94 protein-coding genes and 2 riboswitches (2 of these 96 only partly in view) are annotated in these 115,343 nt (G+C 59.4%); of the genes, 58 read left to right on the top strand and 36 right to left on the bottom strand.

Features of this window, described 5'->3' with window-relative positions; genetic code table 11:
• The 5 genes in view from cobN to FHW77_RS20040 are tightly spaced (each overlapping or abutting the next) and all read left to right on the top strand, a layout consistent with a single transcriptional unit that may run on beyond the window.
• Window positions 1-2,689, top strand: partial view of a cobaltochelatase subunit CobN gene (gene cobN, locus FHW77_RS20060; protein WP_004444170.1) — the 3' portion only. Its footprint begins 662 nt before the window's first position; only the last 2,689 of its 3,351 coding nucleotides appear in the window; its start codon lies beyond the left edge, outside the window; the stop codon is at window positions 2,687-2,689.
• Window positions 2,689-4,041, top strand: a complete 1,353-nt coding sequence (gene cobG, locus FHW77_RS20055; RefSeq protein ID WP_004444168.1) for a precorrin-3B synthase — start codon at window positions 2,689-2,691, stop codon at window positions 4,039-4,041. Before cobN ends, cobG begins: the two co-directional genes overlap by 1 nt.
• A complete protein-coding gene (locus FHW77_RS20050; protein ID WP_004444167.1) occupies window positions 4,038-4,670 on the top strand; it encodes a precorrin-8X methylmutase in 633 nt (210 codons plus the stop codon). Before cobG ends, FHW77_RS20050 begins: the two co-directional genes overlap by 4 nt.
• Window positions 4,667-5,434, top strand: a complete 768-nt coding sequence (locus tag FHW77_RS20045) for a precorrin-2 C(20)-methyltransferase (RefSeq protein ID WP_004444165.1) — start codon at window positions 4,667-4,669, stop codon at window positions 5,432-5,434. The genes FHW77_RS20050 and FHW77_RS20045 overlap by 4 nt, the downstream gene beginning before the upstream one ends.
• On the top strand, window positions 5,431-6,192 hold the full coding sequence (locus FHW77_RS20040; RefSeq protein ID WP_004444163.1) for a precorrin-3B C(17)-methyltransferase: 762 nt from the start codon (window positions 5,431-5,433) through the stop codon (window positions 6,190-6,192). The genes FHW77_RS20045 and FHW77_RS20040 overlap by 4 nt, the downstream gene beginning before the upstream one ends.
• Here FHW77_RS20040 and FHW77_RS20035 read toward each other — a convergent pair.
• Window positions 6,159-6,941: a cobalt-precorrin-6A reductase gene (locus tag FHW77_RS20035; RefSeq protein ID WP_004444161.1), complete on the bottom strand. Its 783-nt coding sequence runs from the start codon at window positions 6,939-6,941 to the stop codon at window positions 6,159-6,161. The two genes, FHW77_RS20040 and FHW77_RS20035, sit on opposite strands and share 34 nt — an antisense overlap.
• Between FHW77_RS20035 and FHW77_RS20030 the strand changes: the two genes are divergently transcribed.
• From FHW77_RS20030 to cobM, 3 genes are read left to right on the top strand one after another with little or no spacing between them, the layout of a single operon-like run.
• On the top strand, window positions 6,940-8,199 hold the full coding sequence (locus tag FHW77_RS20030) for a bifunctional cobalt-precorrin-7 (C(5))-methyltransferase/cobalt-precorrin-6B (C(15))-methyltransferase (RefSeq protein ID WP_004444158.1): 1,260 nt from the start codon (window positions 6,940-6,942) through the stop codon (window positions 8,197-8,199). The two genes, FHW77_RS20035 and FHW77_RS20030, sit on opposite strands and share 2 nt — an antisense overlap.
• Window positions 8,193-8,615: a cobalamin biosynthesis protein gene (locus FHW77_RS20025; RefSeq protein ID WP_004444156.1), complete on the top strand. Its 423-nt coding sequence runs from the start codon at window positions 8,193-8,195 to the stop codon at window positions 8,613-8,615. The genes FHW77_RS20030 and FHW77_RS20025 overlap by 7 nt, the downstream gene beginning before the upstream one ends.
• Window positions 8,612-9,385, top strand: coding sequence for a precorrin-4 C(11)-methyltransferase (gene cobM / locus FHW77_RS20020; RefSeq protein ID WP_004444155.1), 774 nt, complete (start codon window positions 8,612-8,614; stop codon window positions 9,383-9,385). The genes FHW77_RS20025 and cobM overlap by 4 nt, the downstream gene beginning before the upstream one ends.
• Here cobM and FHW77_RS20015 read toward each other — a convergent pair.
• On the bottom strand, window positions 9,340-10,470 hold the full coding sequence (locus FHW77_RS20015) for a cobalt-precorrin-5B (C(1))-methyltransferase (protein WP_182590674.1): 1,131 nt from the start codon (window positions 10,468-10,470) through the stop codon (window positions 9,340-9,342). The genes cobM and FHW77_RS20015 overlap by 46 nt on opposite strands.
• A 57-nt stretch (window positions 10,471-10,527) precedes the next feature.
• On the opposite strand from FHW77_RS20015, the gene cobA reads away from it, so the two are divergent.
• The 3 genes from cobA (at window position 10,528) to FHW77_RS20000 (ending at window position 14,075) form a co-directional block, all read left to right on the top strand.
• Entirely contained in the window at window positions 10,528-11,316 is a 789-nt protein-coding gene (gene cobA / locus FHW77_RS20010) for a uroporphyrinogen-III C-methyltransferase (protein WP_004444150.1), read from the top strand.
• On the top strand, window positions 11,313-12,629 hold the full coding sequence (locus FHW77_RS20005; protein WP_004444146.1) for a cobyrinic acid a,c-diamide synthase CobB: 1,317 nt from the start codon (window positions 11,313-11,315) through the stop codon (window positions 12,627-12,629). Before cobA ends, FHW77_RS20005 begins: the two co-directional genes overlap by 4 nt.
• A gap of 198 nt (window positions 12,630-12,827) precedes the next feature.
• Window positions 12,828-14,075, top strand: a complete 1,248-nt coding sequence (locus tag FHW77_RS20000; protein WP_004444144.1) for a cytochrome-c peroxidase — start codon at window positions 12,828-12,830, stop codon at window positions 14,073-14,075.
• Here the strand turns inward: FHW77_RS20000 and leuB are convergent.
• From leuB to FHW77_RS19985, 3 genes are all read right to left on the bottom strand, one after another.
• Entirely contained in the window at window positions 14,056-15,168 is a 1,113-nt protein-coding gene (gene leuB, locus FHW77_RS19995; RefSeq protein WP_004444142.1) for a 3-isopropylmalate dehydrogenase, read from the bottom strand. The genes FHW77_RS20000 and leuB overlap by 20 nt on opposite strands.
• A 270-nt stretch (window positions 15,169-15,438) precedes the next feature.
• Window positions 15,439-16,044 (bottom strand): 3-isopropylmalate dehydratase small subunit, encoded by a 606-nt coding sequence (gene leuD / locus FHW77_RS19990; protein WP_004444140.1) that lies wholly within the window; start codon window positions 16,042-16,044, stop codon window positions 15,439-15,441.
• Window positions 16,045-16,205: 161 nt separating this feature from the next.
• A complete protein-coding gene (locus FHW77_RS19985) occupies window positions 16,206-16,436 on the bottom strand; it encodes a hypothetical protein (protein ID WP_004444139.1) in 231 nt (76 codons plus the stop codon).
• 110 nt (window positions 16,437-16,546) lie between these two features.
• Between FHW77_RS19985 and FHW77_RS19980 the strand changes: the two genes are divergently transcribed.
• Both FHW77_RS19980 and FHW77_RS19975 read left to right on the top strand, forming a co-directional pair.
• Complete coding sequence (locus FHW77_RS19980) at window positions 16,547-17,458, top strand: HpcH/HpaI aldolase/citrate lyase family protein (protein WP_004444137.1); 912 nt, start codon at window positions 16,547-16,549, stop codon at window positions 17,456-17,458.
• Window positions 17,455-17,661 (top strand): DUF1737 domain-containing protein, encoded by a 207-nt coding sequence (locus tag FHW77_RS19975; protein WP_003505258.1) that lies wholly within the window; start codon window positions 17,455-17,457, stop codon window positions 17,659-17,661. Before FHW77_RS19980 ends, FHW77_RS19975 begins: the two co-directional genes overlap by 4 nt.
• A 19-nt stretch (window positions 17,662-17,680) precedes the next feature.
• Here FHW77_RS19975 and FHW77_RS19970 read toward each other — a convergent pair whose 3' ends face one another.
• Window positions 17,681-18,121, bottom strand: coding sequence for a metallopeptidase family protein (locus tag FHW77_RS19970; protein ID WP_003520258.1), 441 nt, complete (start codon window positions 18,119-18,121; stop codon window positions 17,681-17,683).
• A gap of 333 nt (window positions 18,122-18,454) precedes the next feature.
• On the opposite strand from FHW77_RS19970, the gene rplU reads away from it, so the two are divergent.
• From rplU to FHW77_RS19900, 14 genes are all read left to right on the top strand, one after another.
• Entirely contained in the window at window positions 18,455-18,769 is a 315-nt protein-coding gene (gene rplU, locus FHW77_RS19965; RefSeq protein ID WP_003492690.1) for a 50S ribosomal protein L21, read from the top strand.
• A gap of 40 nt (window positions 18,770-18,809) precedes the next feature.
• Window positions 18,810-19,079 (top strand): 50S ribosomal protein L27, encoded by a 270-nt coding sequence (rpmA, locus tag FHW77_RS19960; RefSeq protein WP_004444127.1) that lies wholly within the window; start codon window positions 18,810-18,812, stop codon window positions 19,077-19,079.
• Between the two features lie 131 nt (window positions 19,080-19,210).
• Window positions 19,211-19,843, top strand: a complete 633-nt coding sequence (locus tag FHW77_RS19955) for a GNAT family N-acetyltransferase (RefSeq protein WP_004444125.1) — start codon at window positions 19,211-19,213, stop codon at window positions 19,841-19,843.
• A complete protein-coding gene (locus FHW77_RS19950; protein ID WP_004444123.1) occupies window positions 19,840-20,433 on the top strand; it encodes a GNAT family N-acetyltransferase in 594 nt (197 codons plus the stop codon). Before FHW77_RS19955 ends, FHW77_RS19950 begins: the two co-directional genes overlap by 4 nt.
• A gap of 169 nt (window positions 20,434-20,602) precedes the next feature.
• On the top strand, window positions 20,603-21,670 hold the full coding sequence (gene obgE, locus FHW77_RS19945; RefSeq protein ID WP_004444121.1) for a GTPase ObgE: 1,068 nt from the start codon (window positions 20,603-20,605) through the stop codon (window positions 21,668-21,670).
• Window positions 21,667-22,836, top strand: a complete 1,170-nt coding sequence (gene proB, locus FHW77_RS19940) for a glutamate 5-kinase (protein WP_004444120.1) — start codon at window positions 21,667-21,669, stop codon at window positions 22,834-22,836. The genes obgE and proB overlap by 4 nt, the downstream gene beginning before the upstream one ends.
• Window positions 22,829-24,115 carry a glutamate-5-semialdehyde dehydrogenase gene (locus tag FHW77_RS19935; protein WP_004444117.1) on the top strand — a complete coding sequence of 429 codons (1,287 nt, stop codon included), beginning with the start codon at window positions 22,829-22,831 and terminating at the stop codon, window positions 24,113-24,115. Before proB ends, FHW77_RS19935 begins: the two co-directional genes overlap by 8 nt.
• A 42-nt stretch (window positions 24,116-24,157) precedes the next feature.
• Window positions 24,158-24,742: a nicotinate-nucleotide adenylyltransferase gene (locus tag FHW77_RS19930; RefSeq protein ID WP_044459702.1), complete on the top strand. Its 585-nt coding sequence runs from the start codon at window positions 24,158-24,160 to the stop codon at window positions 24,740-24,742.
• 69 nt (window positions 24,743-24,811) lie between these two features.
• A complete protein-coding gene (gene rsfS / locus FHW77_RS19925; RefSeq protein ID WP_004444112.1) occupies window positions 24,812-25,300 on the top strand; it encodes a ribosome silencing factor in 489 nt (162 codons plus the stop codon).
• A 158-nt stretch (window positions 25,301-25,458) separates the two neighbouring features.
• On the top strand, window positions 25,459-25,941 hold the full coding sequence (rlmH, locus tag FHW77_RS19920) for a 23S rRNA (pseudouridine(1915)-N(3))-methyltransferase RlmH (protein WP_004444109.1): 483 nt from the start codon (window positions 25,459-25,461) through the stop codon (window positions 25,939-25,941).
• 159 nt (window positions 25,942-26,100) lie between these two features.
• Complete coding sequence (locus tag FHW77_RS19915) at window positions 26,101-27,498, top strand: murein hydrolase activator EnvC family protein (protein WP_034500115.1); 1,398 nt, start codon at window positions 26,101-26,103, stop codon at window positions 27,496-27,498.
• A complete protein-coding gene (locus tag FHW77_RS19910) occupies window positions 27,488-28,816 on the top strand; it encodes a S41 family peptidase (protein WP_004444102.1) in 1,329 nt (442 codons plus the stop codon). Before FHW77_RS19915 ends, FHW77_RS19910 begins: the two co-directional genes overlap by 11 nt.
• A 62-nt stretch (window positions 28,817-28,878) precedes the next feature.
• Window positions 28,879-30,072 (top strand): divergent polysaccharide deacetylase family protein, encoded by a 1,194-nt coding sequence (locus FHW77_RS19905; protein ID WP_034500116.1) that lies wholly within the window; start codon window positions 28,879-28,881, stop codon window positions 30,070-30,072.
• Window positions 30,073-30,128: 56 nt separating this feature from the next.
• Window positions 30,129-30,641, top strand: coding sequence for an RNA pyrophosphohydrolase (locus FHW77_RS19900; protein ID WP_004444097.1), 513 nt, complete (start codon window positions 30,129-30,131; stop codon window positions 30,639-30,641).
• A 32-nt stretch (window positions 30,642-30,673) separates the two neighbouring features.
• On the opposite strand, the gene bfr is transcribed toward FHW77_RS19900, so the two are convergent.
• The 4 genes from bfr to FHW77_RS19880 form a co-directional block, all read right to left on the bottom strand.
• Window positions 30,674-31,165 carry a bacterioferritin gene (gene bfr, locus FHW77_RS19895; protein ID WP_004444094.1) on the bottom strand — a complete coding sequence of 164 codons (492 nt, stop codon included), beginning with the start codon at window positions 31,163-31,165 and terminating at the stop codon, window positions 30,674-30,676.
• Window positions 31,131-31,442, bottom strand: a complete 312-nt coding sequence (locus FHW77_RS19890) for a (2Fe-2S)-binding protein (RefSeq protein WP_004444092.1) — start codon at window positions 31,440-31,442, stop codon at window positions 31,131-31,133. The genes bfr and FHW77_RS19890 overlap by 35 nt, the downstream gene beginning before the upstream one ends.
• 266 nt (window positions 31,443-31,708) lie before the next feature.
• Entirely contained in the window at window positions 31,709-32,434 is a 726-nt protein-coding gene (gene phbB, locus FHW77_RS19885; protein ID WP_004444090.1) for an acetoacetyl-CoA reductase, read from the bottom strand.
• Window positions 32,435-32,591: 157 nt separating this feature from the next.
• Window positions 32,592-33,773, bottom strand: a complete 1,182-nt coding sequence (locus FHW77_RS19880) for an acetyl-CoA C-acetyltransferase (protein WP_004444087.1) — start codon at window positions 33,771-33,773, stop codon at window positions 32,592-32,594.
• Between the two features lie 243 nt (window positions 33,774-34,016).
• Here FHW77_RS19880 and phaR point away from each other — a divergent pair, with 243 nt between their 5' ends.
• Window positions 34,017-34,592, top strand: a complete 576-nt coding sequence (phaR, locus tag FHW77_RS19875) for a polyhydroxyalkanoate synthesis repressor PhaR (RefSeq protein WP_004444083.1) — start codon at window positions 34,017-34,019, stop codon at window positions 34,590-34,592.
• A 57-nt stretch (window positions 34,593-34,649) separates the two neighbouring features.
• On the opposite strand, the gene FHW77_RS19870 is transcribed toward phaR, so the two are convergent.
• Window positions 34,650-36,026, bottom strand: coding sequence for an MFS transporter (locus tag FHW77_RS19870; RefSeq protein ID WP_004444081.1), 1,377 nt, complete (start codon window positions 36,024-36,026; stop codon window positions 34,650-34,652).
• Between the two features lie 104 nt (window positions 36,027-36,130).
• Window positions 36,131-40,891 carry an NAD-glutamate dehydrogenase gene (locus tag FHW77_RS19865; protein ID WP_004444080.1) on the bottom strand — a complete coding sequence of 1,587 codons (4,761 nt, stop codon included), beginning with the start codon at window positions 40,889-40,891 and terminating at the stop codon, window positions 36,131-36,133.
• A 541-nt stretch (window positions 40,892-41,432) separates the two neighbouring features.
• Here FHW77_RS19865 and FHW77_RS19860 point away from each other — a divergent pair.
• A complete protein-coding gene (locus FHW77_RS19860) occupies window positions 41,433-42,002 on the top strand; it encodes a CarD family transcriptional regulator (RefSeq protein WP_004444078.1) in 570 nt (189 codons plus the stop codon).
• A gap of 71 nt (window positions 42,003-42,073) precedes the next feature.
• Here the strand turns inward: FHW77_RS19860 and FHW77_RS19855 are convergent, their stop codons facing one another.
• Window positions 42,074-42,577 carry a L,D-transpeptidase family protein gene (locus FHW77_RS19855; protein ID WP_064263777.1) on the bottom strand — a complete coding sequence of 168 codons (504 nt, stop codon included), beginning with the start codon at window positions 42,575-42,577 and terminating at the stop codon, window positions 42,074-42,076.
• Window positions 42,578-42,760: 183 nt separating this feature from the next.
• Here FHW77_RS19855 and FHW77_RS19850 point away from each other — a divergent pair, with 183 nt between their 5' ends.
• Window positions 42,761-43,444 (top strand): response regulator transcription factor, encoded by a 684-nt coding sequence (locus FHW77_RS19850; protein ID WP_004444073.1) that lies wholly within the window; start codon window positions 42,761-42,763, stop codon window positions 43,442-43,444.
• A gap of 122 nt (window positions 43,445-43,566) precedes the next feature.
• Window positions 43,567-44,022: a cyclic nucleotide-binding domain-containing protein gene (locus FHW77_RS19845; protein WP_004444071.1), complete on the top strand. Its 456-nt coding sequence runs from the start codon at window positions 43,567-43,569 to the stop codon at window positions 44,020-44,022.
• A gap of 32 nt (window positions 44,023-44,054) precedes the next feature.
• On the opposite strand, the gene FHW77_RS19840 is transcribed toward FHW77_RS19845, so the two are convergent.
• The 6 genes from FHW77_RS19840 to tesB form a co-directional block, all read right to left on the bottom strand.
• Window positions 44,055-44,858 carry an exodeoxyribonuclease III gene (locus FHW77_RS19840; RefSeq protein ID WP_004444069.1) on the bottom strand — a complete coding sequence of 268 codons (804 nt, stop codon included), beginning with the start codon at window positions 44,856-44,858 and terminating at the stop codon, window positions 44,055-44,057.
• A 160-nt stretch (window positions 44,859-45,018) separates the two neighbouring features.
• Window positions 45,019-45,744: a LolA family protein gene (locus FHW77_RS19835; RefSeq protein ID WP_006698306.1), complete on the bottom strand. Its 726-nt coding sequence runs from the start codon at window positions 45,742-45,744 to the stop codon at window positions 45,019-45,021.
• 47 nt (window positions 45,745-45,791) lie between these two features.
• Window positions 45,792-48,455, bottom strand: a complete 2,664-nt coding sequence (locus tag FHW77_RS19830) for a DNA translocase FtsK (RefSeq protein WP_004444062.1) — start codon at window positions 48,453-48,455, stop codon at window positions 45,792-45,794.
• 273 nt (window positions 48,456-48,728) lie between these two features.
• The gene (locus FHW77_RS19825; protein WP_004444059.1) at window positions 48,729-50,075 is read right to left on the bottom strand and encodes an ammonium transporter; all 1,347 of its coding nucleotides are present in this window, start codon (window positions 50,073-50,075) and stop codon (window positions 48,729-48,731) included.
• A 29-nt stretch (window positions 50,076-50,104) separates the two neighbouring features.
• Window positions 50,105-50,455, bottom strand: a complete 351-nt coding sequence (locus FHW77_RS19820; protein ID WP_004444057.1) for a P-II family nitrogen regulator — start codon at window positions 50,453-50,455, stop codon at window positions 50,105-50,107.
• A gap of 210 nt (window positions 50,456-50,665) precedes the next feature.
• Window positions 50,666-51,550: an acyl-CoA thioesterase II gene (gene tesB, locus FHW77_RS19815; RefSeq protein WP_004444049.1), complete on the bottom strand. Its 885-nt coding sequence runs from the start codon at window positions 51,548-51,550 to the stop codon at window positions 50,666-50,668.
• On the opposite strand from tesB, the gene FHW77_RS19810 reads away from it, so the two are divergent.
• From FHW77_RS19810 to fdxA, 4 genes are all read left to right on the top strand, one after another.
• The gene (locus FHW77_RS19810) at window positions 51,514-52,851 is read left to right on the top strand and encodes a ubiquinone biosynthesis hydroxylase (protein WP_373968923.1); all 1,338 of its coding nucleotides are present in this window, start codon (window positions 51,514-51,516) and stop codon (window positions 52,849-52,851) included. The genes tesB and FHW77_RS19810 overlap by 37 nt on opposite strands.
• A gap of 458 nt (window positions 52,852-53,309) precedes the next feature.
• Window positions 53,310-56,393, top strand: a complete 3,084-nt coding sequence (locus FHW77_RS19805) for a helicase-related protein (RefSeq protein WP_004444043.1) — start codon at window positions 53,310-53,312, stop codon at window positions 56,391-56,393.
• A gap of 4 nt (window positions 56,394-56,397) precedes the next feature.
• Window positions 56,398-56,814, top strand: coding sequence for an RNA-binding S4 domain-containing protein (locus FHW77_RS19800; protein WP_004444041.1), 417 nt, complete (start codon window positions 56,398-56,400; stop codon window positions 56,812-56,814).
• Between the two features lie 158 nt (window positions 56,815-56,972).
• Window positions 56,973-57,311 (top strand): ferredoxin FdxA, encoded by a 339-nt coding sequence (gene fdxA, locus FHW77_RS19795; RefSeq protein WP_004444038.1) that lies wholly within the window; start codon window positions 56,973-56,975, stop codon window positions 57,309-57,311.
• A gap of 64 nt (window positions 57,312-57,375) precedes the next feature.
• Here the strand turns inward: fdxA and holA are convergent, their stop codons facing one another.
• Genes holA through leuS form a run of 3 tightly spaced genes read right to left on the bottom strand, consistent with a single transcriptional unit; the run spans window position 57,376 to window position 61,593 of the window.
• Window positions 57,376-58,413, bottom strand: coding sequence for a DNA polymerase III subunit delta (holA, locus tag FHW77_RS19790; RefSeq protein ID WP_004444036.1), 1,038 nt, complete (start codon window positions 58,411-58,413; stop codon window positions 57,376-57,378).
• Between the two features lie 11 nt (window positions 58,414-58,424).
• Entirely contained in the window at window positions 58,425-58,970 is a 546-nt protein-coding gene (lptE, locus tag FHW77_RS19785) for an LPS assembly lipoprotein LptE (RefSeq protein ID WP_006698300.1), read from the bottom strand.
• Window positions 58,963-61,593, bottom strand: a complete 2,631-nt coding sequence (leuS, locus tag FHW77_RS19780) for a leucine--tRNA ligase (protein WP_004444033.1) — start codon at window positions 61,591-61,593, stop codon at window positions 58,963-58,965. Before leuS ends, lptE begins: the two co-directional genes overlap by 8 nt.
• 191 nt (window positions 61,594-61,784) lie before the next feature.
• Between leuS and FHW77_RS19775 the strand changes: the two genes are divergently transcribed.
• On the top strand, window positions 61,785-62,444 hold the full coding sequence (locus tag FHW77_RS19775) for a YggS family pyridoxal phosphate-dependent enzyme (RefSeq protein ID WP_004444031.1): 660 nt from the start codon (window positions 61,785-61,787) through the stop codon (window positions 62,442-62,444).
• A 57-nt stretch (window positions 62,445-62,501) separates the two neighbouring features.
• On the opposite strand, the gene FHW77_RS19770 is transcribed toward FHW77_RS19775, so the two are convergent.
• Complete coding sequence (locus FHW77_RS19770) at window positions 62,502-63,203, bottom strand: DUF1013 domain-containing protein (RefSeq protein WP_004444027.1); 702 nt, start codon at window positions 63,201-63,203, stop codon at window positions 62,502-62,504.
• Between the two features lie 230 nt (window positions 63,204-63,433).
• Here FHW77_RS19770 and acs point away from each other — a divergent pair, with 230 nt between their 5' ends.
• A complete protein-coding gene (gene acs, locus FHW77_RS19765) occupies window positions 63,434-65,386 on the top strand; it encodes an acetate--CoA ligase (protein ID WP_004444026.1) in 1,953 nt (650 codons plus the stop codon).
• Between the two features lie 101 nt (window positions 65,387-65,487).
• Here the strand turns inward: acs and FHW77_RS19760 are convergent, their stop codons facing one another.
• From FHW77_RS19760 to FHW77_RS19735, 6 genes are all read right to left on the bottom strand, one after another.
• Complete coding sequence (locus FHW77_RS19760) at window positions 65,488-66,495, bottom strand: TRAP transporter substrate-binding protein (RefSeq protein ID WP_004444024.1); 1,008 nt, start codon at window positions 66,493-66,495, stop codon at window positions 65,488-65,490.
• 39 nt (window positions 66,496-66,534) lie between these two features.
• Window positions 66,535-67,812 carry a TRAP transporter large permease gene (locus FHW77_RS19755; RefSeq protein ID WP_004444023.1) on the bottom strand — a complete coding sequence of 426 codons (1,278 nt, stop codon included), beginning with the start codon at window positions 67,810-67,812 and terminating at the stop codon, window positions 66,535-66,537.
• Between the two features lie 4 nt (window positions 67,813-67,816).
• On the bottom strand, window positions 67,817-68,347 hold the full coding sequence (locus FHW77_RS19750) for a TRAP transporter small permease (RefSeq protein ID WP_004444021.1): 531 nt from the start codon (window positions 68,345-68,347) through the stop codon (window positions 67,817-67,819).
• A 21-nt stretch (window positions 68,348-68,368) separates the two neighbouring features.
• Complete coding sequence (locus FHW77_RS19745; RefSeq protein WP_004444019.1) at window positions 68,369-69,529, bottom strand: fumarylacetoacetate hydrolase family protein; 1,161 nt, start codon at window positions 69,527-69,529, stop codon at window positions 68,369-68,371.
• A 195-nt stretch (window positions 69,530-69,724) separates the two neighbouring features.
• Window positions 69,725-70,441, bottom strand: a complete 717-nt coding sequence (locus tag FHW77_RS19740) for a FadR/GntR family transcriptional regulator (RefSeq protein ID WP_004444017.1) — start codon at window positions 70,439-70,441, stop codon at window positions 69,725-69,727.
• Between the two features lie 119 nt (window positions 70,442-70,560).
• Window positions 70,561-72,006 (bottom strand): FAD-binding oxidoreductase, encoded by a 1,446-nt coding sequence (locus tag FHW77_RS19735; protein ID WP_004444014.1) that lies wholly within the window; start codon window positions 72,004-72,006, stop codon window positions 70,561-70,563.
• A 200-nt stretch (window positions 72,007-72,206) separates the two neighbouring features.
• Here FHW77_RS19735 and denD point away from each other — a divergent pair, with 200 nt between their 5' ends.
• The 4 genes from denD to FHW77_RS19715 all read left to right on the top strand — a co-directional run bounded on the left by denD (window position 72,207) and on the right by FHW77_RS19715 (window position 76,971).
• Window positions 72,207-73,193, top strand: coding sequence for a D-erythronate dehydrogenase (gene denD, locus FHW77_RS19730; protein ID WP_004444012.1), 987 nt, complete (start codon window positions 72,207-72,209; stop codon window positions 73,191-73,193).
• Window positions 73,190-74,092 (top strand): NAD(P)-dependent oxidoreductase, encoded by a 903-nt coding sequence (locus FHW77_RS19725; RefSeq protein WP_004444009.1) that lies wholly within the window; start codon window positions 73,190-73,192, stop codon window positions 74,090-74,092. Before denD ends, FHW77_RS19725 begins: the two co-directional genes overlap by 4 nt.
• 9 nt (window positions 74,093-74,101) lie before the next feature.
• Window positions 74,102-75,886 carry an IlvD/Edd family dehydratase gene (locus FHW77_RS19720; RefSeq protein WP_004444006.1) on the top strand — a complete coding sequence of 595 codons (1,785 nt, stop codon included), beginning with the start codon at window positions 74,102-74,104 and terminating at the stop codon, window positions 75,884-75,886.
• A gap of 110 nt (window positions 75,887-75,996) precedes the next feature.
• Complete coding sequence (locus FHW77_RS19715) at window positions 75,997-76,971, top strand: threonine ammonia-lyase (RefSeq protein ID WP_004444004.1); 975 nt, start codon at window positions 75,997-75,999, stop codon at window positions 76,969-76,971.
• Window positions 76,972-76,982: 11 nt separating this feature from the next.
• Here FHW77_RS19715 and FHW77_RS19710 read toward each other — a convergent pair whose 3' ends face one another.
• Window positions 76,983-78,086, bottom strand: a complete 1,104-nt coding sequence (locus FHW77_RS19710; protein WP_004444001.1) for an NAD(P)/FAD-dependent oxidoreductase — start codon at window positions 78,084-78,086, stop codon at window positions 76,983-76,985.
• Window positions 78,087-78,313: 227 nt separating this feature from the next.
• Here FHW77_RS19710 and FHW77_RS19705 point away from each other — a divergent pair, with 227 nt between their 5' ends.
• Window positions 78,314-78,457 carry a hypothetical protein gene (locus FHW77_RS19705; RefSeq protein ID WP_004443999.1) on the top strand — a complete coding sequence of 48 codons (144 nt, stop codon included), beginning with the start codon at window positions 78,314-78,316 and terminating at the stop codon, window positions 78,455-78,457.
• Between the two features lie 76 nt (window positions 78,458-78,533).
• On the opposite strand, the gene FHW77_RS19700 is transcribed toward FHW77_RS19705, so the two are convergent.
• Window positions 78,534-79,712, bottom strand: coding sequence for a M20 aminoacylase family protein (locus FHW77_RS19700; protein ID WP_004443996.1), 1,179 nt, complete (start codon window positions 79,710-79,712; stop codon window positions 78,534-78,536).
• Between the two features lie 564 nt (window positions 79,713-80,276).
• On the opposite strand from FHW77_RS19700, the gene FHW77_RS19695 reads away from it, so the two are divergent.
• Window positions 80,277-88,772 (top strand): glycoside hydrolase family 94 protein, encoded by an 8,496-nt coding sequence (locus FHW77_RS19695; protein WP_044459689.1) that lies wholly within the window; start codon window positions 80,277-80,279, stop codon window positions 88,770-88,772.
• Window positions 88,773-89,296: 524 nt separating this feature from the next.
• On the opposite strand, the gene FHW77_RS19690 is transcribed toward FHW77_RS19695, so the two are convergent.
• A complete protein-coding gene (locus FHW77_RS19690; RefSeq protein ID WP_004443992.1) occupies window positions 89,297-91,063 on the bottom strand; it encodes a glucan ABC transporter ATP-binding protein/ permease in 1,767 nt (588 codons plus the stop codon).
• A 334-nt stretch (window positions 91,064-91,397) separates the two neighbouring features.
• Here FHW77_RS19690 and FHW77_RS19685 point away from each other — a divergent pair, with 334 nt between their 5' ends.
• The 6 genes from FHW77_RS19685 (at window position 91,398) to FHW77_RS19660 (ending at window position 99,928) form a co-directional block, all read left to right on the top strand.
• A complete protein-coding gene (locus FHW77_RS19685) occupies window positions 91,398-92,135 on the top strand; it encodes a helix-turn-helix transcriptional regulator (protein WP_182590673.1) in 738 nt (245 codons plus the stop codon).
• A gap of 105 nt (window positions 92,136-92,240) precedes the next feature.
• Window positions 92,241-95,702, top strand: a complete 3,462-nt coding sequence (gene pyc / locus FHW77_RS19680; RefSeq protein ID WP_004443988.1) for a pyruvate carboxylase — start codon at window positions 92,241-92,243, stop codon at window positions 95,700-95,702.
• Between the two features lie 122 nt (window positions 95,703-95,824).
• Complete coding sequence (locus FHW77_RS19675) at window positions 95,825-96,604, top strand: DeoR/GlpR family DNA-binding transcription regulator (RefSeq protein WP_004443986.1); 780 nt, start codon at window positions 95,825-95,827, stop codon at window positions 96,602-96,604.
• A gap of 33 nt (window positions 96,605-96,637) precedes the next feature.
• Window positions 96,638-97,828 (top strand): MFS transporter, encoded by a 1,191-nt coding sequence (locus tag FHW77_RS19670; protein ID WP_004443984.1) that lies wholly within the window; start codon window positions 96,638-96,640, stop codon window positions 97,826-97,828.
• A 120-nt stretch (window positions 97,829-97,948) separates the two neighbouring features.
• Window positions 97,949-99,199, top strand: a complete 1,251-nt coding sequence (gene ispG, locus FHW77_RS19665; RefSeq protein ID WP_004443981.1) for a flavodoxin-dependent (E)-4-hydroxy-3-methylbut-2-enyl-diphosphate synthase — start codon at window positions 97,949-97,951, stop codon at window positions 99,197-99,199.
• Between the two features lie 66 nt (window positions 99,200-99,265).
• Entirely contained in the window at window positions 99,266-99,928 is a 663-nt protein-coding gene (locus FHW77_RS19660) for a YiaD family glycine zipper/OmpA-like lipoprotein (RefSeq protein WP_004443979.1), read from the top strand.
• A 31-nt stretch (window positions 99,929-99,959) separates the two neighbouring features.
• Here FHW77_RS19660 and FHW77_RS19655 read toward each other — a convergent pair whose 3' ends face one another.
• On the bottom strand, window positions 99,960-100,874 hold the full coding sequence (locus FHW77_RS19655) for a polyprenyl synthetase family protein (protein WP_004443976.1): 915 nt from the start codon (window positions 100,872-100,874) through the stop codon (window positions 99,960-99,962).
• A gap of 174 nt (window positions 100,875-101,048) precedes the next feature.
• Between FHW77_RS19655 and mtgA the strand changes: the two genes are divergently transcribed.
• Window positions 101,049-101,759 (top strand): monofunctional biosynthetic peptidoglycan transglycosylase, encoded by a 711-nt coding sequence (gene mtgA, locus FHW77_RS19650; RefSeq protein WP_034500053.1) that lies wholly within the window; start codon window positions 101,049-101,051, stop codon window positions 101,757-101,759.
• A 15-nt stretch (window positions 101,760-101,774) separates the two neighbouring features.
• Here the strand turns inward: mtgA and FHW77_RS19645 are convergent, their stop codons facing one another.
• Window positions 101,775-102,794: an aldose epimerase family protein gene (locus FHW77_RS19645; protein ID WP_004443970.1), complete on the bottom strand. Its 1,020-nt coding sequence runs from the start codon at window positions 102,792-102,794 to the stop codon at window positions 101,775-101,777.
• Between the two features lie 76 nt (window positions 102,795-102,870).
• Window positions 102,871-103,797, bottom strand: a complete 927-nt coding sequence (gene metA, locus FHW77_RS19640) for a homoserine O-acetyltransferase MetA (protein ID WP_004443968.1) — start codon at window positions 103,795-103,797, stop codon at window positions 102,871-102,873.
• Between the two features lie 84 nt (window positions 103,798-103,881).
• A riboswitch (SAM riboswitch) is annotated at window positions 103,882-103,958 on the bottom strand.
• Window positions 103,959-104,047: 89 nt separating this feature from the next.
• Between metA and FHW77_RS19635 the strand changes: the two genes are divergently transcribed.
• The 7 genes from FHW77_RS19635 to FHW77_RS19605 all read left to right on the top strand — a co-directional run bounded on the left by FHW77_RS19635 (window position 104,048) and on the right by FHW77_RS19605 (window position 112,361).
• Window positions 104,048-104,701: a thiamine diphosphokinase gene (locus FHW77_RS19635; protein WP_004443967.1), complete on the top strand. Its 654-nt coding sequence runs from the start codon at window positions 104,048-104,050 to the stop codon at window positions 104,699-104,701.
• 4 nt (window positions 104,702-104,705) lie between these two features.
• On the top strand, window positions 104,706-106,532 hold the full coding sequence (locus FHW77_RS19630; RefSeq protein WP_004443966.1) for an ABC-F family ATP-binding cassette domain-containing protein: 1,827 nt from the start codon (window positions 104,706-104,708) through the stop codon (window positions 106,530-106,532).
• Between the two features lie 87 nt (window positions 106,533-106,619).
• Window positions 106,620-107,012: a VOC family protein gene (locus FHW77_RS19625; RefSeq protein ID WP_004443965.1), complete on the top strand. Its 393-nt coding sequence runs from the start codon at window positions 106,620-106,622 to the stop codon at window positions 107,010-107,012.
• A gap of 45 nt (window positions 107,013-107,057) precedes the next feature.
• A riboswitch (TPP riboswitch) is annotated at window positions 107,058-107,168 on the top strand.
• Window positions 107,169-107,205: 37 nt separating this feature from the next.
• Complete coding sequence (gene thiB, locus FHW77_RS19620; RefSeq protein WP_004443964.1) at window positions 107,206-108,219, top strand: thiamine ABC transporter substrate binding subunit; 1,014 nt, start codon at window positions 107,206-107,208, stop codon at window positions 108,217-108,219.
• Between the two features lie 19 nt (window positions 108,220-108,238).
• Window positions 108,239-109,879 (top strand): thiamine/thiamine pyrophosphate ABC transporter permease ThiP, encoded by a 1,641-nt coding sequence (gene thiP / locus FHW77_RS19615; RefSeq protein WP_004443962.1) that lies wholly within the window; start codon window positions 108,239-108,241, stop codon window positions 109,877-109,879.
• Entirely contained in the window at window positions 109,876-110,592 is a 717-nt protein-coding gene (locus FHW77_RS19610) for a thiamine ABC transporter ATP-binding protein (RefSeq protein ID WP_004443960.1), read from the top strand. The genes thiP and FHW77_RS19610 overlap by 4 nt, the downstream gene beginning before the upstream one ends.
• 254 nt (window positions 110,593-110,846) lie before the next feature.
• The gene (locus tag FHW77_RS19605) at window positions 110,847-112,361 is read left to right on the top strand and encodes a M48 family metalloprotease (protein WP_034500057.1); all 1,515 of its coding nucleotides are present in this window, start codon (window positions 110,847-110,849) and stop codon (window positions 112,359-112,361) included.
• A gap of 51 nt (window positions 112,362-112,412) precedes the next feature.
• Here the strand turns inward: FHW77_RS19605 and leuC are convergent, their stop codons facing one another.
• Window positions 112,413-113,822, bottom strand: coding sequence for a 3-isopropylmalate dehydratase large subunit (leuC, locus tag FHW77_RS19600; RefSeq protein ID WP_004443956.1), 1,410 nt, complete (start codon window positions 113,820-113,822; stop codon window positions 112,413-112,415).
• A 413-nt stretch (window positions 113,823-114,235) separates the two neighbouring features.
• On the opposite strand from leuC, the gene FHW77_RS19595 reads away from it, so the two are divergent.
• Window positions 114,236-115,343, top strand: partial view of an MFS transporter gene (locus tag FHW77_RS19595; RefSeq protein WP_004443953.1) — the 5' portion only. 170 nt of this gene lie beyond the right edge of the window; the window shows 1,108 of its 1,278 coding nt (coding positions 1-1,108); it begins with the start codon at window positions 114,236-114,238; the stop codon falls past the right edge of the window.

The raw sequence follows: 115,343 nt of genomic DNA, 5'->3' as shown, positions 1-115,343 counted from the left end.
GGATGCGCTCTTTCACGCGCTTTGCGAGCGCGGTTTCTCCCCGGTGCCGATTTTTGTCAGCGGCCTGAAGGATGGCGACGCCCTTCGCTTTCTCGAAAAGGCGCTGAGGGATATTCAGCCGGCTGCCATCCTTGCTGCGACGGCCTTTGCCAGTCAGAGCGATGCCGATGGCCATACGCTGTTCGATCGGCTTGGCGTTCCCGTTTTCCAGGTCGCCATGGCGACGACCCGCCGCGACGGCTGGGCGGCGAATGCGCGTGGACTAAACCCGTCCGATCTTGCCATGCATATTGTGCTGCCTGAACTGGATGGCCGGATTTTCGCAGGCGTGATTTCCTTCAAGCAGCCTCGGACCGATGGCGGTATCAGTCTCGTAAACATGCCGGAGGCGGATTGTGTCGAACAGGTGGCAAGCCGCATCGCGGCCTTCCTGCGTTTGAAAAATACCTCGCCGGAGGAGCGGCGCATTGTCGTTCTGATGCCGGATTATCCGGGTGCAGCCCCGGGTCGAACCGGTTATGCCGTTGGTCTGGATGTGCCGCAAAGCGTGCTCGAAATGCTGCGAGATCTTGCTGATGCCGGCTATTGCGTCGAAGATATTCCTGAAACGGCAAGGGCGCTGCTCGATCGCCTTGAGCAGCAGAAAGCGACGATCGATCTTGCGGACTATCGAGGTTTTCTTTCGGGTTTGCCTGACGATGCCGCGGCCTCCTTGAGTGCGACATGGGGAGCTGCGGAAAGTGATGAAGCTTTCGCCGATGGCGGGTTTCGTTTTCGCGTCGCGCGTTTCGGCCAGGTCTTCGTGGCGCTTGCGCCGGACAGGGGGCGCAATGAGGACCGCCGGGTTGACTATCACGATCCCGCCCTGCCTCCGCGCCACGCGCTTGTTGCCTTCGGCGCATGGATGCAGCGCGTGGCATCCGCCCATGCCATCGTGCATGTGGGCGCGCACGGTACGCTGGAATGGCTGCCGGGCAAGACAGTGGCGCTTTCCCGCAAGTGCTTTCCGGAAATTGTCACTGGTCCGCTGCCGGTGATTTATCCGTTTATCGTTTCCAATCCCGGTGAGGCGGCGGTGGCGAAACGGCGCATTGCAGCCGTCACCATCGGCCATATTCCGCCGGTGCTGGTTAATGCCGGGCTTTCGCCGGAACAACTGGCGCTTGAACAGCTGGTCGACGAATATGCGCAGGCCGATGGGCTCGATCGGCGACGGCGCGACCGGCTGGCGAAGCTGATCATTGAAAAAGCGCAGGAAACCGGGCTTGCAACCGAGGCCGGCGTGAATACGAAGGACGATGCCGACGCCGCCCTCTCACGCATCGACGCCTTTCTCTGTGATCTCAAGGATTTTGCGATCAAGGACGGCCAACACATTTTCGGCCGATGCGCCGAAGGTGAGGCTGATCCTCTGAGACTTCAAAGCGCCCGGGCCGAGAAGGCGGCCTTGCTTGCCGCACTCGATGGCCGGCACGTTGCTCCCGGTCCTTCCGGCGCACCGGCACGGGGCCGGATCGATGTACTTCCCACGGGCCGCAATCTTTATGCAGCGGATCCGCGCACGATGCCGACGCCCACCGCTTTTGAACTCGGGCGCATGGCCGGCGAAGAGGTGCTCCGTCATCATCTGCAGAGCCACGGGGATTGGCCGAAACATCTGGTGTTCGATCTCTGGGGAAGTGCCAGTCTTCGCAACGGCGGCGAGGATGTGGCGCAGGCGCTGCACCTGATGGGAGCGCGGCCGATTTACGACGCCGGCACCGGCCGCGTGACCGGCATCGAGGTGCTGCCGCCGGCCAGCCTCGGCCGTCCACGCGTTGATGTGACGTTCCGCATTTCCGGCCTGTTTCGGGATATGTTTCCTGCGCTGATCGCGCTTCTCGATGCTGCCGCCAAGGCCGTGGCGCGGCGTGAAGAAGCGCCGGGCGACAATCCGCTTGCGGAAGAGGCGGCTCTGCTCGGTCATATACCACCGCGGATTTTCGGCTCTGCGCCCGGCACCTATGGTGCCGGTATTGAGGAGAAGCTCGCCAGCGGCAAATGGGACGAACGCGAGGAGCTGGGTAAAGCCTACTTAGATGCGGCAAGTCACGCATTCGGGGGTGCGGACGGGCTGGAGATTTTCGAGGATGCCGGATTTGCGCAGGCGGTGCGCCGGGCTGATCTTCTGGTTCACACCGGCGATGATCCCGGCCGCGATCTTCTGGACGGTTCTTCCGATGTCGCTTTCATTGGCGGCTTTTCCGCTGCCAAGGCTGCACTTGGAGGCGTTGCCGATATCGTGGCGCTGGATACGACCGATCCGGCGCGCCCACGGGCAAGATCGATGACACAGGCCCTGACGCGGGTGGTGCGGGCCCGGGCCGTCAATCCGCGCTTCATCGAAGGCCAGATGCGACATGGTCCACGCGGTGCGGCGGAGTTTGCCGAGGCGGTGGACCGGCTGGTCGGCTTTGCCGAAACCACCAATGCGGTGTCGTCATCGTTGATCGAAGCCCTTTACGATGCCTATTTCGGCAATGAAGCGGTGCGCGATTTCATCCTGCGCGAAAACCCGAAGGCAGCGCGGGTGATGGCGGAACGTTTCTTGTCCGCCCGCCGCCGCGGCCTGTGGCACAGTCGCCGAAACGCGGTGGATGCGGAGCTTGAAATGCTGCTTTTGCCCCGTCCGGAAAGGGTCGGCGCGTGATGACGGCCTTATTCAATCCCGTTCAGCCAGTCAGCCGCCGCGGTGCATGCCCGGCTCTCTCTGCACCCATGCCCACCGGCGATGGTCTCCTGTCACGGATCGCATTCGAAGAGGATATCACGCCCCTTGAGATGAAGAGGCTTTGCGATCTTTCGGATTTCCATGGCAATGGCTTGATGGACATTACCGCCCGGGGCAGCCTGCAATTTCGCGGTCTGTCGCCCGAGAGCGCGCGCTTTCTGGAAAAAGAGGTTCTGGCGCTTGGTCTACCGCTTCGCGATGGGCTGGCGGTTGAGGTTTCGCCCTTATCCGGTCGCGACGAGACGGAAATTGCCGATGGCCGTTCTCTTGCAGACGAGATTCGCCGGGAGGCAAAAGCGCTGGGGCTTGCTGAAAAACTCGCCGCCAAAATGTCTGTGGTGATCGACGGTGGCGGATATGTCTCCATGGGAGATTTGCTCGCTGACATCCGCCTGAAAGCACAGCGTCTGGAAGGGCAGGTCTTCTGGCGCCTGTTTGTGGGCGGTCCGGAAAGCAGCTCGGTGGATGCGGGGCTGGTTGGCGCCGGCGCCGCAGCTGGTGTCGTCCTTGAATTACTCGCGCTTCTGGCAAAAAAAGGTCCGCTCGCCCGCGGTCGCGATCTGGATCGGAAGATGATTGAAGCGATCTGCGGTGATCATCTGGTGGATTGGGCCGGAAGCGAGGCATCCCCGTCCTTCGTGCCTTTGGGTTTGATGGCCGCAGGCGGGGCCGGTTTTGCTGCAGGCGTCGCGCCTGCCTTCAGTCAGATCAAAGCCGCTGATATAGCGCGTCTCTGCGAAACGGCCGCCATGCTCGGTATTCAGTCTCTTCGGCCAGCGATAAATCATAGCCTGCTGTTTTTCGGTTCCCAGCGCGCGTGCGGCGCACTACTTGCAAGTGCCGGAACATCGGGTTTCGTCACGGCTGCCGGCGACGGGCGATCTTCCATAGCAGTCTGTCCCGGCGCTCCCGGTTGCGCGTCGGCCTTTTATCCTACTCACGAACTGGCTTCCTTTGCGGCAGGCGCTTGCGCCCCGCTGCTCGACGGTTCCGTGACCCTGCATATTTCCGGATGCGGCAAAGGCTGCGCCCATCCCGCGCCGTCGCTTCTGACCTTTTCAGGTTCCGATAATGGCATGGCTTTTTCGATTTTTGGCCGCGCCGGTGATTCGCCGGACGGCATTTTACCCTTTGCACAACAAAGAGCGGCGCTTTCGCGGCTTGCCCGTCTTTATGAAAAAGAACATAAGCCCGGGGAAAACGCCGCTGGCCTGTTTGCCCGTCTGGGCAGGCAGGCAATTGTCGCGGCGCTTCGACAGGATGACCGATGACCGACTATGACTATATTCGCGATGGCAATGCGATCTATGAGCGCTCCTTCGCCATAATACGCGAGGAAGCGGATTTGTCCGCTTTTGCCGAGGATCAGGCGGACATCGCCATTCGCATGATTCATGCCTGCGGGCTGGTTGAGGCCGCCGCCCATTTCCGTTTCTCCCCGGATTTTGTCTCTGCCGCGCGTGGCGCACTCCTTGCGGGCAAGCCCATCCTTTGCGATGCGGAAATGGTCGCCCATGGTGTGACGCGCGCGCGCCTGCCAGCCGCCAATGCGGTCATCTGCACACTTCGTGATCCGCGCACGCCCGACATTGCGAGGTCCATCGGCAATACACGTTCGGCCGCCGCGCTTGATCTCTGGGCGGAGCACATGGACGGTGCTCTGGTGGCGATCGGCAACGCGCCAACAGCCCTGTTCTATCTTCTGGAGATGCTCGAAAAGGGCGCGCCTCGCCCCGCCGCCATCATCGGCATGCCGGTCGGTTTCGTCGGCGCAGCGGAATCGAAGGATGCGTTGGAAGTCAGTACGCTCGGCATTCCCTACGCCATCGTCAAGGGACGCATGGGCGGCTCGGCCATGACGGCTGCCGCCGTCAACGCTGTTGCGAGGGCGGGCCTGTGAGCGCGGCTCTTTTTGAACATCGTAAGGGGAAACTCGTCGGCGTCGGCACCGGTCCCGGCGATCCTGAACTGCTGACGCTGAAAGCGGTGCGCGCCATCGAGGCAGCCGACGTTCTGGCTTTCTTCTGCAAAAAGGGCAGTAGCGGCAACGGCCGTGGTATCGTCGAGGCCTTTATCCGTCCGGGCACGCTTGAAATGCCGTTGGTTTACCCCGTCACGGTCGAAAGCGACAAGAACGGTGAGAATTATCGCGATGCGATCGCCCGATTTTTCGATCAGTCGGCGAAGGACATTGCAGCACATCTCGAAGCCGGCAGGAATGTTGCCGTGCTCTCGGAGGGCGATCCGCTGTTCTATGGCTCCTATATGCATCTGCATCTGCGGCTTGCGCCGTCCTATCAGGCGGAAGTCGTAGCCGGCATCACCGCCATGTCCGGCTGCTGGTCCATGGCTGGGCTGCCGCTGGTGCAGGGAGACGATATTCTGAGCGTGCTTCCTGGAACGCTTGCAGAAGATGTTCTTTCTGACCGTCTTTCCGGCACGGACGGGGCGGTCATCATGAAAGTCGGGCGCAACCTGCCCAAAATCCGCCGTGCACTGGAAAAGGCCGGCAAGCTCGAACAGGCGCTTTATGTCGAGCGCGGCACCATGGCCAACAGCCATGCAGTGCGGCTCATCGAGCGGGATGCTTCGCCTGCGCCTTACTTTTCGCTGGTTCTTGTACCTGGCTGGAAAACGAGGCCCGGCGCGGGTGAAGCACCATGACCGGCAAGCTCGTCGTCGTCGGACTGGGTCCCGGTAATGCTGCACAGGTGACGCCGGAGGCGCTTGCGGCTGTCGCGGCATCCGACGATTTTTTCGGCTATATTCCTTATCTCGACCGGCTGTCGCTTGGTCCCCACCAGCGCCGCCATGCCTCCGACAATCGTGAGGAAATCTCCCGCGCTGAACAGGCCCTTCGGCTTGCGGCCGAAGGTGGCAGGGTCTGCGTGGTTTCCGGTGGTGATCCCGGTGTTTTCGCCATGGCGGCGGCCATCTGCGAGGCAATCGAAAATGGTCCATCCGAATGGCGCGATATCGATGTTTCCGTCGTGCCGGGCGTGACGGCGATGCTGGCGGTGGCGGCAAGAGCGGGTGCGCCGCTCGGGCATGATTTTTGCGCCATTTCACTGTCGGACAATCTCAAACCCTGGGGAATCATCGAGAAACGACTGATCGCGGCGGCGCAGGCGGGTTTCGTGATGGCCTTCTATAATCCTGTCAGCAAGGCGCGGCCGCATCAGCTCGGCACGGCGTTTGACCTGCTGCGGGTGCATCTGCCCGGATCGGTGCCGGTGATCTTCGGCAGGGCGGCAGGCCGCCTGGATGAGCGCATACGGGTCGTGCCGCTATCGGAGGCGTCGAGCGACATGGCAGACATGGCGACCTGTGTCATTGTCGGTTCGGAAGAAACGCGTTTGATCGAACGTCCCGGAAAAGAACCGATCGTTTATTCGCCTCGTTTTTCGAAAAGAGAAAACTGATGGTGGATGGCGGTGAGCGCAGTCGCTATATCCGGCACCGTTACGCTTGTGGCGGCCGTGTCGTGCGACTGCCTCGGCCGCTCGATCATGATAACCGGCAGATGGAGTTGTCTGGCCGCTTCGATCTTGCCGTAACTTGCTGCGCCACCCGAGTTTTTCGATATCACGACCTCAATGCGGTTTTCTTCCAGCATACGGATTTCGTCCTCCGTTGCGAAAGGACCGCGTGCAGTGATGTAACGCGCATCCGGCAACTTCAGCGGCGGTTCCACGGGATCGACGCTGCGGATGAGATAGTTGTGCTGGGGCGCGGCCTCAAAAGGAAGAAGCTCCTGTCGACCGAGCGCCAGAAACACGCATCTGCCTTGGCCGCCAAGCGCGACGATCGCCTGATAGATGCTCTCGACACTTTGCCAGTTATCGCCCGGCTGAAGCTGCCAGGCAGGACGCGAAAGCCTGATGAGCGGAACGCCTGCTCGCTTCGACGCCTCCACGGCATTGGCGGAAATTCTGGCGGCATAGGGATGGGTCGCATCCACCAGAATATCGAAATTCCCGGCGCGGATGAAATCCGCCAGCCCCGCCGCACCGCCGAAGCCGCCACTGCGCATGGGTACGGGCTGTTCCACCGGGGAGATCGTGCGCCCTGCCATGGAGAGCAGGATACGATAGCTGGAATCTTCGCCCAGCCGGCCGGCCAGGAGGCGGGCATCGGTCGTGCCGCCAAGAATGAGTATGGAGCGTGTCATGACCTCTGAATATTCCGGAACGGGCAAGGCTTCCACCGAAAAGGAAGCAACGCGCTGGCTTTCCATCGTCGGCATCGGCGAGGACGGGCTTGACGGGCTCGGTAAAAATGCGCTGCGGGCAATCGAGGCCGCCGAAATTGTCTTTGGCGGCAAACGTCATCTGGACCTGGCCGCTGCGGCCATTCAGGGCGAGGCGCGGGCCTGGCCCGTGCCATTCGACGTGGAGATGAGGGACGTTCTGGCGCTGCGCGGCAGGAGGATTTGCGTGCTGGCATCCGGTGATCCATTCTTCTACGGTGTGGGCGTCACGCTTCTGAGAAACGTCCCTGTCCGAGAGGTTGCATCGTATCCTTCGCCTTCGGCCTTTTCTCTCGCGGCTTCCCGGCTCGGCTGGCCGCTGCAATCGGTCGAGTGCGTTTCGCTGCACGGCCGACCCATCGACCTTTTGCGGCCGCATCTCCATCCCGGCACCCGCATCATAGCGCTGACGTCGGACGAGCGCGACCCGGTTTTGATCGCAAAATTGCTGTCTGCCTCCGGTTTCGGCCGGTCGGAATTCACTCTGCTCGAGGCTTTGGGAGGAGAACGGGAAAGATCGCGCCGCCTCCCGGCGAGCGATTTCGCCGTTAAGGACGTCAATGCTCTGAATGTCGTGGCAATTGACGTTGTTGCGGATCAAGGCGCACGTATCCTGCCCTTTGCGCACGGACTTGACGATGGCCTGTTCGAACATGACGGGCAGATCACCAAACGCGAAATCCGGGCTGTGACCCTGTCGTCGCTGGCGCCACGCCGCGGCGAACTGCTTTGGGATATCGGTGCGGGTTCCGGCTCGATCGGCATTGAATGGATGCTGTCGCACCCCTCGCTCCGTGCCATTGCCATAGAGCAGCATCCAGCAAGGGCGGAACGCATAACGTTTAATGCCGACGTCTGCGGTGTTCCCGGGCTTGAGGTCATGATCGGTTCCGCTCCCGACGCTTTTGAAGGGTTACCCCGTCCGGACGCAATCTTCATTGGCGGCGGCGGCAGTGAAGCGGGTGTATTCGATGGGGCCGTGGAGGCATTGAAATCCGGGGGACGTCTGGTCGCCAATGCCGTGACGTTGGAAATGGAGGCAGTTCTGCTGGCCGCGCATGCGAGGCTCGGCGGTTCGATCGTAAGACTGGATGTGTCGCGGGCGGCTGCTGTCGGTTCAATGTCGGGGTGGCGTCCGGCTATGCCGGTGACCCAGTGGAGCTGGGTGAAGCCATGGTGATCGTGGCTGGCATAGGCTGCCGTAAGGGAGCGACGGCGGGGATGATCATCGCTGCCTTGCGCGCTGCCGAGCAGGATTTTGGCGTCAAGGCCGACCGTCTGGCAACTGCGCCACTTAAATCGCGGGAAGCCGGCCTTGCGGAAGCGGCGAAAACCCTTTCCCTGTCGCTCGAAATCGTCGCGCAGCACCGGCTTGACGCGGTTATCTCGAAAACGCTGACGTTTTCACGCGCAAGTTTCGAGCGGTCCGGTTTGCCGAGCGTGAGCGAAACCGCGGCGCTTGCGGCAGCGGGAGAGAATGCAAGACTGGTCGCGCCGCGGCTCGTACACGGCGATGTGACGGTGGCCATCGCAACCGCTGACGGTGCCGCCCCAGAGGATGGCGGCTGCGCGATCGAACATGGAGAACACGAATGACGGTTCATTTCATCGGTGCCGGTCCGGGCGCCGCCGATCTCATTACGGTGCGCGGGCGCGATCTTATCGCGGCGTGCCCGGTCTGCCTTTATGCCGGCTCGCTGGTTCCGAAGGCGCTGATCGACTATTGCCCGCCGGGCGCGCGTATTGTCGATACGGCCGCACTTTCGCTGGATGAGATCGAGGCGGAATTCATCGCGGCAGCAAGGGAAGGCAAGGACGTTGCACGGTTGCACTCCGGCGACCTTTCCGTCTGGAGCGCAATGGGCGAACAGATCCGCCGGCTGGAGCAGCTGGGGCTCGATTACAGCGTGACGCCCGGGGTTCCTTCCTTCGCCGCCGCCGCGGCAGCCTTGCAACGCGAACTGACGGTGCCGGAAGTGGCGCAGAGCCTTGTGCTGACGCGGATTTCCGGGCGTGCATCGAAGATGCCCGATGGTGAGACGCTGCAGGCTTTCGGCGCGACGGGCGCGACGCTTGCCATCCATCTTGCCATTCATGCCATCGGCAGGGTCGTGGAAGAATTGACGCCGCTTTATGGTTCCGATTGCCCCGTCGCCATTGTCGTGCGGGCGTCCTGGCCGGATGAGCGGGTCATTCGCGGTAGCCTGTTCGATATCGAAGGCAAGCTTGCGGCCGAGCCTGTCGAGCGCACGGCGCTGATCTTTGTCGGCCGTGGTTTGGCCTCGACGGATTTTCGTGAAAGCGCACTCTACAGTGCAGACTATGTACGCCGCTTCCGGTCTCCAAAGGAGGATGCGGCGGGCTGATGCGACGGGGTGGAGGCGGTGCGTCCCTTCAACGCGCCCTGGCGATCGAAAACCAGGATATCCAGTGCTATGGTCGGCGTCCTCAGCGCCGCCGCCGCGGTCACCCAGGCTTTTTCCGCAACGATCGCGCCAAGATCGATAGCGTTGCGATCGGCCAGCTGGAAAGCATGGGCGACGGTGTTGGCGCTGCGAATGGCGTCAGCGAGTTCCCCATCGCCACCTGCCTCCCCTGCCAGCGCCGCCAGCGCATCGAGATCGGCAAGACCTTTTTTGGAGTGCACGTCGAGCATCCCCTGGGCGAGCTTCGTCATCTTGGCGACGCCACCAGCAATCGTTACCCGTTCGACCGGGTGGCTGCGCAGATATTTCAACATGCCGCCGATGAAATCCCCCATGTCGATCAACGCGGTCTCGGGCAGTTCATACAGCGCCTGTCCCGCTTTTTCAGAGGAGTTCCCGGTAGCGCCGAGCACATGAGTGCAGCCGGTCGCACGCGCCACGTCAATGCCTCGCCAGATGGAGTGGATCCAGGCCGAGCAGGAAAAAGGGATAACGACGCCCGTGGTGCCGAGAATGGAGATACCTCCGAGAATGCCGAGTCTGCCGTTGAGGGTTTTTTCCGCAAGTTTCTCGCCGTCCCGAACGGAAATTTCAACTTCGAAATCAGTCTCCGCACCAGCCACCTCGTGAATGGCGGTTTCGATCATCTTGCGTGGCACGGGATTGATGGCGGGTTCTCCTGGCGGCAGGGGCAGTCCGGGCCGCGTGACGGTGCCGACGCCCATGCCGGCCTTAAAGGTGATACCGCTTCCCGGTTGACCGCGCCGCACCGTGCTTTCGATCAGCGCGCCGTGGGTAACATCAGGGTCATCGCCTGCATCCTTGATGACACCTGCGCGGGCGAAGTTTTCACCCTTTTCCTCGGTCGCGAGGGAAAATGCGGGCCTCGCGCCGCTTGGAAGTTCGACCTCGACAGGGTAAGGAAACTCGCCGGTCAGAAGGGCGGCGCAGGCCGCCTTCGTGGCGGCTGCCGCGCAGGTGCCCGTGGTCCAGCCGCGGCGAAGGGTCTTTCCATCCGTTTCCATATGAATTCCTATAGCCGGGACGGCTTTTTCCGTCATCGTTAAAAAGCAGCCAAGAGAATGTCGATACCGCAGATTTTGAACAGTATTGCCGCAAAAAGTCCGGCCTTCGAAGCGGGGCACGTCTGGCTCGCGGGCGCAGGGCCGGGCGATGTGCGTTATCTGACGCTCGAAGTGGTGCTGGCACTCTCCCAGGCCGAGATCATCGTGCGTGATGCGCTGGTGAGTGACGATGTAGTGGCGCTCGGTCCCCAGGCGGAGATCGTCTTTGCCGGCAAGCGCGGTGGCAAGCCCTCTGCGACGCAGGACGATATTACCGCCTCGCTGATCGATTTCGCCCGGCAGGGAAAAAAGGTGCTGCGGCTGAAGGGCGGCGATCCCTTTATTTTTGGCCGTGGCGGCGAAGAAGCGGAGGCGCTGGTTCGTGCCGGCGTTCCGTTTCGCATATTGCCGGGCATGACATCTTCGCTGGCGGCGCTGGCTTCTGCGCGTATTCCAGCCACGATGCGTGGGATCAGTCGCGCCGTGACGCTCGCCACCGGTCATGCGGCGGGCACGGAGGAGGACCTGGACTGGCTGGCGCTGGCAAAAACACAGGAGCCCGTCGTCGTTTATATGGGTCTGAAGAATATCGGCGCAATTGCAAAGCTTCTGATGCAGGGCGGACGTGCGGCAACGACGCCGGTCGCTGTCATCATGTCGGCGACAACTGAACAAGAGCGCATCTTTATTAGCAAGCTGGAAAGCATAGCTGGCGATGCAATGCGGGAAAATTTCGAAGCGCCGGCCTTGATCGTCATCGGAGAGATTGTGTCGATGCGCGAGCGGCTGGGAGTTTCGCAGGCATGACGGCGCGGGCGATCATCATCGGCGCAGCGCGCTCGGGATCCGGCAAGACCAGCGTGACCATCGGCCTGCTGCGGGCTTTTGCCCGACGCGGCATCAAGGTACGCGGCATCAAGACGGGACCCGATTACATAGACCCGGGTTTCCATGCCTTCGCCACCGGCTCGTCAGGTCTTAATCTGGATAGCTGGGCAATGAGGCCAGAGCTGCTGCTGCACCTGTTTTCACAGCACACGCAAGACGCCGATCTCATTCTGATCGAGAGCGCGATGGGCCTGTTCGACGGCATTCCGGTGGCGGAAAACCGTACCGGTTCGGCTGCGGATCTGGCACGGCTATTCGGCATTCCCGTGCTGCTGGTCCTCGATGTGTCCGGTCAGTCGCAGACCGCCGCCGCCGTTGCTCACGGTTTTGCCCATTACGATCCCGCCGTAACCATGGCGGCGGTGGTGCTGAACCGGGCCGGCAGCGAAAGGCACAGGCTCCTGTGTACGGAAGCCATCGAAAAAATCGGATTGCGGGTTGCCGGATGCGTGCTGCGCGACCCCTCCCTCATCCTGCCGGAACGTCACCTGGGTCTCGTGCAGGCGAGCGAACATCCGGAAATCGATGCACATATCGAAAGGCTCGCGGACGCGATGGAAAAATCCATCGATCTCGATGCCGTGTTGTCTCTTGCTGCACCGGTCGAGCTGCCTCCGGGTTCGAAAGCAGCAGCCATCGCGCCGCCCGGCCAGCGCATTGCGCTGGCGGAAGATGCAGCTTTTACCTTCCTTTACCCGCATCTCAAGAAGCACTGGCATGCATCCGGCGCCGAAATCGTGCGTTTTTCTCCGCTCGCCGATGAGGCTCCGGATGGGCGCTGTGATATCTGCTGGCTGCCCGGCGGGTATCCCGAGCTTTTTGCCGGAAAACTCGCGAATGCCGCTGTTTTCAAGGCCGGCATCACCCGCTTTGCCGCGACAAAGCCCGTGCATGGCGAGTGCGGCGGTTACATGGTGATGGGGGCGGCGCTGGAGGATGCCGATGGGGTGACCCATGCCATGACAGGTCTGTTGTCGCATGCCACCAGCTTTGCCACGCGCAAGATGAATCTCGGCTACCGGCAGGCAACAATTGCGGTGAATGGTCCGCTCGGATCGGCAGGGGAAGTTCTGCGCGGCCATGAATTCCATTATGCGCGGGTCATCGATCCCGGCCAAGACGCGCCTTTTGCTGAGATAGCCGACGGGCAGGGTCGCCCGCTCGGGCCTTCGGGCGGCAGGCGAGGCCTCGTTTCGGGCACGTTTTTCCACGCCATTGCCCGGGGCGTTTGATCCCGGTGCGGCAAAGTGGAGCAAGCTGTGAAAGTTTGTAGGCTCCGACCGTGAGAAAGTGTTATAGGGTCCTCTCAGAGGGCATGGAAAGACGGAAATACTTCCGGCGCTCCATGTTCCGTGAAGTCCGGCCGGAAGCCGTTCTGTCTGCCGCGGCCCGGATCTGCTATCGCGCATTTATCTCGAGCGTGCCTACCGATGACGAAACCCGGATTTTTTCTCTCCGCCGCTATGGCTGCATCCGTTCTGCTCGCTCCTTTCGGTGTCGGGTTCGATGGCGTGGCTGCTCATGGCGGCGAAGATTATGCGACGCTGGAAAAGCTCGGCGCGGCGCTCTTTGACGATCCCAATCTTTCCATGAACAGGACGATGGCCTGTTCCACCTGCCATATGCAGTCAGCCGGTTTTTCCGATGGACGGGAAAACGACAAGGTTGGGCGCGATGTTTCGCTCGGCGATGACGGTTTCTCACTGGGCGACCGCAACGCGCCGACCGCGGCCTACGCCCGGTTCTCACCGCCTTTCGGCAGGAATGCGGCGGGAGAGTATGTGGGTGGCCAGTTCTGGGACGGCCGCGCCTCGCTGCTGGAGGATCAGGCAGGTGGACCGCCGCTCAACCCCGTCGAAATGGGTATGCCGAACAAGCCCTCGGTCGTGAAGCGACTCAAGGAGAATCCGGATTATGTCGCGGCGTTCGGCACGCAGTTTGGCAAGGATGTTTTTGAGAACGACGACACCGCCTATGCCGCAATGACGAAGGCGCTGGCGAGCTTTGAGCGATCGGACGAGTTCTCGACCTTCGATTCCAGATATGACCGCTTCCTGCGTGGCGAGGAAAAGCTGACTGATCAGGAAGAGCTGGGGCGGGTTCTTATCTCCTCGACGCAATTCACCAATTGCAATACCTGCCACGAAATCCGGGGCGCCAAGGGTCTGGAAGACGGCCTCTTCACCAACCACAAATATTTCAACATCGGTGTGCCCGCCAATACACCTGTCCGGGCCGTAAATGGCTCGAAGCCGGGCGCAGTCGATCTTGGTCTTGCGCAGAATCCGATCGTCGCCGGTGATCCGGCTGAGCGCGGCAAATTCAAGGTGCCGACGCTGCGCAACGTCGCCGTGACCGGCCCTTACATGCACAATGGCGTGTTCAAGGATCTGCGCACGGTCGTGCTGTTTTACGTGAAATATAAGAGCAAGAAGCCGAGCCGTCAGATCAATCCTGAAACCGGCAGGGCCTGGGACGCGCCTGAGGTGCCTGAGAATATCGCCATGGCGGAACTGACATCAGCGCCGGCGCTGGACGACAAGCGGGTCGACGCCATTGTCGCGTTTCTGAAGACACTGACCGACAGGCGCTACGAGCATCTTCTTACGAAGGAAAACGGGCAGACGGCTATGCCGCCTGCCCAGCCTGTATCAAGCCTTACGCCGAAAGCGCCTTGAATTCGACAAGAACCGCATCACCCATTTCGGACGTGCCGACTTGGCGGCTGCCTTCTGCCATGATGTCGGCGGTTCGGATGCCCTTGTCGAGCACGTTTGCAATCGCTGTCTCGAGTTTCGTTGCCTCATCCACCATGTTGAACGAGTAGCGAAGGCACATGGCGAAGGACGCGATCATGGCGATGGGGTTGGCGATGCCCTTGCCGGCAATGTCAGGCGCCGAGCCGTGGACCGGCTCGTACATCGCCTTGCGTTTGCCGGTCTTGGCGTCCGGTGCGCCAAGCGAGGCGGAAGGCAGCATGCCAAGCGAGCCGGTGAGCATGGCGGCGACGTCGGAAAGCATGTCGCCGAAGAGATTGTCGGTGACGATAACGTCGAACTGCTTGGGTTTGCGCACCAGCTGCATGCCGCCGGCATCCGCCAGCATATGCTCCAGCTGAACATCCCTGTACTTTGCGGCATGGGTTTCGGTGACCACCTGGTTCCACAGCACGCCCGACTTCATCACGTTGCGCTTTTCCATCGAGCAGACGCGGTTGTCGCGGGTGCGGGCCAGCTCGAAAGCGACACTGGCGATCCGCTCGATCTCGAAGGTGTCATAGATCTGGGTGTCGATACCGCGCTTCTGGCCGTTGCCGAGGTCGATGATCTGCTTTGGTTCACCGAAATAAACGCCGCCCGTCAGCTCGCGAACGATGAGGATATCGAGACCTTCGACAAGTTCCGGCTTCAGGGAGGAAGCGGCGGCGAGTGCCGGGTAGCAGATGGCGGGACGCAGATTGGCGAAAAGTTCAAGATCCTTGCGCAGGCGAAGAAGGCCGGCTTCCGGGCGATGCTCATAGGGAACGCCATCCCATTTCGGGCCGCCGACGGCGCCGAAAAGGATAGCATCGGCGGCGAGCGCCTTTTCCATGTCCGCATCGGAAATCGCAACGCCATGGGCGTCATAGGCGGAACCCCCGACCAAGCCTTCGGAGACTGTGAAACCGGCACCTTCAGCGCTGTTCATATAGTCGATCAGCTTGCGGACTTCGGCCATGGCCTCAGGGCCGATACCATCACCGGGCAGAAGGAAAAGCGAACGAACTGTCATAGGAACCCTCCTTGGGCGGCGCGCCGGAAAACATCCAGAAGGGTTTTCGATGGCGGCGAGCACGGCGTCAAACTCGTTCCGTCCTGCATCTGCAAGGTCTTATTGCAGCCAGACGGGATCGGGGGCTTCTTATCTCTGCCTCAGGGGCTTTTCAAGCAAAGCAAAAGCCGATCCGGTACGGTTTTGTACGGGATCGGCTTTTTAGTCTTTTACCTTGACGCATTTTCCTGACGGGCCCGCTTGTGCGAATGCCCGACGTAGAAAGTGGGATCAGGCCCAGGGCCGCGCGGAGGCGTTGGTCTTTTCGAAGGTATCGATTGCGCCGCGATGTTCCAGCGTCAGGCCAATATCGTCGAGGCCATTCAGCATGCAGTGACGCTTGAACTCATCGATCTCAAAACTGATCGTACCGCCGTCGGGACCGCTGATCTCCTGACGTTCAAGATCGATGGAAAGAACGGCGTTTGATCCGCGCGATGCGTCGTCCAGCAGCTTTTCCAGGTTCTCCGGGCTGACGACAACCGGAAGAATGCCGTTCTTGAAACAGTTATTGTAAAAAATATCCGCAAAGCTGGTGGAGATCACGCAGCGGATGCCAAAATCGAGCAGCGCCCAGGGTGCGTGTTCGCGCGATGAGCCGCAGCCGAAATTATCGCCGGCGACGAGGATCTGGGCGTTCTGGTAGGCGGGCTTGTTCAGCACGAAATCGGGACTGGGCGAACCGTCTTCGAGATACCGGGATTCAGCGAAAAGGCCCTTGCCGAGACCGGTGCGCTTGATGGTCTTCAGATAATCTTTCGGAATGATCATATCGGTGTCGATATTGACGACCGGCATGGGCGCGGCAACGCCTGTCAGCTTGGTGAATTTTTCCATCTGTCGCTTCCCGTGTTTCCCTGAACAAAATCTGGCTCTGGCTAAAGCCGGCCGGAGTTAACTTGGGAAATACTGCAAAAATGGTCGCTTTAGAAGCGCAAACCCGCATTCATCGGTACGCCTTGCGCGCACCGCCGGTGCTTTTTCCGAATTCATCGACCTCAGAGATCGATAATCGTACCCTTACCATCGTTCCAGACGCGCATGTCGCGCTGACCGCGGGGCTTCACAGGGATCGGAGCCGGCTTCAGACGCGCGGACAGGAGGCGGGATGCGCTGAGAACCGCGAGCACGCCAATGAAAGCGACCGTAAGCGACGCCGTGAAAAGAGCGGCCATGGCCAGAATTGCAATGCCGGATGCGGCGATGAAAAACGAACGTATGCCTTGCATGATCCAAACCTTTCTTTCCAGACGAATGTGGGCCTTCTTCTTCCGGCTTGCAAGAGGATTCAGTGGATTGTCGGCTTGCAGATGTCACAAAAGCTTGACACAAGTGCGGCATGGTCAGTTTTTCCGAAAATATTCCTGTCCGACCGCGCCGTTCGCTGCTGTCCGTCCCCGCGATCAACGTCCGGGCACTGGAGAAAATTCGCGATCTCGATTGTGACGGGGTGATCCTCGATCTGGAAGATTCGGTAGCGCCCGACATGAAGGGCAAGGCGCGGGAGAATCTGAAAACCTTGTTTTCGGAAGCCCCTTTTTTCGGCGGCGAGACCATTATTCGCATCAATCCCCTCTCCACGTCTGAGGGGAGGGCGGATCTGCAGCTTGTTCTTTCCTGTCGGCCGAACGCAGTCTTGCTGCCGAAGGTGGAACAGCCGGCGGATATCAATGACGTGGCTGATCTTCTGGCCGAAGCAGATGCGCCCGAAGCCCTGAAAATCTGGGCGATGATCGAGACGCCGCTCGGTGTCCTGAACGCCGCCTCGATTGCAGACGCGGCCCACACGCCGGATGCACGGCTGGCGGCTTTTGTCATCGGACTGAACGACCTCCGCAAGGAAACGCGCGTTCCAGCGCTGACAGACCGCATGTATCTCGTACCCTGGATGATGCAGGTTGTGCTTGCCGCCCGTGCGTACCGTCTGGAAGTCATCGACAGCGTTTCAAACGACTTTCGTGACATCGAGGCCTTCGAAGCTGAATGCGAACAGGGGCGCGCCATGGGGTTCGATGGCAAGATGTTGATCCATCCTGCTCAGATCGAGCCGGCTAACCGGCGTTTCGCCCCGGACGAGACTGCGGTCGCGGAAGCGCGTGAGATCATTGCGGCTTTCGCAAAACCGGAATATGCGAAATTGAATGTCATCAACATGAATGGTCGGATGACAGAACGGCTGCATGTAAACCAGGCCGAAAGGCTGGTCGCCATGGCCGATATCATCGCACAAAGAAAGGTAAAAACGACGTGAAGGTCTATCGTTTCATCACCGGACCGGACGACGCGAAATTCTGTCACCGGGTTACCGAGGCGCTGAACAAAGGCTGGGAACTCGCGGGTTCGCCAAGCTATGCCTTTAATGCGGCAAGTGGCGTCATGCATTGCGGCCAGGCCGTGACCAAGGTGGTCGAGGGCAAGGAATACCATCCCGACATGAAGCTCGGCGAGCAGTAAGCAGTCATGGCCGCCCCGATCAGCGATCGGCGGCGGCCTCGTCGGCGCTTTCTTCAATCCGCTCCATGTCGTCATCAGACAGGCCGAAATGATGGCCAATCTCGTGGATGAGGACATGAGTGATGATATCACCCAGTGTTTCCTCGTTCTCGGCCCAGTAGTCTAGAATGGGACGTCGATAAAGCGTGATACGGTTTACCATCTCGCCCGTTTCCATGGTGAAACGTTCGGAGATGCCCCGGCCCTCGAAAAGCCCCAGGAGATCGAAAGGGGTTTCGAGCGCCATGTCTTCGAAGACATCGTCGGTCGGGAAATCGGCGATCTCGATGATGAGATCTTTCGTCAGTGCGCGAAATTCTTCCGGCAGGTGGCCATAGGCCTCGATCGCAAGCGATTCGAAGGCGGAAAGTGTCGGCGCATGGCGGTCCCGCCAATCGTCGGTCTGGTCTATGCGGGCCATTTCTGCTCCTTGTTGGAAGGCCCATATAAACACTTGCTGGACAAATTTCGAGACCTGACTGCCGCGCCTGCCGAAAAAGCATGAAATTCTTGGCGTTACAGTTACTTTTCAAGCCGTCTTCATCTTGACATAAACCGGCGTCTCGCGTAATCGGCACCCAAATTGATGGCGTAGTGCGCCTTCTTTTAAATACCGCCCTCAAAAAGGCGGCTTCACCGGCAGACATTCAAAGGGACATCCTGTCCCGACGGGTTTCTACCAAATTCCGACTGATAAAAAGACGGCCAGCTTGCTTAGGCGGGCAGAGCCGGAACGAACATGAAAGGATAAAAAATGTTCGCAGTCATCAAGACCGGCGGTAAGCAGTACCGCGTAGCGGCCGACGCCGTGCTGACCATCGAAAAGCTGGAAGCAGAGGCAGGCGCAACTGTAGAATTCACCGAAGTTCTCGTTGTTGGCGAAGGTGCCGACGCCAAGTTCGGTGCTCCCTTCGTCAAGGGTGCCATCGTCAAGGCGGAAGTTGTCGAGCACAACCGCGGCAAGAAGGTCATCGCCTTCAAGAAGCGTCGTCGTCAGAACTCCAAGCGTTCGCGCGGCCATCGTCAGCATCACACTGTCGTCCGCATCACGGACATCGTTGCTGCCTGATCGGCGCGACACGGGAAACAAGGTTTAAAGGAGAACTCCAATGGCACACAAAAAAGCTGGCGGTTCCTCGCGTAACGGTCGCGATTCCGAATCCAAGCGCCTTGGCGTAAAGAAGTTCGGCGGCGAAGCTGTCATTCCAGGCAACATTATTCTGCGTCAGCGCGGCACGCAGTGGCATCCCGGCGCCAATGTTGGCATGGGCAAGGACCACACGATTTTCGCACTGACCGCAGGTAACGTGAACTTCCGTACGAAGGCCAATGGCCGCGTATTCGTATCCGTGGCACCGAAAGCGGAAGCCGCAGAATAAGCCGGTAAGCGTCATATGCAGCCGGTGTCCCATCGACCCGGCTGAGGCGTATCAGGTTCAGTCAAGAAAACAGGGGAGATGGGGCACCACCCAACTCCCCTTTTTCTTTAACCCCAAGGAGGGACTGAACCATGCAAGCTGAATTGTTGAGGGTTGACCAATCACGGTCACCCGAGGAACGGCCGAGGCCCGATCGGTCGAGGAGCGATTGCCCCGTTTTACTGTCGCAGAGGCTGGTTTTGCGCAAGCCTCACGAAGAAGACATCGACGCCCTTGCCCATCTTGCCAACAATGCCAATATCGCGACCATGGTATCGCGTATGCCGCACCCCTACACGGCCAAAGACGCCGCGGATTTTGTGCGACGCTCCAAAGCTGGCGAGATTGGCAAGTGCGTCTATGCGATTACCCGCATGGACAATGGCGAGTTTCTGGGCTGCTGCGCGCTCGAACCCCAGGAAGACGAAAAGACGCTGGAGATCGGTTACTGGCTGGGGGAACCCTACTGGAACCGGGGATACATGACCGAAGCGGCGCATGCGCTGATCGACATGGCCTTTCGTACGCGTGAGATCGACCAGATCGATGCCCGTTGCCGGGTCACCAACATCCCGTCGCGCCGTGTCATCCAGAAGTGCGGTTTCCAGTTCCAGGGCTCCGGCATGGTCGGTTCGCTGGCGCTCGGTGGCATGGTGCCGGTCGAATGGTACAGGCTGGACCGCAAGACCTGGGTTTCGCTGAAGAGCTGGGGGGACATGGGATGAGCACGCTCGAACTGAGCCGCCGCCGGGCGGCCCCTGCGATAGCGCCGCCAGGCCCCTGCCCCGTGATCGAGACATCGCGTCTGGTGCTGCGCCCACAGCGCCTTTCCGATGCCGGCAGCATTGCGGAATCGCTTGGCGATTTTGCGGTAACGAAAATGCTGGCCCGCGTTCCCGCGCCTTACCACAAGCAGGATGCGCTGGAGTGGCTGGTGTTGCGCACCTCCGGCACCCTGCCTGACTGGGATTTCGCCATCACCAGCGGTGACGACACGCTGATTGGCGTCGTCTCGGTGGAATTGCGGCATGGCGAGTGGCATTTGGGCTACTGGCTCAACCGCTTCTACTGGGGCAAGGGTTACATGACCGAGGCGGTGGCCGCCGTCGTCGAGCGGTTCTTTCGCCGCATGCCGGGAGTGACCCTTCACTCCGGCGTGTTTGCGGATAACCCCGCCTCGCTGCGTGTGCAGGAGAAGCTCGGCTTCCGGGTGACCGGTTGTCACCAGATTTACGCCACGGCGCGTGCCGCCATGGTGGCGCATATCGACACGATGGTCACGGCTGAAGATTTCATTAAGCCGCATCGCATTTGAGGAGCATTACAAGGCCGGTTTGATCCAGACCGGCCTTGTCTCGCGCATGAGCTTCCCGCACGATAGTCTTTGACCTTGTGAAGAAGCGCTTGTATTCGAAACGACGATATTTTTGTTTGGCGCAGCACGATTGGTTGTTGTGCCCGCAAACCGACAGAACGGCAGTCCGATGAAATTTCTCGATGAAGCAAAAGTCTATATCAAGTCCGGTGATGGCGGCGCGGGTGCCGTGTCGTTCCGGCGTGAAAAATTCATCGAATTCGGCGGCCCTGATGGTGGTGATGGCGGACGCGGCGGCGACGTCTGGGTTGAGGTGGTCAACGGTCTCAACACGCTGATCGACTTCCGTTTCCAGCAGCATTTCAAGGCCTCGATCGGCCAGCACGGCATGGGCAAGACCCGCACCGGCGCCAAAGGTTCCGACGTGGTGCTGCGGGTGCCTGTTGGCACGCAGATTTTTGAGGAAGACAACGAGACGCTGATCGTCGACCTCACCAAGGAGGGCCAGCGCTTTCGCCTGGCCGCGGGCGGCAATGGCGGTTTCGGCAATGCCTATTTCAAATCGTCCACCAATCAGGCACCGACGCACGCCAATCCGGGTCTTCCGGGTGAAGAAAAGACGGTCTGGCTTCGTTTGAAGCTGATTGCCGACGCTGGTCTCGTTGGCCTGCCTAATGCGGGCAAGTCTACATTCCTTGCAACCGTGACGCGCGCGCGGCCAAAGATTGCCAACTATCCGTTCACCACGCTGCATCCGAACCTTGGTGTCGCGACCATCGATGGCCGTGAATTCGTGCTGGCCGATATTCCCGGATTGATTGAAGGTGCGCATGAGGGGGTCGGCATCGGTGACCGTTTCCTCGGCCATGTCGAGCGCACCCGCGTGCTTCTGCATCTCGTTTCCGCGCAGGAAGAGAAGGTCGGCAAGGCCTACAAGACCGTCAAAGCTGAACTCGATGCCTATGGTGGCGGACTGACAGACAAGCCGGAAATCGTCGCGCTGTCACAGATCGACGTGCTGGATGAAAAGGAACTGAAAAAGAAGGCCAAGGAACTGGAAAAGGCCTGCGGCCGTCCGCCGCTTCTTCTGTCCGCTGCCGCGCATATCGGCATGACGGAAGCCCTTCGCGCCCTTCGCGACATCATCGTGTCGGCAAGCAATGGCGGCGAAACCGCCCTTCCCGATCGGTCCATGCCGCATGAGAGCGAGGTCGAGGAAGAGGACGACCGCCTATGAGCCTGACGCGCAAGCCGCTGGGCAGCCACCACCGGATCGTCATCAAGATCGGATCGGCGCTTCTGGTGGACCGCAAAAGCGGCCTGAAGAAAGACTGGTTGGATGCCATCTGCGAGGACATCGCGGCGCTGAAGAAAAACGGTGCGGATGTTCAGGTGGTGTCTTCGGGCGCTATCGCTCTTGGCCGCACCGTGCTCGGCCTGCCTTCGGGCGCGTTGAAGCTGGAAGAAAGCCAGGCGGCGGCGGCTGTCGGCCAGATTGCGCTGGCGCGGGCATGGTCGGAAAGCCTGTCGCGGCATGACATTGTTGCCGGCCAGATTTTGCTGACGCTCTCCGACACCGAAGAGCGTCGCCGTTATCTCAATGCGCGCGCCACCATCAACCAGCTTCTGAAGATCGGCGCTATTCCGATCATCAATGAAAACGACACGGTTGCGACTACCGAAATTCGTTATGGCGATAATGATCGTCTGGCGGCGCGCGTGGCGACCATGACGGGCGCCGATTTGCTGGTTCTGCTGTCGGATATTGACGGCTTGTACACAGCTCCGCCGCATCTCGATCCGGACGCCAAATTCCTTGACACGATTGCGGACATCACCCCCGAAATCGAAGCCATGGCGGGCGGTGCAGCTTCCGAGCTTTCGCGCGGCGGCATGCGCACCAAGATCGATGCGGGCAAGATTGCCACCGCTGCCGGCTGTGGCATGATCATCGCGTCAGGCAAGACGCTCAATCCGCTCAAGGCCATCGAAAACGGTGCGCGCTCCTCATGGTTCGCGCCATCCGGGACTCCGGTGACGGCACGCAAGACCTGGATTGCCGGGCAATTGCAGCCCGCTGGCGAAATCCATGTGGATGCCGGCGCGGAAAAGGCCCTTTATGCCGGTAAAAGCCTGCTTCCCGCTGGCGTGCGGCAGGTCAAGGGCAATTTCGGGCGCGGCGATGCCGTTGCCATCATCGGCTCGGAAGGCCGTGAGGTCGCGCGCGGTCTCGCGGGTTACGATGCGGAAGAGGCACGTCTCATCATCGGCCACAAGTCCAATGAGATCGAGGCGATCCTCGGTTATGTCGGACGGGCGGCGATGATCCATCGCGACGACCTCGTCATGACCGGGGCCGCCGTGAAAGTTAAGAGTGCAGAGAAGGATGAGGTCCATGCCTGAACAGGCCGTGAAGCAGAGCCATGATATTGACGCGCTGATGATGACCATTGGCGCTCAGGCGAAAGCTGCTTCACGACCGTTGTCCATCGCTGGCGCGGACCAGAAGAACCGTGCGCTGCTTGCCATGGCCTCCGCCATTGAAGCCTCGAAAGAGGCGATCCTTGGTGCTAACCGCAAAGATCTAGCCGCGGCGGATCAGGCTGGTCTTGCGCCCTCCTTCATTGACAGGCTGACGCTCAATGATGACCGGATTGCCGGTATCGCGGAAGGCATTCGTTCCGTCGCGGCGCTGCCCGATCCGGTCGGCGAAGTCATCGCCGCATGGGACAGGCCCAATGGCCTGAAGATCGAGCGCGTGCGCACGCCGCTTGGCGTCATCGGTGTGATTTACGAAAGCCGCCCGAACGTGACGGCGGATGCCGGCGCGCTATGTCTCAAGGCGGGTAATGCCGTGATCCTGCGCGGCGGCTCGGATTCGCAACATTCATCGCGTGCTATCCATGCCTGCCTCGTGGAAGGTCTGAAGATCGCGGGTCTTCCCGAGCATGCCATTCAACTGGTACCGGTGACCGACCGCGCCGCCGTCGGCGCGCTTCTCAGCGGCCTGAATGGCACGGTTGACGTTATCGTGCCGCGCGGCGGCAAGAGCCTCGTGGCCCGGGTACAGTCGGAGGCCCGCGTGCCGGTTTTCGCGCATCTTGAGGGGATCTGCCACATCTATGTCGATAAATCCGCTGATCTCGACATGGCGAAACGCATCGTTGTCAACGCCAAAATGCGCCGTACCGGCATTTGCGGGGCGGCCGAAACGCTGCTGGTGGATGCTGCTGCCGTTTCCACGCATTTGCAGCCGCTCGTCAAGGCTCTGATGGAAGTCGGTTGTGAAGTGCGCGGTTCGCAGGCCGTACGCGAAGTGATGGCGGGTCTCGCGCCGGCAACGGAAGAGGACTGGCGCACCGAATATCTCGATGCAATCATTTCGGTCGCCGTGGTGGATGGCATTTCCGGTGCGATCGAACATATCGGCACCTACTCTTCCAACCATACCGAGGCCGTTATCGCCGAGGATGCCGAGGTGGTGGCGCGATTCTTCAACGAACTTGATTCGGCCATTCTGCTGCACAATGCCTCGACCCAATTTGCCGATGGCGGTGAATTCGGCATGGGCGCTGAAATCGGCATCGCCACCGGCAAGATGCATGCGCGAGGCCCCGTCGGCGTCGAGCAGCTTACCTCGTTCAAATACCGTGTGCATGGCACCGGCCAGACACGGATCTGATATTTGCCGGCCGATAAGCGCCTCGACAGACGTTATCTCACCATGCCGCATGTGGAGCGCGGCATGGTTGTCGGGCTGTTCGGCGGTTCTTTTAATCCGCCGCATGCCGGTCACGCGCTTGTTGCAGAGATTGCGCTGCGCAGGCTCGGTCTCGATCAGCTGTGGTGGATGGTGACGCCAGGCAATCCGTTGAAAAGCCGCTCAGAGCTGGCCTCTCTCGAAGATCGCATCGCTGCCTGCGAAAAGCTCGTTCACGATCCTCGCATCAAGGTCACGGCTTTCGAAAAATCGCTGGGCATAAGCTATACCGCTAATACGCTCGCCAAGGTGAAGGCGAAAAATCCGCACGTGCGCTTCATCTGGGTTATGGGTGCCGATAATCTCAAGAGTTTCCATCACTGGCAGAAATGGCGCACGATTGCTGAGACTTTCCCGATTGCGGTGATCGACAGGCCGGGTTCGACGCTTTCCTACCTCTCCTCCACCATGGCCCAGGCCTTCAGCCAGGCGCGGATCGATGAGGACGATGCCGGTGTTTTATGGAAAAAACCAGCGCCCGCCTGGGTTTTCATTCATGGACCGCGTTCCACGCTCAGCTCCACCGCGCTACGTAACGGCCGCAAATGACACGGCCGATCACAAATGATGTATGTGACGGCCGTCTAAGGCTCCATATCTTGAAAAGTTAATGCTTTGATGCCACCTTCATTGTGTGACGCAGAGAATCGCGTCGCGCAGTGCCTGTTTTGTCATTCTTGGAAAGGAAAAACTCTGACAACAGTACACGCCAAGGGAAGAGCATTCGTTGCTATCCCGAAGGGCCAGGACAGTGGCGCCGATGCCGCCGGCCATGCCCTCGACACCGTCCTCGCGAGCCTCGAGGACTCCAAGGCTGAAGATATCGTCTCTCTCAACATTGCCGGAAAATCGGCGCTTGCGGACTACATGGTTGTGGTTTCCGGGCGGTCGAACAGGCATGTCTCGGCGATTTGCGAGCATCTTCTGAAAGACATGAAGGATGAAGGGTTCGGAAACGCCCGCGTCGAAGGTCTTGAGACCGGCGACTGGGTGCTCATCGATACCGGCGATATCATCGTTCATGTGTTCCGACCGGAAATCCGCGCTTTCTACAACATCGAAAAAATGTGGGCGACGCCGGACATGCCGGAAGAGACACTGCATTGATGCGGTGAGCCTTTTGAGCGAAGGCATCGTTTTTGCCGAAGATCGCCTGTGACTTCGGAGCGATGCTTCTGGCCGGAAATCAGGTCGGCCGCATAGGAATCCGCGCGCTATGCTGTTAAGAGCGTGGCCCGTTGGGCTACGACACGTGCAGGTTTGCGATGCGGATTTCAATTTTTGCGGTGGGACGGCTGAAATCCGGCCCCGAAAAGGATCTTGCGACCCGTTATATCGAGCGCCTCGCCAAGACTGGCCCGGCGGTCGGGCTGGAATTTTCGCGGGTAATCGAAGTCGCGGAAAGTCGTGCATCAAACGCAGAAACCCGCAAGCGCGAAGAGGCGGCGATGCTGGAAAAGCATCTTTCCGATGGCGCAGTGCTCATCTTACTCGATGAGCGTGGCAAGGCGCTCGACAGCCCGGCCTTTGCGTCCTTTTTCGGTGATCTGCGCGACAGCGGCAAGCGCGAACTTGTTATCGCCATCGGCGGGGCCGATGGTCTCGATCCCGGCCTTTATGACAGGGCGACAGCCGTTCTCAATCTCGGCAAACTGACATGGCCGCATCAGATTGTCCGCATCCTGATTGCCGAGCAGCTTTACCGCGCCGTTACCATCCTATCCGGTCACCCCTATCACCGGGTATGACGCGTGGACGGATGCGGGTGCCGTCGCAATTTCAACATGAAGCTCGGCGACACGGCTGACATGGGCATGGTCGTCGGCCGCCCCTTACAGGCCTCTTGGAAGATCGCGGTAAAATCCCTAATATCGGCGCTCCCTGCTTCGGCATCAAAGAAAGTTCAGATGGACAAGAAGTCTCCAGGAAAACGGCACGCGGCCCTTGCGGGCGCGGTTCTCGCTGCTTTCGTTGTGGGGATCGGTCCGACCTATTCGCGCGATGATGCAGGCGCCGTTCCCACCGAGAATGGCGATTTATCTCCAGATGAGTTGCAGTCGCTGGAGAAGCGTCGTGACCAGAACCGTCAGGATCTGGAGGAGCTGGTCGACAGTATCGGACTTTCCGAGGACAAAACAAGGAAGCTCGAGGAGAGCATTGCATCCCTCAATCAGGACAGCGCCCGTATCCGGGAAGAGTTGATTGCGTCGGCTGCGAGACGCAAGGCGCTGGAAACCAAGATCAGCGATGGTGAGGATCGCCTGGCCAAGCTTTCGGTGCGCGAGGACGGCGTCAAGGCGTCTCTACGGGAGAGGCGCGGTGTACTGGCTGAGGTTCTGGCCGCGTTGCAGCGCATGGGCAGAAATCCGCCGCCCGCCCTGCTCGTTTCGCCGGAGGATGCGCTTGCTTCCGTTCGCAGCGCCATTCTTCTTGGCGCCGTTGTGCCCGGCATTCGCGGTGAAACGGACAAGCTGGTCGCCGCTCTCAAAGAATTGACCGATCTCAGACAGGCAATCGCTCGCGAAAAAGACGATCTTACGGGTATGATGACGGCAAGTCTTGAAGAGGAAAAACGCCTCGACCTGCTGATTGCCGAAAACGACCGCAAGAATTCCCAGACGGCGGCGGAGCTGGAGGCGGAGCGCAAGCGGTCCGAAGAACTTGCGAGCAAGGCGACGAGCCTCGAAGGGCTGGTCAGTTCGCTTGAAGGCGAAATTACCTCGGTACGGGAGGCGATGGAAAAGGCGCGTGCGGAAGAGCAGCGTCTGGCCCGTCTTTCGGAGGCGGAACGCGAAAAGCAGCGCGCCGCGGCCGAGGCTGGAATGCCCGATAAAAACCGTATTGCGCCCGCATATCCCTTCGCGAGTTTGAAGGGAAAGCTGGAGTTTCCGGTGGCGGGCGAAGTGCTGCGGCGCTTCGGCGATGCGGATGGTACGGGCCATTTTTCCAAGGGAGTTGTCGTCGCGAGCGGCCCGGAGGCCATCGTGACGGCGCCTGCGGACGGTTTCGTGGTATTTGCCGGCGATTTTCGCAGCTACGGTCGCATGGTCATCCTCAATACCGGCGATGGGTATCACGTGGTCATGACGGGCATGGATAATGTAAGAACCCGGCAGGGCATGTTCGTGTTCTCCGGAGAGCCGATCGCCTCCATGGGGGCAAAAAGAGTAGCGAGTGCAGCAGCATTGGCGCTGGAAACCGACAGGCCAACGCTCTACATTGAGTTCAGGAAAGATGGTGTACCGGTTGATTCCCAACCGTGGTGGACCGCAAAAAATACCGGAAGGGCGCACAATGATTCGTAAGGTTTCGCTTCTCCTTATCGGTGGGCTTATGGGCGCCACGGCGATGAGCGTGATTTATTCGGCGAGCATGCCGGCACAGGCGGCCGGGCCTTCGACCTATAAGGAGCTGTCGATCTTTGGCGACGTGTTCGAACGCGTGCGTGCGCAATATGTGACGCCGCCGGATGACGAGAAGCTGGTGGAAAATGCCATTAATGGCATGCTCAGCTCGCTCGACCCGCATTCAAGCTTCATGAATGCGAAGGACGCTAACGACATGCGCACCCAGACCAAGGGTGAGTTCGGCGGCCTCGGCATTGAAGTGACGATGGAAAACGAACTGGTCAAGGTCATCTCTCCGATGGATGATACGCCAGCATCCCGCGCGGGCATTCTTGCGGGCGACTTCATCTCCGAAATCGATGGTACGCCGGTTCGCGGACTGAAGCTGGAGCAGGCGGTCGAAAAGATGCGCGGCGCAGTCAAGACGCCCATCAAGCTGACCGTCATCCGCCAGGGCGCCGACAAGCCGCTTGAAATTACCGTTGTGCGCGACGTGATTGCCGTTCGCGCGGTCAAGTCGCGTGTCGAGGGCGACAATGTCGGTTATCTGCGCGTCATCTCCTTTACCGAGAAGACCTACGACGATCTTGAAAAGGCGATCAAGAAGATCAAGGCGGATGTTCCTGCCGACAAGCTGAAGGGTTACGTGCTCGACCTGCGCCTCAACCCGGGCGGTCTGCTCGATCAGGCGATCAATGTCTCCGACGCCTTCCTTGAGCGTGGTGAGGTCGTTTCAACCCGTGGCCGTAACCCCGACGAGACCCGCCGCTTCAACGCAACGGCCGGCGATCTGACCGACGGCAAGCCGGTGATCGTGCTCGTCAACGGCGGTTCGGCTTCGGCGTCTGAGATCGTTGCCGGCGCTCTGCAGGATTTGCGTCGCGCGACCGTTGTCGGCACGCGCTCCTTCGGCAAGGGTTCGGTTCAGACGATCATTCCGCTCGGCGAGGCCGGTGCGCTGCGTCTGACCACCGCGCTCTATTACACGCCGTCTGGCAAATCGATCCAGGGAACAGGTATCGAGCCCGATATCAAGGTAGAGCAGCCTTTGCCGCCGGAATTGCAGGGTCGCGTCACGGCAGAGGGCGAATCCAGTCTCTCCGGGCACATCAAGGGTCAGAGCGAAACGGACGAAGGTTCGGGTTCTTCGGCCTATGTTCCGCCGGAGGCCAAGGACGACATCCAGCTTAACTATGCGCTTGACCTGTTGCGTGGCGTCAAGACGGATCCGTCTTTCCCGCCCAACCCGGAAAAGGCTGTGGTCAACAAGCAATAAGAGCGTTGTGCCGGCTTCCGGCACTCCATCTCGATTGACAAACCCTCTGGATGGATCGTTCATTGCCTTCGGACCTGCGAAAACCGCTTCTGGGTCGTCAGAAAAAAAGCGCCGGTATCAACCGGCGCTTTTCCGTCATTATGGTTCTGGCGGCGCTTGCGGTTCTTTCCATCGGCGGACTGTCCGTCTACACGGCGCTCTCGCCCGCCAATCTGCAGAGGACGGCGACCGGGCCGGACCTTGAACTGACGCCTGCGCAAAACAAAGCTGAACCATCCGTACCGGACGGGGAGGCCGAAACGGCTGGTCTGCAACCGGAAAGTGGCCGATCTGGCGCGAACATCAATCGTGCGACCATGCCCGATGGTAATGTTGTCTCAGTCTATTCTCCTCGGCCCCGTGATAATGACGGGCCCGTGTTGATGAGCGGCCAGACCTATGGCCAGGACCCGCGGATGGCCACGCGGCCCAACGAGGAATTGCTCGAGGATACGGCCTTTGGCAGGTTGCCAGTGGTGGGCGCCGACGGATTGCGACCGATGGAGCAATATGCGCGGCCCTGGTCGGGAGCGCGGGGCACGCGGGTGGCGATCGTGGTCGGTGGTCTCGGCCTCAGCCAGACAGGCTCGCAAAAGGCGATACGGGAACTGCCGCCGGAGGTGACGCTTGGCTTTGCCGCCAGCGGCAACAGCCTTCAACGCTGGATGCAGGAAGCACGCCGTGAGGGGCACGAAATTCTTCTCCAGATACCGCTGGAGCCCTTTGGTTATCCCGGCACCAATCCCGGCCCGGATACATTGATTGCCGCCGATCCCGCCAAGGTAAACCTCGACCGGCTGCATCGATCCATGGCCAAAATCACCAATTATACCGGCATCATGAATTATCTCGGCGGGCGCTTTCTCGCCGAGCAGGCGGCGCTGGAGCCGGTGATGCGTGATATCGGCAAACGTGGTCTGCTATTTCTGGACGATGGTTCGTCAGCGCAGTCCCTGAGTGGCGGGATTGCAAAGGCCATCTCTGCCCCCCAGGGTTTTGCCGATATTCTGCTCGACGGCGAAGTGACCGAAGCTTCCATCTTGCGGAAGTTGGACGAATTGGAGCGGGTCGCGCGCCGCAATGGTCAGGCGATCGGGGTGGCTTCTGCTTTTGATGAAAGCATTGCGGCGATCTCGCGGTGGTCCCGGGAAGCGGCGGGCCGCGGTATCGAGATCGTCGGCGTTTCCGCCCTTGTTTCGGAGCCGGCGGGGCAGTAAACCTTGCCTGCGGCCATTTCCGCGCCCTTGTGGCGCTCAGACAATGCGGGAAACCCATGACAATCAAAGCAGAAGATTTGCCCTATCGTCCCTGTGCGGGGATGATGGTTCTGAACGCCGAAGGCCTGGTGTGGGCCGGCCGGCGCATCAAGGAAGGCAATTCCGAATATGATGGCTCGCCGCATTTGTGGCAGATGCCACAGGGGGGGATTGATGAGGGCGAGCGGCCTCTGGCCGCGGCCATTCGCGAGCTTCACGAAGAGACGGGAATGAAAACGGTGCGGCTGCTGGCGGAAGCGAGCGACTGGATCCACTACGATCTTCCGCCGGAACTGATCGGCGTCGGATTGAGAGGTAAATATCGCGGCCAGGCACAGCGCTGGTTCGCATTCCGGTTCGAAGGCGACGAAAGCGAAATCCAGATCGATCCGCCACCGACGGGGCACGCAGCCGAATTCGATGCCTGGGACTGGAAGCCGATGGAGAGCCTGCCTGAACTCATCGTTCCGTTCAAGCGCGGCGTCTACGAGAAAGTGGTTGCCGAATTCCGGCACCTTTCCGACAAATAAAAAAGGCGGCCGCCGGCCGCCTTTTCCGTATTTCAGTGGTCTTCCGCTTCGTTGGCGGAATCCGCATTGAGCTGGCCGTATTTTTCTTCGCCGATCTTGCCGAGCAGTTCGAGCTGGGTCTCGAGGAAGTCGATATGACCCTCCTCGTCGATCAGCAGCGTTTCGAACAGCTTCATCGAAACGTAGTCACCGGCCTCATGACAGATATCGCGGGATTTCTTATAAGACGCTCTTGCATCATATTCACCAGCAAGGTCGGCTTCGAGCACTTCCTTGACATTCTGTCCGATACGCAGGGGAGCAACGGTCTGGAGGTTGGGATGGCCCTCCAGGAAGATGATCCGGTCGATAAGCTTGTCTGCGTGCTGCATCTCTTCGATGGATTCCGCACGCTCCTTCTTGGCAAGCTTGGTGTAACCCCAGTCATTCAGAAGCCGGTAATGAAGCCAATACTGGTTTACTGCACCGAGTTCGAGAAAAAGGGCTTCGTTAAGCCGCTCGATGACTCTTTTGTCGCCTTTCAATGTCCGCTCTCCTGTTCTCTTCGTGGAATCGCTTCAGGCGGGACATAAAATCAAAAACATCGGCCTCAGTCGAGTGCCGACGGGCGTGATATTCTTCCGTGGTTTTGATAATCAGGTCGACAACGGTCGGAAAACAGCCACAGCAGCGACCTCGCTTTTCCATGGCATGATACACTTTTGCGGGAACGATAAGCTGCCAACAGTCCTCATCGAGGAGCTCGTTGATAACGTCCTTGATCTCATGATCGGTGATGTAATTGCAGCTGCAAACCAGCATGATGGACTGCCTGTATGACGCAACACGTTGTTTTCGTTCTTAAACCAAAACAGGACAGCGAATGTCAAGAAAAACCTCTTTTCAAATTCATAACGATTTTCTAGACTCGTTCTAAACTATACGAAAAATGTCGCATTTTCATTGGTTTAGCTGTCTCTTTTTTACGTCCTGTCCCGCTCAAGTTTTCGTGCGCGCCAAAATGTGCTGTCACGATATCACGAGAAGTTTACTGATCTGAGCCGGCCGGAGCAGCAGGCGTGTAAATGTCAGGCGAAATATTGACCGCCATTGGCCGTCATTGTGGAACCGGTGATAAAGCCAGCCTCGTCCGAGACGAGAAACAGGACACAACGCGCGATCTCCTCCGGTTCCCCAAGCCGTCCGATGGGGATTTGTGGCACGATCCGCTCGGCCAGAACCTTCTCCGGGATCGCTCTCACCATTTCCGTGCCGATATAGCCGGGGCAGATGGCGTTGACGGTGATATTGCGGCTTGCGCCCTCCTGCGCGAGCGCCTTGGTGAAGCCGATATCGCCGGCTTTCGACGCGGAGTAATTGACCTGGCCCGCCTGACCCTTCTGTCCATTGATGGAGGAAATATTGACGATGCGGCCGAAACCGCGCTCCCGCATGCCCGGCCAGACGGGGTGGGTCATGTTGAAGACGCCGGTGAGGTTCGTATCGATGACATCACGCCACTGCTGCGGTGTCATCTTGTGAAACATGGCGTCACGGGTGATGCCGGCATTGTTGACGAGGATTTCGACCGGCCCGAGGGTTTCCTCCACCTTCGCGATACCGTTGACGCACGCGTCGTAGTCGCGCACGTCCCACTGGAACGCAGGAATGCCTGTCTCCGTCTGGAATGTCTCCGCCCGGTCCGTCGTGAAGGCATAGTTGACGGCCACCCGATAGCCGGTTGCCTGCAGGGCGCGGGCGATGGCGGCACCTATACCGCTCGTCCCGCCGGAAATCAAAGCAACCCGGCTCATCTAGGCCTCCATGACCTGTCATTGAAGCGCCTGCAGTTGTGCAGGTGCTTGTTCGTCGTGCTCAACCGCCACAGAAATGCGGCCAATGGGAGGCCGCTTCTATCCTATTGTCCGCTGAACCGGAATTGCTTTTTGGCAAGCGAGGGCGGCCCGCGCGTCAGAGCGCCTCGATGCACATGGCTACACCCATGCCGCCGCCGATGCAGAGTGTCGCAAGACCCTTGGACACGTTACGGCGGCGCATCTCGTAAATCAGGGTGTTCAGGACGCGGGCGCCCGAAGCGCCGATCGGATGGCCGATGGCAATCGCTCCGCCGTTGACGTTGACGATATCAGGATCAAGGCCAAGCTCGCGCACGACGGCACAGGACTGGGCTGCAAACGCTTCGTTGGCTTCGATGAGGCCGATATCGCCTACCGACCAGCCGGCCTTGGCCAAGGCCTTGCGGGAGGCGGGAATGGGGCCGGTGCCCATGATCTGCGGATCGACGCCCGCCGTCGCCCAGGAGGCAATACGGGCTAGTGGCTTGATGCCGCGCTTTTCTGCTTCCTGTTCCGACATCAAAAGCGTGGCGGCTGCGCCGTCGTTCAGACCTGAGGCGTTACCCGCCGTCACGGTGCCGTCCTTGTCGAAGGCAGGGCGCAACTTGGCCATCGTTTCCAGCGAGGCGCCGGCGCGGATATGTTCATCGGCGTCGATGACGATATCGGCCTTGCGACCCTTCACGGTGAAAGCGACGATTTCGTCCACGAAACGTCCGGCAGCCTGTGCGGCTTCAGCCTTGTTTTGCGATGAGACCGCAAACTGGTCCTGCTCATCCCGGGAGAGTTGCCACTGGCGGGCTATGTTTTCAGCGGTGATGCCCATGTGATAGCCGTAAAAGGCGTCGGTCAGGCCGTCCTTCAGCATGGTGTCGATCATCTTGAAGTCGCCCATTTTCACGCCGCCACGCAAATGGGCGCAGTGAGGTGCCATGGACATGGATTCCTGACCGCCGGCGATGACAATGCCCGCATCACCCGTCAAGATTTGCTGCATGCCGAGGGCCACGGCGCGCAGTCCCGAGCCGCAGAGCTGGTTGAGGCCGAAAGCGGTCGCTTCCTGCGGAATGCCTGCCTTCATTGCCGCTTGCCGCGCCGGGTTCTGCCCTTCGCCCGCGGTGAGCACCTGACCGAGAATGACTTCATCAATTTCGTTCGCCGCAACGCCGGCACGTTCAAGCACGGCACTGATAACGGTCGCGCCGAGTTCGTGGGCTGGCGTATTGGCAAAGTGGCCATTGAAAGAACCGACGGCGGTGCGCGCAGCGCTGGCAATCACGATTGAAGGCAGGGTCATTTGTTTTCTCCTCACTTGCGGGCGGAGACTGGCAAAGCTTTCAATCCAAGTCAAATGACGAAAGTTGCTTTAAAAGATATTGCTAAATCACGTTGGAATCTTGCTAAAAATTGCTGCGCAAAAAACAAACTGTTGCGATGCACAAAACATTTGTCAGACAGCGCATTTTGCGCATACACTTTGCGCCGGGAAGAGCAATAACACCAAAAAACAAAAAAATACCATCATCGCGAGGAGGCGGGCATGGCGAAACACGACGGCGAAACGATCATTAAAAAATACGCCAATCGGCGGCTCTACAATACGGGAACCAGCACCTATGTGACGCTTGATGATCTGGCGCAGATGGTCAAGCGTGGTGAAGACTTCAAGGTTCAGGACGCGAAGTCATCCGAAGACATCACGCACGCCGTGCTGACGCAGATCATCGTCGAACAGGAGGCCAAAACCGGCAATACGCTGTTGCCGACGGCGTTTCTGCGTCAATTGATCTCCTATTATGGCGACCAGATGCAGATGGTCGTGCCGACATTTCTCGAACATTCCATGAAGACCTTTTCCGACCAGCAGAGCCAGATGCAGGAGCATATGGCCAAGGCTTTCGGTGACGGCTCGCTCGCCCGCAATTTTCAGGCGCCATTGCAGATGATGGAAGAGCAGATCCGCCGTAATACGGAACTGTTCCGGCAGGCGATGCAGGGTTTTACGCCTTTTGCAATGCCACAGGCGCCGAAAGAGGCCCGCAAGCCGAATGCATCCGAAATCGATGAGCTGAAGGCGCAGCTGCGCGCATTGCAGCAAAAGCTCGACCAGCTCTGAGCCAGCGCCAACTGGCCGATGCTCGACTTTAACAAGGCGTCGGCCTCACTTGCGCCTTCAGCCTGCCGTTCGTTCGGGCACGCGCAGTAGCATCATGAAACCGGCTCCGAGAAAGACGATCAGCGTTGCCATGCCAATGTGGGCGGAGCCGCTGAGAGTGGTAGCTATGGAAAATGACAGTGTCGCCATGAAGCTCGTGGCGCGACCGGAAAGCGCATAGATGCCGAAATAGCGGCCGGCTTCCGCTACGCTGATGTTGCGGGCAAGATAGGAACGCGATGAGGCTTGAACAGGGCCGAAAGCAAGCCCGATCAGCACCCCATAAAGCAGGTAGGCCTTTTCGGCTGCTGTCGCGAAGAAACTGTCATTGTCATCCGTGGAAAGTTGAAGCAATCCGAATAGGGTTGAACCTTTTTGTGTGGAAACGATGCCAATGGTCGCAAGCAAAAGAAGCACCAGACTTATGAGTACGGTGTTGCGCGACCCGAGGGTTTGATCAACACGCCCTGCGGCAAAGCATCCGACGATGGCGACGACATTCAGAAGGATGCCAAAGAGACCAGTTTCAATTGTCTCCCACCCGAACATTCCCGCCGCGAATGCGCCTCCCAAGATTACGACGCCATTCACGCCATCCTGATACAGCATGCGCGCGATCAGAAACCGTAGCAGCATGGGGCGGTGACGAAGCTCGCGAAGTGTCGTCTTTAACTCCCGAAGTCCGGAGTGGATTGCGGCCCCGAAAGGCAGACCCTTGTTAGAGTCCGGGGTCAATAAGAACATTGGCAGAATGAATATCAGGTACCAGAGTGCAGCAATTGGTCCGGTTATTCTCGCGTCCTGCCCGGAGGCGGGGTCGAGGCCGAAAAGAGGCGTGATTCCCACGAGCGTCAGTCCGGTCTTGGGGTTTGCCGCCAGCAGGGTGACGACCGCAATCAGCACCACCATGCCGCCGAGATAACCGAGGCCCCAAGCGAGATTGGAAATGCGCCCCACATTTTGCGGGTTGGTGAGCCGCGGCATCATGGAATCGTTGAAGACGATCGAGAATTCCGCCGCGATGGAGGCGAGGATCATGCAGATAACGGGCAGAATGACCGGCGATCCCGGTGCCGCGTACCAAAGGAGACACAGGCTGACGATCTTGATGACGGCAAAAAAGGCGATCCACGGCTTACGTGCGCCGGACTGGTCGGCAATGGAGCCGAGGATAGGGGAGAAGAGGGCGATGATGATCGACGAGACCGTCGCCACATTGCTCCATGTCGCCTGGGCCGCAATGGGATCGTCGGTGAGGCGGGCGACGAAATAGGGCCCGAAAACGAAGGTTGTGACAACCGTGAAAAACGGTTGCGCCGCCCAGTCGAACATCACCCAGCCCCAGATGCCGCGTTTGGTAACGACTGCTTGCGCATTTGGGGCAGGGCTAGTCATTCATCGTCCTATCGGAAATTGGGAAATACGGCGCGATGCCGGTGCATCGTCTTGTCTGGCGCCATCCGGGTGGTGACCCGGATGGCGTTTTTAAAGGCGGCCAATCAGCGTGCCTGAACGATATCGCCAAGCAGGCCCGCCGCCACGGTGAGCCGCGCGAGGTTTGTATCGCCGCTCTCGCTGAGTGCGCCGAGTTCGGAGACGATACGATTGACCCGCACGCGATCCGCCGCATACCAGGCCTGAACCGGATCCTTTTCCCTGGCATATTCTGTCAGGGCGGAGATAACGATCCGGCGTCTCGATGAGGAAATCTGGTCCTGGCTGCGCAGGAGAGCCAGGCTCTCGTAGTGATCCGCCGGTGTGATGCGCTGGCTGGCATCCAGCAGGCGCGCGACACGGAAGGTCGAGGAGACGGTGGCGTAGCTTTCAGCGGCGCGCGCGAGCGTTGTGCCCGCACTCTCGGCGATGCGCATGATTTCAGGCACATAGACGAGCAGCGAGAGCGTATCGAGTTCCTCCAGAAGAGCGGAAGGAACCCCGTCGATTTCCGTGATGCCGAGTTCGCGGCGATATTTCGCCGCTGCCGGTGACAGCGTCTTGATCGCGGTTTTCAGGCGCTCGATTTCCGTCGCCATGTCGCCCGGGGTCGCACCCGCGCTCCGGGTTTGCAGATAGAGCCTGCTCGCATCCGTGAAGATACGCGTGATCGTGGCATAAAGCCCATTCTGAACTTCGCCCCCGATCTGGCCGTCAAGCGCATCGACCTCGCTCCACAGTCGTTTGAGACCGAAGCCATCTTCAACGATTACCGCTGCCTTGACGACATCGGCCGCAAGCAGACCACTTGCATCGGCAAGTTTCTGCACGAAGCCGGGGCCGCCGCGATTGACCACGGCATTGGCAAGTGCGGTCGCGACGATTTCGCGATGCAGGCGATGCGATTTGATATCATCGGCATAGTTCTTCTGCATCTTGGCCGGAAAATAATCGACCAGCAGATGCTGGAGATAGGGTTCGTCGGGAAGCGTGCTTGCCACCAGTGCATCAAATAAAGTGAGCTTGGCATAGGACAAGAGCACCCCGATCTCCGGCCGGGTCAGCGGTTTGCCGGTGGCGTATCTCTCGCTGAACTCGGCATTGTTGGGCAGGGTTTCGACCTTGCGGTTCAACTGCCCGGTTGCCTCCAGTGCGCTCATCAGGCGGCCGAGTTCTTCCCGGTTTGAAAGGCCCAGCCGCTCGGTCAGCGAGATCGCCAGCGATTGCAGATAGTTGTTGCGCAATACCAGCTGCGCCACCTCAGGCGTCATGGAGGCGAGAAGCTGGTTACGCTTCGGCATCGTCAGGCGACCGCTATTGACGGCGGAGGCGAGTGCGATCTTGATATTGACCTCGACGTCGGAGGAGTTCACGCCTGCCGAGTTGTCGATGGCGTCGGAATTGCAGCGCCCGCCCGAAAGCGCATAGGCGATGCGCCCCTTCTGGGTGATACCGAGATTGGCGCCTTCGCCGATGACCTTGGCGCGCACCTCCGTGGCGTTGACGCGGATGGGGTCGTTTGCCCTGTCGCCCACCTCGGCATTCGTTTCCACCGCCGCCTTGATGTAGGTGCCGATGCCGCCGAACCAGAGGAGATCGGCCGGGGCCTTCAGGATGGCGGTCATGATTTCGAACGGTGTGGCGACTGATTTGTCGATGCCGATGGCCGCCACAGCTTCCGGAGTCAGCGTCACCGATTTTTCTGAGCGCGAAATGATCATCGCGCCGGCAGAGAGAGCCGAACGGTCATAATCCTGCCAGCTGGAACGTGGCAATTCGAACAGCCGCCTGCGCTCGGCGAAGGATTTGTCGGTATCGGGATCCGGATCAATGAAGATATCGCGGTGGTCGAAGGCGGCGATAAGCCTGATCTTCTCCGACAGCAGCATGCCGTTACCGAAGACGTCGCCGGACATATCGCCCACACCCGCCACCGTGAAGGGTGTGGTCTGGATGTCGGTGTTCATCTCCCGGAAATGGCGCTTCACCGTCTCCCATGCGCCACGCGCGGTGATGCCCATCTTCTTGTGGTCGTAACCGGCCGAACCGCCCGATGCGAAAGCATCGTCCAGCCAGAAGCCGGCTTCATGGGCAAGGCCGTTTGCCGTATCGGAGAAGGTGGCCGTTCCCTTGTCGGCGGCGACGACGAAATAGGGGTCGTCACCATCGAGCCGCAATGTGTCAGCCGGCGGCACGATGGCGTCGTCGACAATATTATCGGTGATGGACAGCAGTGTGCGGATATAGGTCTTATAGGCCTCGCGGCCGGCATTGAAGACCTCGTCGCGGGAGCCGCCGGCGGGCAGGTTCTTGGGGAAGAAACCGCCCTTGGCGCCGACGGGCACGATGACCGCGTTCTTCACCTGCTGCGCCTTGACAAGACCGAGCACCTCCGTGCGGTAATCCTGGCCGCGATCCGACCAGCGCAGACCACCGCGTGCAACCTTGCCGAAACGCAGATGCACGCCTTCGACCTCGGTTCCGTAAACGAAGATTTCGCGGAAGGGGCGCGGATCGGGCAGGCCGTCCAGATGTTTGGGATCGAATTTGAATGCCAGAATGTCACGCGGCGTGCCGTCGGCATTTTTCTGGAAGTAATTGGTGCGCAGGGTTGCATCGATGGCGTTGACGTAACGCCGGAGGGTGCGGTCCTCATCGAGATTGGGAACGCCGCTCAGGGCTGCTTCGATTGCCTTATGAATTTCCGCGAGTTTCTTCAGCCGCTTCTTCTCTTCGATGGATGGATCGAAGCCGGCCTTGAACAGCGCGAAAATATTCCTGGAGATGTCAGGATATTTATAGAGCGTTTCGGAGATATGTTCCTGCGAATAGACGATTCCGGTCTGGCGCAGGTACCGTGCGTAGGCGCGCAGCACCGAGACTTCGCGCACCGTGAGACCGCAGGCAAGGATCAGGCGGTTGAAGTTGTCATTGTCCACCTTTCCTGAAAAAGCAGCAAGGAAAGCTTCTTCGAGTTTCTGTCCGTAATGCGGCAGGTCGAGTGTCGTGCTGGCCGCGACCGACAGTTCCATGTCGTGCAGCACGATGTCGTGCTTTTCGCCATCCGCCACGACGCCGATATCGAAAGTGCGCTCGCTGATGACATTAAAACCAAGATTTTCGAGCAGCGGAACACGTCGTGAAAGCGGAAGATGGCCTTCGCGGTGGAAAATCTTCAGGGATAGCGTTCCCGCCGGCTGGCCTTCCTGCTGATAGAATTCAATGCGGACCGGGTCGCCTTTCACGGCGGCCAGAATATCAGGCATGTCGCCGATCGCCTCTTCGGGCGTGAAAGCTTCCTGATAGGCCTGATCCACTTCCAGCACCGGTGCGCCCGGTTCGGACAGGGAGACGAAGTGATCTATCCAGCGTGCCGCAATATCGCTGACGGCATCTTCGAGCTTGTCCTGGGCGATGCGGGGCGTCTTGCCTTCCGTGCGGCCAACAATGAAATGGACGCGGGCAACGGCGCCTTCGGGGAAGGCGGGATAATAGGCGGAGATATGCCCGTCATAGACCCTGCTCAGATAATCGCCGATCTTCTCGCGCACATAGGAATTATACTCCTCGCGCGGAACGAAGATGATGGCCGAAACGAAGCGGTCGAAACGGTCTATACGTGCGAGCACGCGCACACGCGGACGGTCGCTGAGCTCCATGATCTGCTCGATGAAGCGGATCAGAAGGTCGGTTTCGATCTGGAAAAGATCGTCACGCGGATAGGCTTCCAGCGTGTTCTGCAGGATGCGGCCCGAATGGCTGTTTGGATCGAAGCCGAAATGCCGCTCGACTTCCGCGACCTTGGCGCGCAGCAAGGGAATTTGCTTGACCGAACGCGTATAAGCAGTTGCAGTGAAAAGGCCGACGATGCGCAGCTCACCAACGACATTGCCGTCCTCGTCGAAGCGCTTGATACCGATATAGTCCATATAGGCGCGACGATGCACGATGGACTTCACATTAGCCTTGGTAACGATGAGGAAATCCGGGCCATCGAGGAAGGCAAGGATTTCCGGTGTCGTCGTCACGGCATTCTTGCCGAGGCGCAGCACGCGGACATCCGGGTCGCTGAGGCTGCCGAGGCCGACGCCGTCACCGCGCTCGATCTTCGCGTTCTTCCCCTTGCCGGAATAGGTGTAGTCACGCATGCCCAGGAAGGTGAAATTGTCGTTGCGAAGCCAGTTGAGGAATTCGACCGCCTCCGTCCGTTCGGCCTTGCGCCGCGACGAGCCGCGTTTCGACAGTTCATCCAACGCCTCGTCTAGCTTCGCCAGCATGGGCCGCCAGTCGCGATAGGCCGATTCCACCTGCTTCAGAACGAAGCGAAGCCGCTCTTCCAGAGCCGAGGCTCCCTGCTGCGAAAGCGGTGCTATGTGCAGCTGGATAAGACTTATATTGCCGGCCGGATCATCATCGGGCTCGGCAAGGCGGTAACCACCCTTCGCATCATCGTCTCGGACGAGGATCGGGTGCACGGCAAGATAAAGACCACGATAACTGCTGGTGACTTCGCCCATAACAGAATCGTAGAGGAAGGGCATGTTGCGGCCGATAATGGTCAGAACCGTTACCGGCACGTCCCGCGGGGAAACACCCTCGACTTGGGAAATGCTGATATGAGGGGTGTCCCCGGTCCATCGCGAAAGCGCCTGGAAACTGTGGGCGGCACTCGCCGCCAGCATCTCGGCGGAATAATATTCTATATCGTCGACACTTGCCCTTCCATAAAGAATACCAGGATCAAGAAATTCGACATTTTCGGCAATTGCCTGCTGGCGCGCTTTTTCGATCTGTTTTTCGCGTTTTGGATTGTTTCTGTAGCCCATTTGACGTGGATTCCTCCAAAAATCACACTTTAATATAAAAAAGCATCGCCAATTTGCGGATTTTGCCTTTTCAGTCGAATCGGATATTGGCGTGGAATTACGAAGAGTTTAAGAGGCTATCGTGTTTCTTCAGGCGGTAAGTGAAATTTTTTTGCTTCTTTTCTCGCGAGGCTCAGTTTAGAAGCATACGACAGTATTTTTGCGGCTAATTTTTAAGCGGTTCTTGAGCCGCAATGTGATGTTGCGGCCACGGTTGAAGCAAATTATTGATTTGCGCCTATTTTTGTGGTACACCAACAACACTGATCCACAGCGCGGCATTTGTGTGCCCAAAAACACCACGAAAGCAACACCTCTTTTGCACGCGGTTTCCGTGACATATCGAGCGTTTACGTTATCGAACCCCGCGAGGCGGGAAGGTGTATTTTTGCGTGCACGGCTGGACCAGTGCGGAATCACCTGACGGTTCCCCCGTCTCATCAGGGCCTGACCGACCCAACCCCGGCATCCCCGGGTATGTAACAGGGAGTTTTTAGAACGAATGACGACCCAGCAGAAGAAATCTCCAGCACATCACGGCTTTAAAACCGGTGAAGCGATTGTGTATCCCGCTCATGGTGTCGGTACCATTTCTGCCATCGAGGAACAAGAAGTCGCCGGCATGAAGCTTGAGCTTTTTGTCATTGATTTCGAAAAAGACAAGATGCGTCTTAAAGTTCCCGTCGCCAAAGCCGTCAGCATCGGCATGCGCAAGCTTTCCGAAGGCGATTTTGTCGAGCGGGCGCTGAAAGTGGTGCAGGGCAAGGCACGTGTGAAGCGTACCATGTGGTCGCGCCGTGCGCAGGAATATGATGCGAAGATCAACTCCGGCGATCTCATCGCGATCGCGGAAGTCGTTCGCGATCTCTACCGCGCGGAAAACCAGCCTGAGCAGTCCTATTCCGAGCGCCAGCTTTACGAAGCCGCTCTCGACCGCATGGCGCGCGAAATCGCCGCTGTCAACAAGATGTCCGAAACCGAGGCTGTTCGCCTGGTGGAAGTCAACCTTGCCAAGGGCCCCAAGCGCGGCAAGGCTGTCGAAGAAGACGATTCTCAGGACGAAGCCGCGTAATCGCCGGCCTCTTCCTTCTAAAAAAACCCGCCTTTATGGCGGGTTTTTTGTTGTCCAAGTGCCGGCTTAATTCACAAGATGCGGATTTTCGTGCCTTCGCGCAGATGCGGCAGGACGCGCCGCATGTCGCGGGGATGCAGTGCGACGCAACCTGCTGTCGGTTCATATCCCGGCCGAATAATATGCATGAAAATTGCCGAGCCGCGGTTGCGGCTTCTTGAGGTGACGTTCCAGTCCAGCACGAGACAGACATCGTAAAGGCCATCTGTGCGCATCATGTCCTCGTGGCTCGGCGCGAAAGGTGCCTTGACCAGCCTGTTATAATTGGGGTTGCCGGGCTCATCACACCACAGCATCGATTTCCGCGTGCGTTGCATCGGCAGGGCAGTCGTGATGGCGGACATGCGGTCGCCGCGATAAAAGCCATGCAGCAGGCGGGTCACGGAAATCGGCGACTTTCCGTCACCTTCCCGTTTTCGTGCAGTCCGGCCATTGCGCCCGATGGCAGCCGGAAATGTGAGATGGCCGAGCTGAACGATGGCCCGGTTGATTTTCAAAGGAGCTGGCCGAACCATGAGCGTTGATGCGCGTTTACGTTGTTCTACGGGACGTTTGCTCATGTTTTTCACGAGATTTTGCTTTGCAGGTTATTTAACGTGAAGTCATAGCACTTCATCATGTGATGGCAATGGGTTGACCTTTTACCGGCAAACCGCTGAATTGGCTGACGATTAAAGTAAGAAAGGCTGAGAATCCGAATGACGGCTCGCACTATCCTTCTCGTGGACGATGACGACGATCTTCGGGAGACGCTGACCGAGCAATTGTCTCCCTATGAGGAATTCTCGCTGTTGAGCGGGGCAAACGCCGCACAGGCGATGCAGACCGCCAAAACTTCGCAGGTCGATCTACTCATCATGGATGTCGGCCTTCCCGACATGGATGGCCGCGAAGCCGTGAAGCTTTTGCGCAAGGGCGGCTTCAAGGCGCCCATCATCATGCTCACGGGTCACGATACGGATTCCGACACGATCCTCGGCCTTGAGGCTGGCGCCAATGACTATGTGACAAAGCCTTTCCGCTTCGCCGTGCTTCTCGCGCGCATCCGGGCCCAGTTGCGTCAATATGAACAGAGCGAGGATGCGGTCTTCACCGTTGGTCCTTATCAGTTCAAGCCCAGTCAGAAGCTCCTGACGACCGAAGACGGCAAGAAAATCCGGCTGACGGAAAAAGAGGCCGCGATCATTCGTTATCTCTACCGGGCAGGCAGCACGGTCGTGACGCGTGACGTCCTGCTGGAAGAGGTCTGGGGTTACAATTCCGGGGTCACGACACACACGCTCGAAACGCACGTTTATCGCCTGCGTCAGAAGATAGAGCGGGATCCTTCCAATGCGGAGATTCTCGTAACCGAGAACGGTGGTTACAAGATCGTCCCCTGACATGCCCCCCCGGGGGAGTCCCCCCCGAGTTGTTGAGCATTGCTCTAGCACCTTGTGTTTTGAAGGCCGATATTGGAAAACCGCTATAGCAATGCAGGCGGTTTTCCGGAGTAACAATCGACATGGCCTTGACCGACGATATCATGCTGCTGGGGCAAGTGCCGTTGTTTGCGGGCTTCAGTGATGATCAGCTGCGGCTCATCGCCTTCGGCGCAGAGCGCCGGCGTGTCGCGGCGGGACAGACCTTGTTTCGCGAACACTCCCCCGCCGAATGCGCCTTTGCGGTGACGTCAGGTCATTTCGAGCTTTTTTCAGCCGGACGGGACGGCAAGCCCGTGCTGCAGGCTACGCCCGGAAAGGGCGCCCTGCTTTCGGAACTTGCGCTTTTTACCCTTTGCGAAAGAAAATTTACTGCCGTGGCTGCGGAAGATTCCGAAGTCATCCGGATAACGCGCATTCTCTTTCACCGCCTGGTGGAAGAGTTTCCTGAGGTCGCCGACATCGTTTCGGCGCGCATTCGCGACAATATCGCGTCTCTGGCCGCCGGTGCGGCCCGTTTGCAGAACCGCTTCATGTGACCGCGCGCCAGATCACCGCGTCCGGCATTGGTTCAAAACCGGAAATGGGCGGTGACTGGAACGTGATCGGATGGTCGGTTCCAGCCGCGGGCTTCCCGCAATATCTCGATCCTGTCAAGCGACGGGCCGAGATCCTGAGACGACCAGATGTGATCGAGGCGGCGGCCGCGATCAGCCGCTTCCCAGTCCTTGGCGCGGTAACTCCACCACGTATAGATTTTTTCCGTTGCCGGCACATTCAGCCGCATCAGATCAAGCCAGTTGCCCTTCTTCATGATGTCCAGCATACCCTCGGTTTCCACCGGCGTGTGGCTGACGATCTTGAGAAGCTGCTTGTGCGACCAGACATCGTTCTCGAGCGGCGCTATATTGAGGTCGCCGACGAGGATGGAAGAAGTGCCCGGCACGCCATCGGCACGCAATGCCTTCATTTCCTCAATGAAATCCAGCTTGTGGCCGAATTTCGGATTGATTGAGCGATCGGGTTCGTCGCCGCCTGCCGGAACATAAAAATTATGGAGCCGGATGCGGCGCGATCCCACCTGGACAATCGCGGAAATATGGCGCGCGTCGCCAATTCCGCAGTAATCCTGCCGATGATCTTCCGTCAGCGGGATTTTCGAGGCGATGGCGACACCATGATAGCCCTTCTGGCCGTGAATGATCACGTGCTCGTAACCCAGCGCCTTCAACGGCTTCATCGGAAACTCGCCATTCGGGCATTTCGTTTCCTGCAGGCAAAGAATGTCGGGTTTGTAACGTACCAGAAACTGCTCAACGATCGGCATTCTGAGCCTGACCGAGTTGATGTTCCAGGTGGTTATCGAAAACGACATGCATGTGCTCCGCTTTTACTGCCGCGAGCCGCTTGGCCCAGGACATGTTTCCGGGGCGCAGGCTTATAACATCGTGACGAAAACGGGAATGTATTTTAGCGGTAAAATGAAAAAGGCGGCCTGAGAGCCGCCTTCACACAGCATACATCGACAGGGAGCGTCAGCCGCGCTTGCGTACTTCTTCATAATTGATGTTGAAGACGCGTTCATCGAGGTTCACGCCGGTCTGAACGTTGAAGATCATGACGGTCGTGTCCTTGTTCTGGGCGTCCGTCGTGGTCCATTGCCGCAGATCGAACGTCTTCGGGTCGAACATCAGCGTGATGGTGGAATCGCCAAACACGCTCTTGTCACCGAGGACGATGGTGGTCAGGTCAGATTCTTCCTTCACATCCCGGACCTTCTGGTTGCTGAGATCGATCTTGTCGGAGAGAAGCAGGCTGAGCGGAGTCTTCGACAGTGGATAAAGATCCCATGTCTTCAGCTTCATATTGCCGATGACGACATTCTTGCCGTCGGAGATGACGCGCATCGGCGAGGGGTCTTCATAATTGAAGCGGAGCTTGCCTGGCCGTTCGATGTAGAACTTGCCGCCGGTCTGTTCCCCGCGCGGGCCGAACTGCACGAATTCACCCATCATGGTTTTTACCGACGAAAAGTGGTTCGCGATCTTCTGTGCCGTTGCGGTATTGCCGGCTGCCTGGGCAAAGGCGTCGAGCGGCGAGATGCCAGCGATCACGGCAGCCATGGAAAATGCCGTCAGCACCCCACGCCGCGTCACGCCATTTTGCGCTGCGCTTGCATTGGCCGTTTCGCCGGTGGTCAGGTCGTTCATTCTGTTCTCCTTCATCGCAGCGATTGTCCGCGAAAAACGCGGCGGCTTCATGACGTGAAAGCGTGTAATAACGCTTCTCGACGCCGCTTGGTTGCGGATTATCGCTCGATGATATCTGCTTCCGTGGGAACGAGGATTTCGCGTTTTCCGGCGTGGTTGGCGGGGCCGATAATGCCTTCCTGCTCCATGCGTTCGATCAGCGATGCCGCGCGGTTGTAACCGATGCCGAGACGACGCTGCACATAGGATGTGGAGGCTTTGCCATCGCGAAGTACGACGGCCACGGCCTGATCGTAGGGGTCCTCGGAATCCGAGAAGCTGGCGCCGCCGGCCGGGCTTGCGCCAGCGCCGTCCTCGTCTTCTTCTTCGGTAATCTCTTCGAGATACTCAGGCGACCCTTGTGTCTTCAGATAGGAAACGATCTCTTCCACTTCATTGTCGGAAACGAAGGGCCCGTGCACACGCTGGATGCGTCCGCCGCCCGCCATGTAAAGCATATCACCCATGCCGAGCAGCTGTTCGGCGCCCTGCTCTCCAAGGATCGTGCGGCTGTCGATCTTCGAGGTGACCTGGAATGAGATGCGTGTCGGGAAGTTGGCCTTGATCGTGCCGGTGATGACGTCGACCGAAGGACGCTGGGTGGCCATGATGACATGGATGCCGGCAGCACGCGCCATCTGCGCCAAACGCTGCACCGCGCCTTCGATATCCTTGCCGGCCACCATCATCAGGTCGGCCATCTCGTCGATGATGACGACGATATAGGGCAGGGGCTTCAGATCGAACTCTTCCGTTTCGTAGATTGCCTCGCCGGTCTGGCGGTCGAAACCGGTCTGCACCGTGCGGGTGAGGATTTCGCCCTTGTCGAGCGCCTGCTGCACGCGGCTGTTGAAGCCGTCGATATTGCGCACGCCGATCTTGGACATCTTCTTGTAGCGTTCCTCCATCTCGCGCACCGTCCATTTGAGCGCGACGACCGCCTTTTTCGGATCCGTGACGACGGGAGAAAGCAGGTGCGGAATGCCGTCATAGATCGACAGTTCCAGCATTTTCGGGTCGATCATGATCAGGCGGCACTGTTCCGGTGACATGCGGTAAAGCAGCGACAGGATCATGGTGTTGATGGCAACGGACTTGCCCGAACCGGTGGTGCCTGCAACGAGCAGGTGCGGCATCTTGGCGAGATCGGCGATGACGGGTTCGCCGCCGATGGTCTTGCCGAGCGCCATGGCAAGCTTGGCTTTGCTGTTTTCGAAATCGCGGCTGCCGATCAGTTCGCGCAGGAACACGGTTTCGCGGGTCTGGTTCGGCAGTTCGATGCCGATGGCATTGCGGCCGGGAACAACGGCCACGCGGGCGGCGATCGCGCTCATGGAGCGGGCGATATCATCCGCGAGGCCGATGACACGCGACGATTTGATGCCGGGGGCCGGTTCCAGCTCGTAAAGTGTGACGACCGGGCCGGGGCGGACATGAATGATTTCACCCTTGACGCCGAAGTCTTCAAGAACCCCCTCGAGAAGACGGGCGTTCTGCTCGAGCACCTCTTCGCTTAGCGTATTGTCGCGAACAATGTTCTTGGGCTCCGCCAGAAGATGAACGGTAGGAAGCTGGAAACCGTCTGCGGCGATGAAAGAGGCCTGTGCTTCGCGTGCCACACGCTCACTGGGCTTCGGGCGTGCCGAAGGAGCGGTTATTTTCGTCTGTCCGCGTCCCGGCGCCTGTCGGGCAGTGAATTTCTGGTCGATGTCGTCATCGGAAAGGATGCCACTTGGCAGGCGGGCCTCGTCAGTACCGAAGGACGGCTCGCCGTCCCCATCGTCTTCATGACTGGGCGCGATGGAGGGAGGAGACATCTGGCGACGCGATGCAGTTCGTTCTTCGAAAGAGGGTTCCGCGCGCTGGTCGAGACGGTTGATCGCCGTCTTGAGGCGCGACGGCTCGTTTAGCGTGCCGAATTCATACTCGTTGAAATCATAGGGATGTTCGAATTCGTCATGCAGCGATTTCGACTTCAGGCCGAACAGGCGACGAAAACGGGCCTGGGTGATGTACCAGTAGTGCGTCAGTGCGCCGAAGGCGAGAATATTGGCGAAGAAACCCTCGCCATCATCCTCGTCGTCCTCTTCCGCCTCGCGGACGGCGCGGGCCTTGCTGACGGCCGGTCCGGGTTCTTCACGCTCCAGTTCATCGTCCAGACCGCCGACAATGCCGGCGGCAAACAGCATGAGCCAGGTAGCCGGCGCGGCGAATATTACCCCAAGTATCGTCGCAACGGTGCCCGTGGGATAAGCGCCGATGAATAGGGCGGGAAAACGAAGGATCATGTCGCCGATCACGCCGCCGATACCGTTCGGCAGCGGCCAGGTGACGGGAGCCGGAAAGCAGCCGAGGGACGCAGCGCAGACGATCGCGCCCGCGATCCAGGCCACGAGGCGGGCGGGTATGCGCTGCAGCTTGCGGCCGGCGATCAGGGCGATCGCCCATGCAATGACCGGCAGCAGGGAAATGATGGCCGAAAGCCCGAGGAACTGCATAACGATATCCGCGAAGATCGCGCCGCCGTAGCCCAGGAGATTGGTTGGTTGGTTTCCTGTGGCATAGGACAGGCTCGGATCCGCCACATTCCACGTCGCGAGCGCGGCGATACCGAGTGCAATCGTGGCAAGCAGAGCGAAACCGGCCAGAGCCATAATCTGCCGCACGAAAAACGCCGTCAGCACAAAACGTGTGTGACGACCATCGAATGTCGGAGAATGCATTCTGCCCATGTCCCTGAACCCGTCATTTTTTGGTTTCGGCGAGATCCGGCACACGGCCTGATCCCGGATTGACAGGGAAAACTAACCGCCAGCTGGTTAATGTCGTGTTAACCATGCGGTTTTTTGAGGATGCCAGAGCGTTTTAGGGTGAGCGTTTGAGCGGATTTCAGCTTTGAAGCGGTTGCGCAACGGCAGATTGGCGGCAAAGAAAAAGGCCCGTCGAAACGGGCCTTTCTTTTGGGAATGGGGATGGAGAACCCCATTTTCCCGGTATCAGGAGTGGTAAGCGGCTTCGCCGTGGGTGGCGAGGTCCAGACCTTCGCGCTCGGCTTCGACCGGGACGCGGAGCCCGACGATCACATCGACGATCTTGTAAAGGATTGCAGAGACGATGGCGCACCAGACAATGGTGATGGCGACGGCCACGAACTGCGTCCAGAGCTGCGAGGCGATGGAGAATTCGGGCTTGCCGGTGCCGCCGAGTAGCGGCGAGGTGAAGATGCCGGTGCCGAGTGCGCCGATGATGCCGCCGATGCCGTGAACGCCGAAGACGTCAGCGGTATCGTCGTAACCGAACTTGTTCTTCACCACGGAGACGAAGAAGTAGCAGATCGGCGAGACGATGAGGCCGAGAACGATGGCACCCATCGGGCCAACCGAGCCTGCAGCAGGTGTGACGGCAACGAGGCCGGCGATCATGCCCGACGCGGCGCCCAGCATGGATGCCTTGCCACGGGTGAAGCTTTCAACCAGCGACCAGGAAACAATGGCGGCTGCGGTTGCGAGGAAGGTGTTCATGGTTGCGAGAACCGCACCACCCGATGCTTCGAGGTTGGAGCCGGCGTTGAAGCCGAACCAGCCGAACCACAGCATGGCTGCACCGACGAGTGTCAGTGTCATGGAGTGAGGAGCCATCATGTCCTTGCCGAAGCCGGTGCGCTTGCCGACCATGATCGCGCCGATCAGGCCTGCGATACCGGCATTGATGTGGACGACCGTGCCGCCGGCGAAGTCGAGAGCGCCCATGCCGAAGATCAGGCCGTTTGCGTCCCAGACCATATGGGCGACCGGGAAATACACGAAGGTGGCCCACAGGATGGTGAAGAGGATGACGGCGGAGAACTTCACGCGTTCCGCGAAGGCACCGATGATCAGCGCCGGGGTGATGGCCGCAAAGGTCATCTGGAAGGCGATGAAGGTATATTCGTAGATCACGACGCCCTGCGAGAAGGTTGCCGAGGTGCTGTCAAGCGAAACGCCCGACAGGAAAAGCTTGCCGAAGCCGCCGAAATAAGGGCCGGTGCCGCCGCCGAAGGCGAAAGAGTAACCGTAGATGACCCAGATGAGCATCATGACGGCGGTGATGACCGTGCACTGCATGAGAACGGAGAGCATGTTCTTCGTGCGGACAAGACCGCCGTAAAACAGCGCCAGGCCCGGAAGGATCATGAAGAGCACGAGGATGGTGGCGACATACATGAAGGCTGTGTCGGCCTTTTCCGGAACAGGCGCTGCGGCTGCGGCCGGCGCTGCATCCTGGGCAAAGGCGATGGCCGGGGCCATCAGGGCCGTCGCTGTTGCGCCCAGCTTGCCGAGCGTCAAAAACTTGTTGAGTTGCATAGCTAGAAAACTCCCCTGTCAGCCGTGCTTCAAAGCGCTTCTGTGTTGGTTTCGCCGGTACGGATGCGCACGGCCTGTTCAATTGAGTAAACGAAGATCTTGCCGTCGCCGATCTGCCCGGTCTTTGCCGCAGATGCGATCGCTTCGACGGCCTTGTCCACGACGTCGGATGGAACAGCGATCTCGATCTTTAGCTTGGGAAGGAAGCTCACCGCATATTCCGTGCCGCGATAAATCTCGGTATGTCCCTTCTGGCGCCCGTAACCCTTTACTTCGGTCACGGTCAGGCCCTGGATGCCGACGCCGGTGAGTGCTTCACGCACTTCATCCAGCTTGAACGGCTTGATAATGGCCATCACAATTTTCATCTGGTTTCCCATCCTTTGTTTGTCCTCGCACGGAGCCGACTCTCCTGCCGCTGGCAGATCAGTAACAGCGACTGCGGACATACATTCAAAGGGCGTGCCAGTTTTGAGTGTGTAACTAACTTATTGAAATGTAATGTTTATATGACGGACGTCTGAAAAAGGGGCATTTGTCGGCGAATTTTGCGTCTATAAAATGTGCGATTTTTAGAAAACGCACTTTATTTAATCATTTGCCCTTTTGCGGATCAAACCTTCCTGCGCCACGGAGGCGACCAGTTCACCCTGTCTGGTGAAAATATTGCCACGGGTCAAACCACGCGCGCCCGAGGCGCTGGGGCTGTCCTGTGTATAGAGCAGCCAGTCATCCAGCCGGCAGGGACGATGAAACCACATGGCGTGGTCTAGGCTTGCCACCTGGATCGAAGGATCGAAGATCGTCGTGCCATGGGCATAGAGCGAGGTGTCCAGCAGCGTCATGTCGGAGAGATAGGCGAGAATGGCGGATTGCAGGCGCGGATCGTCAGGTACGCTTCCAACGGCACGGACCCAGATATCCTGCTGCGGCTCCAGCTTTTCTTTTGAGATGTAGTGGGTCAGCGAGACCGGCCTGATCTCGATCGGCCGCTTGTTGCTCCAGTAGTTTCGGATCGAAGCGGGCGCCTTTGCGAGGAAAGCCGCCTGCATCTGTTCCTCGCTCATCAGTTTTTCAGGCGGCGTCACATCAGGCATCCTGATCTGATGGGTAAAACCGTCCTCGAATATCTGGAACGACGCCGACATGGAAAAAATAGCTTTGCCGTGCTGGATGGCGACCACGCGACGGGTGCAGAAACTGGCGCCATCGCGGATACGCTCGACCTGGTAGACGATGGGCACCAGCGGGTCGCCGGGACGCATGAAATAGGCGTGCAACGAATGCACGAAGCGATCGTCATCCACGGTTCTTTGCGCGGCGATCAGGGCCTGTGCAATGACCTGACCACCAAAAACCCGTTGCCAGCCGATCTGCGGGCTTTCGCCCCGGTAAAGGTTCTCTTCCAGCTTCTCAAGATCGAGCGTGGCGATGAGATTTGCCATCGGGTCTGACGATTGCAAGGGATGCGACATTTTTTCGGCCTGCTCCGGCTGTAGGAAGACGTCACATGGTCTATAGTGCGCCGATGATGCATGCACAAGATTTGAGGAGAAGCGCGATGCTGGACGTTGTGGTGGCAGGCGGCGGATATGTCGGTCTTTCCGTTGCTGTGGCAATCAAGCAGGCGGCCCCGCATCTGAATGTGCAGGTAATTGAAGCCGCTCCTGAGGATGTCTGGGCAAAGGATGTTCGCGCGTCCGCCATTATCGCAGCGGCTACCCGCATGCTCGATGTTTTCGGCATCTGGAACGAGATCGAGCCGGAAGCCCAGCCGATCCACAAGATGATCGTTACCGATTCGAAAACCGCCGATCCGGTACGTCCCGTGTTCCTGACGTTTGACGGCGCGGTGGAAGAGGGCCGGCCCTTTGCCCATATGGTTCCAAACGTCGCTTTGGTAGGCGCGTTGCGGGGCCTTTGCGCACGCCTGGGCATAGAAATCCGCCACGGCCTCAGTGTTTCCGATTTTACAGCAGGACCGCAGTCGACGGCTATTCACCTTTCCGACGGATCGACGCTCGAAGCGCGATTGCTGATTGCCTGTGATGGTGTTCGCTCGGCTCTTCGGGATATGGCTGGCATCAAGACGGTGCACTGGGCTTACGATCAGTCAGGCATCGTGACGACCGTTGAGCATGAGCGACCGCACGAAGGCTGCGCCGAGGAGCATTTCCTGCCATCCGGACCCTTCGCCATTCTGCCGTTGAAGGGAAACCGGTCTTCGCTTGTCTGGACCGAACGCACCGCCGATGCCGACAGGCTTGTGGCCGCCGACGACCTGGTGTTCGAGGAGGAGCTTGAGCGCCGGTTCGGCCACAAGCTCGGCACGATCCGCCCTGTCGGTCCCCGGCGCGCCTTTCCGCTGGGTCTCACTTTGGCACGGTCCTTCGTCGCGTCGCGTTTCGCGCTCGCCGGTGATGCGGCCCACGGTATTCACCCGATCTCGGGTCAAGGCCTCAATCTGGGTTTCAAGGATGTGGCGGCTCTGGCCGAAACCGTGGTTGAAGCTGACCGTCTCGGCCTCGACATCGGCTCCCTCAATGTTCTGGAGCGGTATCAGTCCTGGCGCCGGTTCGACACCTTGCGGATGGGGGTGACCACGGATGTGCTGAACCGGCTGTTCTCCAATGATGTCGGTCCCATTCGCATCATGCGCGATTTCGGTCTCGGCGTGGTGGATCGTTTGCCGGGTCTCAAATCCTATTTCATCGGCCAGGCCGCCGGTACCACGGATGCAAATGCGCCGCGTTTGCTCACCGGTGAGGCACTCTGATCTCGGCTTGTGGTGCTGGCTTCGGAACGGCTTTTCGGGGATTGGCGCTTGACAGCCGATTCCCGGATTTTCCGACCGGCGGTTTTACCGTAATGCCGAATCCGGCCAAGGACTTATCCGGATTCATAATCTGGTAGAGGCCGTGACTTCGCCAACCAGATATTGCGGAGAACAAAAGCTGAATCACGAGGAGTCAGCGATTCGTATTCGATTCGTTCGCAGACTGTTCCGCAGCCGAATCGATTTCATTTTCGCCGGATTCTTTTTTCTTGTTCAACTATCTGAATCGAAATGGAAAATTTCGTTGACTGGTCGCCTTGTAGCACTTTGCGGGTGAGGCCTATTGCCTTTGTCGGCAGGCGTTGCCATGTGTGGTGCGTGCGGCCCATACCGTTGATGTGGGTGGCACGCCAAGCAGATGAAGTCGATTCGCGGATAGTACGTTGAATTTTCGCCCCATGATCCTGAGCGGCCGCGGTGTCACGGCCGTTCTCGGCCCCACCAACACCGGCAAGACCCATTACGCGATTGAGCGTATGGTGGCGCATGGCAGCGGTGTCATCGGCCTGCCGCTGCGCCTTTTGGCGCGCGAGGTCTATACCCGTCTGGTCGAAAAGGTGGGGGCGCCCAATGTGGCGCTGATAACCGGCGAAGAAAAAATCTCACCCCCAAAAGCCAAGTATTCCGTTTGCACAGTGGAAGCCATGCCGCGCGAAACGACGGCCGCCTTCGTTGCAATCGATGAGGTGCAGCTGGCAGGCGATCTCGAACGCGGGCATATCTTTACCGACCGGGTTCTGCATCTGCGCGGTCGGGAGGAAACGCTGCTGCTGGGGGCGGGCACGATGCGCCCGATCCTCGAAAAGCTGCTGCCGGGAATTACCGTGGTGGAGCGACCGCGTCTGTCGCAGCTTTTTTATGCCGGCCAGAAGAAGATAACCCGCCTGCCGCAGCGCACGGCGATTGTCGCTTTTTCCGCCGATGAGGTCTATGCCATTGCCGAACTGGTGCGCCGCCAGCGGGGCGGCGCGGCCGTTGTGCTAGGCGCGCTTTCGCCCCGCACGCGCAATGCGCAGGTGGGTCTCTATCAGTCCGGCGATGTCGAATATCTGGTCGCGACGGACGCTATCGGCATGGGCCTTAACCTCGATGTCGATCACGTCGCTTTCGCGCAGGACCGAAAATTCGACGGTTATCAATTCCGCAATCTCAATCCGGGCGAAATCGGCCAGATCGCCGGCCGCGCCGGCCGCCATCTTCGTGACGGCACCTTCGGGGTGACAGGCCGTGTCGACCCGTTCGATGACGAACTGGTGGAGCGGATCGAGACGCATCAGTTCGATGCGGTGAAGGTGTTGCAGTGGCGGACGAAAAACTTCGATTTTTCCTCTATCGCCAATCTGCGTGCGAGCCTTGACGCTGCGCCGGCGATCCAGGGGCTTTCGCGCGCCCTGCCGGCCATCGACCAGCAGGCGCTGGAGTATCTGTCCCGTTATCCCGAAATCATCGACGTGACGACGACCGATGCACGGGTGGAAAAGCTCTGGGAGGCCTGCGCGCTTCCGGACTATCGCCGTATCGCCCCGGCGCAGCATGCGGATCTGATCTCCACGCTCTATTTCGACCTCGTCAAGCGCGGGACGGTGAACGAGGATTTCATGGCCGAACAGGTGCGTCGCGCCGACCGCACGGATGGAGAGATCGATACCTTGTCTGCGAGGATTGCGCAGATCAGAACATGGACTTATGTATCGAACCGCCCAGGATGGCTTGCCGATCCGACACACTGGCAAGAAAAGACTCGGGAAATCGAGGATCGATTGTCCGATGCGCTACATGAAAGGTTGACGAAACGCTTTGTTGATCGCAGGACATCTGTGCTCATGAGGCGCCTGAGAGAGAATGCGATGCTTGAAGCTGAAATCAGTGTAAATGGTGATGTCTTCGTAGAAGGTCATCACGTCGGCCAATTGGCCGGGTTCCGGTTCACGCCGGTGCCGGGAATGGAAGGGCCGGATCAGAAGGCCGTGCAGGCTGCGGCGCAGAAGGCGCTCGCGCTCGAATACGAGGCGCGTGCCGCGCGTCTGCACGCCAGTGGAAATGGCGATCTCGCTTTGAGCTCCGATGGTCTGGTTCGCTGGCTGGGCGAGCCGGTTGCCCGTCTTTCGGCCGGCGACAATATCATGAAGCCGCGGGTGATCCTGCTGGCCGACGAGCAGTTGAGCGGTAATGCCCGTGATCACGCGCTCGCGCGGATCGAGCGTTTCGTCAACCACCAGATCGCAACCGTGCTGAAGCCGCTGGATGATATCTCCCGTGCGGAAGACCTTCAGGGTCTCGCAAAGGGTCTCGCTTTCCAGCTGGTCGAAAATCTCGGCGTGCTGTTCCGTCGTGACGTCGCGGAAGACGTGAAGTCGCTGGATCAGGACGCGCGTGCTTCCATGCGGCGTTACGGCGTGCGTTTCGGCGCCTATCATGTCTTTTTGCCTGCGCTCCTGAAGCCTGCTCCGGCAGAACTTGTGACGCTGCTATGGGCCTTGAAGAATGATGGTCTTGGCAAACCGGGTTATGGCGACCTTATTCCCGTGCTGGCTGCAGGCCGCACCTCGGTCGTTACGGATGCCAGCTTCGAGCGCATGTTCTACAAGCTTGCCGGTTTCCGTTTCCTCGGAAAGCGCGCGGTGCGTATCGACATTCTCGAGCGTCTGGCCGATCTCATCCGTCCGCTGCTGCAGTGGAAGCCCGGCCAGCAGCCGCGCCCCGAAGGCGCTTATGATGGCCGTCGTTTCACGACGACGACCGCGATGCTTTCCATTCTCGGCGCAACGCTCGATGACATGGAAGAAATCCTCAAGGGCCTCGGTTACCGTGCCGATCAGGTGACGGCGGAAGAGGCGCAGGCCTTCCTCGCCAGCCAGGCAGGCGCCACTGTGCCGGCTGCCCCGGAAACGACGGCGGGCGAAGAGGATAGCGCTGAGACCGAGCAGGACGAGCCGGCTTCCGAAGAGCAGGCCTCCGAAGCGGTTGCTGTTGTGGAAGGCGACGTTACCGAGGCGCCCGTCGCGGAAGCCGCCGGTGAAGAGGCTGCTGCAAATGAAGCGGCTCCGGCGGAAAGCGGTGAGGCCGCCGAGCCGAAGCCCGTGCTTCTGTGGCGTCCGGGTGGCCGCAATGAAAACCAGCGTGGTGAAAACCGTCGTCCCGGCAATCGTGGCCAGGGTCGTGAGCAGACAGCGCGCGAGCAAGGCGAGCGACGCGGCGAAGGCCGCCGTGACAATCGCGACGGGGCAAATCGCGATGCAGCCAATCGTGGCGGCGAGGGCGAGCGCAAGCGTGACGGCGGCCGTCCCGATCGAGGCAACAACCGCAATAATGATCGTCATGATCGTGGCGAGCGCAAGGACAGGCCGGAGCGCAGCGACCGTGGCGGAAAGCCGCAGGGCCAGCAGCGTTTCGAGGCCAAGCCACCGCGCAAGGAAAAGCCGCTGGACCCGGATTCGCCTTTCGCAAAGCTCGCTGCCCTCAAGGAGCAGCTGAAGAAGTAAGCCTATGGGAAACAGCGAGCAGCCACTGGAAAGCACGCGTCAGCGTCTAGACAAGTGGCTGTTCTTTGCCCGCATGGCTAAATCCCGTTCGCTCGCCCAGAGCTACGTTCAGTCGGGACAGGTGAAGATCAATGGCGTCGTCGTCCGCCAGCCCAGTCATGCGGTGAAGCCCGGCGACAGGCTGGAAATAAGCTTCGAGCGGATGGACAGGGTCGTGGTGGTGAAGTCGGGCGGGACGCGGCGCGGCCCCTATGAAGAAGCCAGACTTCTCTATGACGATCAGACGCCGCCAAAGGAGCCTTCCGACAGGCTGACACTCCTTGAGCAGGCAATGCGCCAGCCGGGCAGCGGACGCCCGACGAAAAAGGAGCGCAGAGCGCTCGACAGGTTTCTGTCCGACAGCGACGGCAGTACAGATTAGAATAAACCTCCAAGTCAGCACCGTTTTTCAGAATTGTTTATCCTTGCTATCTGCAGGCAAAGGCATTACGTCACTTGCGAAATTGCCCTGTCTGAATTCCGGGCGACGGCTTGTGTTCCGAAGCCCAAAGACCCGGCCTGCATATTCTGGAGTTCATCATGACATATGTCGTGACCGACAATTGCATCCGCTGCAAATATACCGATTGCGTTGAGGTCTGCCCTGTCGACTGCTTTTACGAGGGCGAAAATTTCCTCGCCATCAATCCCGACGAATGCATCGACTGTGGTGTGTGCGAACCGGAATGTCCTGCCGAGGCCATCAAACCCGATACGGAGCCGGGTCTCGACAAGTGGCTGAAGCTCAATGCGGAATATGCCGCGATCTGGCCGAACATCACCATCAAGCGCGACCCGATGCCGGAAGCCAAGGAAATGGATGGTGTCGAAGGCAAGCTGGAGCTTTATTTCTCTGCTGAGCCCGGCAAGGGCGACTGACCGCAGATTTGCGACGGTCTTGCACCAACATGTGAAAAGCCCTCGTCTGCACGAGGGCTTTTGTTTATCCGCCGCGGCCGGATTGCAGCGTGGTGGATAATAGTGTCAGTAGGGCCACGCTTTCCTCCAGACTTTGGCGCTGGCGGCTTTGCAGGATGGCCGCCTGTAGTCGGTTCATCTCGCGGGCGATCGCCGCTGGCTGCCATGTGCGCAGCGCTCTTTCGATGACCGGTTTCCGGCGAAAATGGATATGACGTCCGAGCGTCTGCATGACCTGACCGGCCTGCTGCTTTTTCTCGTCCATCTCGGCGCGCATCTGATCGAGCAGCTGGAATTGCTTGAGGCACCCCTGAAGCACGAGGAAGATCGGCGTCTTGGAAGAAATGATCTTCTGGGTGGCATGGAAAAACGCGTTTCTGTCACCCTTCAGGATGGCGTCAACGGCGTCATCGGCTGAAACCGTACTGGCATCACCGATGATGGCCAGGACATCGTCTTCCTCGATTACCTCTGCGCCGCGGCAATAAAGTGCCAGCTTGCGGATTTCGTTTCGTGAAGCGATACGGTCGCCCCCCAGCGATTCGATAAGCCGTTGCCGCGCGGCAGGCGCGATACGCAAATTGTCGCCCGAAAGTTCCTGGTCTATCAACGCGTTCAGTGCGCGCGCATCGTCCGCGTAACAGGGAATGGCTGCGATGGATCGAGCCGGTTCCGCGATCTTGCGCAGCCCCGTGCCCTTCTTGATGTCACCTGCTTCGATGATGAGAAAGCTCGCTTCCGGCGGCGTTTCCGCCAGAATCTGGAGGGCATCCACCAACGCCTTTTCAGCTGACGCGCCCTTGACCCAGACAAGTTTCTCGCCGCCGAAAAGACCAATGGCGTTCACCTCGTCCAGCAAACGCCCCGGGTCGCCCTGGAGATCGGACGCAGTCAATTTCAGCGACGCAAAAGCGTCGTCGGGATCTATCCCCGTCTTTTTGGCGATGAGGGTTGCGCGTTCTGATACGAGACCACGATCCGGCCCGTAGAGTACGAAAACGCGAAAGCGCTCCGCCGGATTCTCGGCGAAGCGCTCAAATTCATGGGACTTTATCTCCGCCACGGCCGCCGCTCTCAGCGGCCGAGGGTGGCGGCGATGTCGGTGCGGATGATTTCGGCAAGTTCGCGCGCCGCACGGTTTTCGGCGTCGCGGGTCGCCCGGATCTTGGCGAATTCCTGCTGTGGCAGATCCACCTGCGCCGTCACGCTGCGGCGTGCGGAGCGCAGAATCTGACCGTCGGAAATGCGCGTCAGCACGTATTGGCCGCTCATGATGACACGGCCTGGATACGGCCCGTCGTAATTGTTGTTCGTCCGTGTGGTTAGGTCGTAATTCTGCACCTCTGTCGAGGAAGCGCTCGAGCTGACCGAAACCTTGACGTTATATTGCGCCGTCGTCGGCTGCCCAGCGCCGCCAGCCAGAAGGAAGATTAGCTGGTTGCGAACTTCCTGTCCAACTCTGCCACCGATATCGGAGACGCTGACGGCCGCCAACCTTTCCTTGGTCCCGGAAGCCTCGCCATAGAGCGGGCGCACCTGGCAGCCCGCCAGAAGACCAGCCATCATCACGACGGAAATTGCTGCCGCGACGCGGCTCCATCTCGAAAAAACGTCAGACAACAATGTTCACAATCCTCTGCGGAACCACGATGACTTTCTTGGGCTCGCCGCCGGCAAGAAGAGATTTGACGGCATCCAGAGCAAGGGCAGCCGCGCGGACCGCATCTTGATCCGCATCGCGCGCGATTGTCAATTCGCCGCGCTTCTTGCCATTGACCTGCACGGGCATGACCACGTCGTTTTCCTCGACCAGCGAAGGCACGAAGGTCGGCCATGACGCCTCAGCCACCAGGCCTTCATTGCCCAGCGCCGCCCAGCATTCTTCCGCCAGGTGTGGCGTCATGGGGGCGATGATGCGGATCAGGATTTCGACGGCGTCACGCGCTGCTGCCTTGACGTCGTCGGATTTGCCGCCCGCAGCGACATCCGCAAGCGGACCGGCGAGCGCGTTGACCAGTTCATAGATGCGGGCAATGGCCTTGTTGAAGGCGAGCTTGTCCAGATCTTCCTGAACAGCCTTCAGCGTCTTGTGGGCCGCCTTGGAGGCCGCCAGCCCTTCACCCTCGGTTGCAGGCTTCGGCCTGACGGATTTCAGCTCCTCGGCAGCTTCACCGATGATGCGCCAGACGCGTTGTACGAAGCGGTTCGCGCCCTCGACGCCCGATTCGGACCAAATCACATCACGATCCGGCGGCGAGTCCGACAGGACGAAAAAGCGTGCGGTATCGGCGCCGTACGATGCGATGATATCATCAGGATCGACCACGTTCTTTTTCGACTTCGACATCTTCTCGATCGAGCCGATCTTCACCTCTTCACCGGATGACAGCAGGAAGGCGCGGCGTGTGCCGTCGGTTTCCTCAATCCGCAGATCTGCAGGTGGCACCCATTCGCGTGCAGTGCCTTCACCACGGCTGTAGGTCTCATGAACCACCATGCCCTGGGTGAACAGACCCTTGAACGGCTCCTTGACATCGACATGACCTGTTTCGCGCATCGCACGGGTGAAGAAGCGCGAATAGAGCAGGTGCAGGATCGCGTGCTCGATGCCGCCGATATACTGATCCACAGGCAGCCAGTGGTTGGCGACCTTCGGGTCGGTCGGTGCGTCTTCCCAGGGTGCCGTGAAGCGCGTGTAATACCAGCTGGAATCGACGAAGGTGTCCATCGTGTCGGTTTCACGACGCGCGTCATGGCCGCATTGCGGGCAGGCGACGTGACGCCAGGTCGGATGCCGGTCCAGCGGGTTGCCGGGCACGTCGAAGGTCACATCGTCGGGCAGCTTGACGGGCAGGTCCTTTTTCGGGACCGGCACGACGCCGCAGACTTCGCAATGAATGACCGGGATCGGGCAGCCCCAGTAACGCTGGCGGGAAATGCCCCAGTCGCGCAGACGGAAATTGACCTTGCGCTCGGCCTGAGGCGCGTTGTCCAGCGTCTGCGCCGACAGCTTCTGCACGACTGCCTCGAAGGCATCCGTCGTTTTCATGCCATTCAGGAAGCCGGAGTTAATCATCACGCCGTCGTCGGTGTAGGCGGTGTCATCGACCGTGAAGCTTTCCGCATCCGGGCCCTCAGGGGCGACGACCGCCACGACCGGCAGGCCGTATTTGCGGGCGAAGTCCAGGTCGCGCTGGTCGCCGGAAGGGCAACCGAAGATCGCGCCGGTACCGTAATCCATCAACACGAAATTGGCGACGTAGACCGGCAGTTCCCAGGTCGGATCCAGCGGATGGACGACTTTGACGCCGGTATCGATGCCTTTCTTTTCAGCCGTTTCCAGCGCGGCCAGAGAGGTTCCATGGCGGCGGCATTCATCGCAGAATTCGGCGATCGCAGGATTTTTTTCCGACAGTTCTTTCGCCAGCGGATGGTCGGCGGCAATGGCCAGGAAGGAGGCGCCGAACAGCGTGTCGGGGCGTGTGGTGTAAACCGTGATGTCAGAGAAGCCTTCCGGTGCCGTGTCAGCAACAGTCTGCCAGCGCAGCGACAGGCCTTCGGAACGGCCGATCCAGTTCTTCTGCATCAGGCGCACTTTTTCCGGCCACTGATCCAGCGTGTCCAGCTCGTCCAGCAGGTCCTGGCTGAAATCGGTGATGCGGAAGAACCATTGCGTCAGCTCGCGCTGTTCGACCAGCGCACCGGAGCGCCAGCCGCGGCCGTCGATGACCTGCTCATTGGCCAGAACGGTATGGTCGACCGGGTCCCAGTTGACCTTCGACTGCTTGCGGTAGACCAGACCCTTTTCCATGAAGTCAACGAACAGTGCCTGCTGGCGATGATAATATTCCACATCGCAGGTCGCGAATTCGCGGGTCCAGTCCAAGGACAGGCCCATGGATTTCAGCTGACCGCGCATGGTGGCGATGTTCTGGTAGGTCCAATCTTTCGGGTGAACCTTGTTCTGCATGGCGGCGTTTTCGGCCGGCATGCCGAAGGCGTCCCAACCCATCGGGTGCAAGACGTTGAAACCGCGGGCGCGCTTGTAGCGGGCGACGACGTCGCCCATGGCATAGTTGCGGACATGGCCCATGTGGATGCGACCCGACGGATAGGGGAACATCTCCAGAACGTAATATTTCTCACGCGGATCGCTGTTGTCTGTCACGAAGACCTTGTCTTCGTTCCATTTTTGCTGCCAGCGCGGCTCGGCGTCGCGAGGATTGTAACGTTCGATGGCCATTGTCTAAAATTCCGGGTATCGAGGGGAAAAATGTGCGCTGACCTTCACCATGAAACGACCGGGGCGTCAAGTTTGGCGGGGCGTTCGGCGGTGCAATCTTGGCCAGCGTGCCTCAAATGGTGCTAAAGGCGCTTGGCATCAAGGGATTCGGCGTCTAGTTAGCGGTTCGAACGGTTAAAAAAGGTCTTGTGATGGAAATCGAAGCACGACTTCAGGATGTCAGGCAGCGCATTGCGGATGTGGCGGAAAAATCCAACCGCAAGGCGGCAGATGTTGCCCTCGTCGCGGTATCGAAGACCTTCGAAGCGGAGGCGATCCAGCCGGTCATCGATGCCGGCCAGCGCGTGTTCGGAGAGAACCGCGTGCAGGAGGCGCAGGGCAAGTGGCCGGCGCTGAAAGAGAAGACTGATGGCATAGAACTGCATCTGATCGGCCCATTGCAGTCCAACAAGGCTGCGGACGCCGTGGCATTATTTGACGTCGTCGAAAGCGTCGACCGCGAAAAGATCGCCCGTGCGCTTGCCGAGGAATGCGGCAAACAGGGCCGCAAACTTCGTTTTTATGTGCAGGTCAATACCGGGCTTGAGCCGCAAAAGGCGGGCATCGATCCGCGTGAGACCATCGCTTTCGTGGCATTTTGCCGGGACGAGTTGAAATTGTTGGTCGAGGGGCTGATGTGCATTCCGCCGGCAGATGAAAATCCTGGTCCGCATTTTGCGCTGCTGGCGAAGCTTGCCAAGCAATGTGGCCTGGAAAAACTCTCCATGGGCATGTCCGGGGATTTCGAAACGGCCGTCGAATTCGGCGCGACCAGTGTTCGTGTGGGCTCGGCGATCTTCGGCACGCGATAAGGCCATAAACAAAAAACCCGGCGCTGAGGCCGGGTTTCAAGCATTCGAAAACGTCGATCAGTACTGATCGTCCTCGTCTTCGTCCTTCTGCGTGGATTTCAGCGAGGAGAGCTTCTTGAAGACCGCATCGGCGTCGATCTGTTCGTCTTCTTCGCGCTGGAAGTTGTAATCCAGGCCTTCCGTTGCCGTCGCCGGCTGCAATGTGTTGTCCAGCTCTTCGGCGGTCGGCAGCGGACGGCCACGCGAGGCGCGTTCAACTTCGAGGTCGAGATCGATCTGGCTGCAGAGGCCGAGTGTGACCGGGTCCATCGGCGTCAGGTTTGCCGAGTTCCAGTGGGTGCGGTCGCGGATTTGCTCAATGGTCGACTTCGTGGTGCCGACGAGACGCGAAATCTGCGCATCCTTCAGTTCCGGGTGGTTGCGAACGAGCCAGAGAATGGCGTTCGGACGGTCCTGACGCTTGGAAACCGGCGTGTAGCGCGGGCCGCGACGCTTGGATTCCGGCACGCGCACCTTCGGCTCGGAAAGCTTCAGCTTGTGGTTCGGGTTGCCTTCGGCGCGGGCGATTTCATCGCGGGAAAGCTGTCCGGTGGCGATCGGGTCGAGGCCCTTGATGCCCTGCGCGGCTTCACCGTCGGCAATTGCCTTGACTTCAAGCGGGTGCAGTTTGCAGAACGTGGCGATCTGATCGAACGACAGCGCGGTGTTGTCAACCAGCCATACAGCCGTTGCCTTTGGCATGAGCAATTGTTGAGCCATAGATACAGTCCTTCTGTCCGTCCGCGCCGGTGTCGCGGGCGTGGTATCAACCACTGATTTCCGGGATATTGCCGCTCTATAACCGGATTGCATCATAATTGCAATTCTTTGCGAAACAAATGACCTTTGTCTAATTGCCGTGTGCAATTGACCTGCTATGAATTCAACACATGCCTGAGGTGGGAGTCTCGGGCCGCGTCAGAAGCCATACCCGGTTCCAGGAGGAGTTCATGTCTGCCAAAATCTACCCGGTGCTCAAGTCGGCGAAAGCCCGCACGCTCATCGACAATGAGCGTTACCAGAAATGGTACCAGGAGAGCGTCGAGGATCCAGAAAAATTCTGGGACAAGCATGGCCGTCGGATCGACTGGTTCAAGCCTTACACCAAGGTCAAGAATACGTCCTTCAAGGGCAGGGTGCCAATCAAGTGGTTCGAGGACGGCCTCACCAACGTCTCCTACAACTGTATTGACCGGCATCTGAAGACGCATGGCGAGCGCACCGCGATCATCTGGGAAGGCGATAACCCCTATATCGACAAGAAGATCACCTATAACCAGCTTTATGATTACGTCTGCCGTCTGGCGAATGTGCTGAAGAAGCACGGCGTCAAGAAGGGCGACCGCGTCACCATCTATATGCCGATGATACCGGAGGCAGCCTATGCGATGCTCGCCTGTGCGCGCATCGGGGCGATCCATTCGGTCGTTTTCGGCGGTTTCTCGCCGGAAGCGCTGGCGGGCCGCATCGTTGACTGCCAGTCGACCTTCGTCATTACCTGCGATGAAGGTGTGCGCGGCGGCAAGCCGATACCGCTGAAAGAAAATACCGACAAGGCGATCGATATCGCCGCCAAGCAATATGTCATTGTCAACAAGGTTCTGGTCGTTCGCCGAACCGGCGGCAAGACCGGCTGGGCGCCGGGCCGCGACATCTGGTACCACCAGGAAATCGCCACGGTGAAACCGGATTGCCCGCCTGTGAAGATGCGCGCGGAAGATCCGCTGTTCATCCTCTATACGTCGGGCTCTACCGGCAAGCCAAAGGGCGTGCTGCACACCACGGGCGGCTACCTCGTCTATACGTCGATGACGCATGAATATGTCTTCGATTACAAGGATGGCGAGGTCTACTGGTGTACGGCCGATGTCGGCTGGGTCACGGGACACTCTTATATAGTCTATGGACCGCTGGCCAATTGCGCGACGACGCTGATGTTCGAAGGTGTTCCCAATTTTCCGGATCAGGGCCGTTTCTGGGAAGTCATCGACAAGCACAAGGTCAACATCTTCTACACGGCGCCGACAGCGCTCAGATCGCTGATGGGTGCGGGTGACCAGTTCGTCCAGCGCTCGTCGCGCTCCAGCATCCGTCTTCTCGGCACCGTGGGCGAGCCGATCAACCCGGAAGCATGGGAGTGGTATTACCATGTTGTCGGTGAGGACAAGAGCCCGATCGTCGATACATGGTGGCAGACGGAAACCGGCGGCATTCTCATCTCGCCGCTGCCGGGTGCGACCGATCTGAAACCCGGCTCGGCGACAAGGCCGTTCTTCGGTGTGCAGCCGCAGCTTGTCGATGCCGAAGGCAATGTGCTGGAGGGGCCGGCAGACGGCAATCTCTGCATCATCGACAGCTGGCCGGGCCAGTCGCGCTCCGTCTATGGCGATCATCAGCGCTTCATCGACACCTACTTCTCCACCTACAAGGGCAAGTATTTCACCGGTGATGGCTGCCGGCGCGATGAGGATGGTTATTACTGGATCACCGGCCGCGTCGATGACGTGCTGAACGTTTCCGGTCATCGTCTTGGCACGGCCGAGGTGGAATCGGCGCTGGTGTCGCATCATCAGGTTTCGGAAGCGGCCGTGGTCGGTTATCCGCATCCGATCAAGGGGCAGGGCATCTATTGTTATGTCACGCTGATGGCAGGCCAGAACGGCGACTATGCGCTGCGCGAAGAGCTGGTAAAACACGTGCGCAACGAGATCGGACCGGTTGCGACACCCGATAAGATCCAGTTCGCGCCCGGCCTGCCGAAGACCCGTTCCGGCAAGATCATGCGGCGCATCCTGCGCAAGATCGCCGAGGATGATTTTGGTGCGCTGGGAGATACGTCGACGCTCGCTGATCCTGCTGTCGTCGAGGACCTCATCGCCAACCGGCAAAACCGCACGGCGTGAACTGAGAGGCTGCTTCGGCAGCCTTTTTCTATTGACTGTCCTCACAAACAAAAACACCCGGAGGCGAACCTCCGGGTGTTTTTCATCGTAGGCTGTAACGCTTACTGGCCGCGGATCTTCTTGAGGTCCGCCAGAACGGCGTCAACGACGTCGGCGCCGATTTCAGCCTTGTGCTTTTCGTAAACGACCATCGACTTTTCGCGGATACGCGCCTGCTCTTCGGCAGACAGCGAGTTCACCTCGAGGCCGGCAGCCTTGATCTTTTCCAGCGACTTCTGGTTCAGTTCGCGGATGACCTTGCGCTCTTCGTCACGACCCACGACTGCGCATTCGCGCAGGGCTGCCTGTTCTTCCGGCGTGTAGCTGTCGAAGATCGGCTTGGAGAAGAGGAAGAGGAACGGCGTGTAAGCGTGGTTCGTCTCCGTGATGTACTTCTGCACCTCGTAGAACTTCGAGGTGTCGATCGTCACATAGGGGTTTTCCTGGGCATCGATCGCGTTGGTCTCAAGCGCCGAGAAGACTTCGCCGAAAGCCATCGGCGTAGCGTTTGCACCGAGGTTCTGGAAGGTGTCGAGGAAGATGTTGTTCTGCATCACGCGGACCTTGAGGCCCGAGAAATCTTCCCACTTGTTGACGGCATGCTTGGAGTTCGACAGGTTGCGGAAGCCGTTTTCCCAGTAAGCGAGGTTTACGAGGCCCTGTTCTTCCAGCTTCTTGTTCATCATGTCGCCGAAGGCGCCGTCCATGACGGCATCGGCTTCCTTGGCATTGGCGAAGAGGAATGGCAGGTCGAAGACGCCCAGCGACGGGATGAGACCGACGAGCGGCGAGGACGACGTGACGACCGCTTCCTGAACGCCGGAGCGCAGGGCCTGTGTCGCCTGAAGGTCACCGCCGAGAGCGCCACCCCAGAATGCCGTCAGTTTCAGCTTGCCGCCGGACTTGTCGTCGAGGCAGGCCTGCATGGCCTTGATGCCGTTGCCGACGGGATGATCCTGGTTGATACCGTTCGAAACGCGGATGTTGCGGCTGTTGAATTCGGCCATTGCCGGCGCTGCCGCGCCGACTGCGAAGGCGATTGCCGTGGTGGTCAGAAGAAGCTTTCTCATAATATCCTCCCTTGGACTGTGGTCGAGAAAAAGTTTCACTTAACGTAGGTACTGCAGAGGCACGAGGACGATGTCCGGGAAAATCACCAGCAGCGCCAGCACGATGGTTTCGGCGACGAGGAAGGGCCAGACACCGATCGTGACCTTGCCGAGCGGGATGCGGCCGACGCCGCTGACGACGTTCAGCACCACGCCAACCGGCGGGGTAATCAGGCCGATGGCGTTGTTGATGATGAAGAGAACACCGAAATAGACCGGGTCGATGCCCGCCTGCTTGATGATGGGCATCAGAACTGGCGTCAGGATCAGGATGGTCGGCGTCAGGTCAAGCGCGGTGCCGACGACGAAGACCAGCACCATGATGACAGCCATCAGCAGCATCGGACGGTCGATCAGCGGCTCGATGTAACCGGCAACTTCGTTCGGAATGTTTGCCGCCGTAATGAGCCATGCGGAGACGAGGGCCGCGCAGACCAGGAACATGATGATCGAGGTGCTCTTCGCGGCGCGCAGCAGCACGTGGAACAGGTCAGCCGGCTTCAGTTCGCGGTAGATCACCATGCCGACGAAAAGCGCATAGGCGGCAGCCACGACGGCGGCTTCCGTCGGCGTCATGATGCCGGCCTTGATACCGCCGAGGATGATGACGGGCATGCCGAGCGCCCAGCCGGCGCGGGCCGTGGCTGTAACGCGTTCCTTGGCCGTGGTTTTCGGCAGCGGCTTGACGTCGTCCTTGCGCACCACGATCAGCCAGGCGACGATCAGTGAGATGCCCATCAGAATACCGGGTACGATACCGGCAAGGAAAAGCTGGGTGATCGAAACGTTAGCGGCGACACCGAAGACGATGAACGCCATGGACGGTGGAATGACCGGGGCGATGATACCGCCGGCTGCGATCAGGCCGCCGGAGCGCGGAATATTGTAACCGGCCTTCGCCATCATCGGGATGAGGATTGCGGCGAGGGCTGCGGTATCGGCTGCGGCCGAACCGGAGATGCTGGCCATGATGATGGCAGCGACGATGGCCACGATGCCGAGGCCGCCCCTGATGTGGCCGACCAGCGCGATCGCAAAGTCGATGATGCGGCGGGACAGGCCGCCGGAATTCATCAGTTCGCCAGCGAGGATGAAGAAGGGGATGGCAAGCAGGGTGAAGGTGTCTGCGCCCGAGATCATGTTCTGCGCGATGATAGCGGTGTTGAACATGCCCATGTACCACATGAGCACGACGCCACAGAACATCAGCGAGAAAGCGACGGGAACGCCAATGGCCATGGCTCCCAGAAGAGAGCCGACAAAAACGAAAAGTGTCATGGTATCAGCGCTCCGAAAGCTGTTCGATCGTCAGGTTCTCGCCCGCAAACTGGGCGATTTCGTCTTCCGTCACGCGGCCCGTCAGAAGGCGGTACAGGCGTTCCAGCGCGATCACGAACATCAGGCCACCCGTGAACATGCCGATGCCATAGACCCAGATCATGGAGAGCTTGGTGACCGGGGCGTGCATGCTGGCGTTGATGCCGGACTGTTTCCAGGTGCCCCAGAAGAAGATGGCGGAACAGGCCAGAATGATGATGTTCGAGATGATCATGCAGACGATGCGGGCGCGGCGCGACAGAAACATCACGAGCGTTTCAATGCCCATATGGCTGTTCTCGCGGAAGGTCAGCACCGCGCCGAGGAAGGTCAGCCACACGAAGAAATAGCGTGACAGCTCTTCCGAGACATTGATGCCGGAATTCATCGTGTAACGCATGACGACGTTGACGAAGACCATGATCGACATGCCGGCAAGCAGCGCGACGAGAATGATTTCGAGAATCCGGTAAAAAAGATTGATGGTCTTTTGCATTTTCCCCTCCCGAAGAAATATCTAGAGCAGCCCTCGTTTCGCCAGGTTGCGCATCAGTGCCGCGGTGCCGAACGTCCATTCCGGGCATTCGTCAGTCGTCGTGACCCAGTTGATCAGCTTACCGAGCTTGGGCGTGGAGATTTCGACACGGTCACCCTTTGAATGGGTGAAGCCGAGACCTGGGCCATGGCGGTCCTTTACCGGCGCGAACATCGTGCCAAGGAAAAAGACTGCGCCGTCAGGATATTGGTGGTTACGGTTCAAGAGCTGCGAAGCGAGGTTTTCCGGCGTGCGGCTGATCGCCTCCATGGGGCTGACGCCCGTCATGGTGAAACCATCCTCTCCTTCGACCAGAAGCGAAATCTGCGCCTTCTTCACATCTTCAATGCTGAAGTTGCCATCGAACAGGCGGATGAACGGGCCGATTGCGCAGGAGGCATTGTTGTCCTTAGCCTTGCTGAGCAGCAGGGCGGAGCGGCCTTCGAAATCGCGCAGGTTGACGTCGTTGCCGAGCGTCGCGCCGACAATGTGACCGTCAGAGGTGATGGCCAATACCACTTCCGGCTCAGGGTTGTTCCACTGCGATTTGGGATGGACGCCGATCAGGGCACCGCAGCCGACGGAGGCCATGGCCTGCGCCTTGGAGAAGATTTCCGCATCCGGGCCGATGCCCACTTCCAGATATTGCGACCAGAGGCCCATTTCCTGGAGCAGTTTTTTCACCTCGGCGGCTTTTTCTGAGCCGGCCTCAAGTCCCTTGAGATTGTCGCCAAGAACAGGCGCCAGCCGTCCGCGAATTTCCTGCGCACGCAGCGGATCGCCCTTGGCCTGTTCCTCGATCACGCGTTCCAGCATGCTGTCGGCGAAGGTGACACCTGCAGCCTTGACGGCCTGAATATCGTTGGGAGCGAGGAGATCGCCAGCTGAGCCGTCCAGAAACGCGTCCAGCGCGCCTAAGGCGACGAAAGTACCGGTGTCCTTGAGCTGCTCCACCAGGTCGGTCTTCTCCAGAAGCTCTGACATGGTTGGAGAAACAGACGTGAGGTCATAAAGCACGCCATCCTTGAGGAGGACGGGGCAGGGGCCGCCTTCGCTTTTCGACCAGACGCGGCCGACGAGCAAAGCGTTTTCATAATCCTCAGGCAAAATTGCGGTAGCGTCGATCGACCTTACGCCGGCCATGTATATCCTCCCCTTTCAGACTTCCGACAGGCCGCCTCCTGCGGTCTTATTGTCTGGATGTCTGACAACCTAATCTTATTCTTCTTAGTATGACTTTTCGAGCGAGTCTAGCGGTCTCACGGACAAATTTATCATGTATCGCTCATGAAGCGCGGAAACCTGTCCTATAGCTTGACTGCCAGTGACTTTTTCCAGTCAAAATATATCCAGCTCCAGATTGACGCGGCTCGCCGCACCAATCAGATGCTTGCGCATCGCGCTCTTGGCCGCGGGCGCATCAGCTTTTTCCACGGCCTCGTAAATTGCCACATGTTCGGCAATCGTTACCTCGAGAATTTCCCCAAAAACCGCCCGGGAGAAAGCGATGTTGATGGCGGAACTGATGCGCTCCGCAATGAAGCCGAGGAACATCAGGAAATATTCGTTTTGTGTGGCCTCAGCCAGAATACGGTGGAAGTCCAGATCGGCGGCAACGCCTTCCGTCGACCAATCGTCGGCGGTTTTCATCTTTTCCAGTGCCGCGGCCAGTCGCGCCAACTGCTGCGGGCTGCGATGCAATGCCGCCAGCCCTGCTGCTTCTATTTCCAGCGGCATGCGAAGCTGGAAAAGATCGCGGAAGTTCTCCGGATCGTTCAGCCGGGAGCGCTCGATACGGATGGACAGTCTCTGCCGGGGATCGGTGACGAATGCGCCCACGCCCTGCCGGGTTTCGACGAAACCTTCATTGCGCAATTGTGCTATCGCCTCGCGGATGACAGAGCGGCTCACCCCGAAGGTTTTTGCCAGCACATGTTCAGTCGGCAGCCTGTCGCCCGGCCCGAGTTTCGAATCGTTGATCTCGCGTGCGATCTCTGCGGCGATGCGGCCGGGGAGATGGTCATTGCGATGTATCTGATTGAACTCCAGCGTCATGGTTGCTCCCGTTCCACAGAAACGATTGGTTCGTTTTTCCCGCTGCAGACGACTTCCTCCTTCGCCGTCAGCGGGGTTTTTTAAGGCGGCGTTTTTCAGCCGCCTCTGCCGTACCTTGATTAGCTATCCGGTTGCAGGGTTATCTGGCAACCGGGATTCATCCGCAAATCAGGGTCGAAGGTGTTTTTCAGGCCAGTGATCATCCGCCGCTGCACGTCAGATAGCCGGCTTTCGAAATCCGAGCGTTTCAACCGGCCGATGCCGTGCTCGGCGCTGATGCTGCCGACGTAACGGTCGAGGACGTCATTGACGAGCGTTTTGGACTTGTAGATGAATGCTTCGCGCTCTTCCGGCGTCGAGCCGTTCGGCGGCAGTACGTTGAGGTGAACGTTTCCGTCTCCCACATGGCCGTAGGAAACAGCGAGGCACTCCGGCAGTTTTTCCGCCAGTTCCGCTTCAGCTTCGGCCACGAAAGCCGCGAGTTTTGACAGCGGTACGGAAATATCGGTGCGCATATGGCTGCCGCGCAGCGCCTGGCCTTCGTTCATGCCTTCGCGGAATAGCCAAAGAGATTGCGCCTGCGCCCGTGACGATGCGATGACGCCATCCAGCACCAGCCCGTCTTCCATGACGCCTTCGAGGAAGCGGCCCATCAGGTCTGCCGTGTCGACCAGGCCGGAGCCTGAAATTTCCATCAGCACATAGGCCGGGTAGTCACCGGCGATCGGCATTTTAAGGTCGGGGATTGCCTCGATCGCCAGCGTGAAGGCGACCGGCGGCATAAATTCGAAGGCAGACATCAGGTCGCAGCATTCGCGACGGGCGCGACGGTAAAGCTTGATGGCATCGTCAAGCGAATTGAGGCCGAGCAGCGCCGTTTCGACATGTTCCGGATTAGGGTAGAGCTTGACGGCAACGGCGGTGATAATGCCGAGCGTTCCTTCCGCACCGATGAAAAGCTGCTTCAGGTCGATGCCGCGATTATCCTTGCGCAGCGTCGACAGCCCATTCCAGATAGTGCCATCCGGTAGCACCACTTCGAGACCCAGGACCAGTTCGCGCGTCATCCCGTACCGCAGCACATTGATGCCGCCGGCATTTGTGGAGACATTACCGCCTATACGGCAGCTACCCTGGGCCCCAAGTGATAGCGGGAAGAACATACCCTTGTCCTGCACCGCGTCCTTGAATTCCGAGAGAATGCAGCCCGCTTCCACGACGGCGGAAAAATCATCGCTGTCTATGGTGCGGATGGCGTTCATGCGCTCGAGGCTAAGAACGACCTGGCGTTTAGGCGCATCGGGAATGCCGCCGAGTACAAGACCGGTATTACCGCCCTGAGGGATGATGGCGAGTCCGAGTTCGGCGCAGGCGCGCACCGTATCAGATACTTCCTCCGTCGACCGGGGACGGATCACGGCTACAGCCGAACTGGTGACGTCGCCATGCCAGTCCCGGCAATAACGCAGCATGTCCTCCGGCGACGTGAGCACCAAAGCCTCGCCCAACCTGTTCTTCAGCGAGAATCGCAATTCCCCGATATCGTGTTCGCTGACGATCGTCATTCCACCCTCTCCGCTCAATCCGCCCTGAAATGTCCGGGCAAGGCTTCTTCGCCCTTGCTTTTGCCGGTTTGTGAAAAAATACTATTTTCAACTCGATCATATAAGGTTATCAGACAACCTTACAAGCTAATTTATCGGTCGGTTGGCTGATGATGTTTTTTCGGTCTCGGGAGAACGACCGGGACAAAGAGGAGGAAGACATGCATATCGCAATTATTGGCGCCGCTGGCATGGTGGGCCGCAAGCTGACGCAGCGTCTCGTCAAGGAAGGGTCACTGGGTGGCAAGGCGGTGGAGAAATTCACGCTTATCGACGTGTTCCAGCCCGAAGCGCCCGCCGGTTTTTCCGGTGCCGTCGATGCGCGCGCGGCCGATCTTTCCGCACCTGGCGAAGCCGAAAAGCTGGTCGAAGCCCGTCCGGATGTCATCTTCCACCTTGCCGCCATCGTCTCCGGCGAAGCCGAACTCGATTTCGACAAGGGCTACCGCATCAATCTCGACGGCACGCGTTATCTCTTCGATGCCATCCGCCTTGCCAACGGCAAGGATGGCTACAAGCCGCGCGTGGTCTTCACCTCCTCGATCGCCGTCTTCGGTGCGCCGCTTCCCTATCCGATCCCGGACGAATTCCACACCACGCCGCTGACCAGCTACGGTACGCAGAAGGCTATCTGCGAATTGCTCCTGTCCGACTACAGCCGCCGCGGTTTCTTTGACGGCATCGGCATTCGCCTTCCCACCATCTGCATTCGTCCCGGCAAGCCGAATGCGGCTGCCTCCGGCTTCTTCTCCAATATCCTGCGTGAGCCGCTGGTTGGCCAGGAGGCGGTTCTGCCGGTGCCGGAAAGCATTCGCCACTGGCACGCCTCGCCGCGTTCCGCCGTCGGTTTCCTTATTCATGGCGCCACGATCGACGTCGAAAAGGTCGGCCCGCGCCGCAACCTGTCGATGCCGGGCCTCAGCGCCACCGTCGGCGAACAGATTGAGGCACTGCGCAAGGTGGCGGGGGAAAAGGCCGTCGCCCTCATCCGTCGCGAGCCGAACGAGATGATCATGCGCATGTGCGAAGGCTGGGCACCCGGTTTCGAAGCCAAGCGTGCCCGCGAACTGGGCTTTACGGCGGAAAGCTCCTTCGAAGAGATTATTCAGGTTCATATTGAGGACGAACTGGGAGGTTCACTGAAATGAGTGGCGGCGGGGAGGAGAAGAAGCGCTCGGTCGCCTTTATCGGCACCGGCCTGATGGGAGGGCCGATGGCCCGGCGCCTGCTGGGTGCGGGCTTTTCGGTCACGGTCTGGAACCGCAGTGTCGATAAGGCCGAGGCTCTTGTTGCCGATGGCGCGGTCGTCGCGGCATCGCCGGCAGATGCAGCCAAGGGCGCCGATATTGTCATCACCATGCTGAGTGACGGCAAGGCCGTGGGCGAGGTGCTGTTCGAGGCCGGTGTGGCCGAAGCGCTGAAAAAGGGGGCTGTCGTCATCGACAGCAGCTCGATTGCGCCGCCGATCGCGCGTGAACACTCCTCCCGGCTTCAGGCGCTTGGCATCCATCACGTCGATGCACCGGTTTCGGGCGGTGTGCCGGGCGCGACGGCCGGTACGCTCGCCATCATGGCCGGTGGAGACGAGGCGCTGATCGCGGATCTTGCTGATGTCTTTGCACCGATGGGCCGGCTCACCTATGTGGGTCCCTCGGGTGCCGGCCAGCTCTGCAAGCTCGCCAACCAGCAGATCGTCGCCATTACGATCGGCGCGGTTGCCGAAGCGATGATGCTGGTGGAAGCGGGAGGAGCCTCTCGCGAAGGTTTCCGCAATGCCATACGTGGCGGCTTTGCCGAAAGCCGGATACTGGAATTGCATGGCGAACGCATGGTGAAGCGCAATTTCGTGCCGGGTGGTCCATCCAAATTCCAGCTCAAGGATCTGAATGGCGTGTTGGCAACCGCGAAGGACCTGTCGCTTACCCTGCCGCTTACGCAGCAGGTGACGCGGGAATTCGACGACTTCGTCGGTGACGGCGGTGCCGATATCGATCACAGCGGCATCCTGCTTTACCTCGAAAAACTCAACAACCGCGAACAGGGCTGAGGCAGGCTTATGAGCGACGAGAAGACACCCATGCGCCGGCTGCGATCACAGGACTGGTTCGACAATCCTGATCATCTCGACATGACGGCGCTCTATCTGGAGCGCTTCATGAATTATGGCGTAACGCCGGAAGAACTGCGTTCCGGCAAGCCGGTGATCGGCATCGCCCAGAGCGGCAGCGATCTTACGCCCTGCAACCGCGTCCATGTGGAGTTGGTGAAGCGTGTGCGCGACGGCATCCGTGATGCGGGCGGTATTCCTATCGAATTCCCGACCCATCCGATGTTCGAAAACTGCAAGCGCCCGACGGCAGCGCTCGACCGCAATCTTGCCTATCTCAGCCTCGTGGAAGTGCTTTACGGTTATCCGCTCGACGGTGTCGTGTTAACGACGGGCTGCGACAAGACCACGCCCTCGGCATTGATGGCGGCAAGCACGGTCGATATCCCGGCCATCGTGCTCTCCGGCGGACCGATGCTCGACGGTTATCATGAGGGCGATCTGGTCGGTTCCGGCACTGTGATCTGGCGCATGCGCCGCAAGTATGGCGCTGGCGAAATCACCCGGGAGGAGTTTCTGCAGGCGGCGCTGGAATCCGCGCCATCGGTCGGGCATTGCAACACCATGGGCACGGCGTCGACCATGAACGCCATCGCGGAAGCGCTTGGCATGTCGCTTACCGGCTGCGGCGCAATCCCCGCCGCTTACCGTGAACGCGGCCAGATGGCCTATCGCACCGGCCGCCGCGCCGTTGAACTGGTTGTTGAGAATATCAAGCCCTCGGACATCATGACGCGCGAAGCCTTCCTGAACGCGATCCGCGTTAACTCGGCAATCGGTGGCTCCACCAATGCTCAACCGCATCTCGCGGCGATGGCGAAACATGCGGGCGTTGAACTCCGTGAAGAGGACTGGCAGGTTCACGGTTACGATATTCCGCTGTTGGCCAACATACAGCCGGCCGGCAAATGGCTCGGTGAGAAATATCACCGAGCCGGCGGCACGCCTGCCATCATGTGGGAGCTTCTGCAGGCGGGCAAGCTCGATGGAAGCTGTCGGACCGTGACCGGTAGAACTGTGGCGGAAAATCTGGAAGGTCGGGAATCGACCGACCGAGATGTGATCCTTCCTTACGACAAGCCGCTGAAGGAACGGGCAGGTTTCCTGGTTCTCAAGGGCAATCTGTTTGATTTCGCCATCATGAAGACGAGCGTGATCTCGGCGGAGTTCCGGCAGCGTTATCTCAATGAGCCGGGCCACGAGGGAATTTTCGAGGGCAGATGCGTGGTTTTTGACGGTTCGGAAGACTATCACGCCCGCATCAATGATCCGTCCCTTAATATTGATGAGCGTACCATTCTCGTCATTCGTGGTGCGGGGCCGCTTGGCTGGCCGGGTTCGGCCGAGGTCGTCAACATGCAGCCGCCGGACGCGCTTTTGAAAAAAGGAATCACCAGCCTGCCGACGATCGGTGACGGCCGGCAATCGGGAACGGCGGACAGCCCGTCCATTCTCAACGCCTCGCCCGAAAGTGCGGCCGGCGGTGGCCTGGCGTGGCTTCGCACGGGCGATGTGATCCGCATCGACTTCAACAAGGGCGAGTGTAACGTGCTGGTGCCGGATGAGGAGCTTGCAGCCCGCAAGGCAGACGGCATTCCGGCTGTTCCCGCGGATGCGACGCCCTGGCAGCGCATTTATCGTCAGTCGGTAACGCAGCTTTCGGACGGCGCGGTTCTCGAAGGCGCCGCGGATTTCCGCCGCATTGCCGAGAAGATGCCCCGGCACAATCATTGATCACACGACCAGAATCCCCGGCCACGTCCGGGGATTTTTCTTTTCAGGCGGTTTCGTAAATGCGTGCGACCTCATAAGGTGCCTGCACATCCGCATTATAGGGGCAGGACATGACCGATATTTCGATGATAGAAGCCGCGCGGGAGCGCATCGGCACTCAAGCGGTTCGCACGCCGCTTCTCTCATCACCTTTTCTGGACGAGATTGCCGGGCGAAAGCTCTTCGTAAAAGCTGAATGCCTGCAAAGAACGGGTTCCTTCAAGTTTCGTGGCGGCTGGTCGGCCGTCTCAGGCCTGCCTGCGGAGGTCCGCGCCAAAGGCGTCATCGCCTTTTCCTCCGGTAACCATGCGCAGGGCGTGGCGCTTGCCGCCAGCCTCCACGGCGTTCCCGCCGTCATCATCATGCCGATGGATGCACCGAAGATCAAAATCGACAATACCCGTGCTTATGGCGCGGAGGTGGTGCTTTATGACCGCGCGAATGAGGATCGCGATGCCATTGGGGACCGCATTTCGCGCGAGCGCGGGTTGACGCTGATCAGGCCTTATGACGAACCGCTGGTCATTGCCGGGCAGGGGACGGTGGGGCTGGAGATTGCTGAACAGGGCGCGGAACTGGGTATCGATTCAGCCGAGATCCTGGTGCCGTGCGGCGGCGGTGGCCTTACATCCGGCATATCCCTTGCGCTTGCAGCGAAAGCACCGAACTATAAGGTCAGGACTTCGGAACCGGAGCGGTTCGATGATGTGGCACGCTCTCTTGCCTCGGGCAAGATCGAGCGGAACGCCACGACCTCGGGTTCGATCTGCGATGCGATCGTTACGCCGCAGCCCGGTAACATCACCTTCCCGATCATGGTTGGGCTTTGCGGGAAAGGCATCGCCGTGACCGAAGAGGAAGCGCTGCGGGCAATGGTTCTCGCCTTCAACCGGCTGAAGATCGTCGTTGAGCCCGGTGGGGCGGTGGCCCTGGCGGCGGCCCTCTTCCATGGCGATGAACTGGAGAGTGAAACGGTGATCGCAGTCGCTTCCGGCGGCAATGTCGATCCGGAGGTCATGACGGGTGCGCTGTCCCGTTTCGGCTGAGCGGGTTGGGATCAAGCCCCAAGCCGCGCCGCGACCTCGTTGGCGATGGCCAGCGAGGCAGTAAGGCCGGGGCTTTCGATGCCGAAGAGATTGACGAGACCGTTGACGCCATGCGTTTCCGGCCCGTCAATGCGGAAATCCATAGCGGGTTCGTCCGGACCTGAAATCTTCGGCCGGATTCCAGAATAGGCCGGGATCAGCGCATGGTCGGGAAGGCGCGGCCAATAACGCCGTATCGCATCATCAAAACCTTCCATGCGTTGGGGATCGACGGCGTAATCGATGGCGTCCACCCACTCCACATCCGGGCCGAAACGAGCCTGGCCAGCAAGATCGAGGGTGAGATGTACGCCAAGGCCATGAGTATGAGGTGCCGGATAGATGAGCCTTGAAAAGGGTGACTTGCCGGCCAGCGAAAAATAGCTGCCCTTGGCGAAACGCGCCTGCGGGATACCATCCTCCGGCAATCCCTCTATCTTTCTTGCCACCATCGGCGCAACAAGTCCGGCGGAATTGATGAGCAGCCGGCACGTCAGGCTGGTGGGCTCCGCGCCGCCGACGTGGATCCGAAAACCATCGCCCGCCACTTCCGCCCTTTCGAAGGGGGCGTTGACGGCCATGGCTGCGCCGTGATCCTGTGCGTCTCCGAACAGCGCCAGCATGTATCCGTGACTGTCGATGATACCGGTCGAAGGTGAGGTAAGGGCTGCAACGCAGGTGAGCGCGGGTTCGAGTAAAACCGCCTGTCGTTCATCAATCAGCTCAAGATCGTTACATCCGTTGGCCTTGCCCTTCTCCTGGAGAGTGGCGAGCATGGCCGTCTCTTCATGGCTCGTGGCGACGATAAGTTTGCCGCAGCGGCGATGAGCAACGCCGTGGCTCTGGCAGAAAGCATAAAGACGCTCCTTGCCCTCCACGCAAAGTCGGGCCTTGAGGCTTCCAGGCGGGTAATAAAGGCCTGCGTGGATGACTTCGCTGTTGCGGGAGGAAGTGACCGAGCCAAATTCCTTTTCGCTTTCCAGGATGACGACGGAGTGGCCGCGCATAGCGAGTTCTCGCGCTGTCGCCAGGCCGATCACACCGGCTCCAATGATGATGGCGTCGATATCTGTCATGGTATTTTCCGTGTCCGCATTGCCTTCAGACGGAAAGCGCCCCGTCGCGCTGATGCCGCGCAATGGGTAGATTGATGCTTGCCGTCCGGCAAGTTGCAATCCGTATTTTTCCCGATGCACCTATCTTATGGAATATTATCTCTACTGAAACAGTGGGGAATAAAGCTATTCTACCAGTGAAATAAGCAATGCCCGCTTTGAAGGGCCGAGCAGGAAGGGAGTGTACAATGTCTTATTCCAAGGCAGGAAAAGTAAAAGACTTTGTTTCGCAGCCCCAGTCGCCGCGCAACTGGAAAGATTCGGTTCATGCGGCTCTCGTCGGCGTCTGCATGGCCTTTGTCGCTGCCGTCATATTCGGTCTCGTTCCCTGATCCTCCCGATCTTCTGATCAGGTAATTTGAGAACAAAAGGCCGGTCGCTCCTCCGACCGGCCTTTTTCATTCCCATTCACGACTTCAGGTAATCTTCCGCAAGATCGACCCAGAAAGCGGTTCCGATTGGCAGGATTTCGTCGTTGAAATCAAATTTTGGATGGTGCAACGGCGGGTCGTTGTCGGTTCGTGCGGTGCCGAGGAAGAAATAACAGCCCGGCCGTTTCTCCAGCATGTAGGCAAAGTCTTCCGCGCCCATCGATGGGCGCTGCATTTCTGCGACCTTTTCAGGCCCGGCAAAACGGCGGGCGAGATCGGCGACATAATCCGTTTCCGCCCTGTGGTTGACGGTTGCATTATAACCGCGCTCGTAATCGATTGTCACGCTCATGCCGTAGCTGGCCGCCTGGCCTTCGGCTATCGCCCGAATGCGCTTTTCCAGCTCATCGCGCACGCCCGGATCGAAGGAACGGATGGTCAGTAGCATTTCCGCCGTTTCGGGAATGACGTTGCTGGCAGCACCGGCATGGAAGGCGCCAACGGTGACGACCGCCGACAGCTGCGGATGGATGTTGCGTGAAACCACCGTTTGCAGCGCCATGATGATGCTTGCCCCGGCAACGATAGGGTCAGCGGCATCCTGCGGTTCGGCACCGTGGCCGCCATAACCGTTGACGGTGATCTTGCACTCGTCGACCGCGGCAAGGATCGGTCCGTCGCGCAGCACGAAGTGCCCGAAGGGCAGCCCAGGGTCGTTGTGGAGTGCAAAAACCGCATCGCAGGGAAAGCGGTCGAACAGGCCGTCCTCGATCATGATGCGGGCGCCGCCGAAATTTTCCTCCGCCGGCTGGAAGATCAGATGCAGTGTTCCGTTAAAATTCCTGCGTTCGGCTATGATCTTCGCTGCGCCGAGAAGCATGGCAGTATGGCCATCATGGCCGCAGGCATGCATCACGCCCTGATTGGCGCTCGCATACTCCGCCCCCGTTTCTTCGTGGATCGGCAGGGCGTCGATATCGGCTCGAATGCCAAGCGTGCGCGTGCTGTCACCATTGCGCAGCGTGGCGACAACGCCAGTGCCGGCGAGCCCGCGCGTTACCTCGTACCCCATCGCCAGCAATTGTTCGGCAATGAAATCCGAGGTCTTGAACTCGGAGAGGCCTATTTCAGGGTGACGGTGCAAGTGGCGGCGGATTGCCACCACATCCGGCATATGATTGGCAAAAGACGTCATGGTGGCGGTCTGTCTGGTCATTTTCGAAGTCCCGGGTTTCGCCGTTTATTACGGCGCTTTTTCAAAATGACATAGCAGCATATGCATGGGCATGTAAGGGGCGCCGCAGGCACTCAGACGGCCTGAAATTCAGCGCTTGCATCGGGTCGCGACAGGTGGCATGGAACTATTGATGTCCTGGGGCATTAGCGTCTTTCGGATGTAGCGCGAACCGTTCCGGTTTCGTGTTGCCCTTCAGGTTATCAACGGGGGACCATCGGGCGTTGCGCGCACAAATTTCGCCGTCGGGGAGGGTGCGAAATCCGGTCGGAACGGCGTTGCCGGGCCGCAGGATGAGATCTTTCTGTCACCGGAAGCTCCCTGCACGCGCTGATCTCAAGCCCCGCAAACAGATTGCAGACATTGTGCAGCAGTATGCGGCGCCTTCCTGCCGGACGGTCCTCTCATCCAGGCGTCCGGTCCGGTTCACCGAAGGTTCAGGATAAGTCATAAATATAGCGTGGCCGATTTTCGTGTGTGTTCCCGCCACGGACGAAATGCCGGTCAAGTCGAACAAGTCTCCATAAAGTTCAGAATACGAGCCCGATGTCATTTCATATCACCCCGACCGCCGCCGCCCGTGATTCCGAGACGAAGCAGATCGATCATAATGATTCGATCCGCGCGTCCTATATGACGGTCGAGGAACTGCATGATGCGGGCGCCGCGCTTTCCCGCGATGGCACCGACAGCCTTCCCGGCTTCATGGAGTTCGATTTCTTCGAGCGTCATCGCGAGAATGAAAAGGAAATCCTCAGGGTCTATCGCACAACGGCGGTCGACGCGGAAAATGGCGCGACGATAACGCCAGCGGCGGAATGGCTTCTCGACAACCACTACGTCATCGAAGAGGCGATCCAGGAAGTCCGCCGTGATTTTCCGCGCAAGTTCTATCGCCAGCTGCCGACAATGACGGTGGGCGGCGTGACGATCCCGCGAGTCATGGCGCTCGGCTGGCTTTATGTCGCCCACACCCACAGCACGGTATCGCGCGAAAACATGACGGCGCTGGTGGATGGCTACCAGACCTCGAAGACGCTGCAGATCGGTGAATTGTGGGCGCTGCCATCGATCATCCGTTTTGTCCTCATCGAAAATCTTCGCCGCATCTCCATCCGTGTGGAGCGTTCGCGCCGCATGCGCCAGAAGGCGAATGAGGTGGTCGACGAGATCATCCGTCTGAACGATGCGGAAGCGTCGGCAGCACTTCTCAAGCAGGTCGATTCGCTGGTCGATGACCCGACTTTCGCGACGCAGTTCCTTTATCGCCTCCGAAACGGCTCGCAGACATCGGGTTTTGCCGTCGCATGGCTTGAAGAGCGTCTGCATGCCGCCGGCACCGACGCCGAAAACGTCATGATGTCGGAGCATAATCGCCTTGCCTCCGGCAACGTGACGATGGGCAACATCGTCAAGAGCCTGCGCGAGATCGATGATACCGAATGGTCGGTGTGGTTCGAGGAAGTCAGCCATATCGACAAGGTTCTGCGCGAAGAAACCGATTACGAAACGCTCGATTTCGGCTCGCGGAACACCTACCGCAATACCATCGAACTTCTGGCGCGTCGTTCTCCCAAGACCGAAGTTGAGGTCGCCCGTGCCGCTGTCGAAATGGCGCGTACCGATATGCCCGCAGAGGCGGACGAGACGCATCCCGTCAATGTCGGCTCCGTGCTGGTGGGTCAGCGTCGTTTCGAGCTCGAAAAGGCGCTGGGATACCGGCCCCTGGTATCGCAGCGTATCGTCCGGGCGATGCGGAAGTTCAACTGGCTGGCAATTGCAGCGCCGGTGCTTCTCATCACCGCGGTCGCCATGCTGGCGGTCGGGTGGTTCCTCGCCGAAGCGGGCATGCCCTGGTATGTTGTCACCGCTTTCCTGCTGATGTTCGCTCTGCCCGCCTCGGAGGGCGCGACCGGCCTCTTCAACACCCTTGTCACTTTCTTCGTGAAACCGTTCCGGCTGGTCGGATACGAGTTCAAGAATGGAATTCCCGAGGACGCGCGCACATTGGTCGCCGTGCCCTGCATGCTGACCAGTCGCGACAGCGTTGACGAGATGATGCGCAATATCGAGGTGCATTATCTCGCCAATCCGCATGGTGAGATCTATTTCTCGCTGGTGAGCGACTGGCGCGACGCGCAATACGAGCAGTCCGAGGATGATCTTGAGATACTCGAATATGCCAAGCGCGAGCTGGCAACACTAAACAGCCGCTACGCCTTTGACGGCAAGACACGATTTTACCTTCTGCATCGCCGTCGCATCTACAATCCGGCCGAAGGCTGCTGGATGGGCTGGGAGCGCAAGCGCGGCAAGCTGCATGAGCTGAACATGCTGCTGCGCGGCGACAAGGACACGACGTTCCTCGGCGGCGCGAATATCATTCCGGAAGGTGTGAAATATGTCATGACGCTGGACGCCGATACGCGCCTGATGCGCGATGCGGTGACGAAGCTGGTCGGCAAGATGCACCATCCGATCAACCGCCCCAGGATCGATCCTGAATCCGGTCGGGTGGTTGAAGGTTATGGTCTGCTGCAGCCGCGCGTCACACCTTCCCTGACCACGGGCAAGGATGCTTCGGTTTTCCAGCGTGTCTTTTCCATCAACCGCGGTATCGATCCCTACGTCTTCACGGTTTCCGACGTTTACCAGGACCTGACCTCCGAAGGCACCTTCACCGGTAAGGGTCTTTACGACGTGGATGCTTTCGAGGCGGCGCTGAAGGGCCGTATCGAAGAAAACTCCGTCCTCAGCCACGACCTGCTTGAAGGTTCGTTTGCGCGTTGCGCGCTGGTAACCGATGTGGAACTCGTCGAGGACTTCCCGACGCGCTATGAGGTGGAAGTTTCGCGTCAGCATCGCTGGGCGCGTGGCGACTGGCAGCTGCTTCCCTATATTCTCGACCGCGCCCGTGGCGTCACCGCTATCGGACGGTGGAAGATGGTCGACAATCTGCGTCGCTCACTGACGCCGATCGCCTGGTTCTTCGCCTCGATCCTCGGCTGGTATTTCATGGATCCGCTCGGGGCGCTGATCTGGCAGATCCTGCTGATCTTCTCGCTCTTCGTTGCACCGACGCTTTCGCTGCTTTCCGGCCTTGTGCCGCGTTCGACAGACATCGTGCCGCAGGCGCATTTCCACACCATCTGGTCTGAAATCCGCGCCACCAATGCGCAAGTCGCACTGAGAATCGTCTTCATCGCCGATGCCGCCTGCATGATGACAGATGCGATTGCGCGTTCGCTCTACCGCCTGCTCGTCAGCCACAAGCTGATGCTGGAATGGCGCACCGCCGCCAGTATCCAGTCCAGTGCGCAGGGCAGCATCATCGATTATTATCGTCAGATGTGGCACGCCCCCGTTGTGGCGATGCTCGGCCTTCTGTTTGCGGCGCTGCCGGGCGACAATGCCTTCCTGATCGGCATTCCCTTTACGCTGCTGTGGGTGCTATCGCCCGCCGTTGCCTGGTATGTCAGCCAGTCAGCCGAGACCGAAGACCGGCTGTTCGTTTCCGAGCACGTCTCGTTCGAACTACGCAAGATTGCGCGCCGTACCTGGCGTTATTATGAGACCTTTGTGACACCGCAGGAAAACCACCTGCCGCCGGACAATTTCCAGGAGACGCCGGAGCCGATCGTTGCCTCGCGCACGTCTCCCACCAATATCGGCGTCTATCTGCTCTCCGTCATCTCCGCGCGTCAGTTTGGCTGGATCAGCTTTGCCGACACGCTGGAGCGCATCGAGAACACGATCCAGACCGTCGAGAAGATGGAAAAATATCGTGGCCATCTCTACAACTGGTATCACACCGATACCTTGCAGACGCTTGGACCGCGTTATGTTTCGGCGGTGGACAGCGGTAATCTCGCCGGCCATTTGATTGCGGTTTCTTCCGCCTGCCGCGATTGGGCGGAAGCGCCGTCGGCCCATCTTCAGGGCAACCTCGACGGTATCGGCGACGTGGCCGGCATTCTGCGCGAAACGCTGAAGGCCTTGCCGGACGACCGCAAGAACCTGCGGCCGCTGCATCGCCGTCTCGAAGAGCGTATCATCGGCTTCTCGAACGCGCTGGCATCCGTCAAGCGCGAGCACGAATTCGCCTCCATTCGCGTCATCAACTTGGCGGTGCTTGCGCGTGACATTCAGAAGCTCGCCACCAATGTCGACCACGAGGTGAAGTCCACACAGAGCACCGAAGTGACGCGTTGGGCGCAGTTGCTGGTCGAGTGCTGCGAAGCCCATATTTCCGACAGCGCTATCGACCTTACCAATGTCGAGCCCTTGCGCCAGCGTCTCGCTTCGCTGCGCGACCGCAGCCGCAATCTCGCTTTCTCGATGGATTTCACGTTCCTTTACCGCAAGGATCGCCGCCTTCTGTCCATTGGCTATCGCGTCGAAAGCAAGGAGCTGGATGAGGCCTGCTATGACCTTCTGGCGTCGGAATGCCGTCTGACCAGCCTCTTCGCCATCGCGAAGGGCGATCTGCCGACTGAGCACTGGTACCGCCTTGGCCGTCAGGTCGTGCCGATCGGTGCGCAGGGCGCGCTGGTGTCCTGGTCGGGCTCCATGTTCGAATATCTGATGCCGCCGCTTGTGATGCAGGAGCGTCAGGGGGGTATCCTCAACCAGACCAACAACCTGATCGTCAAGGAACAGATGAATCACGGTCGCCGTCTCGGCACGCCATGGGGCATTTCCGAAGCGGCGTTTAATGCCCGCGATCACAACATGAACTACCAGTACACCAACTTCGGTGTGCCGACGCTGGGCCTCAAGCGTGGCCTTGGCCAGAATGCGGTGATCGCGCCCTATGCATCGATCCTCGCCAGCCAATACGATCCGGATGGTGCACTTGAAAACCTCGACAAGCTGCGCAAGCTTGGCGCACTTGGCCAATACGGTTTCCACGATGCGGTGGATTTCACGCCAACGCGTGTGCCCGATGGCAAGGTCTGCGCGGTGGTCTACAACTATTATGCCCACCACCATGGCATGTCGATTGCGGCCGTCGCCAACGTCGCCTTTGACGGCGTGCTGCGCGAGCTCTTCCATTCCGATCCGGTGATCGAGGCGGCTGAACTGCTGCTGCAGGAAAAGGCGCCGCGCGAAGTGCCGGTCATGAGCGCCAAATACGAGCCGGAGACCCCCGGCAAGGAACAGGCCGACCTGCTGCGGGCGGAAGTGCGTTCCATTGCCGATCCGGCGGTACGCGACCGTGAGGTGGTGTTCCTGTCGAATGGTCACTACTCGACTATGCTTACCTCGACGGGTGCAGGTTATTCGAAATGGAACGGGCAGGCGATTTCCCGCTGGAAGGCCGATCCGACCGAAGACCGCTGGGGCACCTTCATCTTCCTGCGCGACACCACCAACGGGCAATGGTGGAGTGCGACTGCGGAGCCGCGTGTCTTCGAGGGTGAAAAGACCAAGACAGTCTTCACCGACGACAAGGCCGAGTTCCACAAGACCACCGGCGACCTGCAGAGCGTTGTCGAATGCATCGTCGCCACCGAGCACGATGCAGAAGGCCGCCGCGTCACCCTGCTCAATGTCGGTTCCGAGGATCGCTATATCGAAGTGACTTCCTATATGGAGCCGGTCATTGCGTCTGAGGATGACGACAACGCCCATCCGCTCTTCTCGCGCATGTTCGTGCAGACGGAGATCGGCCGGCGTGGCGACGTCATCCGCGCCTGGCGCAACCGTCGCAGCCCGAACGAGCCGGGCACCGTCATTGCGCATCTGGCCGCCGATAATGCCGGCCCGTCGCGCCCGACGGAATTCGAGACGGATCGCGCCAAATTCATCGGTCGTGGCCGTTCGCTGCGCGAAGCGGCGGCTTTCGATGCCGGTGCGACGCTTTCCAGCACTGACGGCTTCACGCTCGACCCCATCCTGTCGCTGCGACGCACCGTGCGCGTGCCGGCAGGCAAGAAGGTGAGCGTGATCTTCTGGACGATTGCCGCGCCGAGCCGCGAGGAAGTCGACAAGGCGATCGACCGTTATCGTCATCCGGACGCCTTCGCGCATGAACTCGTTCATGCCTGGACGCGCACACAGGTGCAGATGCGCCATGTGGGCGTCACCTCACAGCAGGCGGCCGCCTTCCAGCATCTCGGCCGATATCTGACCTATCCCGACATGCATCTGCGGGCGGATTCGGAAACGCTGAAAACAGGACTCGCGTCACAGCGCGCCTTGTGGCCGCTTGCGATTTCCGGCGATTTCCCGATTTTCAGCCTGCGCATCAACGACGATATGGACATGGACATCGCCCGTGAGGCGCTGAGTGCCCATGAATATCTGCGTTCGCGCGGCGTGATCTTCGATCTCGTTATCGTCAACGAACGGGCCGCATCCTACGCGCAGGACATGCAGCATGCGCTGGATCATATTTCCGAAGCACAACGCCGCATCAATCCCGCCGATGGCGGTCGCCCGCACGTCTTCTCCGTGCGCCGTGACCTGATGGATGAAGAGACGTGGAGCGCGCTTCTGGCCGCTTCCCGCGTTGTACTCCATGTGCGCAACGGCAAGATCGTGGACCAGATCAACCGCGCGGTATCGCTGTTTGCGGCCCATCGTGGTCCCGATGGCACAAGCGACGCCGCACAGGCCCGTCTGCCGGTCCCGGCTTTCCCGGTTGCGGAGCCGGTCGAAGACGCGGGCGATCTCGATTTCTGGAACGGATTCGGCGGCTTCGCCAGGAACGGACAGGAATATGTGGTGCGTCTCCATGGTGGGCAGTCCACCCCGCATCCGTGGATCAACGTCATCTCGAACGAGAATTTCGGCTTCCATATTTCGGCCGAAGGCGCAGGTTTCAGCTGGAGCCGCAATTCGCGCGATTATCAATTGACACCGTGGAGCAATGACCCTGTCATCAACCGGCCGGGCGAGGCCTTCTATGTCGCCGATGTGGACACAGGAAAGCTCTATACGCCGTGTGCCGCGTTGTCGCGTGATCCAGAAGCCATGTTCGAAACCCGTCACGGCCTGGGTTACTCCATCCTGACCGGCGTTGCCGACACACTTGAAGTCGAGGTGACACAGACCGTCGATCGTGAAAAGCCGGTCAAGTTCTCGCAGGTCATCGTTCGCAACAAAGGCTCTAAAAGCCGCCGGCTGAAGGTTTATGCCTATGTCGAATGGGTGCTGGGCAATAACGGACAGAAATCAGCGCCGTTCATTCTGAGCAGACATGATGCGGGCAACAACGCAATCTTCGCGTCGAACCCCTACAGCATCGACTACAGCGCACGCACGGCGTTCCTGACGCTTGATACGGAGGCGAGCGGTTTCACTACCAGTCGTCGGGAATTCGTTGGCCGCTTTGGTTCGGCACAGGCCCCGCAGGCGATCGTGTCGGGTAACGCACTCAGCGGCAGCACCGAGGTTGACGGCGATCCCTGTGCGGCGCTGATGCAGGAAATCCACCTTAAGCCCGGCGAAGAACGGCACATGACCTTCATTCTGGGCGATGCCGATAATGCGGAAGAGGCCGAGGCGCTGGTGAAGGATGTCCGCCGTGTGGATTTCCAGTCCGTGCTGGAGGAAAGCAAGGCGTTCTGGACCGGTTTTACCGGCCAGTTACAGGTGTCCACGCCGGATGCCGGCTTCAACCACATGGTCAACAATTGGCTGCCCTACCAGGCGCTGGCGTGCCGCATTCTGGCGCGCACGGCCTTCTATCAGTCGAGCGGCGCCTTCGGCTTCCGTGACCAGCTTCAGGATACTCTGGCGTTCCTGCTCTACCAGCCGGATCTCGCTCGCAAGCAGATCCTGCGCGCAGCCGGCCGGCAATTCCCGGAAGGCGACGTTCAGCACTGGTGGTTGCCGCTGACAGGCGCCGGTGTCCGCACCACTATCTCGGACGACGTGGTATGGCTTGCTTATGCGATCAACCAGTATGTTTCGGCGACCGGCGATATCACCATTCTGGATGAGAGCATTCCCTTCCTGAAGGGGCCGGCGCTGATGCCCGGCCAGCACGACGCTTTCTTCCAGCCGGAAACCAGCGACAAATCCGCGACGCTCTACGAACACGCGGCGCTGGCGCTCGATCTTGCCATTCATCGCACCGGGGAGAACGGCCTGCCGCTGATCCTCGGCGGTGACTGGAACGACGGCATGAACCGCGTCGGCGTTGGCGGCAAGGGTACCAGTGTCTGGCTCGGCTGGTTCCTTTCCGGCGCCTTGCGCGATTTCATTGAAATTGCGGAAAAGCGCGGTGATACGGATCGGGCCGGCAGATGGGCCTCGCACCGCGAAAAACTGCGCAATGCGCTCGAAACCGCGGGGTGGGATGGCAGCTATTATCGTCGCGGCTATTTCGACGACGGCACGCCGCTGGGTTCCGCCGGAAGCGAGGAATGCCGGATCGATTCGCTCGGCCAAAGCTGGAGCGTTCTCTCCGGCGAAGGCGAAGAGACCCGGTCGCGGCAGGCAATGGATGCGGTCATGGAGCATCTGGTGGATGAAAAGACCGGCATCATCCGGCTATTCACGCCGCCATTCTCGCGCGCGCCGCACGATCCGGGCTACATCAAGGGATATCCGCCAGGTGTGCGCGAAAATGGCGGACAATATACCCACGCGGCGACCTGGGTGGTTCTGGCGCTTGCCAAGCAGGGCAGGGCGCAGGAGGCCTGGAACTGCTTCAAGCTGCTCAACCCGGTCAACCACGCGCTCGATGCGGCAGCGTCGGAAACCTATCGGGTCGAACCCTATGTGGTGACCGCGGATGTATACGGTGAAGGCGCTTATGCGGGCCGTGGCGGCTGGAGCTGGTACACCGGCTCGGCCGGCTGGCTCTACCGTGCGGCTGTCGAGGGTATTCTCGGCATCACCCGCACTGACGGCAGGCTGCATATTTCACCGTCGCTGCCGGAGGACTGGAGCGGTTTCTCGGTGAAGATCACGCTCGACGGCAAGGCTAGAGACATTGCCGTCAGCCGCAAGCCTGGTACGGCGGAGATTTCGGTGTCTGTCGATGGCAAGGACTTGGCGGCCGGCGAGAGGGTGATCCCCTTCGACTGAGACGGGCGGGCCTTCGGTTTGCTTTTTAAGTCGGGCTCCTGCGGTGACGCAGGGGCCCGAATTTTGTTGTGAGATTCCCCCGCCTTCGATGTTGTTTGGCGTCTGGGGCATGGCGCCTATACGGCGATACAGGGCCGGCAAGAACGCTCAATGGGCGGTCAATGCGAAGCAAGGCACGATGGCAGCAAATCGAGACCGATAGACCATTTCACATATTCCGACGCATGAAGGGCAGATGCTGTACAGAGACTTCTTGGTCCCCCGTGGCTACAGCATCACCCGTGAGGCGATGGATGCATCGCAGACAGCGCGATGGGGAATAGAGTTTTCCAAGCCGCAAGCTCCGAACGAGATCGACCGAGGAATAGGAGCTTCGCAGCACAACGGCTGCAAAAATTCGGTGGTGAATATGACGATTGGGGGACTGAGGTAGAAGCTTCGTGATGTCCCGATATTTTCGAAGCAGACAACGAAAAAGGGCGGACACGACAGTGCCCGCCCTTTTTGCATTCCATTCCTGAGCCTCAGGAGGCTATCGCTTTTGGCCGGGGCTGCTGGCCTTCGTCTTCCGTCAGCAGGCCGCTGGTGCGCAGCAGCGAGGTAAAGCGACCGCCGCGTTGGCTTAGCTCATCGAAGGTGCCCTTTTCGATGATCCGGCCCTGATCGAGGAACAGGACGAGATCGGCATCGCGGACAGTGGAAAGGCGATGGGCGATGATGAAGGTCGTGCGGTTCTTTCTCAGCGCATCCACTGCGGCCTTCACACGGGCTTCGGTTTCCACGTCGAGTGCACTGGTTGCCTCGTCGAGAACCAGAATGGGGGCGTTCTTCAGGATCGCACGGGCGATGGCGATACGCTGGCGCTCGCCGCCGGACAGACGGTTGCCGCGTTCACCAACCTGGGTCAGATAGCCGTTGATGCGGCTGTCGATGAAATCCGTCGCCGCTGCGGCCGCCGCTGCTTCCACCACTTCGGCATCGGTGGCCGATTCACGACCAAGGCGTATATTTTCGCGGATCGAGCGGTTCAGCAGGCCGGCATCCTGAAACACCGTGGCGATGGAGTTGCGGAGCGAATTTTTCGTCACCGTCGAAATATCGGTTCCATCGATCAGGATCTGGCCGGAATCGGGATCATAGACCCGCTGCAGCAGGTTGATGAGCGTCGTCTTGCCGGCACCTGTCGGTCCGACGATCGCGATCGTCTCGCCGGCCCTGGCCGTAAACGAGACATCGTGAACGCCCTGCTTGGTGTTGGCAAAACCGAAATTGACATTGCGGAATTCCACGGTGCCGGAGACATTCGACAATTCACGGGCATCGCCCGGTTCTTCCCGTTCCTTGACGGAATCCTCGAGGACGAAGAAGTCCTCAAGCTTGGCGCGGGCTTCGAAAATCTGCGTCACGAACTGGCGCATCTGGTCCAGACGGCCTATCAGGAGATTGGCGAAACCGATGAAGGCGATGACATCGCCGACGCGCAGCTCGCCGTTCTTCACCAGCACGGTGCCGATCACGAGAATGATCATCATCGAAACGGTGGAGGCCGTGCGGTTCAGAGCGCTCGCAAAGGCCCACCAGTCGAGCACGGGATATTGCGCACTTAGCAGCTTTTCGGTGAAGGATTTCAGCGCTTTGGTTTCAGCCTCGATGCGGTTGTAGCTGTGCAGCACGGAAACGTTGCTGATGGAATCGCTGACATGGGCAAAAACGCTGTGATAATGCTCTTCGACCGAAGCCTGGCCATCCTTGGTGCGGCCCATCACCCATTTGCCGATGAACCAGTAGACGATGCCGAGGCCAATCAGCACGAAGCTGAGGCGCAGGTCCATGGACATGGCGGTGGGCACAAGCAGCACCAGCGCAACGAAGGTCGCGAGATGGGTGCGCATGAATTCCAGCCATAGGCCGAAGAGCGTTTCGCTGGCGCGCAGGAGGGTGTGCAGGGCATTGGACGTGCCGCGCTGATGGTGCCAGGAAAGCGGCATCGAGATGATGCGCCCGAAGGCTTCCGTCAGGAGCGAAGCGCGCCGGCCGTGCGCCAGCCGGTCGGCTTCGCGGGCGACGGCTACGTAAGCCACGGTGTTGAAGACGCCGAACCCCGCCCATAATATGAGAATCGACGTGACATTGGAGCCAGAAGAAATGGCGTCGATGATCCGGCCGAACAGCACGGGTTCGGCAATGGTGATCGCTGCAAGAATGACGTTGGCGATGACGACGACAGCCACACGCCATTTATGAACGGTCAGATAGCGCAGAGCGCGTGTGTAAACCTGAAACAAGGTCAAATTTTCAATCCAGTCCGGGCGTCTTTTCGAGCGGTTGATTGTTCGGCCTCAATACGATGCTACTTTAGCAAGGTTGCATGAGACGGCGAATTTTGTGTAATTATCGCTCTTTCTGTCTGAATGGCGGCTTAACAGATTGGCCGTCCATGCGAACCGAAAAAACCTCCCGGTGTTCCCGGGGCCTGCCGTCACAAGATTTCGCATCTTCGTTTCAGGGATTGCTAACGACGATATGTTCAATCTCACCCGACCGGCGCCCGAGTAACATGACGTCATCGCGGGACCATGTCCTTCGTGTCATCCCCTTCAAGCCAAGTCCGGACCATGTGTCTTTATGCATGATATTCTTCACTTCATCTCTGCGTGTTACCAGGCGGGAAACGCCGAACGTGTGCGTTCAGAATTTGCAACGCTCATTCGGGAATATGGTTTCGAATATTTCCTTGTCAGCAGACGCATGACCGGCGAGCTGGCCTCCACCGGCCAAATCCTTGCGCAACATTTGCCGGTAGGCTGGATAGAGGTCTACAGGGCCAAGAAATACAACCTCGTCGATCCCGTCCGCAAAGTCATCGGCATGGTGCACAAACCCTTTCATTGGAAAGAGGCGCTGGAGGGGCTTCCCCGCGCCATGCATCGGAAAAGGGCGAGCGTGTTTTTCCACGATGCCGGCCGTTACGGCTTGCAGGGCGGTTATGCTTTTCCCGTGCATGGACGGGCGGGATTCATAGGTGCCGTGTTCATAGGTGGACAGGACCGGCAATTGCCCTCCTTGCAGGTGGAACTGCTCGATGCAGCGACCCGGGCGGTCTTCTGGCGCCTTCTCGATCTTTCAGGTCAGGCCCATGATCTCAGCAATATTCCAGACGGTTCCGCTCTTGAGCTGACACGGCGTGAGACGGAAGTGCTGGCGCTGATGGCGGATGGCATGACATCGGCGGAGATCGGCCGCAAGCTATCCATCTCCAACCATACGGTCGACTGGTATATAAACGGGATTCAGCGTCGTTTCAGCGCCAAGAACCGGCAGCACACCGTCGCACTCGCGTTCCGCCATGGCTTGCTGAGCTAGCGCAAACAGAACAGTTCTCGCCGGAATTGCCCTTTCCAAGACGGGGTTTTGCTGCTTAATTCCGCAGTGCAGCAGAATTTTGTTTTGGCGTGTGGGGAGACCGTCTTGAAAATATCGAAAATACTTGTTGCCAACCGATCCGAAATTGCGATCCGCGTTTTCCGGGCAGCCAACGAGCTCGGGATAAAAACCGTTGCGATTTGGGCGGAAGAGGACAAGCTGTCTTTGCACCGCTTCAAGGCGGACGAGTCCTATCAGGTCGGCAGGGGGCCGCATCTCGCCAAGGATATGGGACCGATCGAGAGCTATCTTTCGATCGAGGAGGTTATCCGCGTTGCGAAGCTCTCCGGAGCGGACGCGATACATCCCGGTTACGGTCTTCTGTCTGAAAGCCCCGAATTCGTGGAGGCCTGCAACAAGGCGGGCATCACCTTCATCGGACCGACGGCGGATACGATGCGCCAGCTCGGCAACAAGGTCGCCGCCCGTAATCTGGCGATTTCGGTTGGCGTTCCCGTTGTTCCCGCCACCGACCCGCTGCCGGACGACATGGCGGAAGTGGAGCGTATGGCCGAGGAGATCGGTTATCCCGTCATGCTCAAGGCCTCCTGGGGCGGTGGTGGCCGTGGCATGCGCGCCATCCGTAAAAAGGAAGACCTTGCCCGCGAGGTGACGGAAGCCAAGCGCGAGGCCAAGGCCGCCTTCGGCAAGGACGAAGTCTATCTCGAAAAGCTGGTCGAGCGTGCGCGCCACGTCGAAAGCCAGATTCTCGGCGACACGCACGGCAATGTCGTGCATCTGTTCGAGCGTGATTGTTCGATCCAGCGGCGTAATCAAAAGGTCGTCGAGCGTGCGCCCGCGCCATATCTGAGCGAAGCACAGCGTCAGGAACTGGCCGCCTATTCCCTGAAGATTGCCGCCGCGACCAGTTATATCGGTGCAGGCACGGTCGAATATCTGATGGATGCCGACACCGGCAAATTCTACTTCATCGAGGTCAATCCGCGCATTCAGGTGGAACATACCGTTACGGAAGTCGTCACCGGTATCGATATCGTCAAGGCACAGATTCACATTCTGGAAGGCGCCGCCATCGGCACGCCGGAATCCGGGGTGCCGAGGCAGGAGGATATCCGCCTGAATGGCCACGCCCTTCAGTGCCGCATTACGACGGAAGACCCGGAACACAATTTCATTCCGGATTATGGCCGTATCACCGCTTATCGCTCCGCTTCAGGCTTCGGTATCCGTCTGGACGGCGGCACGTCCTATACTGGCGCTGTCATCACCCGCTACTATGATCCGTTGCTTGTGAAGGTGACGGCCTGGGCGCCGCGGCCTGACGAGGCGATCAACCGTATGGATCGCGCTTTGCGCGAATTCCGTATTCGCGGCGTGGCGACCAACCTCACATTCCTAGAGGCCATCATCGGCCATGACAGTTTCCGCAACAATACCTATACAACACGCTTCATCGATTCGACGCCCGAGCTTTTTGCCCAGGTCAAACGGCAGGACCGCGCTACCAAGCTTTTGACCTATCTCGCCGATGTGACCGTGAACGGCCACCCGGAAACCAAGGGACGCGCAAGGCCCTCGGACAAGGCGGCAAAGCCCATCGTGCCCTATATCGATGCGCCGACGCCCGACGGCACCAAGCAGTTGCTGGACAAGCTCGGCCCGAAGGGTTTCGCAGACTGGATGCGCAACGAAAAGCGGGTACTCGTCACGGATACGACGATGCGCGACGGACATCAGTCGCTGCTTGCGACCCGTGTCCGTACCCATGATATCGCCCGCGTCGCCAGCGCCTATGCCAAAGCGTTGCCACAGCTTCTGTCGCTGGAGTGCTGGGGCGGTGCGACATTCGACGTTTCCATGCGCTTCTTGACCGAAGACCCGTGGGAGCGTCTGGCGCTGATCCGCGAAGGTGCTCCCAACCTGCTGCTGCAGATGCTTCTGCGCGGGGCAAACGGCGTCGGGTACAAGAACTACCCGGATAACGTCGTGAAGTATTTTGTCCGTCAGGCCGCAAAGGGCGGCATTGATCTTTTCCGTGTCTTCGATTGCCTGAACTGGGTGGAGAATATGCGGGTCTCGATGGATGCCATCTCGGAGGAAAACAAGCTCTGTGAAGCGGCCATCTGCTACACCGGAGACATCCTCAATTCAGCGCGTCCGAAATACGACCTGAAATATTACACCAATCTCGCCCAGGAACTGGAACGCGCAGGCGCGCATATTATTGCCGTCAAGGATATGGCCGGCCTGCTGAAACCGGCTGCCGCCAAGGTTCTGTTCAAGGCGCTGCGGGAAGAAACGGGTCTGCCGATCCATTTCCACACCCATGATACGTCAGGAATTGCGGCAGCGACGGTTCTTGCCGCCGTGGATGCGGGTGTCGACGCGGTCGATGCCGCGATGGACGCCTTCTCCGGCAATACGTCGCAGCCGTGCCTTGGTTCGATCGTGGAAGCGCTTGCCGGGTCGGAACGCGATACGGGCCTCGATACCGAATGGATTCGCCGCATTTCCTTCTATTGGGAGGCCGTGCGCAACCAGTATGCGGCTTTCGAAAGCGATCTCAAGGGGCCGGCGTCGGAAGTCTATCTGCACGAAATGCCGGGTGGTCAGTTCACCAACCTCAAGGAACAGGCGCGTTCGCTGGGTCTCGAAAGCCGTTGGCACGAAGTGGCGCAGGCTTATGCCGATGCCAACAGGATGTTCGGCGATATCGTCAAGGTGACGCCGTCTTCGAAAGTCGTCGGTGACATGGCGCTGATGATGGTCAGCCAGGATCTGACAGTGGCCGACGTACAGAATCCCGAGCGCGAGGTCTCTTTCCCAGAGTCCGTGGTTTCCATGCTGAAGGGCGATCTCGGACAATCGCCCGGCGGTTGGCCGGAAGCCCTGCAGAAAAAAGCGTTGAAGGGCGAAGCGCCCTATACCGTTCGTCCGGGTTCACTATTGGCGGATGCCGATCTCGATGCCGAACGGAAGACCATCGAGACCAAGCTGGAGCGCAAGGTCGATGATTTCGAGTTCGCATCCTATCTGATGTATCCGAAGGTATTCACGGATTTCGCGCTCACCGCCGAAACCTATGGTCCGGTCTCGGTGCTTCCCACCCATGCCTATTTCTACGGAATGGAGGATGGCGAGGAACTGTTTGCAGATATCGAGCGCGGCAAGACGCTGGTCATCGTCAATCAGGCTTCATCCGGCGTTGACGACAAGGGCATGGTGACGGTGTTTTTCGAAATCAATGGTCAGCCGCGCCGTATCAAGGTGCCGGATCGGACGCATGGTGCTTCCGGCTCTGCCGTGCGCCGCAAGGCCGAACCTGGCAACGCGTCGCATGTCGGGGCACCGATGCCGGGTGTCATCAGCCGCGTCTTCGTCAATCAAGGCCAGGAGGTCAAGGCTGGCGATGTGTTGCTCTCCATCGAGGCGATGAAGATGGAAACGGCGCTTCACGCCGAGCGGGATGGCAAGATCGCGGAAGTTCTGGTGCGCCCGGGCGACCAGATCGATGCGAAGGATCTACTGGTCGCTTACGCGGAATAAATACATTCGTCGATCGAACAGTTAGACGCCCGCCTTCCCGGCGGGCGTTTTTTATTGCGTTTCCCCGAAAACTCGAATATGCATGTTCATGCACGTTTATTCCTGTTTATGCATGAGTCTGTATGAGTGATCATTTCGTCAGCGAGCGGCAGGCGCTTATCCTCGAACAGTTGCGGCAGAACGGCCGTGTGCTGGCGCAGGACCTCGCTCAAAACTTTGGCGTTTCTGAAGACACGGTTCGCCGCGACCTGCGAGAGATGGCGGCCCGTGGGGAATGCATGCGCGTTTATGGCGGCGCCCTGCTCTCGGATAGCAAGACGGTGCCGCTGAAGACGCGGATCGCCGAGGATGCGGACCGCAAGGCTCTGCTGGCCCGCGCCGTTGTCCCGCTTCTCAAGCGGGGCATGGTCGTTTTCATCGATGCCGGTTCGACGAACCTCGCCATTGCCAGGGCGATCCCGGCTGGTCTCAATGTAACGGTGGTGACGAATACGCCCGCCATTGCCGCCGAACTCACGGGGCGGGCGGATATCGATCTTGTGCTGATCGGTGGCAAGGTTGATCCCGCCGTTGGTGCGGCAATCGATGCAATGGCGCTGCGGCAGCTCGAATTGATGCGACCCGATCTCTGTGTTCTCGGGGTCTGTGGTGTCGCGGTCGAGACCGGCCTGTCGGCCGATGTCTTCGAGGATGCCGTTTTCAAGCGGCTCGCCTGCAGCGCCAGCCAGCGGATTGTCGCTGCAATCACCACCGAGAAGCTGGGGCATAAGGCAGCGTTCCACGTGCATGATTTTTCCCCGCCGCTTTCCCTTGTGCTGGAACGGGATGCCGACCGCGTGTTGGTCGAGGGCGTGTCCAGCCGAGGCGTAGACGTTTATTGCGGCGACGATGCCGTCGCCTGATTTTCCCATGGTCAAGTCTGAAGGATATAGCCGATGAATGGCCCCACCACATTTTCGCAGACGGGTGCACGCTCGTCCTATCTGACGCGTCATCGTATCGGCGTTTCCCTGCTGTTCTTGATGAACGGGTTCATGATGGGATCATGGGCGCCCAAGATTCCCGAATTTGCGGCGCGTCTTTCCCTTAGTGAAAGCGCGCTTGGTCTCATCATCCTGGTCTTCGGTATCGGCTCGCTGGTTTTCATGCCGATCGCCGGCTCGCAGATCGCCCGTTTTGGCTCCCGGACGGTCAGTCTCGTGACCGCGGCGATCTTTCTGCCCACACTGCTTTTCATTTCCTGGGCGGGAACCGTCTGGGCCGGGGTAATCGCGGTTTTCCTGTTTGGCGGCCTAACGGGAGCGATGGATGTCGCCATGAATGCCAATGCGGTAGCGGTTGAGCGCGATATGCGCCGCGCCATCATGTCATCCTGCCACGCTTTCTGGAGCCTCGGCGGCCTCATCGGGGCCGGTCTCGGCGGTTATCTCATCACGGCCATCGGCGTGCAGGGGCATGCCATTGCGCTGACGGTCATCGCATTCGTACTGCTGATCGTGGCATGGCCGCGTGTGCTTGCAGATCGTCCGCACCCGGAGGAAGAGCGCCCGAAAGGCGGCCTGCCGCTGACGCCGCTGCCGTGGATCATCGGCCTGATGGCCCTTTTCTCGATGATCCCGGAAGGCGCAATCCTCGACTGGGGCGCTCTTTATCTGCGCAACGAGCTCGGAGCTTCGGTGTCACAATCCGGCTTCGCCTTTGCGGCTTTCTCGATGACCATGGCGGCCATGCGTTTTGCCGGCGATCTGGTGCGCGACCGCTTCGGGGCTGTGACGACCCTGCGCTTCTGTTCGGCCATGTCGATTATCGGTCTTCTTATCGCCGGTATTGCGGGAAATTCCACCATCGCGATCGTTGGCTTCGCGATTGCGGGCATCGGCATCTCCAACATGGTGCCCATTGCCTTCTCGGCGGCGGGCAATATGCCGGGCCTGGCACCGGGAATCGGCCTTTCGGTCGTCACCACCATGGGTTATTCCGGCATTCTGGTGGCGCCATCGGCGATTGGCTTCATTGCGGAACATACCGGTCTCGCCAGCGTCTTCCTGTTTCTCCCGTTACTGCATGTGGTGGTTCTGCTACTTTCGCGGCTCGCCCGTCATGCCGACGGTGCGGGCAAGGAATAGGCGTATCGAATTTTGCCATGATTGCGGTAAAGTAGAAGCTCCAGCGCGTTGGGTGTTGACAAGAAGTCCCCCTTGTTTCACCTCAATTGCAAGACCTTGCCGCAAGCTCCAGAGACCGCCATGACGTCACATGCCGATTACGACCCGAAGCCCCGCCGCGCCTCCGTCGCCGTAGACGTCGGCGGCGTCATCGTCGGTGGCGGCGCACCCGTCGTCGTGCAGTCGATGACCAATACCGATACGGCTGATATCGACGCCACCGTCAGCCAAGTGGCGGCGCTGTTCCGGGCCGGTTCGGAAATCGTCCGTATCACCGTAGACCGTGATGAGAGTGCGGCCGCCGTGCCGAAAATTCGCGAACGGCTGCTGCGTCTTGGGATGGATGTGCCGCTGGTCGGTGATTTTCATTATATCGGCCACAAGCTTCTGGCCGACCATCCGGCCTGCGCCGAAGCGCTGGCGAAATACCGCATCAATCCGGGCAATGTCGGTTTCAAGGACAAGAAGGACAAGCAGTTCGGCGAGATCGTCGAAACGGCGATCCGTTACGACAAGCCCGTTCGCATCGGTGTCAACTGGGGATCTCTGGATCAGGAATTGCTGACTACGCTGATGGACAGGAACAAGGAAGAGGGCTTTCCGCTTTCCGCCCGTCAGGTCACGCGGGAGGCCATTGTTCAGTCGGCGCTGATTTCCGCCGAGCTTGCCGAAGAGATCGGCCTGCCGCGCAACCGTATCATCCTCTCGGCCAAGGTCAGCCAGGTGCAGGACCTGATTGCCGTCTATTCGATGTTGTCTGAACGCTCCGACCACGCCCTCCATCTCGGTCTCACGGAAGCCGGCATGGGTTCAAAGGGTATCGTCGCCTCGTCCGCCGCCATGGGTTATGTGTTGCAGCATGGTATTGGCGATACGATCCGCGTTTCGCTGACGCCTGAGCCGAATGGCGACCGCACCCGCGAGGTGCAGGTGGCGCAGGAATTGCTGCAGGTCATGGGTTTCCGTCAGTTCATTCCGGTGGTTGCGGCATGTCCCGGCTGCGGGCGTACCACGTCGACGGTATTTCAGGAACTGGCCCAGAACATCCAGAACGATATCCGCAAGAATATGCCGGTCTGGCGTGAAAAATATCCCGGCGTCGAGGCATTAAATGTCGCCGTCATGGGTTGCATCGTAAATGGTCCCGGTGAAAGCAAGCACGCGGATATCGGCATTTCGCTGCCCGGAACGGGCGAAAGCCCGGCGGCGCCGGTCTTCATCGACGGAGAGAAAGCTCTCACTCTGCGTGGCCCCAACATAGCCGCTGATTTCGAAGCGCTTGTGACCGATTACATCGAAAAGCGTTTTGGCCGGAAAGACGCAGCGGAGTAACGAGTAGCGTGAAAAGGCCGCAATTCCACTGTCATACCTCCTGACCCTTTCGGAGCATCAAAACACATGATCAAAAAAATCGCGATCGTCGCCCTTTGCGGCACCTATCTTTCCGCCTGCACCACCACCGATCCCTATACGGGCGAGCAGAAAATGTCGAACACGGCCGGCGGCGCGGGTATCGGCGCTGTTGTCGGTGCGCTCGGCGGTCTGGCTGTGGGCGGTTCGCCGGTCGGACGCCGTAACGCTGCCCTGATCGGTGCCGGCATCGGCGCGCTCGCTGGCGGCGCCATCGGCAATTACATGGATGGCCAGGAAGCGGAACTCCGCGCGCAGCTTCAGGGGACCGGCGTTTCGGTGACCCGCCGTGGCGACAGCATTGTTCTCAACATGCCGTCGAATATCACCTTTGCCACGGATCAGGATCAGGTCATTCCGCCCTTCTATCAGACGCTCGATTCCGTTGCGATCGTGCTGAACAAGTTCAACCGCACGCTGATCGACATCAACGGCCATACCGACTCGACCGGTAGCCTCGCCCACAATCAGGGGCTTTCGGAACGCCGCGCCGCGTCGGTCGCCAACTATCTCGGCGCACGCGGTGTCGATCAACGACGCATTTCAACACTTGGCTTTGGGCCTTCGCAGCCCATCGCCTCGAACGCAACGTCTGATGGTCGCGCCCAAAACCGCCGTGTGGAAGTGTTGATTTCGCCGCTCAAGGGCTGATCGACTTGAGAGGCTGAGCGGGAAAACCCACTCAGCTTTTTCGTTCTGCGATAAATCTGGCGGCCGCGATGAGAATCGCGGCCTTTTCGCCATAGGGAGCCAGGAGTTCGCTGGCCTCTGCCACCTGTTCCTGAAGTTTGCGACGCGCCCAGTCTTGGCCGCGCAGCGCCACCAGCGTTCCCTTGCCGCGTGCGGCATCCTTGCCGGTCGCCTTGCCCATGGTGGCGGCGTCGGCCGTCAAATCCAGGAGATCGTCTGCAAGCTGGAAGGCGAGGCCGATTTTTTCTCCAAAGAGGCGTAGCCTCTGCCTTTCGCAATCATCGCTACCGGCGATGATTGCGCCCGCCTCGCAGGCGAAGCGCAGCAGTGCGCCGGTTTTCATAGCCTGCAATGTAATAATGCCGGTTTCGTCCGGTGCGTTCTTTTCCGCGGCGAGATCAAGCGCTTGCCCGCCGGCCATGCCGCCGATGCCCGCTGCGCGGGCAAGCGAAAGCACGAGCGCGGCCTTGCGCCCGGCCGCGAGCGGATTTTCTTCCGATGCAATGATATCAAAGGCCAGCGTCAGCAGGCTGTCGCCAGCGAGGATGGCGGTCGCCTCGTCGAATTTGCGATGCACCGTTGGCTGGCCACGACGCAGGTCGTCGTCATCCATAGCCGGCAGATCGTCGTGAACCAGCGAATAGCAATGGAGGCATTCCAGCGCGGCACCGGCAAAAAGCGCAGCTTCTCCATCTCCGCCGAGGAGTGCGGCGCTTTCGATGACGAGGAAGGGCCGCAGGCGTTTACCGCCGTTCAGCACGCCGTGGCGCATGGCCTCGAGCAGGTTCTGCGGACGCGCGATCTCATCCGCGCGTGTCTCGCCGGAGAGCAGGCGGCCAAGCAGGGCTTCGGTCCTGGCGGCGTTCTCACGCAGCCGTGTTTCGAAATTCGTCATCTGAGCGTCCATGCCGCGCTCTTTGGCACGCCGAGCGAATGCAGGCAAACCTTTTCGTGATTCCCCAACTCAACTGTCGCGCCGGACTCGCCTTGAAGACGGCAATGGACTATGAAAGGCTTCAATTGGCGTGGGGTGCGGGGACGGATAGTGAGCAGTACGCCTGAAAGCGACGCAGATTACGCCATGCTGGCGGAAGACCGGAGCAGTCCGAAGGTGGATTTTCGCACGTTGGCCAAGCGCATCATCATGACCTTGCTGGCATTGCTCATCCTGCCTTATCTGCTGATTCCGGTTTATGCGTTGCCCTTCATCCGGCCCGTGTCGACGCTGATGCTTGCCGATCTGGTGACGCTGCAAGGCTATGACAGGCGCTGGGTGCCACTAGAGGATATTTCGCCGCGCCTCGTGCAATCGGTGATGATGTCCGAGGATGGGCAATTCTGTTTTCACGGCGGGGTTGACTGGAACCAGATGCAGTCCGTGGTCAGCAATGCGCTCGACGGGGCCGCGACGCGCGGCGCCAGCACCATCCCGATGCAGACGGCCAAAAACCTGTTTTTATGGAACGGTCGTTCGTTTCTGCGCAAGGGACTGGAATTGCCGCTGGCGATTGCCGCCGATTTCGTCTGGTCAAAAAAGCGGATGATGGAGATTTATCTCAACGTCGCCGAATGGGGACCGGGTATTTACGGCATCGAGGCTGCCGCCCAGCACCATTTCAAGGTGCCGGCCGCCAAGCTCAGTTCCCGACAGGCCGCACTTCTGGCCGTTTCGCTTCCCAATCCCATTGATCGTGTGGCCAGCAAGCCGGGGCGCGGGTTGCAGAGGCTCGCCGGCCTTATCGAGCGCCGCGCCCGCGCCTCGGGCAGCTATGTCGGCTGCGTGCTGGATTGATACCAGCGCGCCGCTTCAGCCCTTCTTGAAAATATAGTCGGTTTCCTGGCGCAGCGTCTCGCCCGGCCGTAGGATGGCATGCGGAAAATCAGGGTGGTTGATGGCATCCGGCCAGATCTGTGTTTCCAGGCAGAAACCGGCAAAGGGACCGTAGTGACGGCTATCGAGGCCCGGAACGGGAACGTCCAGTTTGAAAGCCGAATAAAACTGCACACCGGGTTCGGTGGTGTGAACCTCTAGAGCTATATCGGAGGCTGGAGAATAAGCGCGGGCGACCTTGCGCTTGGCGCGGCGCTCGGGCGAAAGGCAGAAATTATGGTCGTAGAGAACCTGCTCACCATTTTCGCTGCGCCGCATCGGCGTCGGGTGGCGAAGGTCGAAGACGGTGCCTTCGACGGAACGGATTTCGCCGGTCGGTATCTGCTTGTCGTTGGTGGGCAGGTAAAAGTCAGCCGCGATGCTGATCTCATGCCCAAGTGCGGTGTCGGCGCCATCGAGATTGAAATAGGAATGCTGGCACACATTGGCGATGGTCGGCTTGTCGGTCACCGTTTCATAGACCACCGACAGCACGCCGCCGTCACGGATCGTGTAGGTGGCTGTGACCGTGCAGTTGCCGGGATAACCGGCACGGCCATCGGGGTCGATGATCTGCAGAACCGCGTGGCTTTCGCCGTGTTCCATCAGCATCCAGTTGCGTTTGCCCATGCCGTCGCTGCCGCCGTGCAGGTGGGTTACGCCCTTTTCATTCAGCTCCAGCTGGTATTCGTGACCGTCGATCGAAAATCTGCCATTGCCGATGCGGTTGGCGTTACGGCCGGGTGTGGCGCCGAAATAGGAGGAATATTTATAATCCTCGAATTTGGCGAAGCCGAGAACAAGCGGCGGCTGGTGACCCTCAAGGCGCAAATCCTGGATGACGGCACCCCAGGTAATGACCTTCGCTGTAAGCCCACCTTTCGAAATGGTGACACGCTCGACCTTTTCGCCCGTTGCCGTGAAACCAAAATTCTCCCGTGCTGCCCCGTCGCTCATAACATCATTCTCCCGGTTGCCATGAATTGCCGGGCGGACGTTGCGTCATTTCCCGGCAATTCGCAATCCCGCAAATTCAGGCCGCCAGCTGGCCGATGGCCTCGAGTTCATACGGTGTGGTCTGGTATATCTCGTTGATCCAGTTTCCGAAAAACAGATGGGCATGACTGCGCCAGCGGTTAAGGGGCGCGAGTTCGGGATCGTTATGCGGAAAATAATCATGCGGCAGCTTGATCGGCACGCCGGCGTGAACATCGCGGAAGTACTCGTCCGAAAGCGATGTCGAATCATATTCGACATGATTGAACATATAGAGACGGTTGCCTGCCTTCTCATGTACCAGACATACACCCATTTCCTCCGACTCCATGAGGATTTCGAGTTCCGGATGTTTTTCGATGTCGGCGCGGCGCACTTCCGTCCAGCGTGACACGGGAACCTGGAAATCGTCCGAAAAACCATTGAGGTAGATCGACGAGGGGCAAAGATTGCGGTGGCGGTAAACACCGAAAGCCTTTTCCTTCAGCTCGTATTTAGGCACGCCGTGGAAGTGATAGATGGCGGCCATCGCGCCCCAGCAGACGTTGAGGGTCGAATGGACATTGGTCCGCGTCCACTCGAAAATCTTTTGCATTTCATTCCAGTAGGTGACGTCCTCATAGTCCAGCAGCTCAATGGGAGCACCGGTGATGATGAAACCGTCGAACTTGCGGTGACGCACCTCTTCCCACGTCTCGTAGAAGGAGAGGAGATGTTCTTCCGGCGTGTTCTTGGCGCGATGACCGCCGATGCGCACAAGCGACAACTCAACCTGAAGCGGCGAGGCGCCAACGAGGCGCGCCATCTGGATTTCCGTCTTGATCTTGTTCGGCATGAGGTTGAGAAGCCCGATCTGGAGCGGGCGGATATCCTGCCGGATGGCCGCCGTTTCGGTCATGACCCGCACGCCCTCGTGAACGAGGGTCTCAAAGGCGGGAAGCGTATCGGGAATCTTGATCGGCATGTCGAACTCTCTTTTCCGGATCACGTAAAGAACGTTGCGAAAACAAAAAAACCGGCAGCGGAAATCGCGACCGGTCCCAGGAAATTGCCTTTTTCCTCGACCCTTTAGCGACTTCTTTAAAGTGGCTGCAAGCCGGTCGGCAAATCACCACTAAGGCGTTTCATAATCCCGAAGCCGACGAAAATCAATATGGACGGTTTTCGGAGGCTTTCGGCTTTCCATTTTCGGCCGAGGTGCGATAAGGCAGGGCATGGATAAAGCGCACTTCACCATTCTGCTCGGCGGCGATGTTACGGTTACTGATCGTCTCAGGGACGTGGTCGCGGGTAGCCGCGTGATCGCGGCTGATGGCGGCATGCGCCACGCACGGCCGCTTGGCCTCACACCGGAGTTGTGGGTCGGGGATTTCGATTCCGCCACCAAAGAGTTGCTGGATGCCTGGCCCGGTGTGACACGGCAGCCTTACCCGGCAGCAAAGGCGGTGACCGATGGTGAGATAGCGGTCTCGGAGGCGCTCGCCCGCGGCGCCGGTACGCTGGTGCTTGTCGGCGCGCTCGGGGGTGCACGAAGCGACCATGCCCTCCAGCACCTCCTTTACGCCGTCGCGCTTGCCGAACGTGGTCTCGATGTTTCGCTCACCTCCGGCGAGGAAGAGGCCCGGCCGCTGCTTCCGGGCTCGCTTGATGTCTCTCTACCCGCAGGCTCGCTTTTCTCGGTGGCCGGCTTCACAGCCCTGGAGGGGCTGGATATCGGCAATGTGCGTTACCCGCTGGAGGATTTCGCGCTTGCTTTCGGTTCCTCCCGCACTATTTCCAATGTCGCGAATGGCGGCCCTGTGCATTTTTCGCTTAAAAGCGGAAAAGCCATCCTGCTTGCCCGCCCTTATGATCTGACCGGAGCCTGACGCCTTGGCACCCCCTATTTTGAAACTCGATGACATCAAGCTGACCTTCGGCGTTACCCCGCTGCTGGACGGCGCCAATCTCCAGGTGGAGCCGGGCGACCGCATCTGCCTTGTCGGACGCAACGGTTCCGGCAAGTCCACGCTGATGAAGATCGCAGCGGGCCTTGTCGAGGCCCAGTCGGGCGAGGTTTTCCGTCATCCCGCTGCAACCATCCGTTATCTGGAACAGGCTCCGGATTTTGCCGGTTACGATACCGTTCAGGCCTATGCCGAGGCGGGGCTCGGGCCTGGCGACGATGCCTATCGGGTTACTTATCTTCTCGAGCATCTCGGGCTTACGGGTCAGGAAAATCCGGCAAACCTTTCCGGTGGTGAAGCGCGCCGCGCCGCGCTTGCCCGTGTCATGGCGCCGGAGCCCGATATTCTGATGCTGGACGAACCCACCAACCATCTGGATCTGCCGACAATCGAATGGCTTGAAAGCGAACTCCAGCAGACGCGCAGCGCGCTGGTGCTGATTTCGCACGACCGTCGTTTTCTCGAACGGGTTTCGACCTCGACCGTCTGGCTCGATCGCGGCCAGTCCCGCCGTCTCAATCGTGGTTTTGCCCATTTCGAGGAATGGCGTGACAAGGTGCTTGAAGAGGAAGAGCTTGAACAACACAAGCTCGGCAAGGCCATCGAGCGCGAAGAACACTGGATGCGGTATGGCGTGACTGCAAGGCGCAAGCGCAACATGCGCCGTGTCGGTGAGCTTCAGGCCATGCGGGCGGAATATCGTGGGCACAAGGGGCCGCAGGGGACGGTGCAGGCGACCGTCACGGAAGGCCGGGAGTCCGGCAAGCTGGTCATCGAGGCGGAGGCTATCACCAAGGCTTACGGTGAGCGCATGATTGTCGCGCCGTTCTCATTGCGGGTGCATCGCGGCGATTGCATCGGTCTCGTCGGACCGAATGGCGCGGGCAAGACAACGTTGCTGAAGATGCTCACCGGCCAGCTTGAACCAGACAGCGGCTGGGTGAAGCTCGGCACCAATCTCGAGATCGCAACGCTTGACCAGAAGCGCGAGGAGCTCAATCCCAACGATACGCTCGCACATTATTTGACCGACGGCCGGGGCGACAATCTTCTCGTCAATGGCGAGGTGAAGCATGTCACGGGTTATATGAAGGACTTTCTGTTCCAGCCGGAACAGGCCCGCACACCCATCCGCAACCTTTCCGGCGGCGAGCGTGCAAGGCTCATTCTGGCGCGTATTCTCGCCCGGCCGACCAATCTTCTGATTCTCGACGAACCGACAAACGATCTCGATATCGAAACGCTCGATCTGTTGCAGGAGATCGTTGCCGGGTTTTCCGGCACGGTCATCCTTGTCAGCCACGACCGTGATTTTCTTGACCGTACGGTCACCTCCACCATCGCGCCGGCCAATCCCGATCAACCGGACGGACGCTGGATCGAATATGCCGGTGGCTATTCGGATATGATGGCGCAGCGCAAGGGAGCTGCGGAAGAGAAACGAAAAGCTGAGAGACAGGAAAAGGCGAAAGCCGCACCTTCAGCCCCGTCTTCGCAGGAGCCTGGAAAGGCCAAGGCCAAGCTTTCGTTCAAGCAGAAATTCGCCCTCGAAAATCTCCCCAAGGAGATGGAGAAGGCGCAGGAAGAGATCGCAAAACGCGAGCAGCGCATGGCCGACCCGGAACTCTTCGCCAAGGATCAGGCGGCCTTCAACAAGCTGGCGCAGGAAATGGAAAAGCTGCGCGAAAAACTTGAGGCCATGGAAGAGGAGTGGCTGGAGCTGGAGATGCTGCGCGAGGAACTGGAAGGCTGAGCCGATCTTTCCGGCCGCACCGCCATCCGCCTTTGACAGGACGGCGGAAATGCCGTTTGCTGTCCCTGTTCGGAGGAGTTCAACACCATGCGCATGATCTTCGTCAACCTGCCCGTCAAGAATATCGAGACATCGAGAGCCTTCTTCACGACGCTGGGTTTCACCTTCAATCCGGAATATTCCGATGACCGCACGCTCTGCATGATTGTCGAGGAAAACATCTTCGTCATGCTCCTTCAGGAAGAGCGTTTTCGTGATTTCATCAACGGCGACATCGCCGACGCCAAGCGGAGTACCGAGGTACTGACCTGTCTTTCCGCCGGAAGCCGGGAGGAAATCGACCGTATGATCGAGGCCGCGCTCGCGTCAGGCGGCAGCCGCTGGAAACCCGTTCAGGATCACGGATTCATGTATGCAGGTAGTTTTCAGGATCCCGACGGCCACGTCTGGGAACTTGTGCACATGGCGCCGCAGGGTTGATGGCAGCCATCTTGCCAAGATGGGTCTGCGGGACTACACCATTATCTTGATCTAACGGGGTGTCTTTCGCGCCTGGGCGCAAAAGGCTGAGAGGCTTGCCAACCCGAAGAACCTGATCCGGTTCATACCGGCGGAGGGATTAGACGGCTTTCATGCAGGCGGCTATTTCCCTCCTCGTTTTGAGGAGATATTCGTGCGCCGTCGTCTTTTTGTAAATTCCATCATTGCCGTTTCCATGCTTCTGCCCGGGTTCGCCGTTGCGCAGGAAAAACCGGAACTGACGGTCTACACCTATGAGAGCTTCGTTTCTGAATGGGGTCCCGGTCCCAAAATAAAGGACGCTTTCGAGAAGGTGTGCGCTTGCACCGTCAATTTTGTCGGCGTGGCGGACGGCGTGGCGCTTCTCAACCGGCTGAAATTAGAAGGTGCGGGGTCCAAGGCGGATGTCGTCGTGGGACTTGATACAAATCTGGTCGCGGAGGCGAAACAGACCGGCCTTTTCGATGTCAGCGGCGTTGATGCATCAGCGGCCAAGGTACCCGGCGGCTATGAGGACGATGTGTTCGTTCCCTATGATTACGGCCATTTTGCTATCGTCTATGACACCCAGACGCTGAAAAGCCCACCAACGAGCCTCAAAGAACTCGTGGAAGGCGACCCTGCCCAGAAGATAGCCATTCAGGACCCGCGCACCTCGACGCCGGGACTGGGGCTGCTTCTGTGGGTGAAATCGGTTTATGGCGACCAGGCGCCGGAAGCCTGGGCAAAGCTCAGGAAGCGGATCCTTACCGTTACGCCGGGCTGGTCGGAGTCCTACGGGCTCTTCACCAAGGGGGAGGTGCCGATGGTGCTGTCCTACACGACTTCGCCCGCCTATCATATGGTCGCCGAAAAGTCCGATCGTTATCAGGCCGCAGCTTTCTCCGAAGGACATTATATCCAGATCGAAGTGTCAGGCCTTCTCAAAAACGCGCCGCACAAGGATCTCGCAAAGCAGTTTCTCGCATTCACCCTCACCTCCGGTTTTCAGGATACCATTCCCGAAAACAACTGGATGATGCCGGTTGCGGCAACCTCCGCCCCCCTGCCGGAGGCCTTTTCCAGGCTCGTCGTGCCGCAGAAGACTTTCCTGATGCAGCCGGAAGAGGTCGCGAAAAACCGCAAGGCATGGATAGACGAATGGCTGACGGCCATGAGCATGAATTGAAGAAGAGGCGCGTCCACGCATGATGCTGCGTCGCGATTACCGGCGGTCAATCATTTTCGGGACGGCGGCTTTTGCCGCCGTTTTCCTGTTCATGGCGCTCGCCGTGTTTGCGCTTCTGTCCTTTGATGCGGGTGCATCCGCTTCCGGCATTTTGGACCCTTATACATTGCGTATTCTGCGCTTCACGGTTTATCAGGCGACGCTCTCCACCCTTCTTTCCATCATTCTTGGTCTTCCCGTGGCCTTGGCACTCTCCAGGCAGCGGGAGTTTCCGGGAAGGATCTGGATCATCCGGTTGATGGCAGTGCCGATGGGGCTGCCGGTGATCGTCGGCGCCTTCGGTATCATTACCATCTGGGGGAGGCAGGGTGTCCTGAATACGCTTCTTGTTTTCGCCGGCGCGGAAGAACCTTTCAGCATTTATGGTCTTTCCGGCATCCTCATTGCCCATGTGTTTTTCAATCTCCCGCTTTCCGTCCGGTTGTTGCTGGCCGGGCTGGAGCGTATTCCGGGCGAATATTGGCGCATGGCGGCGAGCCTCGGCATGGGGCCGATCTCGGTTTTCCGTTTTGTCGAATGGCCGGCCGTGTCCCGGCTTGTTCCGGGTATCGCCGGCCTCATCTTCATGCTTTGCGCCACCAGTTTTACGCTCGTGCTCCTTTTGGGCGGCGGGCCGGCGGCGACCACCCTGGAGGTCGCAATATACCAGGCGCTGCGGTTCGATTTCGATCCGCAGCGGGCGATCGCGCTCTCGGTTCTGCAGATCGTCCTCACCGCGGCCCTGCTCGGCCTTCTGGCCTTCCTGCCGTCGCCGGAAGCGGAAATCGCTTCACTTGGCCGGCCTGTGCGCCGTTTCGATGCGGGTCGGGCGGCGGCCCGCCTGTGGGATGGTCTAATCATCGTTTCTGCGGTGCTTTTGATCGGGCTGCCGCTGGTCGCCATTGTGTTCTCGGGCGTCCAGGCAGACCTGCCGCGCCTCATCACAGCACCGGTCTTTCTGCGCGCGGCGGCGACAAGTCTTGGGATTGCCGCGTTCTCGGCAATTTTCGTGATCATCGTCAGCATGGCGATCATCCGCGCACGTCAGGCGGTCAGCGCGAAACGGCGGGCCGCGCGGCCTCTTCACCTCTTGTCCAGCGTTCTCGGCGCGGGATCGTCTCTGGTTCTGCTGGTTCCGCCCGTGGTGCTCGGAAGCGGATGGTTCCTTCTCTTGCGGCCTTTCGGTGACGTCGCTGTTTATGCCCCGGTTCTCGTGGCGCTCATCAACATGCTGATGGCCCTGCCGCTTGCCATGCGGGTGCTGGAGCCGGCCGTCACCAGTCATTTTCTCCGCACCGGCCGACTTTCCGCCAGCCTCGGGCTTCAGGGTCTGCCGCGGCTGCGGTTCGCCGATCTGCCCGTCCTGTGGCGGCCGCTGGCCATGGCATTTTCCTTCGCGATGGCCCTGTCGCTTGGCGATCTCGGCGCGGTTGCCCTGTTCGGTTCAGAGAATTTCGTCACCTTGCCGTGGCTCGTCTATAGCAATATGGGCAGCTACCGGACCAACGATGCCGCCGGTTACGCCTTTCTTCTCGGTGTGGTCTGCCTCGTGCTTGCTGCAACCGGCATGTCGCGACATTCGCAACCGGAGCGGGTAAAAGCGGCGGAGGCGATGACATGAAGGGCGACGATTTCGCAGTGCAGCTTGACAGGGTCAGGCTGCGGCTTGGAATGCAGGATTTCGACCTCGACTGTGCGTTTCCGCAGGGGCAGGTCACCGCTGTCGTCGGTGCATCCGGTTCGGGAAAATCGACACTGCTTAACCTCGTTGCCGGTTTCGAGTTGCCGGATTCCGGCCGCGTGATGATCGGCGGACGGGACGTGACGACGCTCGACCCTTCCGAAAGGCCTGTCTCTTCGATCTTTCAGGACAATAATCTTTTTGCCCATCTCGACGTTTTTACAAATATCGCGCTTGGTATAAGCCCCACGCTCAGATTACACGCGGAAGACCGGCAAAGGATAAATATTGCGCTTGCGCGCGTTGGTCTTTCGGGTTTCGACAAGCGTTTGCCGGGCACGCTCTCCGGAGGAGAAAGGCAGAGGGCGGCGCTTGCGCGCGCATTGGTCAGGAAGAAGCCCGTCATGCTGCTCGATGAACCTTTCGCCGCACTTGATCCAGGGCTACGGGCGGGCATGAGTTCTCTGTTGCTTGACTTGCATAAAGAAACAAATAATGCGGTGATTATTGTGAGCCATCACCCGGAAGACATAAAAAGATTAGCGCGGTGGGTGGTTTTTCTTGATCGTGGCCGTGTCGTTTTTGCCGGAGCGACAGCGGATTTCTTTGCCACACAAAATGTGAAGGCCGTGGACAGTTTCCTGAACGGGTGACCGCCTTATTTTCGACGCGCGCCGCTGGCAATCGCTTTAGATGACTTCAATGGCGCTAATTTGCACTTGCCAGTTTCAAGTTGTTGCCCGAGAAAAGATGAGAATTATTGCGTTCTTCAGGAATATTCCGGATTTGATGGATCAATTTTACCGTCTCGGCATTCATCGCCCGTTGGGGCGAATCTGTTATTCTGGTCTGCAATTAACGGATGATCAGGAACGTTAAGGGGCAGGCATAGAGAATGAAAAATAGCATGACTGCACAGCGGAGGCTCTTCTCCGGTTCAGGCCTTCGCCGTTCCGGCCGGCTCGCTGCGGCGTGGTCCGCGCTGACCGCTTCTGCCGTGTTGCTGTCATCGTGCCAATCTCTTTTCAGCCCGGCCTACCAGTCCACATTGCGTCCCTCGGACAATCCGCAGACGGTGGAAGAGGTTCAGAAGAACGATCCGCGCGCGCAGATGGGCGCACGCGAACATCCACGCATCGTGGCAAGCTATGGCGGCGAATATCGTGATGCCAAGACGGAGCGGCTTGTCGCCCGGATTGCCGGAGCGCTGACGGCCGTCTCCGAAAATCCGCAGCAATCCTACCGCATCACCATTCTCAATTCGCCCGCCATCAACGCATTTGCGTTGCCCGGGGGATATCTCTATGTGACACGCGGGCTTCTGGCACTCGCCAATGACGCCTCGGAAGTGGCGGCCGTGCTGTCGCACGAAATGGGTCACGTCACCGCCAACCACGGGATCGAACGTCAGCGCCGCGAAGAAGCGGAAGTGATTGCGAGCCGCGTGGTTGCAGAGGTCCTGTCCAGCGATCTCGCCGGCAAGCAGGCGCTTGCCCGTGGCAAGCTGCGGCTTGCAGCTTTTTCGCGCCAGCAGGAGTTGCAGGCGGATGTGATCGGGGTACGCATGCTTGGCGAGGCGGGTTACGATCCTTACGCATCGCCGCGCTTTCTTGATTCCATGGCGGCCTATGCGCGGTTCTCTTCGGCCGATCCGGAAAACGACCAGAGCCTCGACTTCCTTTCGAGTCACCCCAATACACCACAGCGCATCGAGCTTGCGCGCCGGCATGCCCGTGCCTTCGGCCAGGAAGGCCAGGTCGGAGATCGTGGCCGAGACTGGTTTCTCGATGGTATAGACGGGCTGCTTTACGGCGATAGCCCGCAGGAAGGTTATGTCCGCGGCCAGACATTCCTGCATGGAACGCTCGGCATTCGTTTCGACGTGCCGGAAGGGTTCGTGATCGACAACAAGGTTGAGGCTGTCCTGGCGACAGGGCCGGGCGAGGTCGCAATCCGTTTCGACGGCGTCGCCGATCCGAAACAGACGAGCCTTGCCAATTACCTGACGAGCGGCTGGGTCGCCGGCCTGCTGCCTGAAACGGTAAAGGAAACGCAGATCAACGGACTGGAGGCCGCGACAGCCCGGGCAAGCGCGGATAAATGGGATTTCGACGTCACGGTCATCCGCGTCGGCCAGCAGATATTCCGGTTCCTGACCGCGGTGCCGAAGGGCAATACGCAACTCGATTCCATCGCCAATACCTTGCGCACCAGCTTCCGCAAGATGACGCCGCAGGAGATCGCCTCCCTGAAGCCGCTAAGAGTGCGGGTGGTGACGGTGAAGCCGGGTGAAACCGTGGCCACGATGGCGGCGCGGATGATGGGAACGGAGCGGAAGCTCGACATGTTCCGCATGATCAATGCGATGGGCGCCACGGCCACGATTCAGCCCGGGCAAAGGGTAAAGATCATCTCTGAATAACAAAAACCCCGGATAGCCCCGGGGTTTTATGTTCAGGCCTTCACCCGGCGATCACTGCCACTCACGAACGTCAACAAAATGACCCGCAATGGCTGCCGCCGCCGCCATGGCGGGGGAGACGAGGTGGGTACGGCTCTTATAGCCCTGACGGCCTTCGAAATTGCGGTTCGAGGTGGACGCGCAGCGTTCGCCGGGTTTCAGGCGGTCGTCATTCATGGCAAGGCACATGGAGCAGCCTGGCTCGCGCCATTCGAAACCGGCTTCGAGGAAAATCCTGTCCAGACCTTCCTTTTCCGCCTGTTCTTTCACGAGACCGGAGCCGGGCACGATCATGGCCGAAACGGTGGGAGCGACTTTACGGCCGTCAACGATCTTCGCCGCCGCGCGCAAATCCTCGATGCGGCCATTGGTGCAGGAGCCGATGAAGACGCGGTCAATGGCGATATCGGTAATGCGCGTGCCGGGCTTGAGGCCCATGTAGTCAAGCGCACGCCACTTGGAGGCGCGCTTGTTTTCTTCATCGATATCATCTGGATTGGGAACAATGCCTTGAACAGAGGTTACATCTTCCGGAGAAGAGCCCCAGGAGACGATAGGCGGAAGATTGGCCGCATCGAGGATGACGACCTTGTCGTAATGGGCGCCCTCGTCGGATTTCAGAGTCTTCCAGTAGGCGATCGCCTGTTCCAGCGTTTCGCCCTTCGGCGCACGCGGCTTGTCCTTGATGTATTCGAAGGTCGTTTCGTCAGGCGCAATCAGGCCGGCGCGGGCGCCGCCCTCGATGGTCATGTTGCAGACCGTCATGCGACCTTCCATGGAGAGCGAACGGATCGCCTCACCAGCAAATTCGATGACATGGCCGGTGCCGCCGGCGGTGCCGATCTCGCCGATAATGGCAAGGATGATGTCCTTGGCGGTAACGCCCTCGGGGATTTTGCCATCGACACGCACCAGCATGTTCTTGGCTTTCTTCTGGATCAGCGTCTGTGTGGCCAGAACATGCTCTACTTCGGAGGTGCCGATGCCATGCGCCAGTGCGCCAAATGCGCCGTGGGTGGAGGTGTGGCTGTCGCCGCAGACGATCGTCATACCCGGCAGGGTGAAACCCTGTTCGGGACCGACGATGTGAACGATGCCCTGGCGCTTGTCGCGTTCGGAATAATATTCAACGCCGAAGTCCCTGGCGTTCTGCGCCAGCGCTTCCACCTGAATGCGGCTTTCTTCGTTCTTGATGCCTTCCAGCCGGTCGGCGGTGGTCGGCACGTTATGATCGACCACAGCGAGCGTGCGGGCCGGCGAATGCACCGGACGGCCGGCGATGCGCAGACCTTCGAAGGCCTGGGGGCTCGTCACCTCATGAACGAGGTGACGGTCGATATAGAGAAGACAGGTTCCATCCGGGTCGCGATTGACGACGTGGTCGTCCCAGATCTTGTCATACAAAGTGCGGGGTGCGCTCATGGCTCTGTGCCTTGTCATGGAAAAGGATAATAGGGTTCAGTAAGGCGGTGGACAGCGGTGCTGTCAGGCGAGCCTAAGTCGGCTGGTGAGCGCCCCGGAAACGCGCGCAAAGAAGCGTGCCGGCAGACGCTTGTGGTCCTGCAGCACATACACATTCTGAGCGAGACATCCGAATTTAGATCCCATGGCAACTTTCATAGCAGATCGATGGTTTTACGGCAACATGAATGCGCAGGAGACAGGCTGAAGGACAGGATCGTGCCAACACTATGCACTGCATCACGGCGAGACGGCCTGCCCAGCAACGCTTTGCGGTTGTTATGATGCAACGCAACTTGCCTATTTTGCAGCGCACATATAGATGGGTTCCCTTATCATTTGCATTCGACGAGAAATCGAAGGGAGGAAAGCATATGGTATCCGAAAAGGCCCTTATCTCGAAGATCACCTGGCGGCTCATGCCGTTTCTTGGCCTTCTCTATCTCATCGCCTATATTGACCGACAGAATGTCAGCTATGCCAAGCTGCAGATGGTCGATGCGTTGAGCCTCAGCGAATACGCCTATGGTCTTGGCGCGTCGCTGTTCTTCATCGGCTACTTCATCTTCGAAGTGCCGAGCAACCTGTTCCTCAACCGCTTCGGCGCCAGCAAATGGTTTGCCCGCATTCTGGTTTCCTGGGGGGCCGTCACCATTGCGCTTGCCTATACGCAGAACGCTACGATGTTTTACATCCTGCGCTTCCTGCTCGGGCTTTGCGAGGCGGGCTTCTTCCCGGGTGTGCTGTTCCTGATGACGCTCTGGTTCCCGCGCGATTATCGCGGCCGCATGATCGGTCTGTTCATGATCTTCAGCGCGCTTGCCAATGCCATCGGCGCGCCGCTCGGCGGCATGTTGCTCGATCTCGACGGTTTCCTCGGTTATGCCGGGTGGGAATGGGTATTCCTTGCCACTGGTATTCCGGCTGTGATCGCTGGCATAGCCACCTTCTTCTATCTGGATGATACGCCCGAAAAGGCCAAGTTTCTGTCGCAGGACGAGAAGGACTGGCTGAAGAACCGGCTTGCCGACGAGAACAAGGGCATGGAAGAGCATGCGGAAGATGGCTTCAAAGCCCTGATCAATCCGCGGGTTCTGTTCATGTCGCTCTGCTATGTTGGATTTCCGCTGGCCGCCTATGGTCTCAGCTACTGGCTTCCAACCATCGTGAAGAGCTTTGGCGTTTCCAACACCGCGAACGGTTTCATCAACATCATCCCCTGGGTGATCGTTGCCGTTGCCTTGTTCGTCGTGCCTCTGGCGGCCGATAAGGCGAAGAACAAGACGCCCTATATCGTTGGTCCTGCCTTTATCGGCGCGTTTTGCCTGCTGATGTCGGCATTGCTGAGCGACCCGGTGTTGCAGTTCGCTTTCCTCTGCATCGCCGCTGCAGGTATCTTTGCAGGCCAGCCGGTGTTCTGGAGCCTGCCCGGCCGCTTCCTCAAGGGAGCGGGCGCTGCTGCGGGTATCGCCGCCATCAATT

This window comes from Agrobacterium sp. RC10-4-1 (assembly GCF_014138475.1).
Classification (GTDB): Bacteria; Pseudomonadota; Alphaproteobacteria; order Rhizobiales; family Rhizobiaceae; genus Agrobacterium; species Agrobacterium pusense.
The sequence above is the reverse complement of the archived record's forward strand: the minus strand, read 5'-3'. Positions and strand labels throughout refer to the sequence as shown.

Bases quoted from the DNA above. Each gene is read 5' to 3' on its own strand.
- cobG (WP_004444168.1), top strand. From the start codon at position 2,689: ATGACGGCCTTATTCAATCCCGTTCAGCCAGTCAGCCGCCGCGGTGCA.
- FHW77_RS20050 (WP_004444167.1), top strand. From the start codon at position 4,038: ATGACCGACTATGACTATATTCGCGATGGCAATGCGATCTATGAGCGC.
- FHW77_RS20040 (WP_004444163.1), top strand. From the start codon at position 5,431: ATGACCGGCAAGCTCGTCGTCGTCGGACTGGGTCCCGGTAATGCTGCA.
- FHW77_RS20030 (WP_004444158.1), top strand. From the start codon at position 6,940: ATGACCTCTGAATATTCCGGAACGGGCAAGGCTTCCACCGAAAAGGAA.
- FHW77_RS20035 (WP_004444161.1), bottom strand. From the start codon at position 6,941: ATGACACGCTCCATACTCATTCTTGGCGGCACGACCGATGCCCGCCTC.
- FHW77_RS20025 (WP_004444156.1), top strand. From the start codon at position 8,193: ATGGTGATCGTGGCTGGCATAGGCTGCCGTAAGGGAGCGACGGCGGGG.
- cobM (WP_004444155.1), top strand. From the start codon at position 8,612: ATGACGGTTCATTTCATCGGTGCCGGTCCGGGCGCCGCCGATCTCATT.
- FHW77_RS20015 (WP_182590674.1), bottom strand. From the start codon at position 10,470: ATGGAAACGGATGGAAAGACCCTTCGCCGCGGCTGGACCACGGGCACC.
- cobA (WP_004444150.1), top strand. From the start codon at position 10,528: ATGTCGATACCGCAGATTTTGAACAGTATTGCCGCAAAAAGTCCGGCC.
- FHW77_RS20005 (WP_004444146.1), top strand. From the start codon at position 11,313: ATGACGGCGCGGGCGATCATCATCGGCGCAGCGCGCTCGGGATCCGGC.
- FHW77_RS20000 (WP_004444144.1), top strand. From the start codon at position 12,828: ATGACGAAACCCGGATTTTTTCTCTCCGCCGCTATGGCTGCATCCGTT.
- leuB (WP_004444142.1), bottom strand. From the start codon at position 15,168: ATGACAGTTCGTTCGCTTTTCCTTCTGCCCGGTGATGGTATCGGCCCT.
- leuD (WP_004444140.1), bottom strand. From the start codon at position 16,044: ATGGAAAAATTCACCAAGCTGACAGGCGTTGCCGCGCCCATGCCGGTC.
- FHW77_RS19985 (WP_004444139.1), bottom strand. From the start codon at position 16,436: ATGCAAGGCATACGTTCGTTTTTCATCGCCGCATCCGGCATTGCAATT.
- FHW77_RS19980 (WP_004444137.1), top strand. From the start codon at position 16,547: ATGGTCAGTTTTTCCGAAAATATTCCTGTCCGACCGCGCCGTTCGCTG.
- FHW77_RS19970 (WP_003520258.1), bottom strand. From the start codon at position 18,121: ATGGCCCGCATAGACCAGACCGACGATTGGCGGGACCGCCATGCGCCG.
- rplU (WP_003492690.1), top strand. From the start codon at position 18,455: ATGTTCGCAGTCATCAAGACCGGCGGTAAGCAGTACCGCGTAGCGGCC.
- rpmA (WP_004444127.1), top strand. From the start codon at position 18,810: ATGGCACACAAAAAAGCTGGCGGTTCCTCGCGTAACGGTCGCGATTCC.
- FHW77_RS19955 (WP_004444125.1), top strand. From the start codon at position 19,211: ATGCAAGCTGAATTGTTGAGGGTTGACCAATCACGGTCACCCGAGGAA.
- FHW77_RS19950 (WP_004444123.1), top strand. From the start codon at position 19,840: ATGAGCACGCTCGAACTGAGCCGCCGCCGGGCGGCCCCTGCGATAGCG.
- obgE (WP_004444121.1), top strand. From the start codon at position 20,603: ATGAAATTTCTCGATGAAGCAAAAGTCTATATCAAGTCCGGTGATGGC.
- proB (WP_004444120.1), top strand. From the start codon at position 21,667: ATGAGCCTGACGCGCAAGCCGCTGGGCAGCCACCACCGGATCGTCATC.
- FHW77_RS19935 (WP_004444117.1), top strand. From the start codon at position 22,829: ATGCCTGAACAGGCCGTGAAGCAGAGCCATGATATTGACGCGCTGATG.
- FHW77_RS19930 (WP_044459702.1), top strand. From the start codon at position 24,158: ATGCCGCATGTGGAGCGCGGCATGGTTGTCGGGCTGTTCGGCGGTTCT.
- rsfS (WP_004444112.1), top strand. From the start codon at position 24,812: ATGCCACCTTCATTGTGTGACGCAGAGAATCGCGTCGCGCAGTGCCTG.
- rlmH (WP_004444109.1), top strand. From the start codon at position 25,459: ATGCGGATTTCAATTTTTGCGGTGGGACGGCTGAAATCCGGCCCCGAA.
- FHW77_RS19915 (WP_034500115.1), top strand. From the start codon at position 26,101: ATGGACAAGAAGTCTCCAGGAAAACGGCACGCGGCCCTTGCGGGCGCG.
- FHW77_RS19910 (WP_004444102.1), top strand. From the start codon at position 27,488: ATGATTCGTAAGGTTTCGCTTCTCCTTATCGGTGGGCTTATGGGCGCC.
- FHW77_RS19900 (WP_004444097.1), top strand. From the start codon at position 30,129: ATGACAATCAAAGCAGAAGATTTGCCCTATCGTCCCTGTGCGGGGATG.
- FHW77_RS19890 (WP_004444092.1), bottom strand. From the start codon at position 31,442: ATGCTGGTTTGCAGCTGCAATTACATCACCGATCATGAGATCAAGGAC.
- phbB (WP_004444090.1), bottom strand. From the start codon at position 32,434: ATGAGCCGGGTTGCTTTGATTTCCGGCGGGACGAGCGGTATAGGTGCC.
- FHW77_RS19880 (WP_004444087.1), bottom strand. From the start codon at position 33,773: ATGACCCTGCCTTCAATCGTGATTGCCAGCGCTGCGCGCACCGCCGTC.
- phaR (WP_004444083.1), top strand. From the start codon at position 34,017: ATGGCGAAACACGACGGCGAAACGATCATTAAAAAATACGCCAATCGG.
- FHW77_RS19870 (WP_004444081.1), bottom strand. From the start codon at position 36,026: ATGACTAGCCCTGCCCCAAATGCGCAAGCAGTCGTTACCAAACGCGGC.
- FHW77_RS19865 (WP_004444080.1), bottom strand. From the start codon at position 40,891: ATGGGCTACAGAAACAATCCAAAACGCGAAAAACAGATCGAAAAAGCG.
- FHW77_RS19860 (WP_004444078.1), top strand. From the start codon at position 41,433: ATGACGACCCAGCAGAAGAAATCTCCAGCACATCACGGCTTTAAAACC.
- FHW77_RS19855 (WP_064263777.1), bottom strand. From the start codon at position 42,577: ATGGTTCGGCCAGCTCCTTTGAAAATCAACCGGGCCATCGTTCAGCTC.
- FHW77_RS19850 (WP_004444073.1), top strand. From the start codon at position 42,761: ATGACGGCTCGCACTATCCTTCTCGTGGACGATGACGACGATCTTCGG.
- FHW77_RS19845 (WP_004444071.1), top strand. From the start codon at position 43,567: ATGGCCTTGACCGACGATATCATGCTGCTGGGGCAAGTGCCGTTGTTT.
- FHW77_RS19840 (WP_004444069.1), bottom strand. From the start codon at position 44,858: ATGTCGTTTTCGATAACCACCTGGAACATCAACTCGGTCAGGCTCAGA.
- FHW77_RS19835 (WP_006698306.1), bottom strand. From the start codon at position 45,744: ATGAAGCCGCCGCGTTTTTCGCGGACAATCGCTGCGATGAAGGAGAAC.
- FHW77_RS19830 (WP_004444062.1), bottom strand. From the start codon at position 48,455: ATGCATTCTCCGACATTCGATGGTCGTCACACACGTTTTGTGCTGACG.
- FHW77_RS19825 (WP_004444059.1), bottom strand. From the start codon at position 50,075: ATGCAACTCAACAAGTTTTTGACGCTCGGCAAGCTGGGCGCAACAGCG.
- FHW77_RS19820 (WP_004444057.1), bottom strand. From the start codon at position 50,455: ATGGGAAACCAGATGAAAATTGTGATGGCCATTATCAAGCCGTTCAAG.
- tesB (WP_004444049.1), bottom strand. From the start codon at position 51,550: ATGTCGCATCCCTTGCAATCGTCAGACCCGATGGCAAATCTCATCGCC.
- FHW77_RS19805 (WP_004444043.1), top strand. From the start codon at position 53,310: ATGATCCTGAGCGGCCGCGGTGTCACGGCCGTTCTCGGCCCCACCAAC.
- FHW77_RS19800 (WP_004444041.1), top strand. From the start codon at position 56,398: ATGGGAAACAGCGAGCAGCCACTGGAAAGCACGCGTCAGCGTCTAGAC.
- fdxA (WP_004444038.1), top strand. From the start codon at position 56,973: ATGACATATGTCGTGACCGACAATTGCATCCGCTGCAAATATACCGAT.
- leuS (WP_004444033.1), bottom strand. From the start codon at position 61,593: ATGGCCATCGAACGTTACAATCCTCGCGACGCCGAGCCGCGCTGGCAG.
- FHW77_RS19775 (WP_004444031.1), top strand. From the start codon at position 61,785: ATGGAAATCGAAGCACGACTTCAGGATGTCAGGCAGCGCATTGCGGAT.
- FHW77_RS19770 (WP_004444027.1), bottom strand. From the start codon at position 63,203: ATGGCTCAACAATTGCTCATGCCAAAGGCAACGGCTGTATGGCTGGTT.
- acs (WP_004444026.1), top strand. From the start codon at position 63,434: ATGTCTGCCAAAATCTACCCGGTGCTCAAGTCGGCGAAAGCCCGCACG.
- FHW77_RS19760 (WP_004444024.1), bottom strand. From the start codon at position 66,495: ATGAGAAAGCTTCTTCTGACCACCACGGCAATCGCCTTCGCAGTCGGC.
- FHW77_RS19755 (WP_004444023.1), bottom strand. From the start codon at position 67,812: ATGACACTTTTCGTTTTTGTCGGCTCTCTTCTGGGAGCCATGGCCATT.
- FHW77_RS19750 (WP_004444021.1), bottom strand. From the start codon at position 68,347: ATGCAAAAGACCATCAATCTTTTTTACCGGATTCTCGAAATCATTCTC.
- FHW77_RS19745 (WP_004444019.1), bottom strand. From the start codon at position 69,529: ATGGCCGGCGTAAGGTCGATCGACGCTACCGCAATTTTGCCTGAGGAT.
- FHW77_RS19740 (WP_004444017.1), bottom strand. From the start codon at position 70,441: ATGACGCTGGAGTTCAATCAGATACATCGCAATGACCATCTCCCCGGC.
- FHW77_RS19735 (WP_004444014.1), bottom strand. From the start codon at position 72,006: ATGACGATCGTCAGCGAACACGATATCGGGGAATTGCGATTCTCGCTG.
- denD (WP_004444012.1), top strand. From the start codon at position 72,207: ATGCATATCGCAATTATTGGCGCCGCTGGCATGGTGGGCCGCAAGCTG.
- FHW77_RS19725 (WP_004444009.1), top strand. From the start codon at position 73,190: ATGAGTGGCGGCGGGGAGGAGAAGAAGCGCTCGGTCGCCTTTATCGGC.
- FHW77_RS19720 (WP_004444006.1), top strand. From the start codon at position 74,102: ATGAGCGACGAGAAGACACCCATGCGCCGGCTGCGATCACAGGACTGG.
- FHW77_RS19715 (WP_004444004.1), top strand. From the start codon at position 75,997: ATGACCGATATTTCGATGATAGAAGCCGCGCGGGAGCGCATCGGCACT.
- FHW77_RS19710 (WP_004444001.1), bottom strand. From the start codon at position 78,086: ATGACAGATATCGACGCCATCATCATTGGAGCCGGTGTGATCGGCCTG.
- FHW77_RS19705 (WP_004443999.1), top strand. From the start codon at position 78,314: ATGTCTTATTCCAAGGCAGGAAAAGTAAAAGACTTTGTTTCGCAGCCC.
- FHW77_RS19700 (WP_004443996.1), bottom strand. From the start codon at position 79,712: ATGACCAGACAGACCGCCACCATGACGTCTTTTGCCAATCATATGCCG.
- FHW77_RS19695 (WP_044459689.1), top strand. From the start codon at position 80,277: ATGTCATTTCATATCACCCCGACCGCCGCCGCCCGTGATTCCGAGACG.
- FHW77_RS19685 (WP_182590673.1), top strand. From the start codon at position 91,398: ATGCATGATATTCTTCACTTCATCTCTGCGTGTTACCAGGCGGGAAAC.
- FHW77_RS19675 (WP_004443986.1), top strand. From the start codon at position 95,825: ATGAGTGATCATTTCGTCAGCGAGCGGCAGGCGCTTATCCTCGAACAG.
- FHW77_RS19670 (WP_004443984.1), top strand. From the start codon at position 96,638: ATGAATGGCCCCACCACATTTTCGCAGACGGGTGCACGCTCGTCCTAT.
- ispG (WP_004443981.1), top strand. From the start codon at position 97,949: ATGACGTCACATGCCGATTACGACCCGAAGCCCCGCCGCGCCTCCGTC.
- FHW77_RS19660 (WP_004443979.1), top strand. From the start codon at position 99,266: ATGATCAAAAAAATCGCGATCGTCGCCCTTTGCGGCACCTATCTTTCC.
- FHW77_RS19655 (WP_004443976.1), bottom strand. From the start codon at position 100,874: ATGGACGCTCAGATGACGAATTTCGAAACACGGCTGCGTGAGAACGCC.
- mtgA (WP_034500053.1), top strand. From the start codon at position 101,049: ATGCTGGCGGAAGACCGGAGCAGTCCGAAGGTGGATTTTCGCACGTTG.
- FHW77_RS19645 (WP_004443970.1), bottom strand. From the start codon at position 102,794: ATGAGCGACGGGGCAGCACGGGAGAATTTTGGTTTCACGGCAACGGGC.
- metA (WP_004443968.1), bottom strand. From the start codon at position 103,797: ATGCCGATCAAGATTCCCGATACGCTTCCCGCCTTTGAGACCCTCGTT.
- FHW77_RS19635 (WP_004443967.1), top strand. From the start codon at position 104,048: ATGGATAAAGCGCACTTCACCATTCTGCTCGGCGGCGATGTTACGGTT.
- FHW77_RS19625 (WP_004443965.1), top strand. From the start codon at position 106,620: ATGCGCATGATCTTCGTCAACCTGCCCGTCAAGAATATCGAGACATCG.
- thiP (WP_004443962.1), top strand. From the start codon at position 108,239: ATGATGCTGCGTCGCGATTACCGGCGGTCAATCATTTTCGGGACGGCG.
- FHW77_RS19610 (WP_004443960.1), top strand. From the start codon at position 109,876: ATGAAGGGCGACGATTTCGCAGTGCAGCTTGACAGGGTCAGGCTGCGG.
- FHW77_RS19605 (WP_034500057.1), top strand. From the start codon at position 110,847: ATGACTGCACAGCGGAGGCTCTTCTCCGGTTCAGGCCTTCGCCGTTCC.
- leuC (WP_004443956.1), bottom strand. From the start codon at position 113,822: ATGAGCGCACCCCGCACTTTGTATGACAAGATCTGGGACGACCACGTC.